The 115,343-nt window shown below is 68.1% G+C and carries 86 protein-coding genes and 1 tRNA gene (2 of these 87 only partly in view); 33 read left to right on the top strand and 54 right to left on the bottom strand.

The annotated features are described in order from the left end of the window. The 3 genes from AC4D14_RS01000 to AC4D14_RS00990 all read left to right on the top strand — a co-directional run. On the top strand, window positions 1-3,032 hold the 3' portion of the coding sequence (locus AC4D14_RS01000) for a hypothetical protein (protein ID WP_490899713.1). The gene continues 232 nt to the left of window position 1, outside the view; 3,032 of the gene's 3,264 nt are visible here — the last part of the coding sequence; its start codon lies off the left edge, out of view; the stop codon is at window positions 3,030-3,032. Between the two features lie 356 nt (window positions 3,033-3,388). Then, window positions 3,389-6,418, top strand: coding sequence for an FG-GAP-like repeat-containing protein (locus AC4D14_RS00995; RefSeq protein ID WP_490899712.1), 3,030 nt, complete (start codon window positions 3,389-3,391; stop codon window positions 6,416-6,418). A gap of 152 nt (window positions 6,419-6,570) precedes the next feature. Next, complete coding sequence (locus AC4D14_RS00990) at window positions 6,571-9,456, top strand: GH25 family lysozyme (RefSeq protein ID WP_490899711.1); 2,886 nt, start codon at window positions 6,571-6,573, stop codon at window positions 9,454-9,456. 74 nt (window positions 9,457-9,530) lie between these two features. On the opposite strand, the gene AC4D14_RS00985 is transcribed toward AC4D14_RS00990, so the two are convergent. From AC4D14_RS00985 to glf, 10 genes are read right to left on the bottom strand one after another with little or no spacing between them, the layout of a single operon-like run. Then, window positions 9,531-10,547 (bottom strand): glycosyltransferase family protein, encoded by a 1,017-nt coding sequence (locus AC4D14_RS00985; protein ID WP_490899710.1) that lies wholly within the window; start codon window positions 10,545-10,547, stop codon window positions 9,531-9,533. Further along, window positions 10,544-11,728, bottom strand: a complete 1,185-nt coding sequence (locus AC4D14_RS00980) for a glycosyltransferase family protein (RefSeq protein WP_490899709.1) — start codon at window positions 11,726-11,728, stop codon at window positions 10,544-10,546. The genes AC4D14_RS00985 and AC4D14_RS00980 overlap by 4 nt, the downstream gene beginning before the upstream one ends. 52 nt (window positions 11,729-11,780) lie before the next feature. Continuing rightward, window positions 11,781-13,577, bottom strand: a complete 1,797-nt coding sequence (locus tag AC4D14_RS00975) for an ABC transporter ATP-binding protein (RefSeq protein WP_490899708.1) — start codon at window positions 13,575-13,577, stop codon at window positions 11,781-11,783. Then, window positions 13,574-13,993: a DUF2304 domain-containing protein gene (locus tag AC4D14_RS00970; RefSeq protein ID WP_490899707.1), complete on the bottom strand. Its 420-nt coding sequence runs from the start codon at window positions 13,991-13,993 to the stop codon at window positions 13,574-13,576. The genes AC4D14_RS00975 and AC4D14_RS00970 overlap by 4 nt, the downstream gene beginning before the upstream one ends. A 5-nt stretch (window positions 13,994-13,998) precedes the next feature. Beyond that, entirely contained in the window at window positions 13,999-14,664 is a 666-nt protein-coding gene (locus tag AC4D14_RS00965; RefSeq protein ID WP_490899705.1) for a glycosyltransferase family 2 protein, read from the bottom strand. A gap of 56 nt (window positions 14,665-14,720) precedes the next feature. After that, window positions 14,721-16,691, bottom strand: a complete 1,971-nt coding sequence (locus AC4D14_RS00960) for a DUF6541 family protein (RefSeq protein ID WP_490899703.1) — start codon at window positions 16,689-16,691, stop codon at window positions 14,721-14,723. Window positions 16,692-16,700: 9 nt separating this feature from the next. Next, window positions 16,701-17,432, bottom strand: coding sequence for an ABC transporter ATP-binding protein (locus AC4D14_RS00955; protein ID WP_490899702.1), 732 nt, complete (start codon window positions 17,430-17,432; stop codon window positions 16,701-16,703). A 3-nt stretch (window positions 17,433-17,435) separates the two neighbouring features. Further along, window positions 17,436-18,356 carry an ABC transporter permease gene (locus AC4D14_RS00950; RefSeq protein ID WP_490899701.1) on the bottom strand — a complete coding sequence of 307 codons (921 nt, stop codon included), beginning with the start codon at window positions 18,354-18,356 and terminating at the stop codon, window positions 17,436-17,438. Continuing rightward, window positions 18,316-20,337: a glycosyltransferase gene (locus tag AC4D14_RS00945; protein WP_490899699.1), complete on the bottom strand. Its 2,022-nt coding sequence runs from the start codon at window positions 20,335-20,337 to the stop codon at window positions 18,316-18,318. The genes AC4D14_RS00950 and AC4D14_RS00945 overlap by 41 nt, the downstream gene beginning before the upstream one ends. Further along, a complete protein-coding gene (glf, locus tag AC4D14_RS00940) occupies window positions 20,334-21,521 on the bottom strand; it encodes a UDP-galactopyranose mutase (protein ID WP_490899698.1) in 1,188 nt (395 codons plus the stop codon). Before glf ends, AC4D14_RS00945 begins: the two co-directional genes overlap by 4 nt. 193 nt (window positions 21,522-21,714) lie before the next feature. Here glf and AC4D14_RS00935 point away from each other — a divergent pair, with 193 nt between their 5' ends. After that, complete coding sequence (locus tag AC4D14_RS00935; protein ID WP_490899697.1) at window positions 21,715-22,881, top strand: glycosyltransferase family protein; 1,167 nt, start codon at window positions 21,715-21,717, stop codon at window positions 22,879-22,881. Between the two features lie 18 nt (window positions 22,882-22,899). After that, on the top strand, window positions 22,900-23,958 hold the full coding sequence (wecB, locus tag AC4D14_RS00930; protein ID WP_490899696.1) for a non-hydrolyzing UDP-N-acetylglucosamine 2-epimerase: 1,059 nt from the start codon (window positions 22,900-22,902) through the stop codon (window positions 23,956-23,958). Here the strand turns inward: wecB and AC4D14_RS00925 are convergent. Genes AC4D14_RS00925 through AC4D14_RS00905 form a run of 5 tightly spaced genes read right to left on the bottom strand, consistent with a single transcriptional unit; the run spans window position 23,933 to window position 29,077 of the window. After that, window positions 23,933-25,078 (bottom strand): glycosyltransferase family 4 protein, encoded by a 1,146-nt coding sequence (locus tag AC4D14_RS00925; RefSeq protein ID WP_490899695.1) that lies wholly within the window; start codon window positions 25,076-25,078, stop codon window positions 23,933-23,935. The genes wecB and AC4D14_RS00925 overlap by 26 nt on opposite strands. Further along, entirely contained in the window at window positions 25,075-26,067 is a 993-nt protein-coding gene (locus AC4D14_RS00920) for a Gfo/Idh/MocA family oxidoreductase (RefSeq protein ID WP_490899693.1), read from the bottom strand. Before AC4D14_RS00920 ends, AC4D14_RS00925 begins: the two co-directional genes overlap by 4 nt. Window positions 26,068-26,070: 3 nt before the next feature. Further along, the gene (locus AC4D14_RS00915) at window positions 26,071-27,162 is read right to left on the bottom strand and encodes a DegT/DnrJ/EryC1/StrS family aminotransferase (RefSeq protein ID WP_490899692.1); all 1,092 of its coding nucleotides are present in this window, start codon (window positions 27,160-27,162) and stop codon (window positions 26,071-26,073) included. After that, window positions 27,159-27,755 (bottom strand): acyltransferase, encoded by a 597-nt coding sequence (locus tag AC4D14_RS00910; RefSeq protein WP_490899691.1) that lies wholly within the window; start codon window positions 27,753-27,755, stop codon window positions 27,159-27,161. Before AC4D14_RS00910 ends, AC4D14_RS00915 begins: the two co-directional genes overlap by 4 nt. Before the next feature lie 32 nt (window positions 27,756-27,787). Continuing rightward, window positions 27,788-29,077, bottom strand: coding sequence for a nucleotide sugar dehydrogenase (locus tag AC4D14_RS00905; RefSeq protein ID WP_490899690.1), 1,290 nt, complete (start codon window positions 29,075-29,077; stop codon window positions 27,788-27,790). Window positions 29,078-29,292: 215 nt separating this feature from the next. On the opposite strand from AC4D14_RS00905, the gene AC4D14_RS00900 reads away from it, so the two are divergent. Then, a complete protein-coding gene (locus tag AC4D14_RS00900) occupies window positions 29,293-33,282 on the top strand; it encodes a type VII secretion EssC family protein (protein WP_490899689.1) in 3,990 nt (1,329 codons plus the stop codon). A gap of 110 nt (window positions 33,283-33,392) precedes the next feature. Here AC4D14_RS00900 and AC4D14_RS00895 read toward each other — a convergent pair whose 3' ends face one another. After that, on the bottom strand, window positions 33,393-33,809 hold the full coding sequence (locus tag AC4D14_RS00895) for a hypothetical protein (protein ID WP_490899688.1): 417 nt from the start codon (window positions 33,807-33,809) through the stop codon (window positions 33,393-33,395). 432 nt (window positions 33,810-34,241) lie between these two features. Here AC4D14_RS00895 and AC4D14_RS00890 point away from each other — a divergent pair, with 432 nt between their 5' ends. Continuing rightward, window positions 34,242-34,490, top strand: coding sequence for a WhiB family transcriptional regulator (locus AC4D14_RS00890; protein WP_459281356.1), 249 nt, complete (start codon window positions 34,242-34,244; stop codon window positions 34,488-34,490). A 149-nt stretch (window positions 34,491-34,639) separates the two neighbouring features. On the opposite strand, the gene AC4D14_RS00885 is transcribed toward AC4D14_RS00890, so the two are convergent. Genes AC4D14_RS00885 through AC4D14_RS00870 form a run of 4 tightly spaced genes read right to left on the bottom strand, consistent with a single transcriptional unit; the run spans window position 34,640 to window position 42,977 of the window. Next, window positions 34,640-36,115, bottom strand: a complete 1,476-nt coding sequence (locus AC4D14_RS00885) for a sensor histidine kinase (RefSeq protein WP_490899687.1) — start codon at window positions 36,113-36,115, stop codon at window positions 34,640-34,642. A gap of 9 nt (window positions 36,116-36,124) precedes the next feature. Continuing rightward, on the bottom strand, window positions 36,125-40,948 hold the full coding sequence (locus AC4D14_RS00880; protein ID WP_490899685.1) for an NAD-glutamate dehydrogenase: 4,824 nt from the start codon (window positions 40,946-40,948) through the stop codon (window positions 36,125-36,127). 47 nt (window positions 40,949-40,995) lie between these two features. After that, complete coding sequence (locus AC4D14_RS00875) at window positions 40,996-42,321, bottom strand: CpaE/TadZ family protein (protein WP_490899684.1); 1,326 nt, start codon at window positions 42,319-42,321, stop codon at window positions 40,996-40,998. Then, window positions 42,318-42,977, bottom strand: a complete 660-nt coding sequence (locus AC4D14_RS00870; RefSeq protein ID WP_490899683.1) for a hypothetical protein — start codon at window positions 42,975-42,977, stop codon at window positions 42,318-42,320. The genes AC4D14_RS00875 and AC4D14_RS00870 overlap by 4 nt, the downstream gene beginning before the upstream one ends. Window positions 42,978-43,201: 224 nt before the next feature. Between AC4D14_RS00870 and AC4D14_RS00865 the strand changes: the two genes are divergently transcribed. Continuing rightward, entirely contained in the window at window positions 43,202-43,429 is a 228-nt protein-coding gene (locus AC4D14_RS00865) for a helix-turn-helix domain-containing protein (RefSeq protein WP_490899682.1), read from the top strand. Between the two features lie 73 nt (window positions 43,430-43,502). Here AC4D14_RS00865 and AC4D14_RS00860 read toward each other — a convergent pair whose 3' ends face one another. Next, the gene (locus AC4D14_RS00860) at window positions 43,503-44,054 is read right to left on the bottom strand and encodes a hypothetical protein (RefSeq protein ID WP_490899680.1); all 552 of its coding nucleotides are present in this window, start codon (window positions 44,052-44,054) and stop codon (window positions 43,503-43,505) included. A 114-nt stretch (window positions 44,055-44,168) separates the two neighbouring features. On the opposite strand from AC4D14_RS00860, the gene AC4D14_RS00855 reads away from it, so the two are divergent. Beyond that, window positions 44,169-44,960: a LysM peptidoglycan-binding domain-containing protein gene (locus tag AC4D14_RS00855; RefSeq protein ID WP_490899679.1), complete on the top strand. Its 792-nt coding sequence runs from the start codon at window positions 44,169-44,171 to the stop codon at window positions 44,958-44,960. A gap of 47 nt (window positions 44,961-45,007) precedes the next feature. Beyond that, window positions 45,008-45,571, top strand: coding sequence for an Rv3235 family protein (locus AC4D14_RS00850; protein WP_490899678.1), 564 nt, complete (start codon window positions 45,008-45,010; stop codon window positions 45,569-45,571). Between the two features lie 2 nt (window positions 45,572-45,573). Here the strand turns inward: AC4D14_RS00850 and secA are convergent, their stop codons facing one another. The 7 genes from secA to mtrA all read right to left on the bottom strand — a co-directional run bounded on the left by secA (window position 45,574) and on the right by mtrA (window position 55,742). Beyond that, entirely contained in the window at window positions 45,574-48,303 is a 2,730-nt protein-coding gene (gene secA / locus AC4D14_RS00845; protein ID WP_490899677.1) for a preprotein translocase subunit SecA, read from the bottom strand. A gap of 89 nt (window positions 48,304-48,392) precedes the next feature. Continuing rightward, window positions 48,393-49,601 (bottom strand): winged helix-turn-helix domain-containing protein, encoded by a 1,209-nt coding sequence (locus tag AC4D14_RS00840; protein WP_490899675.1) that lies wholly within the window; start codon window positions 49,599-49,601, stop codon window positions 48,393-48,395. A 105-nt stretch (window positions 49,602-49,706) separates the two neighbouring features. Further along, a complete protein-coding gene (gene hpf, locus AC4D14_RS00835; protein ID WP_490899674.1) occupies window positions 49,707-50,435 on the bottom strand; it encodes a ribosome hibernation-promoting factor, HPF/YfiA family in 729 nt (242 codons plus the stop codon). 119 nt (window positions 50,436-50,554) lie between these two features. Then, the gene (locus AC4D14_RS00830) at window positions 50,555-51,523 is read right to left on the bottom strand and encodes a ComF family protein (RefSeq protein WP_490899673.1); all 969 of its coding nucleotides are present in this window, start codon (window positions 51,521-51,523) and stop codon (window positions 50,555-50,557) included. 68 nt (window positions 51,524-51,591) lie between these two features. Then, window positions 51,592-53,319, bottom strand: a complete 1,728-nt coding sequence (locus tag AC4D14_RS00825) for an LpqB family beta-propeller domain-containing protein (protein ID WP_490899672.1) — start codon at window positions 53,317-53,319, stop codon at window positions 51,592-51,594. Continuing rightward, window positions 53,306-54,982 carry an MtrAB system histidine kinase MtrB gene (mtrB, locus tag AC4D14_RS00820; RefSeq protein ID WP_490900465.1) on the bottom strand — a complete coding sequence of 559 codons (1,677 nt, stop codon included), beginning with the start codon at window positions 54,980-54,982 and terminating at the stop codon, window positions 53,306-53,308. Before mtrB ends, AC4D14_RS00825 begins: the two co-directional genes overlap by 14 nt. Window positions 54,983-55,064: 82 nt before the next feature. After that, window positions 55,065-55,742 carry an MtrAB system response regulator MtrA gene (gene mtrA, locus AC4D14_RS00815; RefSeq protein WP_490899671.1) on the bottom strand — a complete coding sequence of 226 codons (678 nt, stop codon included), beginning with the start codon at window positions 55,740-55,742 and terminating at the stop codon, window positions 55,065-55,067. A gap of 204 nt (window positions 55,743-55,946) precedes the next feature. On the opposite strand from mtrA, the gene AC4D14_RS00810 reads away from it, so the two are divergent. From AC4D14_RS00810 to AC4D14_RS00785, 6 genes are all read left to right on the top strand, one after another. Beyond that, the gene (locus AC4D14_RS00810; RefSeq protein WP_490899670.1) at window positions 55,947-57,206 is read left to right on the top strand and encodes a DUF7847 domain-containing protein; all 1,260 of its coding nucleotides are present in this window, start codon (window positions 55,947-55,949) and stop codon (window positions 57,204-57,206) included. Window positions 57,207-57,252: 46 nt separating this feature from the next. Further along, window positions 57,253-57,933 (top strand): DUF4129 domain-containing protein, encoded by a 681-nt coding sequence (locus AC4D14_RS00805; RefSeq protein ID WP_490899669.1) that lies wholly within the window; start codon window positions 57,253-57,255, stop codon window positions 57,931-57,933. Next, a complete protein-coding gene (locus AC4D14_RS00800) occupies window positions 57,930-59,192 on the top strand; it encodes a DUF4350 domain-containing protein (protein WP_490899668.1) in 1,263 nt (420 codons plus the stop codon). The genes AC4D14_RS00805 and AC4D14_RS00800 overlap by 4 nt, the downstream gene beginning before the upstream one ends. Then, on the top strand, window positions 59,189-60,250 hold the full coding sequence (locus tag AC4D14_RS00795) for an AAA family ATPase (protein ID WP_490899667.1): 1,062 nt from the start codon (window positions 59,189-59,191) through the stop codon (window positions 60,248-60,250). Before AC4D14_RS00800 ends, AC4D14_RS00795 begins: the two co-directional genes overlap by 4 nt. 48 nt (window positions 60,251-60,298) lie before the next feature. Next, window positions 60,299-61,591, top strand: a complete 1,293-nt coding sequence (locus tag AC4D14_RS00790; protein WP_490899666.1) for a DUF58 domain-containing protein — start codon at window positions 60,299-60,301, stop codon at window positions 61,589-61,591. A 99-nt stretch (window positions 61,592-61,690) separates the two neighbouring features. Beyond that, window positions 61,691-62,359 carry a DUF4166 domain-containing protein gene (locus AC4D14_RS00785; protein WP_490899665.1) on the top strand — a complete coding sequence of 223 codons (669 nt, stop codon included), beginning with the start codon at window positions 61,691-61,693 and terminating at the stop codon, window positions 62,357-62,359. A gap of 10 nt (window positions 62,360-62,369) precedes the next feature. On the opposite strand, the gene AC4D14_RS00780 is transcribed toward AC4D14_RS00785, so the two are convergent. The 4 genes from AC4D14_RS00780 to AC4D14_RS00765 form a co-directional block, all read right to left on the bottom strand. After that, a complete protein-coding gene (locus AC4D14_RS00780; protein ID WP_490899664.1) occupies window positions 62,370-63,401 on the bottom strand; it encodes a uroporphyrinogen decarboxylase/cobalamine-independent methonine synthase family protein in 1,032 nt (343 codons plus the stop codon). Continuing rightward, window positions 63,391-63,783 (bottom strand): chorismate mutase, encoded by a 393-nt coding sequence (locus tag AC4D14_RS00775; protein WP_490899663.1) that lies wholly within the window; start codon window positions 63,781-63,783, stop codon window positions 63,391-63,393. Before AC4D14_RS00775 ends, AC4D14_RS00780 begins: the two co-directional genes overlap by 11 nt. A gap of 75 nt (window positions 63,784-63,858) precedes the next feature. Then, the gene (gene mnmA, locus AC4D14_RS00770) at window positions 63,859-65,001 is read right to left on the bottom strand and encodes a tRNA 2-thiouridine(34) synthase MnmA (protein ID WP_490899662.1); all 1,143 of its coding nucleotides are present in this window, start codon (window positions 64,999-65,001) and stop codon (window positions 63,859-63,861) included. Beyond that, entirely contained in the window at window positions 64,998-66,224 is a 1,227-nt protein-coding gene (locus tag AC4D14_RS00765) for a cysteine desulfurase family protein (protein WP_490899661.1), read from the bottom strand. Before AC4D14_RS00765 ends, mnmA begins: the two co-directional genes overlap by 4 nt. A 154-nt stretch (window positions 66,225-66,378) precedes the next feature. Between AC4D14_RS00765 and folP the strand changes: the two genes are divergently transcribed. From folP to AC4D14_RS00730, 7 genes are all read left to right on the top strand, one after another. After that, window positions 66,379-67,287 (top strand): dihydropteroate synthase, encoded by a 909-nt coding sequence (gene folP / locus AC4D14_RS00760; RefSeq protein WP_490900464.1) that lies wholly within the window; start codon window positions 66,379-66,381, stop codon window positions 67,285-67,287. Beyond that, the gene (locus AC4D14_RS00755; RefSeq protein WP_490899660.1) at window positions 67,287-68,027 is read left to right on the top strand and encodes a pyrimidine reductase family protein; all 741 of its coding nucleotides are present in this window, start codon (window positions 67,287-67,289) and stop codon (window positions 68,025-68,027) included. Before folP ends, AC4D14_RS00755 begins: the two co-directional genes overlap by 1 nt. Before the next feature lie 218 nt (window positions 68,028-68,245). After that, window positions 68,246-69,190 carry a J domain-containing protein gene (locus tag AC4D14_RS00750; protein WP_490899659.1) on the top strand — a complete coding sequence of 315 codons (945 nt, stop codon included), beginning with the start codon at window positions 68,246-68,248 and terminating at the stop codon, window positions 69,188-69,190. Between the two features lie 9 nt (window positions 69,191-69,199). Continuing rightward, entirely contained in the window at window positions 69,200-69,667 is a 468-nt protein-coding gene (locus tag AC4D14_RS00745; protein WP_490899658.1) for a tRNA (cytidine(34)-2'-O)-methyltransferase, read from the top strand. Between the two features lie 19 nt (window positions 69,668-69,686). Beyond that, window positions 69,687-70,493 (top strand): class I SAM-dependent methyltransferase, encoded by an 807-nt coding sequence (locus tag AC4D14_RS00740; RefSeq protein WP_490899657.1) that lies wholly within the window; start codon window positions 69,687-69,689, stop codon window positions 70,491-70,493. Between the two features lie 254 nt (window positions 70,494-70,747). Then, a complete protein-coding gene (gene sigK, locus AC4D14_RS00735) occupies window positions 70,748-71,365 on the top strand; it encodes an ECF RNA polymerase sigma factor SigK (RefSeq protein ID WP_490899656.1) in 618 nt (205 codons plus the stop codon). Between the two features lie 16 nt (window positions 71,366-71,381). Then, window positions 71,382-72,182 carry an anti-sigma factor gene (locus AC4D14_RS00730; protein ID WP_490899655.1) on the top strand — a complete coding sequence of 267 codons (801 nt, stop codon included), beginning with the start codon at window positions 71,382-71,384 and terminating at the stop codon, window positions 72,180-72,182. Between the two features lie 46 nt (window positions 72,183-72,228). On the opposite strand, the gene AC4D14_RS00725 is transcribed toward AC4D14_RS00730, so the two are convergent. The 4 genes from AC4D14_RS00725 to AC4D14_RS00710 all read right to left on the bottom strand — a co-directional run bounded on the left by AC4D14_RS00725 (window position 72,229) and on the right by AC4D14_RS00710 (window position 76,363). Next, window positions 72,229-72,984, bottom strand: a complete 756-nt coding sequence (locus tag AC4D14_RS00725; protein WP_490899654.1) for a PIG-L deacetylase family protein — start codon at window positions 72,982-72,984, stop codon at window positions 72,229-72,231. Between the two features lies 1 nt (window position 72,985). Continuing rightward, window positions 72,986-73,933 (bottom strand): electron transfer flavoprotein subunit alpha/FixB family protein, encoded by a 948-nt coding sequence (locus AC4D14_RS00720; RefSeq protein ID WP_490899653.1) that lies wholly within the window; start codon window positions 73,931-73,933, stop codon window positions 72,986-72,988. A 44-nt stretch (window positions 73,934-73,977) separates the two neighbouring features. Beyond that, entirely contained in the window at window positions 73,978-74,820 is an 843-nt protein-coding gene (locus AC4D14_RS00715) for an electron transfer flavoprotein subunit beta/FixA family protein (protein ID WP_490899652.1), read from the bottom strand. 106 nt (window positions 74,821-74,926) lie between these two features. Then, window positions 74,927-76,363: a S1C family serine protease gene (locus AC4D14_RS00710; RefSeq protein ID WP_490899651.1), complete on the bottom strand. Its 1,437-nt coding sequence runs from the start codon at window positions 76,361-76,363 to the stop codon at window positions 74,927-74,929. Window positions 76,364-76,653: 290 nt separating this feature from the next. Here AC4D14_RS00710 and AC4D14_RS00705 point away from each other — a divergent pair, with 290 nt between their 5' ends. The 3 genes from AC4D14_RS00705 (at window position 76,654) to AC4D14_RS00695 (ending at window position 81,246) form a co-directional block, all read left to right on the top strand. After that, the gene (locus AC4D14_RS00705; protein ID WP_490899650.1) at window positions 76,654-78,747 is read left to right on the top strand and encodes a TPM domain-containing protein; all 2,094 of its coding nucleotides are present in this window, start codon (window positions 76,654-76,656) and stop codon (window positions 78,745-78,747) included. Window positions 78,748-78,818: 71 nt separating this feature from the next. Then, window positions 78,819-79,580 carry a PspA/IM30 family protein gene (locus AC4D14_RS00700; protein WP_490899648.1) on the top strand — a complete coding sequence of 254 codons (762 nt, stop codon included), beginning with the start codon at window positions 78,819-78,821 and terminating at the stop codon, window positions 79,578-79,580. Window positions 79,581-79,854: 274 nt separating this feature from the next. Then, window positions 79,855-81,246, top strand: coding sequence for a cryptochrome/photolyase family protein (locus AC4D14_RS00695; RefSeq protein ID WP_490899647.1), 1,392 nt, complete (start codon window positions 79,855-79,857; stop codon window positions 81,244-81,246). A 54-nt stretch (window positions 81,247-81,300) separates the two neighbouring features. Here the strand turns inward: AC4D14_RS00695 and AC4D14_RS00690 are convergent, their stop codons facing one another. From AC4D14_RS00690 to AC4D14_RS00675, 4 genes are all read right to left on the bottom strand, one after another. After that, window positions 81,301-82,221, bottom strand: a complete 921-nt coding sequence (locus AC4D14_RS00690; protein WP_490899646.1) for an NAD-dependent epimerase/dehydratase family protein — start codon at window positions 82,219-82,221, stop codon at window positions 81,301-81,303. A gap of 218 nt (window positions 82,222-82,439) precedes the next feature. After that, window positions 82,440-82,513 (bottom strand) — tRNA-Met (locus AC4D14_RS00685). A gap of 52 nt (window positions 82,514-82,565) precedes the next feature. After that, window positions 82,566-85,589: a UPF0182 family membrane protein gene (locus tag AC4D14_RS00680; protein ID WP_490899645.1), complete on the bottom strand. Its 3,024-nt coding sequence runs from the start codon at window positions 85,587-85,589 to the stop codon at window positions 82,566-82,568. Window positions 85,590-85,858: 269 nt separating this feature from the next. Next, window positions 85,859-86,956 carry a YlbL family protein gene (locus AC4D14_RS00675; RefSeq protein ID WP_490899644.1) on the bottom strand — a complete coding sequence of 366 codons (1,098 nt, stop codon included), beginning with the start codon at window positions 86,954-86,956 and terminating at the stop codon, window positions 85,859-85,861. Between the two features lie 309 nt (window positions 86,957-87,265). Between AC4D14_RS00675 and AC4D14_RS00670 the strand changes: the two genes are divergently transcribed. After that, entirely contained in the window at window positions 87,266-88,702 is a 1,437-nt protein-coding gene (locus AC4D14_RS00670) for a zinc-dependent metalloprotease (protein ID WP_490900463.1), read from the top strand. A 164-nt stretch (window positions 88,703-88,866) separates the two neighbouring features. Here AC4D14_RS00670 and AC4D14_RS00665 read toward each other — a convergent pair whose 3' ends face one another. The 3 genes from AC4D14_RS00665 to nudC all read right to left on the bottom strand — a co-directional run bounded on the left by AC4D14_RS00665 (window position 88,867) and on the right by nudC (window position 92,538). Beyond that, entirely contained in the window at window positions 88,867-89,382 is a 516-nt protein-coding gene (locus AC4D14_RS00665; protein ID WP_490900462.1) for a M48 metallopeptidase family protein, read from the bottom strand. Between the two features lie 97 nt (window positions 89,383-89,479). Beyond that, window positions 89,480-91,582, bottom strand: coding sequence for an ATP-dependent DNA helicase UvrD2 (locus AC4D14_RS00660; RefSeq protein WP_490899643.1), 2,103 nt, complete (start codon window positions 91,580-91,582; stop codon window positions 89,480-89,482). Continuing rightward, complete coding sequence (gene nudC / locus AC4D14_RS00655) at window positions 91,579-92,538, bottom strand: NAD(+) diphosphatase (RefSeq protein WP_490899642.1); 960 nt, start codon at window positions 92,536-92,538, stop codon at window positions 91,579-91,581. Before nudC ends, AC4D14_RS00660 begins: the two co-directional genes overlap by 4 nt. Window positions 92,539-92,677: 139 nt before the next feature. Between nudC and AC4D14_RS00650 the strand changes: the two genes are divergently transcribed. Next, window positions 92,678-94,108, top strand: a complete 1,431-nt coding sequence (locus AC4D14_RS00650) for a macrolide 2'-phosphotransferase (protein WP_490899641.1) — start codon at window positions 92,678-92,680, stop codon at window positions 94,106-94,108. A 135-nt stretch (window positions 94,109-94,243) separates the two neighbouring features. On the opposite strand, the gene AC4D14_RS00645 is transcribed toward AC4D14_RS00650, so the two are convergent. From AC4D14_RS00645 to AC4D14_RS00635, 3 genes are read right to left on the bottom strand one after another with little or no spacing between them, the layout of a single operon-like run. Continuing rightward, on the bottom strand, window positions 94,244-97,747 hold the full coding sequence (locus tag AC4D14_RS00645) for an ATP-dependent helicase (protein WP_490900461.1): 3,504 nt from the start codon (window positions 97,745-97,747) through the stop codon (window positions 94,244-94,246). Between the two features lie 26 nt (window positions 97,748-97,773). Continuing rightward, a complete protein-coding gene (locus AC4D14_RS00640) occupies window positions 97,774-101,118 on the bottom strand; it encodes an ATP-dependent helicase (protein WP_490899640.1) in 3,345 nt (1,114 codons plus the stop codon). Beyond that, complete coding sequence (locus AC4D14_RS00635) at window positions 101,115-101,642, bottom strand: MGMT family protein (protein ID WP_490899639.1); 528 nt, start codon at window positions 101,640-101,642, stop codon at window positions 101,115-101,117. The genes AC4D14_RS00640 and AC4D14_RS00635 overlap by 4 nt, the downstream gene beginning before the upstream one ends. A gap of 62 nt (window positions 101,643-101,704) precedes the next feature. Between AC4D14_RS00635 and AC4D14_RS00630 the strand changes: the two genes are divergently transcribed. The 4 genes from AC4D14_RS00630 to AC4D14_RS00615 all read left to right on the top strand — a co-directional run bounded on the left by AC4D14_RS00630 (window position 101,705) and on the right by AC4D14_RS00615 (window position 105,433). Next, the gene (locus AC4D14_RS00630; protein WP_490899638.1) at window positions 101,705-102,457 is read left to right on the top strand and encodes a 3'-5' exonuclease; all 753 of its coding nucleotides are present in this window, start codon (window positions 101,705-101,707) and stop codon (window positions 102,455-102,457) included. Window positions 102,458-102,680: 223 nt separating this feature from the next. Beyond that, window positions 102,681-103,700: a methionine ABC transporter ATP-binding protein gene (locus AC4D14_RS00625; RefSeq protein WP_490899637.1), complete on the top strand. Its 1,020-nt coding sequence runs from the start codon at window positions 102,681-102,683 to the stop codon at window positions 103,698-103,700. Next, the gene (locus AC4D14_RS00620; protein ID WP_490899636.1) at window positions 103,697-104,443 is read left to right on the top strand and encodes a methionine ABC transporter permease; all 747 of its coding nucleotides are present in this window, start codon (window positions 103,697-103,699) and stop codon (window positions 104,441-104,443) included. The genes AC4D14_RS00625 and AC4D14_RS00620 overlap by 4 nt, the downstream gene beginning before the upstream one ends. A 147-nt stretch (window positions 104,444-104,590) precedes the next feature. Further along, window positions 104,591-105,433 carry a MetQ/NlpA family ABC transporter substrate-binding protein gene (locus AC4D14_RS00615; RefSeq protein ID WP_490899635.1) on the top strand — a complete coding sequence of 281 codons (843 nt, stop codon included), beginning with the start codon at window positions 104,591-104,593 and terminating at the stop codon, window positions 105,431-105,433. A 78-nt stretch (window positions 105,434-105,511) separates the two neighbouring features. Here AC4D14_RS00615 and hemL read toward each other — a convergent pair whose 3' ends face one another. The 8 genes from hemL to hemE all read right to left on the bottom strand — a co-directional run bounded on the left by hemL (window position 105,512) and on the right by hemE (window position 114,205). Beyond that, the gene (gene hemL, locus AC4D14_RS00610; RefSeq protein WP_490899634.1) at window positions 105,512-106,831 is read right to left on the bottom strand and encodes a glutamate-1-semialdehyde 2,1-aminomutase; all 1,320 of its coding nucleotides are present in this window, start codon (window positions 106,829-106,831) and stop codon (window positions 105,512-105,514) included. A gap of 13 nt (window positions 106,832-106,844) precedes the next feature. Next, on the bottom strand, window positions 106,845-107,831 hold the full coding sequence (hemB, locus tag AC4D14_RS00605) for a porphobilinogen synthase (RefSeq protein ID WP_490899633.1): 987 nt from the start codon (window positions 107,829-107,831) through the stop codon (window positions 106,845-106,847). Then, window positions 107,828-108,703 carry a uroporphyrinogen-III synthase gene (locus tag AC4D14_RS00600; RefSeq protein ID WP_490899632.1) on the bottom strand — a complete coding sequence of 292 codons (876 nt, stop codon included), beginning with the start codon at window positions 108,701-108,703 and terminating at the stop codon, window positions 107,828-107,830. Before AC4D14_RS00600 ends, hemB begins: the two co-directional genes overlap by 4 nt. 5 nt (window positions 108,704-108,708) lie before the next feature. Then, window positions 108,709-109,656, bottom strand: a complete 948-nt coding sequence (gene hemC / locus AC4D14_RS00595) for a hydroxymethylbilane synthase (protein ID WP_490899631.1) — start codon at window positions 109,654-109,656, stop codon at window positions 108,709-108,711. Beyond that, on the bottom strand, window positions 109,656-110,810 hold the full coding sequence (locus tag AC4D14_RS00590; RefSeq protein ID WP_490900460.1) for a ferrochelatase: 1,155 nt from the start codon (window positions 110,808-110,810) through the stop codon (window positions 109,656-109,658). The genes hemC and AC4D14_RS00590 overlap by 1 nt, the downstream gene beginning before the upstream one ends. Before the next feature lie 47 nt (window positions 110,811-110,857). After that, window positions 110,858-111,586 (bottom strand): hydrogen peroxide-dependent heme synthase, encoded by a 729-nt coding sequence (gene hemQ / locus AC4D14_RS00585; protein ID WP_490899630.1) that lies wholly within the window; start codon window positions 111,584-111,586, stop codon window positions 110,858-110,860. Window positions 111,587-111,671: 85 nt separating this feature from the next. Continuing rightward, window positions 111,672-113,141 carry a protoporphyrinogen oxidase gene (hemG, locus tag AC4D14_RS00580; protein ID WP_490899629.1) on the bottom strand — a complete coding sequence of 490 codons (1,470 nt, stop codon included), beginning with the start codon at window positions 113,139-113,141 and terminating at the stop codon, window positions 111,672-111,674. Between the two features lie 2 nt (window positions 113,142-113,143). Beyond that, entirely contained in the window at window positions 113,144-114,205 is a 1,062-nt protein-coding gene (hemE, locus tag AC4D14_RS00575) for a uroporphyrinogen decarboxylase (RefSeq protein ID WP_490899628.1), read from the bottom strand. 182 nt (window positions 114,206-114,387) lie between these two features. On the opposite strand from hemE, the gene AC4D14_RS00570 reads away from it, so the two are divergent. After that, window positions 114,388-115,343, top strand: partial view of a glutamyl-tRNA reductase gene (locus AC4D14_RS00570; protein ID WP_490899627.1) — the 5' portion only. The gene runs 433 nt beyond the window's last position; only the first 956 of its 1,389 coding nucleotides appear in the window; its start codon is at window positions 114,388-114,390; its stop codon lies off the right edge, out of view.

Raw genomic sequence — 115,343 nt, 5'->3', positions numbered from 1 at the left:
CCATCGACGAAGCGATCGCCAACTTCAACGATGCCCGCGATGAACTGGGTTTCGAACCGGTGATGCTCAGCGAGGAGGCCGGTGGTTTCCTCGAAGCGATCCACGCCGACGCCGACGAAGACAAGGCACTTCAGACAACGGCCTTCGAACTTGAGCACAACCTGACGCCGCAGTGGAAAACCCATGCCGAGAGGACCACGGCAGAGCCGGCATCGGAAGTTGAGCTGCTCGAGGCCCACCTCGACTCGCTGCTCGAGCCCCCGGCACCCGATGATCCGTTCTGGGCTGCCGACATGAAGAGCGCCGTCGCCGTTGGTTTCTTCGCCAACACGACCGAGAATGAGGACGGCGACACCCAGGACAGCGGAATCGCCCTCTTCGAGAAGCCAACACCGGCCTTTGACGAACCGCCCGTCGTCAGCGGATCGAGCCAGGTCGGCCAGACCGTGGTCTTCGAGCACACCGGCTATACCAGCGGCGCCGCCCTCTCCCTTCAGTGGTTCCGGAACTCCGACCCCATCGAGGGCGCCACGGAACCGGCCTACACCCTCCGCGCGGAGGACCTCGGCCAGGACATCTCGGTCCACGCAACCCTGTCCCGCGAGGGCTGGGTCAACAGCCTCTCAAACCACAAGCTGCCCGACGTCGTGCAGCCGGGAACCCTGACCGCGCCCTCAGTCACTATCTCCGGTAGCCCCAACCTCGGGATGCCGCTGACCGCCGTCACCGGCGAACCCGGCACGGTTCCCGCAACCCTCAGCTACCAGTGGCAGCAGGAGAGCACGCCGATCGAGGGGGCTGTCACCGCAACCTACATCCCGACGGCGGCCGACGTCGGCCACCAGCTCAGCGTGACCGTCACCGCCTCGGCGCCCGGCTACACACCCGCCTCGCAGACGTCCGAGCCGACGGCGCCCATCACGAGCCTTATCGCTCCGGTGCCGACGATCAGCGGTGCCGTGATGGTGAATTCGAAGCTGACGGTCGCGCCCGGTGAGTGGGGGCCGGCCCCCGTGACACTGACCTATGCGTGGTACGCCGACGGTGTGCGGATCGACGGCGCGTCCTTTGCCTCGTACGTGCCGACGCCGTCAATGCTCGGCAAGCGTCTAACGGTGCGCGTCACGGGTTCAAAGCCCGGCCACACGCCGGTCGGCAGCATGTCGAAGGCCACCGACCCGGTGGCTCAACAGGCCCTCGTCGCGCCGGTACCGAAGATCACGGGCAACGCCGTTCTCGGGTCGAAACTGACGGCGGCCGCCGGAACCTGGGGCCCGGCCCCGGTGAAGCTCACCTATGCCTGGTACGCCGACGGTGCCCGGATCACCGGGGCGTCCCTCTCCTCCTACGTGCCGACGTCCTCGACCGTCGGAAAACGCCTCACCGTCCGGGTGACCGGCTCCAAGACGGGTTATGTTTCCGTCGGCCGGATGTCCGCGGCCACCGACCCGGTGGTCAACCGGACACTCGTTGCGCCGGTGCCCAAGATCGTTGGCCAGCTTGCCGTCGGCACGAAACTGACCGTTTCGGCCGGCGAGTGGGGGCCCGCGCCGGTGTCGCTGAGCTACGCGTGGTACGCCGACGGAGCGCGGATTTCCGGCGCCTCCGCGGCGTCGTACGTCCCGACGTCGGCGGTGCGGGGCAAACGCCTGCAGGTGCGTGTGACCGGTTCGAAATCCGGCTACACAACCACCGGAAGGCTCTCGGCGACCACCGTCCCCGTGGCGCCGCTGGAGGAGGTGCCCCCAACACCGACGCAGGCCGGATCCCGCGCCTGGTGGGACTCGATCGCCAAGGACATGCTGCACCGCATGGAGAGCGACCCCGGCGGACAGCGCGCCTACGACGCATGGACCTACGCCTACCAGGCGCGCCTTTCGGCCGAATACCGGGGCTGGAAGGATCCCGCCACGCAACGCTACCTCGCCCGCACCTACAGCCTCGTCAAGCCGGACGGCGGCTACGGCATGGACCAGTCGTGGGATGCCTTCTCAAACGGCACCGTCAACAGCGCGTCGACCACCTATACGGTGACGACGGCGGACCATGTGGGAGAGGTCCTGCTCGCGGGGTTCCTCGGCGGTGGGGTTCCCAAGGCGAAACTCCTCGCGGCGGTCGATTCGCTGCTCAGCACGCCGATCGACGACACGCCCCATGGGAAGTGCATGGCCTACTCCAAGAGCAGCTATGACCGCCCCTCGTCCTCCGGCTGCGTGGTGAATGTGTCCCTGGGTGCCGCCGCGTTCCTCGACAAGGTGGTCGATTCCGGCGTCCTGAACAACGAGCCGGCCCGCCTGGCACGTGCCAAGGCCGTTGTCTCCCAGCTGAAGTGGCTCGGCATCAACACCTACAACGCGACGGGCGGCGGCTGGGCCTACATGTACCTTCCGTCGGGGCAGCTCCCGATCGGCCGCCCCCTCGTTCAGGACGCGAACCACAATGCCTACACCTTCGAATCGGCCATCCGCCTCTACGGGAAAAACTACGTCAACGAGGGAATGACGAAATGGCTGTCGCGGCCGCCGAGCTTCATCAACTTCTTCGACGTGACCGGCAGGGTCCGGCAGCAGTCGCTGACCCCCGGCGTGTACGCGAACAACGCCCTGAAGGACGCCGCGTACGTCTCCTCCAACGTCACCCTGCGCACCCAGTACGCCCAGCTGGGGCTGTGGGCAATGAGGCTGGCCAAGACCGCCACCCTCCACTCGATGCAGTGGCGGCCCACGGCCTACGTCGAGCCGATCGCTGCGTACAACGCTCGGGGTGCGCGCGTCTGGAGCGCGGTGCCGAAAGGCTCGACCGTGACCCTCCGTTCGGTCGTTTCGTCACCGGCGGGAGTCCGCAACATCAACCAGGCAGTGAAACTTGGCATCGGGGGTGCCTACAGCACCCGGAAGGCAACGGGCCATCAGGGCAACGTCGCCTTCGTGGTGACCGTGACGCGAAGCGGCTGCTACTCAATGGTCGTCGCGAAGGCCTACACCTCAACGAGGGCGGACGTCACGCAGTCAATCTGCTTCCAGGCGGTCTGAAGCGCGGACTGACCACCGCGCGCCCGCCATGCCCCGCCCTGTGGGCGGGGCTGCACGTCTGCCACCGGTACCTCGAAGGCTCAAAGGCCGGAGGCTCAAAGAACACCGGCAATCGCCTCAAGATATCCCTTGACATTTTGCGACACGCCGCCTCGGGGAGGCCGAAACGCCGAGGCTGCGCATAATATTCCGCTTTCACACAAGAATCATTAGTCACATACGTCACTCCCATGTAGTCTTCGATGGATCGCCCGCCCTGGCTCCGGCCTGGACTATGGAGAACCACTTTGACATCGACTTACCCCCGTAGACTCTTGTGCTCCGCAGCCCTTTCCATTGCGCTTTTCGTCAGCGCAGTGCCAGCCGTTGCTGTTGCCCAGGTCCACCCCGCACCCTCGACAGCTCCCACCGCAGGAGAAGCGCCCGCGGTGAACCCTGCACCGGAGCCCACCGGCCCGTCCGTTGCGCCGGCTCCGGCACCCGCACCGGCAGAACCTCCCGCGGCACCATCCGAGGCTCCGGAGCCGGCCACGGCACAACCCGCCGACAACGAGGTGACATCCTTCGTTCCGGACCCCACCTGGAACCCGCTCCTCGAGCCCGGAGCCAACCCCCGGCTCGGAGAGAACCATCCCGAACCGGGCGACCATCTGCACAAGGCGCAGTCCACCGACGGCACCGCCGGTTCGGCCGCCTTCGGGCCCCGCTACGGCGACTTCAAGGTCAAGCTCGTCACGGTGAAACTCGCGGACAAGACAACCGCGGATGTGAACGCCATCGACATGGCCGCCGCCAGGGCCTCGATCACCGCATCAAGCTCCTACTGGAAAAGCGCATCGATCAACCGCCTCTCCATGACCACCGTCTCCGAGGTGCGCGGGTTCGTGTCGAAGGCCAAGCACACCGACTCCTACGACCAGATCATGGCCACGGTGACACGGGAGCTGAACTGGCAGTACAAGCCATATGAGGCCCTCGTCATCTTCGTGCCGCACAAGGACCTGAACTCCTACGGCAACTGGGGAATCCTCGGCGGCGGTTTCACCGACAGCGCGACAAGCGGGCGCGTGATCATGCCCTACCCCTCGGCAACAACGAACAATGTTGTGGCCCACGAATTCGGCCACGTGCTGGGCCTTCACCACTCGAACTCCCTCAACTGCGGCAACGGGCGCCTCGACGTGGCCCGGGTTGCCGGGGGCTGGGGCGACACCAGCTGCAAGACCTGGGAATACGGCGACACCGTGGACATCATGGGGTTCGCCCAGCTCCACACCCCGATGATCAACTCCTTCATGTACGAATACGGCGGCTTCGGCCGGGGCGACGAGATCCGCAACGCGGGCGTCGCGACCGGGACGAAGCGCTACACGCTCACGGCATGGGCCGGAAGCGGCGCGAACCGCGCAGTGAAGTTCACCGACCCGGTCAGCCGCGAGGTCTACTACCTGGAGCTTCGCCTCCCCGTGGGGCGGGATGCGAGCATCGCCACCGGCGGCAACCGCGGGGTGAAGATCATCAAGAAGGACCACCTTGGCTGGAGCGGCAACGCCTCAATCGCACTCACCCCGAACAGCCGGTGGGCCGGCTACTACAACACGAACCACTCATGGCAGGCCGGCTCGACTTTCACCACCCACAAGGGAACCAAGGTGGCGATCAACACGGTGAGCAGCACCAGCGCCACGATCACGATCACCGCTCCGGCGTCGGTGCCTGCTCCCGCTCCCGCTCCGACCCCTGCTCCGACGCCTCCTGCTCCGGCTCCGGTGGTGTTGGATAAGACGCTGGCTGCGGTCAATGCCGGGGATTTCAACCGCAACGGCACCGATGACCTTATCTCCCGGCGCCCCGATGGGACCCTGTGGTTCCATGACGGCACCGGCACCGGATCGTTCAAGGCTCCGGTGAAGATCGGCTCGGGCTGGGGCATCTACAGCCAGCTCATCGGCGGCCAGGACTTCAACGGGGACGGACGCCCCGACCTTGTCGGACGCAAGACCGACGGCACGCTGTGGTTCTACGCCGGCACCGGCGTGGTCACGGCCACCGCCGAGGGCTACAAGGGCGCGGTGAAGAGCGGGCAGGGCTGGAACGCCTTTGACATCATGGTCTCCCCGGGAGACTTCACCGGGGACCGCCGGGCCGACCTGATCGCCCGCAAACCCGACGGAACCCTCTGGCTCTACCGCGGCACCGGCACCAGCCCGGGCATCGTGACCGGCGCGGTGCGCATCGGCACCGGCGGCTGGACCGGGTTCAACATGATCACCGGCGCCGGGGACTACACCGGCGACGGCCGCGCCGACCTGCTCGCCCGCAAACCCGACGGCGCCCTCTGGCTCTACCAGGGCACCGGAAACGTCAGCGCCACCAGCACCGGCTACCTGCCCGGACGGGCCATCGCCACCGGCTGGTCCGGCTACGCCGACGTCGTCGGGGCCAGCGACTTCAACCGCGACGGCAGGACCGACCTCGTGGGCTTCAAGACCGACATGAGCCTGTGGTTCTTCGCCGGCACCGCCATGAAGGACAGCGGCTACAAGCCCGGCACCCGCATCGCGGCCACCGGCTGGCAGGACTACACCGCCCTTGCCTCCCCCGGGGACTTCAACGCCAACGGCACCAAGGACCTCATCGGACGCAAAAAGGACGGAACCCTCTGGCTCCTGAACGGCAACACCGCCGGAGGCTACGACCCCGCCCGCAAGATCGGCACCGGCGGCTGGAACGCCTTCACCCAGATCCTGGCCCCGGGCGACTTCAACGGCGACGCCAAACCCGACCTGCTGGCCCGCCACACCGACGGCAGCCTCTGGCTCTACGCCGGCACCGGAACCGTGAACACCACCAGCGAGGGCTACAAACCCGGACGCCGCCTGGGCACCGGGTGGAACACCTTCACCCAGCTGATCACCCCCGGAGACTACAACGGCGACACCAAAGCCGACCTGCTCGGGCGCAAACCCGACGGAACCCTCTGGCTCTACCCCGGCACCGGCACCGTCTCGGCCACCAACAAGGGCTACACCACGGCCGTGAAAATCGGCACCGGCGGCTGGCAGAACTTCAACCACGTCTTCAGCCCCGGAGACTTCAACGGCGACAAACGCACCGACCTGCTCGCCCGCAAACCCGACGGCAGCCTCTGGTTCTACGCCGGCACCGGCACCGCCTCCGCCACCGCCACCGGCATCAAACCCGGAACCAAACTCGGCACCGGATGGCAGAACTCCACCACCATACTCGGCCCCGGAGACCTCACCGGCGACACCAAAGCCGACCTCCTGGCCACCCGCACCGACGGATCCCTCTGGCGCTACACCGGAACCGGCATGCCCCCCAACCCCGGCTACACCACCGGAGCCCCCGCCGGAAAACTCTAACCAGTCCACAAGAAGTGCCGATGGTGTAAGTGGGGCCCATTAGGGCCCGGCTTACACCACCGGACCAACCTTCACCGGTCCCCCACTTACCCCGGAGGGCTTCCCCAGCGGCTCCCGGAACCGGTGAACCCGCACTATCTGGAGATTCAACCGTGAAAAGCTACAGTCCAGCCTCCGTTCTCGCCGCGGCAATCCTCACCGCGGCGCTCGTAGGCGGAACCACCTCAGCGGCCGCCCTCAACGCACCACCGGAGGCAGAGCCGCCTTTCGCGTCGAGCGAGCCTTCGCCCGCGGAGTCCCCCGGGCTGGCGACACCCGCCCCGCAGCCCTCCGGGAACGCGCAGGAACAGCCTGCCTCCCCGGCCCCCGGCACATCCAGCGAATCCGCCGAGACCGGCGAGCTGTCGACGGCGGACGCCGAGGAACTCTCCCCCGAAGAACTGGCACGGAACGCTGAAGCGCTTGCCGATGTGATCGGGCCGCTCGGGGCAAGCCTGGGCCAGGGCGCCGAGCGGATCGCCGAGACCGGCGATCCGCAGGTCCCCACCCAGGAGGAACTCGCCCAGGTTGCGGCGGAGGAAGCATCATCGGATGCACCGCGCGCGCTCCCGCAGGAATCAGGCAGCACGTCGGAGCAGCCGGAGGCCTCCGAACCCGCGCCGAGCGCGCCCGCGGAGATGTCCCCGATGGCCGAATCCACCTTCCAGACCCTGATCAACTACTGGCAGCCGGCCGGCATCCTCGGAGTGGACGTCAGCAGCCACCAGGGCAACGTCAACTGGGCCGCCGCATGGAGCAGGGGTTCAAGGTTCGCCTACACGAAGGCATCGGAGGGGCACACCTACCTGAACCCCTACTTCTCCGGCCAGTACCTCGGCGCGCAGAACGTGGGCATGGACCGGGGCGCCTACCACTTCGCCCTGCCCAACGTCTCAAGCGGGGCAACCCAGGCCGACTACTTCGTGCGCAACGGCGGCGGCTGGTCGGCGGACGGCAAAACCCTGCCTCCCCTCCTCGACGTCGAGTACAACCCGTACCCTTCCCTGGGCAACACCTGCTACAACATGAGCCCGGCCCAGATGGTGACCTGGATCCGCGACTTCTCGAACACCATGCTGCGCCGCACCGGCCGGCTGCCGATGATCTACTCCACAACCGACTGGTGGAACCGGTGCACGGGCAACAGCACCGCCTTCGCCAACCACCCCCTGCACATCGCCTCCTACAACAACTGCTGCACCGGTGCCCTTCCGGCCGGGTGGAGCACCTACAGCCTGTGGCAGTACACAAGTGAAGGCCCCGTTGTCGGAGACTGGAACCGCTGGAACGGCAGCGCCGCCGGCCTGGACCGCTTCGTGCGCAACACAACCACCTCCACACCTGCTCCTGCTCCGACGCCTCCTGCTCCTGCTCCGGCTCCGGTGGTGTTGGATAAGACGCTGGCTGCGGTCAATGCCGGGGATTTCAACCGCAACGGCACCGATGACCTTATCTCCCGGCGCCCCGATGGGACCCTGTGGTTCCATGACGGCACCGGCACCGGATCGTTCAAGGCTCCGGTGAAGATCGGCTCGGGCTGGGGCATCTACAGCCAGCTCATCGGCGGCCAGGACTTCAACGGGGACGGACGCCCCGACCTTGTCGGACGCAAGACCGACGGCACGCTGTGGTTCTACGCCGGCACCGGCGTGGTCACGGCCACCGCCGAGGGCTACAAGGGCGCGGTGAAGAGCGGGCAGGGCTGGAACGCCTTTGACATCATGGTCTCCCCGGGAGACTTCACCGGGGACCGCCGGGCCGACCTGATCGCCCGCAAACCCGACGGAACCCTCTGGCTCTACCGCGGCACCGGCACCAGCCCGGGCATCGTGACCGGCGCGGTGCGCATCGGCACCGGCGGCTGGACCGGGTTCAACATGATCACCGGCGCCGGGGACTACACCGGCGACGGCCGCGCCGACCTGCTCGCCCGCAAACCCGACGGCGCCCTCTGGCTCTACCAGGGCACCGGAAACGTCAGCGCCACCAGCACCGGCTACCTGCCCGGACGGGCCATCGCCACCGGCTGGTCCGGCTACGCCGACGTCGTCGGGGCCAGCGACTTCAACCGCGACGGCAGGACCGACCTCGTGGGCTTCAAGACCGACATGAGCCTGTGGTTCTTCGCCGGCACCGCCATGAAGGACAGCGGCTACAAGCCCGGCACCCGCATCGCGGCCACCGGCTGGCAGGACTACACCGCCCTTGCCTCCCCCGGGGACTTCAACGCCAACGGCACCAAGGACCTCATCGGACGCAAAAAGGACGGAACCCTCTGGCTCCTGAACGGCAACACCGCCGGAGGCTACGACCCCGCCCGCAAGATCGGCACCGGCGGCTGGAACGCCTTCACCCAGATCCTGGCCCCGGGCGACTTCAACGGCGACGCCAAACCCGACCTGCTGGCCCGCCACACCGACGGCAGCCTCTGGCTCTACGCCGGCACCGGAACCGTGAACACCACCAGCGAGGGCTACAAACCCGGACGCCGCCTGGGCACCGGGTGGAACACCTTCACCCAGCTGATCACCCCCGGAGACTACAACGGCGACACCAAAGCCGACCTGCTCGGGCGCAAACCCGACGGAACCCTCTGGCTCTACCCCGGCACCGGCACCGTCTCGGCCACCAACAAGGGCTACACCACGGCCGTGAAAATCGGCACCGGCGGCTGGCAGAACTTCAACCACGTCTTCAGCCCCGGAGACTTCAACGGCGACAAACGCACCGACCTGCTCGCCCGCAAACCCGACGGCAGCCTCTGGTTCTACGCCGGCACCGGCACCGCCTCCGCCACCGCCACCGGCATCAAACCCGGAACCAAACTCGGCACCGGATGGCAGAACTCCACCACCATCCTCGGCCCCGGAGACCTCACCGGCGACACCAAAGCCGACCTCCTGGCCACCCGCACCGACGGATCCCTCTGGCGCTACACCGGAACCGGCATGCCCCCCAACCCCGGCTACACCACCCGGACCCCCGCCGGAAAACTCTAACTCCAAACGACGACGGCGGGGCCTCCCGAAAGGGGGCCCCGCCGTCGTCGTATATCGAGCTATTGAAGGATCGCTCAGCCGGCAGTGTCAGCGCCGCGGCGTTTCCCGTTGGAGATCAGCGAAGAGTACAACCGGGTCAGGCGTTCAACACCGACTTTGGCGTCGTGCTCCTTTGCGACGAATCCCGGCCCGTCCTGCTGCCGTGAGGCGGCCTGCGGATCCTCGAGGGCGCTGACCACCCCGCCGGCGACCGACTCGACGCTGGTTCCGCCGAGGTGGGTGAGCTGCGGATAGAAGGACCGGTCGGCGGTGCTGACAAGCGGCGCTCCGATCGCCAGCGCTTCGAGCTCGCTCACCGAGAGGATGCTCGTCATCTGGCCGACGACCACCGATGCGGTGGCGAGCCAGGCGTGGAAGTGCTCGGGCGCCATCTTGGGCACCAGCGTGATTCCGGCTTCCGCCGCCTCCGCGGCCCGCTCCCCCCACTCCAGCCCCACGAGCTCGACCTGGGGGTGCGCCTCGCGCACGCGCTTGGCCACCTCGATCTGCTGTGCCGCCCCCTTAACGTCGTCCCACCGGGAGGCGAAGACGACGCGCCCGGGACGCGGCTGCCAGGCAGGCAGGCGGTCGGCCCGGATGGTGACGGGAAAGTACTCTCCCCTGTCGGTGAGGTTCCGGACATGGGGAGCAAGATCGGGGGTCGAGTAGAGGATCGCGTCGGCGTGTTCAACGCCGTACTTCAGCTTGGGAGCCCAGCCGTCGTACTGGCGCGACCTCACGTCGGTGCCATGGAAGTGGAGCACCCACGGTGTCCGCAGCCAGCGGGCGTGCTGGGAAAGCCCGCCCGTGTGGAAGTGGACGACATCGGCCCGCGCGCTCATCAGGGCGAGGGTCCCGTCCCACAGCACGGGCCGGGTACGCAGGGCCGGGTGCTTCAGGATGCCCGTCCAGTCGCGCCGGTAGTACCAGGGGATGCCGGTCATCGACCAGGACTGGCCCATCTCGTTGGCCGTGTCCACGAGGTTGCGGCCCACGTTGGCCGCATCGTGGACGTGGAGGGCGCGTACTCCCGCAGCCTCGCCCGGCATCATGCGGCCCCGATCAGCTTCCGCACTGCGTCTTCCCAGGGGCCAACCACCTCTTCGGCGCTGAGCTCCCGGGCCGACTTGTGTGAGGCCTGCTTCATCGCCGCGACGGCCTCGGGGGTGAGGCTGGTGAGGAGCCGGGCAACGGATTCGGCGTCGAACCCGTCGGACACCACACCCAATTCGTGCTTGCGGACAACGCGTTCCATTTCGGGGGACGGGCCGATCACGACGGCCAGACGGGCCTGCACGAATTCGAAGAGCTTGTTCGGCAGTGCGTGGAGCAGGTTGAAGGTGCTCGGCGGGCAGATGAAGATACCGACGTCGTAGTTCTGCAGCAGCGGAACGATCTGTTCGAACGGCACCGGCGGCACCATCCGCACGGCTCCGTCCGGAACCTCGGCGGCCTGTGCGGTCAGTTCGTCGATGTACTTCTGCTCGCCCGGAACCATCACGAGGTCCATCGTCGCCGTGCCAGGCCGCAGCTCGTTGGCCCGCGCCACCGCCTCGATCATGACCTCGATCTTCCGTCCGCGCCCCGCGGCGCCGGTGTGGATCAGCCGGAGCGGCTCCTGCACTTCCGTGGGGCTGTAGCGGTCGTCGTAGGACGACGCGTTGGGAACGACAAGCGGCTCCGGCATCCGGTAGACGCGGGCATACTCCTCGGCGATGCCCTTTGCGACTGTCGTTGCCGAGTCGACTTTGGTGACGTACTTGCGGGCGGCCCAGTGCATCAGGGGCCCGATGAGGAGCCGCCACTGCAGCCTGTCCTCGCCCTGGCGGGGCGCATACTCGTGGAGGTCGGCGTGGACCCCCCGGGTGGGCCGCAGGGCAAGGGCGAGCGGTGCGGCGATGACGTCATTAGCCACAACTACGTCGACCGACCCGGCAGGGATCGCGCGCCGGACGAACTTGACCCGTTCGGAGTCGAAGTAGAGCTTCTCGTGGTACCGCGCGGCAAGGAGCATCGCGGTGACCTTGAAGCTGCTCCGCCATGCCGCGAGGGCATCGGGGATCTGGACGTGCTCGACGACGCCCGCCGGCGCTTCGCCGTAGCCGCACGAGATGACGTCGGCGAACTCCTTGAGCAGGTTGATCTGCCGCAGGACCCGCGGATCGCGGATGATCGGGGAAAAGGAGAGAACCAATACCCGGGGCCGGCCGGCGCGCATACTTCCGTCGTTCATCGTTTCCACACTTTCACTACGTCGCAATCCCGGCCCGCGGGATCGATGGTTTTCAGGCCAGGCCCGCCAGTGCGGCCTGCTTGGCGAAATCGGGCATCTGGGCAACAACCTCGTCGAAGGTTCCCCGTCCGGCCAGGCGGCCGTCCGCGAAGAAGAAGACGACGTCGCTGTCCTTGATCGTTGAGAGCCGGTGGGCGACCGTGATGGTCGTGACGCTTCCGGCGAGGTTCCGGATGGCATCGGTGACGGCGGCCTCAGTTGAGGTGTCGAGCGCGCTTGTCGCCTCGTCGAGGACGAGGACGGCCGGATCGCGGTACAGCCCGCGCGCGATGCCGAGGCGCTGGCGCTGGCCGCCGGAGAGGGCCATGCCGCGCTCTCCCGCTGCACCGTAGATGCCGTCGGGACGCGATTCGACGGCGTCGAGCATCTGTGCGCGCTTCAGGGCGCGGCGCACCCGGTCGGGGTCGACCTCGTCGGGGTCCCAGGTGAGTGCGACGTTCTGCGCGATCGACGCGTCGAAGAGCGAAACTTCCTGGGGCACGTAGCCGACCCGGGAGCGCCAGGAGTGGAGCACCTCGCGCATGGGGACGCCCCCGATGAGGACGTCTCCCGAGCTGGGAAGGAGCAGCCCGAGCAGCAGGTCGATCAGTGTCGACTTCCCCGCCCCGGAGGCGCCGACAACCGCAACGCGCGAGCCCGCGGGGATCGTCATGTTCACGTCGACGAGCGCCGGAGCATCCGTGTTGGGGTAGCTGAAGCTGACGTTCGTGAGCACAATGTCGGGAACGCCCGGCGGAAGGGCCGTCTGGTCGGGGGACTCCTCATCCTTGGCCCGGGCCTCGGCTTCCTTGATGTCCGCAAGCACCTGCTCTGCGAAGGGGGTGCTCGAGTGGACCGTCGAGAGGATCGACTGGAAGCGGGTCAGCGAGGGAACAATGCGGAAGCCCGCAACTCCGAACAGGGCAATCGCGGCAAGGGTGTTGGTCACAGGGTCGACTCCGGCGGGGCTCGTCAGGTATCCGACGATGCCCACCAGCATGAAGCCGCCGATCAGGGCCGACTCGAGGACGAAGCGCGGCACCTGTCCGAGGAAGAGGGCCATCGAGCGGGCCTTGGCGGACTGGATGCGGTTCGCGTGGACCGCCTTCTCCACGTCCGCCGTCGCGCCCTTGAGGGTCACTTCCTTCAGCGCGCCCATCGCCTCGGTGATCAGGCGCACCGTCCGCAGGGAGAACTGGCGGTTCCGCCGCCCGTTCGCGACGGCGCGCTTGGAGATACCCCGCGAGAGGAACAGGGCAACGAGGCCGAGGTAGATGATCGCCGTGATCGCCGTGATCCAGTTGCTTGCGAGCAGCACCACGACGACGGCGAGGACGGTGACGATCTCGCCGGCGAGGCCCATCGACGGCATCAGGACGCCGGACACGGTGATCGACACACCCGAGTCCACCGACCGCACGAGTTCCGAGGAGTTCCGCTTCAGCCGGTCGACCCATGGTGCCCGCATGTAGGCGCCAAGGAGCCGGTCGCCGATCGACACCTCGTGGGCTGCGAAGCGTGCTGTGGCGATGCGGAGGAGGAGGACGTTCATGGCACTCTTCACGATGACCAGCGTGCAGAAGATCGCAAGGACCACTGCGTAGTCGGAGACCGAGTCGATGACCACGGGCCCGAAACCGACGGGGGTCTCGGAGATAATGCTCGACATTGTCACGGCCAACAGGCCCAGGGCCACGATGTCAATGAGCGCCAGCGATGACGACAGCACGGCATAGCGGATGAGGAACCTGCGGGCGGAATCGGGGAGAACCTCAAGCAGCCGGCGGTTGATCCGGATCAGTGACTTCATTTCTTATCCGCGGCTACCCGCGCACCGTACTTCTCCCCCGGCGTCGTGCTTTCTTCAACCCGTGGGGCCGGGGCCGCCTCCCATGGCTTTTCCGCCTCGTCGAGGGCGATGCGGCGCGAAAGCTTGGTCAGTGTCGCTTCCATCTGCCGGAACCGCTGGTGGGTGGTCGACATGTAAACGAGGAAGGAAACAATGAACGCGTAGAGCATCAGGTCGGTGCCGCGGCCCACGCCGACGATCCTGGCGAGCTGCGTCAGGATCGTCGGGAAGAAGATGGAGAGCACTGCCGCAATGGCGAAGAGCAGCACCATGATCCTGCGGATTGCCATATGTTTTGCATTCGAGCCGCCGCGGATGAGCACGAGCGAAAAGAAAATGACGACAAGCAGGAGGACTATTTGGACGACTATGAGCATGTGGGTTACCTAAAAAGCAGGTCCGCCAGGATATTGACGGAATTGAGGAGGGATTGTCCCTTGGATTTCGAGTATTCGGTATAGACGATCTCTACGGGATGCTCCGTCCAGCGAGGCTTGAGGGTGGAGAGCACATGGATCAGTTCGGAGGCGTGGGCCATCCGGTTCTGGGTGAGGTGGAGGTTGGAGGTGACCTGCCGGTTGAACGCGCGGAGACCGTTGTGCGCATCGGTGAGGTGCATGCCGGTGCTCCACCGGATTTGGACGGCGGCCGTGCGCAGCACAATGCGCTTCAAGGGCCCAAGCTTCGTCCTGCCATCGAGGAACCGGGAACCGAGCACCACGTCGGCTTCACCCGACTGGATGCGCTGAACCATGGCCTCCGCATCGGCGACCCGGTGCTGGCCGTCGGCGTCGAAGGTGACGACGCAGCTCATCTCGGGGTCCTGCAGCACATACTCAAAACCGGTCTGCAGGGCCGCGCCCTGGCCAAGGTTCACGGGGTGCTGCACCACCACGGCGCCCGCAGCCCGCGCCGCTTCGGCCGAGGTGTCGGTGCTTCCATCGTCAACACAGACGATGTTGGGAAACACCGGAAGCAGGTCCTTGATGACGGAGCCGATGATGGGAGCCTCGTTGAACAGGGGGATCACAATCCAGGTACGACTCACTAGGCCAGTATCGCATAGCGCGGTCTCCCTGCCCGATTCCGGTGCCACCCCGGTGCTCACGGTGCCGCTTCCTCAAAGCAGTTGGTCAGCTGGTAAAGCCTTGCTTCGCCGACCTTTTCAACAAGGCTGTAGCGGGAGTCTTCCGCATTATCGAAGGCGGGATAGGCGAAGGCCTCGTCGAAATCGAGAAGATAGTTGTCGCCGAAATCCAGGACAAACTCAATATCCAGCTCACGGGCCGTGCTGCACGTTTCCGAACCGGCATCGGCGCTGTCGGCGCTCTGCGCGACGCTGGCCAACGATTCATCCGGTTTGGTCATGTGGTACTGGCTCACCTCAAGCCCGGTGTAGGAGTAGGCGAGGGCTCCGCCGTTCCAGGGGTTCACTCCGATGACGCTGTCTTCGGGCACAAGGCTTGGCAGCTTGCCGATCAGGGCCCGTTCGTCGAGCGTGAGGATGTCGGCGTACTTGGGGTCGAAGCTGTAGGCCCGGCGGACATCCTTGGCCGAATCGTCCATTGCCTGCGAGAAGGCCCCGGGTATCACGAGCGCCAGCAGCGCGGCGCCGATGACGACGGGGGCGGCCCGCTTGAGTCCGACCGGCAGCCCGGCGCGCGCCTTGACGGCGTCGGTGAGCCGCGCGGCGAGCCAGGCCGCCCCCGCCACGGCGAGAACCACACTGATCATCGGCAGCAGCGCGGCAAGGCGCGGTGCGTCCTGGTACCAGCCGCCGGTCAACGCCATGCGCACCGGCCCCCGGGGAACGGACGCGACAACGATGTAGAGCGTTGCCAGCACGGCGAACCAGCCAAGGATCCACCAGGACTCCCGCTGGCGGAACAGCGTCGCCACACCGATCAGAATCGCCGCCGCAAGGACCCAGGTGGTGTGCGTGCTGCTTGCCGAGCCGGTGAGCGCCTCCCCCAGCGCCGCGCCGCCCGTGGTGAAAGGGTTGCGGCTGTCGTAGCTGAGGAGCAGAACCTTCCAGAGCACGACGAACACGGCGGCAACGCCCACCAGGACCGCGGACTGGATCAGGTGGTACCGCCGGCCGCGGGCCTCCCGGCGGGCTCTGGTCCACCACCGCGCCCAGGCCGCGAGCCCGACCGGAGCGAACAACGCCATGAGCGCCACGAGCCCGTTGGGCTGGGCGGTGCCCAGCGCGGCGCAGCTTGCGGCCAGGGCGGCGATCAGCCCGCCGGTGCTCATGCCCGTTGGCCGGCCGAGGCCGAAGAGAGCTGCAAGGAACCCCGCCGCTACGGGAAGGACCGCGTAGGACAGCGTGTTCGGGAAGAGCGGGCCGAACTCGAAAAGGGCTGTCGGAAAGGCGGGGAACGAGGCGGAGGCGACACCGGTCAGGGCGAGCGGGAACAGCCGCGCACCGAAAAGGATGTAGGAGAGGAAGATGCACGAGAGCGGCCAGACGACCGCCGCCACCGCGATGTTCACCACGTTGCTTGCCACGGGTATGGCCAGCCCGGTTCCGTCGACCACCAGGGCCGTGATCGAATGCCAGGCGGACGGGTAGATGGCCAGTGCCTTGCTCGGCGAGATCATCCTGCCGAGGGTGAGCATAGAGGCGTTGTCGGTCTCGAGGATATAGCGCACCGCATTGAGGTGGAAGACGTTGTCGTACCGCTGGGAGAAGTGGTCCGGGCGGTCGATTCCGAACTTCAGCTGCTGCCCGATGACAACGGCGGCGAATGCGGCGCCCGCAGCCATGCCGAGCAGCCCCCGCCACTGCCAGGCGCCCGGCTGCCGTGGGGGTCGGGAGCCGATGAAGCGCGCGAAGAGCCACGCGCCCGCCGCAATCGCCACGGTCCCTGCAGCCAGCAGCGGAATGCTCCAAGGGACACCGAGGACGCCGCCGGCGATTCCGGAGGCCCCAATTGCGCCCACGCCCAGGGCCGGGGCGGCCGCAATGAGCGGCACCCCCCGCGCACCGAGCGCCAGGGCGATCAGCCCCCCGGGCAGGAAGAGCACGGAGAAGACGAGGGCAAAGGCCGGTAGGGTATCGGACCAGGACATGGGGAGTGCCTAGCCTTCGCCGCGCAGGCGGGCGACCGCTTCATGCACGGGGGCATCGAGGATGATCCGCCCGTGTTCGAGCAGCACCCCGCGCCGGCAGATCGACGCGACGAGGTCGAGGTCGTGGCTGACGACCACAAGGGTCTTTCCGGCCTCCGCCAGTTCCTTGATCTTCGCGATGCATTTGCGCTGGAACGGTTCGTCGCCAACGGCAAGGATCTCGTCGACGAGGAACACCTCGGGGTTGGTGTGGACAGCGACCGAGAACGCAAGCCGCAGGTACATGCCCGAGGAGTAGAACTTCACCTCGGTGTCGATGAACTCGCCGATCTCCGAAAATTCGAGGATCTCGTCGAAGCGCTCCTCGATCTGCTGCTCCGACATGCCGAGGATGGCGCCGTTGAGGTACACGTTGTCCCGCCCGCTGAGATCGGGGTGGAATCCGGCGCCCACCTCGATGAGTCCGGCAACCCTTCCCCGCGTCCGTACGGTCCCGGTGTCGGGGAGCATGACCCCGGAGATGTGCTTCAGGAGGGTCGACTTCCCGGAGCCGTTGAGCCCCAGCAGAGCGACCGATTCCCCCTGCGCAACGTCGAGGGTTACGTCGTGCAGTGCGTGGAACTTCTTCGACAGGTCGCCTTTGCGCCCCTTCATGATCCACACGAACGCCTCTTTGATGGAGCGGGTGTGGCGCAGGACGAACTGCTTGGAAATGCTGCGGACTTCGATAGCTGTTGCCACTGGTTAGAGCTCCTGCGCGAAGCGGCCTTCAAGCCGCCTGAAGGTGAATTGGCCAGCTACGATCACGACGATCGCGGTGAGCAGGGCAATGGGAGTCCACATGAAGATCAGGTCGGGCGGAACCACGCTGGCCGGATCGGTCGCGGAGGAGGTGGTGGGCGCCCAAAATGCGTAGTGGAACAGTTCGACGGCGATCGTGAGCGGATTGGACAGGTAGATCGTCAGGAGCACCTCGCCGGCGGCGGGGCCGAAGGCATCGCGCAGCCCGTCGCGCACCATCGTCCACGGGTACAGGACGGGAGATGCCCAGGTGGCGATCATCAGCAGCATGTCGACGAAGTTCTCGGAATCGCGGAAGTAGACGTTGACCGACCCGAAGAACAGGCCGAGCCCGATGGCGAGCATCGCCACGATCGCGAAGGCGACCACTCCCGCAATGAGCTCGGGGATTCCCGGGCGCCACCCGGTGAAGAGGCAGGCTGCGAGCAGCACAAGCAGCTGCGGGAAGAAGTGGACAGCCGATACCCACACCGACGCGACGGGGAAGAGCTCGCGGGGCAGGTAGATCTTCTTGATCAGCCCGCCGTTGATGACGATTGAGCGCGATGCGTTGCTCAGTGCCTCACTGAAGAAGTTCACAAGCACGATGCCGGCGAACAGGTAGATCGGGTAGTTCTCGGTGTTCTTGTTCAGCCCCAGGAAGATGCCCAGCGCGAACCAGAAAACAAAGAACTGCACTCCCGGCTTCACGTACGACCAGAGCAGCCCCAGGACCGATCCGCGGTAGCGGACCTTGAGTTCTTTCGATACAAGGAGCTTCAGCAGGTAACGCGATCGGACGACGTCTCGGAGACCACCGCCCAGGCCGGGAGTGGTCAGCGCTTCAGAGGTCAAACCGCTTGCCTTCACCCGAAGAGTGCGCATCGAACGTCCGCTTCCATGATTCAAACGAGGTGATGTCCGCCGCGGCCGCCCGGTACTGGTTCTTGAGCTGCGGCCACTTCCTGAGGATTTCCGCGTTGAGCTTGCCGGCCTCGGCCAGCAGGCTCCGCAGTTCGCGCGGATTCCGCTGGTACCAGGACGCCCCTGTGCCCTCGGCGTTCGAGACGACGGCGCTGTCGTACTGCGACATGCGCCACCACTTGTTGTCCTGGTGGGGAATGAACGCCTGCGGCCGCTGTGTGCTCAGCGGTGCGACGGGCTTGCTGAGCTGCCGCGCGATGGTCTTCAGCGCCCACGGCACGAGGGTCGTGTAGGAGGGCGCCTTGAAGCCGCGGCCGTGCCGCGGGGGCTTGTCCATCTTGGGGGCCGGGAAGGCGTCCGGATCCTCCTTGAACTGCGCGTCGGAGTGCTCCGCCGCCATGGCGCGGATCTCCGGCAGCTTCGTCGCGAGGATCGAATGAAGCTGGTCAGGGCCCTTGAGGACGTCGCGCATTGCCATGACCCGGCCGCGCGCGGTGTAGTACTGCATCGACACCAGGTGCTTGATGTCCGAGTAACCTGACTCCTTGACCACCCTGCCGCCGTGCTCGTAGGGGCTGTGGAGGAGCGCGGCGATCATGCGGTTGCGGGTGTGGAAGTAGGCCTGCCAGCCCACCATGTCATCCTTGTCCACCCATGAGACATGCCAGACGGCCGCTCCCGGCATTGAAACGGTCGGGTAGCCTGCGGTTTTGGCCCGCAGTCCGTATTCGGCGTCGTCCCACTTGATGAAGATCGGCAGGGAAAGCCCGATCTCCCGGATGATCTTCGTGGGGATGAGGCACATCCACCAGCCGTTGTAGTCGACATCGATCCGGCGGTGCAGCCACGGCGTGTGGCGGAGGTTCGACCGTACGAAGTCGTGGCCCAGTACCTGCTCGGCGACCGGCTGGTCCGGCTGGAACCGGTAGGGGTTCACGATCTCGCCGAAGGTGTGGAGAACGGTGCGGTTGTACAGGTCGAACATGTGCCCGCCGACAATGGTCGGCGTCTTGCAGTGGTCCGCGAAGCCCAGGAGCCGGGAGATGCTTTCGGGCTCCATGACGACGTCGTCGTCAAGCAGCAGCGCGTAGTCGCTGCCGTTCTCGACGGCCTCGTACATCCCGCGGGCGAACCCGCCGGAGCCGCCAAGGTTCGCCTGGTCGATGATGCGCAGCTTCCCGCCGATCCGGGCGGCGACCTCGGCGAAGCCGGGCTCGTTGGCGACCTTCTTGGTGCCCTGGTCCACAATGAGGACCTCGCGGATGTTCGTCAGGGCCTCGGGGTGGTCGGCGAGGATTGAGAGGTTGTTCAGGCAGAAATCAGGCTTGTTGAGGGTTGTGATTTCGAGGGTGATCGACCCGGCCGTCGGCGCCTCGCCGGGGGCCTGCCATTCGGCTTCTTCGAGCACCAGGGCATCGGAGCCGGCGACGAGGTCGAACCAGTACCAGCCGCCGTCCCCGAAGGGGTTGAGGGACAGGGTGAAGGTGCTTGTTGCGTCCCCTTCGACCTGCTGGGTCTCGACGTGCTGCAGCGACCCGCGGGCGTTCGACTTGTAGACACTGACCGCGCCCCCGCCACTGGTGCGCACGCTGAGGCTCACCTCGCGCAGGTTGGTCCAGCGCCGCCAGTAGCTGGCGGGGAAGGCGTTGAAATAGGTCCCGAAGGAGATGCGCTCTCCTGCACGGACCAGGGTCGACCGGCGGGAGAGGAAGTCCTCGACGTGGACTTCGCGCGTGCCGCCCTGCGCCTTGGCCCCGGTGGCGGACTGGGCGCTGCCGCCCATCGTGTTGAGCTGCATGCCGAGGGCACTGCCGCGGTCGATGTAGAGCGCCGCGGTGTCCAGCTGGCTCTGGGCCGGCAGGATCACCCGCTGGATGGTGTGCCACGCCGAGGCCTCGGCGTCCTGGTTTACCGGCATTTCGGTTGCCGCGGTTGCACTCATGCGTCCACTCCTCCGCTTTCAAGCTTCTCCCCGCCACTGAAGTGGGGCTTGATCTTGTTGTCGAACATGGTCAGGGCCGAACCGATGGCCATGTGCATGTCGAGGTACTTGTACGTTCCGAGGCGCCCGCCGAACAGCACAGAGTCCTCGGCCTTGGCCAGGTCCCTGTAGGCGAGCATCTTCAGCCGGTCATCCGCCGTGTTGACGGGGTAGTACGGCTCGTCGCCCGATTCCGCGAACCGCGAGAATTCGCGCATGATCAGCGTCTTCTCCGTCTGGTAATCGCGTTCGGGGTGGAAGTGGCGCGGTTCGATGATCCGCGTGTACGGGGTGTCGGCGTCGTTGTAGTTGACCACCGAGGTGCCCTGGAAGTCTCCGGTGTCGAGGACCTCCTGCTCGAAGTCGATGGTGCGCCAGGAAAGCTCGCCCTCGGTGTAGTCGAAGTACCGGTCGACGGGCCCGGTGTAGATCACGGGGACGGTTCCGACGATCGCCTTCTTGTTGAGCGGCTGGGATTCGTCGAAGAAGTCGGTGTTGAGCTGCACCGTGATGTTCGGGTGGTCGGCCATGCGCTCGATCCAGGCGGTGTAGCCGTCGGTGGGAAGGCCCTCGTACTTGTCGTTGAAGTACCGGTTGTCGTAGTTGTAGCGCACGGGGAGCCGCGAAATGATGCCTGCGGGAAGGTCCTTCGGATCCGTCTGCCACTGCTTGCCGGTGTAGTGCTTGATGAACGCCTCGTACAGCGGACGGCCGATGAGCTGGATCCCCTTGTCGTTGAGGTTCTGGGGGTCGGACCCGGCCAGCTCTCCCGCCTGCTCCTGGATCAGGGCCCGGGCCTCATCGGGCGTGAAGTTTGCCCGGAAGAACTGGTTGATCGTCGCAAGGTTGATCGGGAGGGAGAACACCTCGCCGTTGTGGACTCCGTAGACCTTGTGCACGTAGTTGGTGAAGGTGGTGAACCGGTTGACGTACTCCCAGACGCGCTCGTTCGAGGTGTGGAAGAGGTGCGCTCCGTACTTGTGGACCTCGATGCCGGTTTCGGCGTCGCGCTCACTGTAGGCGTTACCGCCGATGTGGCTGCGGCGGTCGATGACCAGTACCTTGAGGCCCAGTTCCGTGGCGGCCCGCTCCGCAATTGTCAGGCCAAAAAAGCCTGATCCTACGACGACGAGGTCAGCGTTCACAAAGTCTCCTGGATTGAGGTGGCGCGGCAGGGAGAGCCCATGCCCGCGGCTCAAGAATACCCGACCATTGAACGGGATCACTCACGCGCCGCCCCCGCGCCCCGCCCCGTTCAGCCCGCCGGTGCCGTGTTTCCGCGCCGCGCACAGGCCAAACCGTGACGGGGGCAGGCACGAATCGCCCTAGAGTTGGAACATGCGCCCAAGAATCCTCTGCATCTCCTTCTCCGACATTCAGGCGGACGCACGCGTGCTGCGCCAGCTCGATATCCTCGCCGAGTTCGGGGAGGTGACGACGCTCGGTTATGGAGCGAAACCTGCCGCAGCGGCAGAGCACCTTGAGCTGGACGCGGCGCTGCCGTCCCTGCCCCAGACGCCCTCCGGCGTCGCCCTCCTCGCCCTGCGTGCCTACGGGCGGGTCGAGCTTGCGGCCCCTGCGGTGAAGGAAGCGTTGAGACTTGCGGCCGGGCGCTCCTTCGACCTCGTCGTCGCGAACGAGGCACGCGCACTTCCGCTGGCGCACGCCATCGCGGACGGCGCGCCCGTGTGGGGCGACATGCACGAGTGGGCTCCGGAGGAACGGGTCCATGTCCTTTCGTGGAGGCTGCTCATCAAGCCCTTCATGACCGCCGTCTGCGCCAAGTACCTGCCGCACACGCACGCGGTCACTGTGGTCAACGACTCGATTGCCCGCCTCTATGAGGAGCAGTTCGGCAGCGCGACGGTGACGGTGCGCAACGCCCGGCCCTTTGTTGACCTTCAGCCCAGCGAAGAGGTGCCGGATGTCATCCGGCTGGTGCACAGCGGCGCGGCGGTGCCCGGGCGCAACCTTGAGGGAATGATCGAGGCGGTTGGGCTCCTCGGTCTGGGCTACAGCCTCGACCTCTACCTCGTGCCCGCCCGCGACGGCGGCAAGTACCTGCGGATCCTTGAATCGCTCGCCTCGGGGCCGAACAAGGTCACGGTGCACCCTCCCGTCGCCCCCGAGGAGCTGCCGCGGGTCCTCAACCACTACGACGTGGGGATCTTCAGCCTCCCGCCGCAGACCCGCAACCACGCCCTGATGCTGCCGAACAAGTTCTTCGACTTCGTCCAGGCGCGCCTGGCGATCGTGTTCAGCCCCTCCCCCGAGACGTCGCGGCTGATCGAAGAGCACGACCTCGGCGCCATTACGAAGGACTTCTCAGCCGAGGCGCTGGCCGAAGCTTTGCGGGGCATGAGCAGGGAAGATGTTTCCCGTTATAAGGCACACACCCACGCGGCGGCCCGTGCGCTGAGTTCCGACGTTGATGAAGAAGCACAGCGCGGAGTGCTTCGGCGGCTGCTGCGGCAGGAGTCCCCCGAATCAACGGTCGGCCACTGAGACGGTAAAGTCGGATCAATGCGTACTTTGAGCGTTGTAGGCGCCCGCCCCCAGTTCGTGAAACTCGCACCGATCGCAGATGCGATGAGGGGCAGGGCCGATCACCTGATCGTGCACACCGGCCAGCACTATGACGAGCTGATGTCCGATGTGTTCTTCAAGGACCTCGGCATCCCCGCCCCCGACTTCAACCTCGGAGTCGGTTCCGGCAAGCACGGCAAGCAGACCGGTGCAATGCTCGCCGGTCTTGAGGAGATCTTCGAGGAAGTGCGCCCCGACTGGGTGCTCGTTTACGGAGACACCAACTCGACGCTCGCCGCCGCCGTGGCCGCCGTCAAACTGCATATCCCGCTCGCACATCTCGAAGCCGGCCTGCGGTCGTTCAACCGGCGTATGCCGGAGGAACACAACCGCGTGCTCACCGACCACGCCTCCGACCTTTTGCTCGCGCCGACCGAGGTTGCGATGCGGCATCTGGCAAACGAGGGGCTTGCCGAGCGGAGCGTCCTCGTCGGTGATGTGATGACCGACGTCCTGTTCGGCACACGATCGCTGCTTGAATCCCGGAGCGAGGCGCTTCCGCTGGGCCTCGAGGCCGGCGGCTACTACGTCAGCACCATCCACCGCCCCGACAACACCGACGACCCGGACCGGCTGAAGCAGATCGTCGCATCCCTGGCTTCGCTCGACAAGCCGGTTGTGCTGCTGACCCACCCGCGCCTTGTCGACCTTGCCGCCCGGCACGGGCTCGACCTCGAGTCAGGCGCGATCCGGGTTGCCTCACCGCTTGCCTACCCGCAGCTGATCAACGCAGTGATGAACAGTGCCGGCGTCGTCACCGATTCGGGAGGGCTCCAAAAGGAGGCGTTCCTCCTGCGCGTTCCCTGCACCACCATCCGGCCCGAGACTGAATGGGTGGAGACGGTGGAACTTGGCTGGAACGTGCTCGTCTCCGACGACCTCGGCTCGCTCGCCTCGGTGGTCCAGCGTCCAATGCCCGGCGCCACCTCCGCGGCGCCTTACGGTACCGGGGAGGCGGCCAAGGCCGTGGTCAGCGCACTTCTCGGGCAGCGCTGACCACTTCGGCTGCGGCACGCCGGCCGGCGAGCCGCAGCGACGCATTGGCCTCGACCCAGGCCGACCGCTCCGCCCGCTTCGTGTCCGGCTCCTCGAGGAACCGAAGCATCGCCTTGGCGACGTCGGCGGCGGAGTAGGCGCTAGCGGCGCCGAGATCGTTGTCGTCGACCATGCGGGCACCGTCACCGACCCCTGCATAAACCACCGGGGTTCCGCAGGCTGCCGCGGCGTAGATCTTCGTCGGCTTGGCGAAGTCGTAGCCCTGGCCGGGCACGATGCTTACCAGCGAGGCTGCAGCACCGCGGATCCAGCGGGCGGCCTCCTCCGGCGGCACGACTCCGCTGAAGACAATGCGGTCCGGAGCCGTTTCCCGGGCCTTGGCCTGCAGTGCGGCCTCCGCCGAGCCCTGTCCGAAGAAGTGGAGCCGGGTGTCCGGGAAGCGCTGCAGCACCTCCGCCATCGCGTCGATGAAGACGTCGGCGCCCTGCCACTCCGACATCGTTCCGGTGTAGACGAAGTACCGGTATCCCGGGTCCGCCGTCGGCCCCTGGGCCGAGAATACGTCGGTGTTAACGCCGTTGCCGACGACGACGACGCTGCCGGGGTCGACGCCGAACTGGCGGGTCTGCTCCGCCACCCCGTCGGAAATGGCGATCACCTTGCGCGCCCGGCGCAGGGCGAGCCCTTCGATGAGCCCCATCAGCTTCACCACCGGCGCGGGCGCGCTCGTTGCGGCAAGCGCGTCGGTCCAGATGTCGGCAGCGTAGTAGACGTAGCCGCGGCGGCGCAGCAGCGAGGACGCGGCAACCATCATGCCCGTCGTCGGGGGCGGCTCGGAGACCACGATGTCGGCGCGGGTGGCAAGGAGCCGGAAGAACAGCGGCAGGTCGAAGCTGAGGTACTGGATGTACCCGCGGACGTTGCCGCTGGCGTCGCGCAGGACCGGCCAGCGCTTCACGCCGTCAGCCGCCGGGCCTCCGGGCCCGGGCGGCCGCGTGGTGAGCACCGACACCTCGGCCCCGGTCTCCTTCAGGCCCCGCGACAGGGCCTCGAGGCGGAAGGCCGCGGCGCCCACCTCGGGCGGATACAGCCGTGTTGCAATGACAGCCTTCAAGCTCACGCAGGCAGGCCGATCGTCGTATTCGTGTTGGCTGCCTCGATCATCGCCTCGGCCACGCGGAGGGTGTTGAGCCCCTCGCGCATCGTCACAGTGTTGTTCGAGAGCCCCAGCACGGCGTCGCGGAATGCCTCGTGTTCAACACGCAGCGGCTCGCGCTTCGTCAGCGCGAGGCGGGTGATGTTGCCTTCGGAGACCCCGCGGAAGTTCGAGACGGCTTCCCATTCCGTGGTGAAGGTTCCGTTCTCGTAGAACGTGAGGTCAGCGGTGAGGGTGTCGGCGACGAATGCACCCTTTTCGCCGGTGACGACGGTGAGCCGTTCCTTCATCGGGGAGAGCCAGTTCACGAGGTGGCTGGTGATTACGCCGTTGGCCAGCTGGCCCGAGGCGGTGACCATGTCCTCGTGGGGCCTGCCGGAGCGGGTGCTGGTGCGGGCGGAGACGGAGGTGAAGGGCGACTGCGCAAGCCACGACGTGAGGTCGATGTCGTGGGTTCCCAGGTCCTTCACGACGCCGACGTCGGCGATGCGCGCCGGGAAGGGGCCCTGACGGCGGGTGGCGATCTGGTAGACCTCCCCCAGGTCGCCCTCAGCGATGCGGGCACGGAGCGACTGAAGCGCGGGGTTGAACCGTTCGATGTGTCCGACGGCCCCGATCAGTCCGGCCGCTTCGAACGCGTCGACGAGGCGCTGGCCGGCTTGGACTGTGTCGGCGATCGGCTTTTCGACGAGGGTGTGGACGCCGGCGGCGGCAAGGGCGAGGCCGACCTTCTCGTGGAGCCCGGTCGGTACCGCGCACACCGCCATGTCGATACCCTGAGCGATGAGTTCATCGACGGAGGCGCAGAGCGGAAGATCCCCTGCGACACCGTGCGGATCGCCGTAGGCGTCGGCGACGGCGACGAGTTCGAGGCCCTCCACTTCGCGGATGACACGGGCGTGGTGCCGCCCCATCATGCCTAGGCCGATGAGTCCGACCTTCAGATCGGCCATCGGTCAGGCACCTGCCTTGGCAAGGGCGTTGACCGCGGTGACGATGCGGTCGAGGTCCTCGGCGTCGAGCGAAGGGTGGACCGGAAGCGAAAGCACCTCGCGGGAGGCGATCTCGGTGTTGGGCAGGTCCTCCGTGCGCTTGAACGAGGGCAGGCGGTGGTTCGGGATCGGGTAGTAGACGCCCGAGCCGATGTTGTATTCGTCCTTCAGGGCCGCGGCAAAGCCGTCCCTGTCCCCTTCGACCCGCACGGTGTACTGGTGGTAGACGTGGACAGCGCCGTCGGCGACCGCGGGGGTTCCCACGCCGTTGATGTTTTCGGTGAGGAACGCGGCGTTGGACTGGCGCTGGGCCGTCCACCCGCCGACCTTCGTGAGCTGGACCCGGCCGATGGCGGCGTGCAGGTTAGTCATGCGCGCGTTGAAGCCGACCAGTTCGTTCTCGTACTGGCGCTCCATGCCCTGATTGCGCAGGAGGCGGAGCCGGCGTTCGATTTCCGCGTTGCCCGTTGAGACCATGCCGCCCTCGCCCGAGGTCATGTTCTTGGTCGGGTAGAGCGAGAACATGGCGAAGTCGCCGAACGTGCCGACCTGGCGTCCGCCAAGCGAGGCTCCGTGGGCCTGGGCTGCGTCCTCGAAGAGGGCGATCCCGTGCTTGTCGGCAAGCGTGCGGTACTCCGCGATGTCGGCGGGGTGCCCGTACAGGTGCACGGGCATGATCCCCTTGGTCTTCTCGGTGATGAGCGATTCCACGTGGCGGATGTCCAGGCAGTAGTGCTCGAGTTCGATGTCGGCGAACACCGGCGTGGCGCCGGTGAGGGCAACCGAGTTCGCGGTCGCGGCGAAGGTGAAGGAAGGCACGATCACTTCGTCGCCGGGACCGATTCCGGCGGCAAGGAGCCCGAGGTGGAGCCCGGCGGTGCCGGAGTTCACCGCAACGGCGGCGCGCCCGTCGAGCAGAACGTCCGAGAACTCCTTCTCGAACGCCGCAACTTCGGCACCCTGGGCAAGCATGCCCGACAGGAGCACCGCGTCAACGGCCTTCCGCTCTTCGTCTCCGACGATCGGTTTCGCTGCTGGAATGAATCCCTTGCTCATGCTTCTACCTCTACTGGTTTAAGTGTTTCGTTCGATTCCACATACCGGTCTCCGGTCTGGGGGCAGACCCACACGCCGTCCTCGGCGCGCAGCGGGTGGCCGGCCGGGCCTACCCAGCCAAGCCGCTTGGCGGGTACGCCGGCGACCAGGGCGTAGGGCGGCACGTCCTTCGTGACAACCGCCCCCGCGGCGACCGTGGCCCAGGCCCCGATTGTCACCGGGGCGACGCAGACGGCGCGTGCGCCGATCGATGCGCCTTTTTCGATGGTGACGCCGACCGGCACCCAGTCGCTTGCGCTCTTCAGGCTCCCGTCCGGGGAGATCGAGCGCGGGTAGGTGTCGTTGGTGAGCACGACCGCGGGACCGATGAACACTCCCTCACCCAGCTCAGCCGGCTCGTAGACCAGGGCGTAGTTCTGGATCTTGGAGTTCGCACCCACGTTGACCCCGGTTCCCACGTAGGCTCCGCGGCCGACGATGCAGTTCTCCCCCAGCCGGGCCTTTTCGCGCACCTGCGCCAAATGCCAGACCTTGGAGCCCTCACCAATGACGGCTTCGGATGAAACGTCCGCGCTTTCCGCGATATAGCTCACGACACACCTTTCTTCCTCAAGAGGACCCCGGCCTAGGCCTTGCCGATGACCCGGTAGACAACGCCGTCCCACTGACCGGCGCTGCTCACGCGGCGGCCGTCGATGAAGGCCTTGATGCCCGGCAGGTCCGCCGGTGACAGCGACGCGTATTCGGCGTGGTTCGCCTGCACGACTGCCGCGTCGACCTGCTCGCCCAGGTGGTACACGTCGAAGCCAAGCTTGTTCAGTTCCTCGTCCGTGTACATCGGATCGTGGACCAGGGCGCTTGCTCCGCGGGCCTTCAGCGCGTCGACGGCGGCGAAGACGCCCGAGAAGGCGGTCTCCTTCACGCCGCCGCGGTAGGCGGCACCGAGGACGACGACCTTCGCTCCATCGAGCGAGCCGTAGGCACCCTCAAGCAGCCCGATGGTGTAGTCGGGCATTCCGGCGTTCGCTTCACGCGCTGCCCGGACGACTGTGGCCGCGGGGTCGTTCCACAGGTAGAGCCTCGGGTAGACCGGGATGCAGTGACCACCGACGGCGATACCGGGCTGGTGGATGTGGCTGTAGGGCTGGGAGTTCGACGCTTCGATGACCTGGTAAATGTCGATGCCCACGGTCGAGGCGTAACGGGCGAACTGGTTGGCGAGGCCGATGTTGACGTCGCGGTACGTGGTCTCGGCAAGCTTCGCCAGTTCGGAGGCTTCGGCGGAGCCGAGGTCCCAGACGCCGTTGCCCCGCTCGAGGTCGGGGCGGTCATCGAAGTCGAGGACGGCTTCGTAGAATTCGACGGCACGCTTGGCGCCTTCGGCCGAAAGCCCGCCGACGAGCTTGGGGTACTTGCGCAGGTCCTCGAAGACGCGGCCCGTCAGTACACGCTCGGGAGAGAACACGAGGTGGAAGTCCTGGCCTTCGACGAGCCCCGAGCCTTCCTCGAGGGCCGGCTTCCACCGGCTGCGGGTGGTGCCCACGGGCAGGGTCGTCTCGTAGGAGACAAGCGTGCCGGGAGTGAGATGCTTGGCCAGCTCGGCGGTTGCTCCGTCCATCCACCCGAAGTCGGGCTTCGCCTCGGCATCGACGAACAGGGGAACAACGAGGACGACGGCGTCCGCACCGGGCACCGCGTCGGCGTAGTCGGTGGTTGCCCGAAGCCGGCCGGCGGGGACGAGCTCCGAAAGCTTTTCCTGCAGGTGTGCTTCTCCCGGGAAGGGCTCTTCGCCCTTGTTGATCAGATCGACCACGGTGGCGTTGACGTCAACGCCGACCACGTCGTGGCCTTTTGATGCGAACTGGACCGCCAGAGGCAGACCGATCTTTCCCAGTGCGATAACAGCAATCTTCACAGCAGAGTGACCTTTTTCTCGATTTTTGAGGGCTACGCCTTCGATGGCATCGGAAGCAAGCCTATAGGCAGGGCCTTAGAATTGCCGCTTTCACGCCGGCCCGCGTGTGGAAAGGCACTCCCGGGTTGTCCACAACCCCGGTCCGACGAGCCGCCTCGAGCTGTGATCCTGCCTAACCTTCCACTCACATCCGTACCGAGCCTGAAGGAGGCGTCGTGGCCCTGCACGTCACGCTGGTTTCCGGCCCTGACGCACCCTCCGGCGTTGCCGCCATGCTCCCACGGGAGGTGGTGGTCGACCTGCGGGCGGCGGGTACGGGGACGGACCTCGCGGAGCACCTCCACTCAACCTTCGGCGGTGCGTTCTTCACGGTGTCGGGGATTCCTCTCGAACACCTCAGCCCGGGCATTCCCCCGCTGGGCAACGGCGCCGTGCTCGTGGCCGGCGGTGCACTGCACCGCGGCCCGGGAAGGTGGTCGCGTACCCTCCGTGGCGGGCCCGGCCTCGTCTTCGTCGTCGGCACCGGCCCGGACGCGGGGCAGCTCACCGCGCTGCGCCGCGGGCGCTACTCGATCGGCCGGGACGGGTGCGACATCGTCATCCGCGACCCGGAGCTTTCGCGTTGGCACGCCACGCTGCACCTTGGAGGGAATGCCGTCCGTCTCCGGGATGCCGGATCGGCGAACGGTACCTGGGTCGACGGGCGCAGGATCACCGAAGCGGTGATCACCACAGCATCGTCGCTGCGGATCGGCGGCTCGACCTGTTCGATTGCCGTGTTCCGGAAGCCGTCGACGCCGCCGGGCCCGCCGGAGCCGATAGACCTTCCGTTGGAGGTGACCGCTCCCCCCGATCCGGACCGCGGACGCCAGGTGCTCGCCGCGGCACTGTTGTCACTGCTGCTTGGGGCAGGCATCGCGGCGGTTACCCAAATGGGCCTCTTTCTCGCCTTCAGTGCGTTGTCGACGCTCACGGCCGTGGTGTCACTGCTTGTGGGACGACGGCGAGCGCGGCGCTTCGCGGCCGATGTAAAGGATGCCGCCCGCCGGGACGAGGAGCGGCGGCATGCGACGCCGGATGTGGGAGGTGTCGCCCTTGCTGCGGCAGCGGCGTCCTTCATCCAGCCGGCCACTGCCGGTTCAGGGGTGGCTCGTTCAAGGGTGGCGGGTCAAGGGTTAGCAGCTTCGGGGGTGCGGGCCGAGCACGTGCGGCTGCGGGCGGGCACCGCCGACCAACCGGCGCGGATCCAGGTCAGCCCGCCGATCCTGGGCTGGAAACCTTCTGTGCTCAGGTCGGTTCCGGTGCTCGTCGACCTTCCCCTGCGCCCGGCCCATCCCGCGGTTCCGGCCGAGGTGGTTTTCCGGGGATCCCACAGCGACCTCCTCGGCCTCGCGCGGTGCATCCTGCTCCAGTGGGCCGCTGCACAGGGGCGTTTGCCGGGGGTTGTGTGTTGGGGCGAGCCTTGGCAGCTGCCCCTCAGCGCACAGTTCCTCCCCGGGGTGCACCTTGCCTCAACTCCGGAAAGCCTCGAGGACCTCATGACGCATGGTGGCTGTACCGGCGTCCTGCAGTTCGGCCCGCTGCCTGCACTTCCGGAGGAGGCAGCCGCGGTCGTCCGCTTCATCAGCGCCGCGCCGAGGGAGGATCCGGGCAAGCGGGCGGGACCGGCGGTCATGGAGATGGAGACGGAGGGGCGGGTACTGCCGTTCGCGCCGGATCTTGTCGGCGCCCTTACGTTCGAGCGGACCGCCCGCGCACTGGGCTCGGGCACTCTGCCGGCGACAGGGGGAACTAGAGCTTCCCTGCCGCGCAGCTGCTCCTTTTGGGACTGCATCGGCTCATCGAGCAGCCCGGCAGCGGGCGCGGTGACCAGCCGCTGGGATTCCACAAGGAGCGTCACTGGGGTGCACGTCCCGATCGGCTGCACCGAGCGCGGCTTCCTGGTCCTTGACCTCGTTGCGCAGGGCCCGCACCTGCTCGTTACCGGAAGCACCGGGTCGGGGAAATCCGAGTTCCTCAAGGTCCTCGTGCTGGCCACCGCGGCCGCCTATCCTCCCGAAGCCGTCAACTTCCTCCTGATCGACTTCAAGGGCGGTTCGGGCCTTGGGGCGCTCGCGGACCTCCCCCACTGTGTCGGGCTGCTCACCGACCTGACCCTCGAGTCGACGGCTCGGGCGCTGACTTCCCTGATTGCCGAGCTGCGCCGGAGGGAACAGCTCTTCGCCGAATGGGGAGCACCGGACCTTGAGCAGTACCCTCGGACAGCATCGGCGCCGCCGGTCGCCCGCCTCGTGGTGGTGATCGATGAGTTCCGCATGCTCACCGACGCCGTGCCGGGAGCGGCCGCCGACCTCATGAAGCTCGCCTCCCTGGGCCGTTCGCTCGGAATCCACCTGGTGATGGCAACCCAGCGCCCCCAGGGCGCAGTCGGCGCCGATATCCGCGCCAACGTCACGACGACGATCGCGTTCCGCATGCAGGCGGCACAGGACTCCCGGGATGTCCTCGGGTCGGACGAGGCATCGGTGATCCCGGTGGGCTGCCCCGGGCGGGCGTTGCTCAAAGTTGGACCGGCCGCCGCGGTGGGATTCCAGTCGGCGGACATCGCGCGCCCGCGGTCGCTGCGTGATCCTGTTGCCGACCTCGCTGAGTACCTCCGCCCGCGTGCCGGCTCCGCAGTCCCCCGCCCACACGCAGAGGAGGATCGGGCGGCCGGACTCCGCTGCCTCGTTGCGGCGCTGGCCGGAGCGTGGCGCGAGTCCGGTGCAGCGCCGCTGCGGCGGCCGGTCCTCCCCCAGCTCCCACCTGTCCTGCCGCCCACGCGGGTGCCGCAGGGCGGCGGCGGGAGGGCGGTTCTGGGCGTCATCGACCGACCCGACCGCCAGGAACAGCAGTGCCTCGGGTGGGCGCCGCGGGAACATTCGCACGTGGCCTTCATCGGACCTGCGGGGTCCGGGTCCGTCCAGGCTCTCCAGGTCCTGGCCCGCGAAACTCTGTCGGCGGATCCCGACATCCATGCGTATGTCCTCGACGGCGACGGATCTCTCCGCTTCGCGGCTGGCGCGGCCCAGACCGGTGCGTATGTCGCCGGGCATGAGGTCAAACGGGCAGCCCGGGTCGTTCACCGGTTGGCTCACCTTGTCGGCGGCCGGCTCGCAGGTACCGAGAGCCCTCCTGAACAGCTGGTCTGCGCATTCATTTCGGGGTGGGGCAGGTGGAGTGGCCTCTTCCGGGATGGCAGGTATGCGGCCGCCGAGGAAGCACTGCTCGCCGTGATGAGGGACGGAGGCGACGTTGGGGTCGTCGTCGCGACGACGGGCATGCGAGAACTGATCACGGGACGCCCCTTCGCCGCCATTCCCAACAGGGCATATTTTCCCACCGGGGCACACGAGGACACCCTCATGACCTGGCCGCCGCTGCCCGCAATGGACAGGGTTCCAGGGCGGGGCTTCGTTCTCGGAAGGATGGCGGGGCCAGCTCCGGGCGTAGCGCAGTTCATTGATGCCGGCGGTACCCCCGCGCTGCCTGCGTTCCTGCCGCCGCCCCGGCGCCGGCCGTTCAGGGTGGAGCCGCTGCCTGCCGTCGTGGCGGCCTCGGCGCTCGCGGCGGCACCGGCTCCTCCCGTTGCTGCCGCGGCTGGATTTGGGTGTGCCGTTCCCATCGGGGTGGCGGGGGACGAGCTTGAGACGGTCCACCTCAGTCTGCCCGTGGGTTTGCCCGTCCTGGCGCTCGGAGTCCCGGGCTCCGGGCGCAGCAACCTGCTCGACCATATTGCGCTGTGTCTCCCGCCAGGGATGCTATGCCTCCGGCCGGCTCGCGGCAGCGGCAAAGCCGAGTACTGGGGGCTGTCCGCTGAGAGTGCCTCGGCAATTCCGCCCGAGGAGTGCGTCCTACTGCTTGACGACGCCGACCGGCTGGCCCCGGAAGTCCATCACGCCGCGTCCTCACTTCTTGCCCGGGGTGCGCGGGCGGTGCTGGCTGCGGCGCCGGGCCCCCTCCTGGCGACGCGCGTTCCGTTGGCGTTGCAGGCGCGGGCGTCCGGGTCCGGGCTGGTCCTCGCGCCCCGCGCGGCAGCCGATGGAGATTTCTTCGGAGTGCGGCTTGATGTGTACGGGCCTTTACTGCCCGGCCGGGGCTTCCTCATAGACGGCGGGACCGCGACCGAGCTGCAGATGGCGCGGTGCAGCGGTGTTCGTTCCTGAGGCCGCTTCTCCCGGTGGGCTGTAACGACTTGGAGGGGTGCTTCACTCCCTATCCGCAGGTGGCCGCACTGCGCTGGAGAGTGCGGGGAGTGCGCGGTTGAAGTGCATCCTTACAGGGCCCTGCCGGAATCCACCGTCCGCACCGTGTAGGCGAGCACCCGGGGCGTGAAGAGCAGCAGCAGCACAATGGCGCCGGGGATCACCATCACCAGGCCGCCGAGGACGGCGCCCGTGGAGAACAGCGACATCGAAAGAATCACGAGGAACAACTGGAACACCAAGGCTGCAGTGCGCGGCCAACGGAATCCGCGCAGCAGCGCCCTGGCCACTGCCGCCAGCCAGCCCGCGAGAAGCAGCAGGAACACCACGATAAAGACCGCGCCGCCCACCGAGAGGGGGGTCGAAGTCAAAAGCCCGTTGATATACCACACGGCGATTGCCAGCAGCCCGAGGGATTCAAAAGCGAGCAGCCCCGCGATGATGACGACACCGGGCGGGCGCACAGCCGACGGTGTTTTCGCCTCCACCGGCTCGGCCGCTTGCGGTGCATTGCGTGCCGGTTGGGTTTCCGAGCCCTTCGGACCGGATTTCGCTCGGGATTTGCGACCGGGTTGGGGACTCGGTGGTTCCGATCGGGGGGATTTCGTCACACCGGAACCCTATCGGATGGACGGCACCGCCGCGAAGGGACGGGGCGGTTGAGGCGGCTGATTGCATATCCCACGGCCTGCCCAGCGTTCCCGACTGCGTAGGCCGCACCAAGGGACAAAACGCAAATATGCCGGTTCTGTGATGTAACGCTCACTCCTACCAGGCAACTCACGGCCCCGTACCCCTTGTTTACCAGTCGGTAACGTGACAGCCTTGATAAAGGAAAACGCGGGGGCCGGATAGGGCCCCTTTACTATGAGGCCCTTCGTGAATCTTTTCACAAGGAGCTAAAGGAGAATGTGATCAACATGGATTGGCGTAGCCGCGCTGCGTGTCTGGATAAAGACCCGGAGTTGTTCTTCCCGGTCGGAAACACCGGACCGGCGCTTCTTCAGATCGAAGAGGCTAAAAGCGTCTGCCGCCGCTGCCCGGTGATCGACACCTGCCTTCAGTGGGCCATAGAATCCGGCCAGGACGCCGGCGTTTGGGGTGGCCTCAGCGAAGATGAACGGCGGGCACTCAAGCGCCGTGCAGCCCGCGCCCGCCGGGCCTCCTAACCGGGTGGAGCAGCAGATCTGAGACTTTCTCAGCCATACTAAAAGGAAGGGCCGCCCCAAGGGGCGGCCCTTCCTTTTTCTGCCTGCGTTCCTGCGAGCGCTTTCCTGCGTGGGCATTTCTGCGGGTGGCCGCACCGCAGCGGGGAACGTTAGGCGCTTTCCCCGCTCAGGCCGACCTCGATCGTCACCGAGGTTCCCCCGCCTTCGCGGGCGCTCCACTCGATGGTCCCGCCGAGTTCGCTTGTCACAAGGGTGCGGACGATCTGGAGGCCGAGCCCCTCGGCGTGGCCGCCGGGCGGCAGTCCTATGCCGTCGTCGGCGATCGTCACGTCGAGGACTTCCTCTCCACTGCGGTCCGTGCGCCGGTTCGCCAGCAGCCATACGGTGCCTCCGCGCTCGGCGAGGCCGTGCTCGACGGCGTTGGTGACGAGTTCGTTGATCACGAGGGCAAGCGGGGTGGCGAAGTCGCTGGGCAGTTCCCCGAAATCTCCGCTGCGTTCCGTGCGTACGGTCTGCGCCGGTGATGCGACTTCGGCGGAGAGCCTGAACTGCCGCGCAATCAACTCGTCGAAGTCGACGCTCTGCGACAGGCCCTGGGAGAGCGTCTCATGGACGAGGGCGATCGTGCCGACCCTGCGCATCGCCTGCTCCAGGCCCTGTCTTCCCTCCTCGCTGACCATGCGGCGCGACTGCATGCGAAGCAACGCTGCGACGGTCTGCAGGTTGTTCTTCACGCGGTGGTGGATTTCCCGGATTGTCGCGTCCTTTGAGACAAGCTCCATTTCGCGCCGCCGCAGTTCGGAGACGTCGCGCACGAGCACGAGGGCACCGAAGCGTTCCTTCTCGTCCCGGAGCGGAATGGCCCGAAGGGAAAGACTGACTCCCCGCGAGGCTATTTCCGTTCGCCACGGCATGCGGCCGGTGACAACGAGCGGAAGGGTCTCGTCAACCATCCGCCGGTCCTTCAGCAGCGGCGTTGTGATTTCGGCCAGCGGCCTTCCCTCGAGGGTCTCGACGTCGCCGAGCCGCCGGAAGGCGGAGACGCCGTTGGGGCTCGCATACTGCACGACCCCTTCAACGTCGAGGCGGATCAGTCCGTCGCCCACGCGGGGGGCGCCGCGGCGGGAACCGGTGGGCGTCGCGAAGTCCGGCCAGAGCCCAAGCGTGCCCATCCGCAGCAGGTCGTGGGCACACTGGCGGTAGGTCAGCTCCAGCCGGGAGGGCATGCGCGAACTCGAGAGGTCCATGTGCGTGGTCACGACCGCAAGGGTCCGCCCGTTGCGCACCATGGGGACCGCCTCGACGCGCATGGCCATATCGGTGGTCCAGCTCGTCTCGGGCGTGCGCTCGATCCGCTGGCTTTCCCAGGCGCGGTCCACCAGCGGGAGCAGATCCGCCCGGATCCGCTCCCCCACGAAGTCGCTGTGGAAGACGGTCTGCGAGGTCGATGGGCGCGCGTGGGCGAGCGCCACGTAGCCGCCCTCCTCGAGCGGGAACCACAGTGCGAGGTCAGCAAAGGCAAGGTCGGCGACCATCTGCCAGTCGCCCACGAGCAGGTGAAGCCATTCGGCGTCGCCCGGGGCAAACCCCTTGTAGTCCCGGATCGGGTCGGTGAAGATCGCCATTGGCCCGGATCAGCGGACGATGGAACGCAGGAGGCGGAGCGCCACCGAGAGCGATGAGATGTCGTCCCGCTCCAGCCTGTTGACCTCGGCGAACATGCTGCGGGCCCGTTCCAGCTGGTCGGCGTTCGAAGCCTCCCATTGACCGAGCCGTTCCAACGCGTCGGCGCCCCGCTGCGACGATTTCAGCACCGCTACGGTGATGTCGGCAACCGTTGAGTAGAGATCGTCGCGCAGTGCCGCGCGGGCGAGCGCCTGCCACCGGTCGGTCCGCGGGAGCAGCGTGATGCGCTCAAGCAGGTTGTCGACCTGGAACCGGTCATAGACCGCGTAGTAGACCCGGGCGATGTCCTCAACGGGTTCGTCGACCCGGCGGGTGCTGTACGCGATGTCGAGCAGTGCGAAGGATTCGAACTGCTCGGCCCACGTGGAGCGGATGGACTCGGGGAGGCCCCGCTCCTCTGCGGCTGCCCGCCACTTCTCGACGCGCTCAAGGTCGCATCCGCGGACAAAGGAGGCGAGCCGGGACCGCAGCGGATCGATGAGCGGCTTGAACGCCGCAATGTCCTCTTCGACTGTGGTTCCGGCTTCGACGTGGTTCACGAACCAGCGGACGGCACGGTCGAGCAGACGGCGCAGGTCGAGGTGGACCTCGCACCAGTGCTCGGTAGAGAAGTCGGCGGGCAGGTCCTCAAGCGCGCTGACGATCGAGTCAAGCTCGTAGATCTCGCGCAGCGCGACGAAGGCCCGGGCTACGACGGCTTCGGGAACGGAGGTCTCCTCCATCACCCTGAAGGCGAAGGTGATGCCGCCCATGTTCACCATGTCGTTAGCGATCGTGGTCGCGATGATTTCCCGGCGGAGCGGGTGCGTATCGAGCATGTCCCCAAAGCGCTCAACGAGCTGGTACGGGAAGTACTGGCGCAGGGTTCCCGAGAACCACGGGTCGTCGGGCAGGTTGCTCGCGGTGAGTGCCTTGGCCAGTTCGATCTTCGCGTAGGCGGCGAGGACCGACAGTTCGGGCGAGGTGAGGCCCTTGCCTGTCTCGAGCCGCGCGCGGAGCTCCTTGGTCGTCGGCAGGGATTCGAGGCCGCGGTCGAGGTCCGCCTTCACCTCGAGCCAGTCCATCAGCCGCTCAAAGCTGGGGCTCCACTCGATGATGCGCTGGCGGTCGTTCAGCAGCAGCACGTTCTGGTCGATGTTGTCGCGCAGGACGAGCTCGCTGACCTGATCCGTCATTGAGTGAAGGAACGCCGGACGTTCCTCCTCCGTCATCCGGCCGAGCCTCACCATGCGGTCGACGAAGATCTTGATGTTGACCTCGTGATCGGAGCAGTCGACCCCGGCCGAGTTGTCGATCGCGTCGGTGTTGAGGACCACCCCGTTGAGCGCGGCCTCGATCCGGCCCCGCTGGGTCATGCCCAGGTTGCCGCCCTCTCCGACGACCTTGACCCGCAGGTCACTCCCGTTGATCCGGATTGCGTCATTGGCGCGGTCGCCGACTTCTGCGTTGGTCTCCGCGGAGGACTTCACGTAAGTGCCGATGCCGCCGTTGTAGAGCAGGTCGGCCGGCGCGCTGAGGATGGCCCGCAGCAGCTCCGGCGGGCTGAGGGTGCTGACCGAGTCGTCAAGGCCCAGCACCTCCCGGACCTGCTGCGACACGGGAATGGTCTTCGCCTGGCGGGGGTAGATGCCGCCGCCCTCGCTGAGCAGTGAGGCGTCGTAGTCCTCCCAGCTTGAGCGCGGCAGCTCGAACAGCCGCCGCCGTTCGGCGTAGGAGGCCGCGGTGTCGGGATTCGGGTCGAGGAAGATGTGCCGGTGATCGAAGGCCGCAACGAGCTTGATGTGCTCCGACAGGAGCATTCCGTTGCCGAACACGTCGCCGCTCATGTCGCCGACGCCAACGACGGTGAAGTCCTGAGTCTGGGTATCGATGTCGAACTCGCTGAAGTGGCGCTTGACCGATTCCCAGGCGCCGCGGGCCGTGATGCCCATCGCCTTGTGGTCGTAGCCCACCGAGCCGCCCGAGGCGAATGCGTCGCCAAGCCAGAAGCCGTACTCCTCCGACAGGCTGTTGGCGATGTCGGAGAAGGACGCAGTGCCCTTGTCAGCAGCAACGACGAGGTAGGAGTCGTCGCCGTCATGGCGGACCACGCGGTCGGGAACGACGACGGACTCCTTTCCGTCAGTCGTCACGAGGTTGTCGGTGATGTCGAGCAGGCCCCGGATGAAGGTGCGGTAGCTGGCCTGTCCTTCAGCCATCCAGGCGGCGCGGTCGGCGCTCGGATCGGGCAGCTGCTTCGGGAAGAACCCGCCCTTGGCGCCGGTGGGAACGATGACGGCGTTCTTGACGGTCTGCGCCTTGACCAGGCCGAGGACCTCGGTGCGGAAATCCTCGCGGCGGTCGGACCACCGCAGGCCTCCCCGGGCGATTTCGCCGAAGCGGAGGTGCACTCCTTCGACCTGCGGCGAGTAGACCCAGATTTCGTACTTGGGACGTGGGAACGGCGCGCCGTCGATGATCGGGGTGTTCAGTTTGAAGCTGACATGGCGCTTGTCCTGGAAGAAGTTCGTGCGCAGAGTCGCTTCGATCAGGTTGACGAAGGTGCGCAGGACCCGGTCGGCGTCGAGAGTGAGGACCTGCTCGAGCCCTTCGGTAAGCTCCCGCCGCACCGCATCGGCGGCCTGCGTGCGGTCGCCCGCCAGCTCGGGATCGAACCGCGCCTCGAAGAGCGCCACGAGCGCCCGTCCAACCACGGGGTTGCGCAGCAGGGTGTCGGCGACGAACCCGTAGGAGTTGGTGTTGCCGATCTGGCGCATGTACTTGGCGTAGCCGCGCAGGATCAGCACCTGGCGCCACTTGAGGTTCTCGCGCAGGACGAGGCGGTCGAAGGTATCGGATTCGCTGTCGCCCACAACGGCCGCCGCGAAGGCCTCCTTGAACAGGTCGGCGGTGGTGAGGGGATCGATTCCGGCAGGGTACTTCAGGCCGAGGTCGTAGAGGAAGAACTGCTCGCCGTCGGCCCGGGAAATCTCGAACGGACGCTCGTCGAGGACTTCGAGCCCCAGGTTGTGCAGGAAAGGGAGGATCTGCGTGAGGCTGCGCGGTTCCCGGAGGTACAGCTTGAGCCGGGCGTCTTCCTCGACGGTGTCTCCGGCGCCCTCCGGCACGTAGACGTGCATGCCGGGCGCGCCTGTCCGCGAGGCGCCGAGCGACTCGAAGCGGACGACGTCCTCGAGTGCTTCCTCCACCTCGTAGTCAACGCGGTATCCGGCCGGGAATGCCTCATCCCAGAGGGAGGCGAGGTGTTTGGCGGTCTCGGCGTCGAAGCGCGTCTTGGCCACCTCGTCGATGCCTTCGGACCAGGACCGGGCCGCCCGGACCAGGCGCCCCTCCAGCTCTGCCGTGTCGACCGCCGGCACCTCCTCGCCCCGGGGCAGCCGGATGCGGAAGAACAGCCGGGCGAGCGCCGACTCGCTGACGCGTGCCTCGAAGTCGATTGAGTCGGCGTCGAAGGTGCGCTTGAGCTCATCTTCGATGCGCAGCCGCACGCTCGTCGTGTAGCGGTCGCGGGGAAGGAAAACGAGGGCGGACATGAAGCGTCCGTACACGTCGGGGCGCAGGAACAGCCTGGTGCGGCGCCGTTCCTGGAGGCGCAGGATGCCCATGGCGGTGTTGATGAGGTCCTGGACCTCGATCTGGAAAAGCTCGTCGCGCGGATAGGTTTCCGCGATCGACAGGAGGTCCTTGCCGGAATGGGAGTTCGAGGGGAACCCGCAGCGGCTGAGCATTTCGGCGACCTTGTCGCGGACGATCGGCACGTTGCGCACGGAGCCGGTGTAGGCGCTGGTTGCGAAGAGGCCGATGAACCGCCGCTCCCCGTTGACGTTGCCCTGGGCGTCGAAGCTCTTGATGCCGATGTAATCGAGGTAGGCCGCACGGTGGACCGTGGAACGTGAGTTGGCCTTGGTGATGAGCAGGGCCCGCTTCTCGCGCGCCTTCGCCCTGCCGGCCGTCGTCAGGTGCTGGATGCGCCGGGTGTCCCCGCCGTGGCGCAGCAGGCCAAGCCCGCTGCCCGGCCTCACCCGAAGCGCGTCGATACCGGAATCTTCGACCAGGTCGTATTCCTTGTAGCCGAGGAAGGTGAAGTTGCCGTCGTCGAGCCAACGAAGCAGCTCATGTGCCTGCCGCAGGTCCGGGATGTCTCCGGCGCCTTCGACCGACCCCAGGGAATCGGCGATGCTCTGCGCCTTGCTGCGCATTTCCTGCCAATCCTCGACGGCGAGTCGGACATCGCCAAGGACTTTCCGGAGCCCGTCGATGATTGCCTGACGGCCGGCTTCGTCCCGCACCCGGTTGATCTCGATGGAGATCCAGGACTCGATCGAGGTGATGCGCTCGTCGTGGGGGTCGGAGATGCGGGGAAGGGCGGCGGTGTCGCCGCTTGAGGCTCCTGCCGTTGAGGGAACCCGCCGGAGGTTGGTCAGGGAGGAGGAGCTTCGGTCGCGCTCCACCATGAACGTCGGGTGGATCACGAGGCGGATTGCCGCGTTCTGGCGCACGAGCTCGGCGGTGACCGAGTCGACGAGGAACGGCATGTCGTCGGTCGCTATCATCACGACACTTGAGTCGCCGACATCGATGACGTCGACGACGGGCTGTCCTACCGGACGGGACGCTGCGAGCGTCCTGTGTGCGAGGGCCCGGCTGCGGAGCCCTTCACCGCTGATGGTCTCTGCGTCCTCCCCGGCGAGGTGTTCATAGTAGTGCTCAATGAAATCCTCAAGCGAAGTGTCTGAACTGAACTGATCCGTGACGCTGGATCCAGACGACATGAAAAACGCCTCCATAACGAGATTAAAGGCCGCCCCGTTGCAGCCCCTTACCTTGGAAGCCTAACGGGCATCCTCGAAAACTTCACTTCGTTGGAGCCCCATCCAAACCGGCGGCGCTGCCGTTGTTCAACCGTCACATCGGCAAGGGCAGCGATGGCCGTCCGGAGGGCCGAAGCGGGCGAGGTTTCAAGGAGAACCGAGCCGGTCAGGAGCGCCGCATCGGCGGCCTCGGAGTCGTCCGGAAGGAACGCCGCTATCCCGGCGGGCGGCCCAAACCTCTCCCACGCCTCGCGCAGCTGCAGTTCGGGGGCACGGCCCGCCGCAGCCGACCTGACCCGGTTGAGGACAACCCGCGGGACCGCCGGGGGAACGGCCTCCTGCAACTGCGCCAGCGCGCGGACGAGCCGGGGCACCCCGACGGTGTCGGCTGCGCCAACGGCCACGACGGCGTCGGCGAGCTCCAGACAGCGCAGCGTGGCGCCGTTGCGCCGCGGTGCGACAGTGTCGAAGCTCAGCTCCTCGTCCGTCTCGAGGCAGAAACCAACGTCGATGATTGTGACGGCGGCCGCGGCGCGTGCAACAGTGATGACCCGGGCCAGGGCGGCGGGCCGCAGCTCGGGCCACCGGTCGGGGCGGGTCAGCCCCGTGAGCACCTGCATCCTCCCGCCGCGCACAGCAACGGTTGCCGAAACCCGGTCCAGGGCGGCGGCGTCGAAAACCCCCTGGTCCGCCAGCCGGCACGCCTTGGCCAGTCCCGCCGATTCATCGAGCAGGCCCAGGAACGCACCGACGCTCGCGCCGTAGGTGTCGGCGTCGATCAGCAGCACCGGTGATCCGGAGGCAGCGAGTTCGGCTGCCATGTTCACCGCCACAGTGGTCCGGCCCGGGGCTCCGGTGGGTCCCCAGACCGCGGTGACCTTCCCCTTCCCCTCCTCGCCGTCGTTGCGGTTTCCGCCCTCGATGGGCCGCAGGGCGGCAGCGGGGTCGGCGTAGGCGGTGCCCGGGTGGCCCGCCGGACCGGAGGGTTCAAGGGTTGCCACCGCGGAGGAGACCAGATCGGCGAGCGCTTCGGCCGCTATTGATGTCGGCGCTGAGGCGACGCCCAGCGCCTGCGTCTGCGCAGCGGACGCGGCGCTGTCGGTGAGCGCCACGACCGCTACCCCGACGGTGCGCAGGCGCTCGAGCAGTGACGCTGTCAGCTCCCCCGCATCGGGCGAGACGATGGCGGCGCGGGCGAGGCCCGTCTGACCCGCGGCGAGCATTTCGGTGAAGTCGGCGCACCGGCGCACGACGGTCACCGGTCCCCGCAGTTTCTCAAGGCCCGTCACCTGCTCGCCTGCCGCCCTTCCGACGGTGACGACCGGAATGCTCACGGCCCGCCGCCGGGATTGAGGACGACCGCTATTCTCGCTTCGTTCGACAGGGCGTTGAGCAGGGCGGGCATCGTGGCGTCTTCGACAAGCACGTGCACCAGGGTTGCCGGGTTTGCGCCGAGGGCCGATTCGTTGACAGTCAGCTCCGCGATTTCTGCCGCCTCAAGCAGCAGCTGCGGCTCCTTGTACCTTCCGCTCTGCCCCTCCAGCGGGAGCGCGACCCATACGTCCACACGCGCTCCGGCCACCGTGCCGGTGGGCAGTGGATCGGAGACGGTCAGGCCGACCGGCTTGCGGTCGAGTTCATCGGGGGTGCCCACCGCTTCCGCGGGCACCAGTTCCCCCGCCCGCACCAGCCGGGTGGCAACCGCGCCCTCGGGCACGCCCACCGCCGCGGGGAGGTAGGCGTTCTCAAGGCTGCCCAGGCGCACAGCCACGGTCGAGAAGTCATCCGGCCCGAGCGGCGCCCCCACCGGGATCTCCCCTTTTGCCGCGAGGACGTCGGTGGTCTTGTCGAGGCTCCCGACCAGGGCGACGACTCCGGCGGTGGAGGCGAGGACGAGGAGCAGGCCAATGAGCAGACGGGGGTCCCTCCACGACGGCTTCCGCAACCGTGGCGCCGGCACCGCGGTCGAGGTTCGGCTTTCGACGCTCATTCGACTCCCCCTGCGGGTCCGCCCTGGCTGGGGAATGTTCGAACGGCGGGGCCCGACTCCCTGCCATTGTTATGCAGCGGTGCGGCAAAATAAACCTCGCCCAGCCAAATGAGCCCATTCTGTGGACAACTTGATTCTTCGGGGCCCATCGATGTCATCATGATGCTGATCGGTGACATCATTAGGGGAAGACAGGGCATCCGGCGGAAGGAAGGGCAATTGTTGTGGCTGAAAAGCGGTTCCTGACTCTTGCGGATGTTGGTGAGGTCCTTAACATCAGTTCCTCCCAGACATACGCCCTGGTGCGCTCGGGCGAGCTGCCCGCGATCCAGGTGGGCGGACGCGGACAGTGGCGGGTCGAGGCGAAGGTCCTCGAGGACTACATCGCGAAGGCCTACGAGAAGTCGGCTTCCGCTCTCCGCGACAACCCGCGCGCCGTCAACAACGCCTAGGGCTGTTCCGACTCTCCTCCGCCGTCCCATCCCCTGCTTGACCGGTCGTCGGCCCAGGGCCGGCCGGCAGGGGTCAGTTCGCGGAAAGAACCGCTGAGACTGCTCCGAACGGCAGCGCGAGGACCGAGACCACGTTTCCCGCGCGGCGCTGCTCGCCCGCCGGAACGACGGCGAGTTCAAGGAAATCCCTGCCGACGCGGTCGATGGTCCCTGTGTATCCCCAGCCCTGGTGCCCTGCGTGGAGCGTCACCAGGGCGCGGTCACGGGCGAGTGCGCGGAATACCGAGCCGAGGCCGAGCCGGGCCTGCACCCGTGGCAGCGCGGGCCCGGGGTGGCGCCCCAGCCCCTCGATCGTCTGCACCGAGGCATACGGAATCAGGACCGACTGCCCGCCCGCTTCGAGAACGAGCCATTCGGAGCCGACGTGGGAGAGCTGGCCTGCGAAGTCCTGCCCGAAAGTGGTCCGCACATTGAGGATGTTCGACGGCTGGCCCGCGAGCCTTTCGGCGAGACTGACCTGGGACTGCTCCGCCCGGTGAAGCTCACCGACCAGGGCCTCTCCTTCGGCGGCGCGCGCCGCAGCGAACTGGTCCTCAAGGTCATCGAATAACGCGTTCCACCGCATTTTCTGACCCTAGGTTTCCGGAAAGCCCCCGTCAACTGCCGTCATCAAAAACAAGTGTAGACAAACTGCATCAAACGGCATCAAATTGAGTCAACCGTTTCGATGGGAGGCACCGTGAGTATTGCTTCAAGAGATGCCGTAGCGGCCGCGGCACTTGCCCTCCTGGGCCTGCTGCTGTGGGGCGCGGGGCGTGCCATTCTCCGCAACGGCCCCGCCGGAACGCGCTTTCAACTAGAGGACGGGCTGGGGCTTGCTGTCACGGTCGCTGGACTTGCGGTCCTCGCCTGCTGGTCTGCGGCACTGCTCTTCGCCATAGCGGCGGAAGCCCTCACCCGTCTCGGGCATCCGCGCTCCGCCGCGCAGGCGCGGCGCCTGTCCCCCGCGTTCATGCGCCGCCTCGCCGCAGCCGTGCTCGGCGCCCACCTCGTTGCCGTACCGATCACCGCCGTCGCCGCGCCGGCAGGGGAGTCCAAACCGGCCGGCGGCACCACCACCGCGCTCTCCCCTGCACGGGATGCGTCGATGCTGGATGCGGCGGTGCTGGATGCGGCGGTGCTGGCGCGTTCCGATCCGCCCGCGCGTTCCGATCCGCCCGCCGAGGAGCAGAGGGTCACACCGCGGTGGAAGCCGCTGCCCTCCTTCTGCCCGCCTGGCCTGCTTGGCCGTCAGCCGGCGCCCCGGCCCTCGACGGCGCATGCCGAGCCCACGGTTGTAGTCGAGGAGGGGGACACGCTCTGGGCGATCACCGCCGAGCACCTCGGCCCCTTTGCCACCGATGCGGAGATAGCCCTCGAATGGCCGCGCTGGTACTCCGCGAACGCGCCGGTGATCGGGCCTGACCCGTCACTTCTGATCCCCGGCCAGATCCTCAAACCACCCGGCGACCGGCGACCCTTCGACCTGTAGCCCTCAGCCCTCCCCGGGCTCGCCGCCTCACATGAAAGGCCAAGACCATGCCGGACCCCGCTCCCCTCACTGTCGATTCACTGACCGCTTCCCGCAGCCATTCCCCGGGCGCGGGTTCCGGCGCACGGACGGCTCCGCCGCCCCCGAATGAACGCAGGGAAGGCTCCGCATGGTCCCCCGGAGTCCCGGCTGGAGCCAAGGCCGGGCAGAGCGGGCCCGGCGCTGACGGGAGCCGGACCGGCGGGGTGGAGGCCCGGGTGGGCGCCATTGCCTGCGCTGTCGCCCAAGGCGCCGTGGAGGTGCTCGGAGGTACCCGCCCGGCCCACCAGATGTCGCGCTGGCTGGACCAGGACAGCTACGACCGGCTTGAGGTGAGGGCTTCGCTCATGCGTTCCGCAGCAGCGGTTCCGAAGGGACACCGGCTTGCCCCGCCCGCAGCGCAGCGGCGCAACCGGGGTGCGACGGTGCGGGCAGCGAGGCTGTGCCGGGTGTCCGACACCGCCTTCGAGGCCGCCCTCGTGGTGCACGACTGCACGAGGGCCCGGGCCGTTGCGCTCCGGGTGGAGGAGCGCCGCGGATCCTGGCGCATCACCGCCCTGGAGATCGGCTGAAGCTACTTCTTCGGGCGCTTGCCGTTCGAGCGCCCTGCCGCGCGTGCCTTCGTTTCGGCTACGGCCGTCTTGAGGCGCTCGACGTGGGTTTCGGCCTCGCCCTGGGCATTCGGTGCCGAGAAGTTCAGCGTCGCGGGCTGCCGCGGGGCTTCGAGGCCCGCCGCACGGACGGTGGGTCCCTGCACAAGCCCGCGGGCGTCCTGAACGCCGGGCAGTCCCGTCGACGCCGGCGCCGCGACCTCGACCTCGAGGTTGAACAGGTAACCGATTGTCTCCTCGCGGATGGCCTCCATCATGGCCTGGAAGAGGACGAATCCTTCGCGCTGGTACTCCACGAGGGGATCCCTCTGGGCCATGGCGCGCAGGCCGATGCCCTCCTTGAGGTAATCCATCTCGTAGAGGTGTTCCTGCCACTTCCGTCCGATGACCGAGAGGACGACGCGCCGCTCAAGCTCGCGCATCGTCTGCTCGCCGAGGGCATCCTCGCGCGCCTGGTAGGCGAGCTTGGCGTCGGAGAGGATTTCGGCGTGGAGGAAGTCGCTGGTGATCTTGGACTTGCCTCCGGCCTCCTCGATCACTTCGTCGATGGTCAGGGTGATCGGATAGAGGGTCTTCAGGTTGGTCCACAGCAGTTCGTAGTCCCAGTCATCGCCGTGGCCCTGCGACGTCGCTTCGTCAACCATTGCCGTCACGACGTCCTCAAGGAAGTAACCGACCTTCTCCTTGAGGTCTCCGCCCTCAAGGATGCGCCGGCGGTCGCCGTAGATGGCTTCGCGCTGGCGGTTCAGGACGTCGTCGTACTTCAGGACGTTCTTGCGCTGCTCGGCGTTGCGGCCTTCGACCTGGCCCTGGGCGTTCTCAATAGCCTTTGAGACAAGCCGCGACTCAAGCGCGATGTCATCGGGCATCGTCGAACTGTTCATGATCCGCTCCGCGCCGCCGGAGTTGAAAAGGCGCATCAGGTCGTCGGTGAGCGAGAGGTAGAAGCGCGACCGCCCGGGGTCCCCCTGGCGGCCGGAGCGTCCGCGGAGCTGGTTGTCGATGCGGCGTGATTCGTGGCGTTCGGTGCCCAGCACGTACAGCCCGCCGAGTTCGCGCACCTCTTCCTGCTCCGCCTCAACGGCCTTCTTTGCCGCCTCGAGGACTGCAGGCCACTGTGCCTCGTACTCTTCGGGGTTATCCGCCGGATCGAGCCCGCGTTTCTCCATTTCGGCGACGGCGTTGAATTCGGCGTTTCCGCCGAGCATGATGTCGGTGCCGCGGCCCGCCATGTTCGTTGCAACGGTGACGGCGCCCTTGCGGCCGGCCTGGGCGACGATCGCGGCTTCGCGCGCATGGTTTTTGGCGTTGAGGACCTCATGGCGGACTCCGGCCTTGGCCAGCTGCTTGGAGAGGTACTCGCTCTTCTCGACGCTCGTGGTTCCGACGAGGACGGGCTGGCCCTCCTCGTGGCGCTCGACGATGTCCTTGACGACGGCGTCGAACTTCGCCACCTCGTTCTTGTAGATCAGGTCCGAAAGGTCCTTGCGGGCCATCTCCTTGTTGGTGGGGATGGGCACCACGCCGAGCTTGTAGGTGGACATGAACTCGGCGGCCTCGGTCTCGGCCGTACCGGTCATGCCGGAGAGCTTGTCGTAGAGCCTGAAGTAGTTCTGAAGGGTCACCGTGGCCAGGGTCTGGTTCTCGGCCTTGATCTCGACGCCTTCCTTGGCCTCGATCGCCTGGTGCATGCCCTCGTTGTAGCGGCGGCCGGCAAGGATGCGGCCGGTGTGCTCGTCGACGATCATGACTTCGCCGTTGAGGACCACGTAGTCCTTGTCGCGCTTGAACAGTTCCTTGGCCTTGATGGCGTTGTTGAGGAAACCGATCAGCGGGGTGTTCGCCGACTCGTACAGGTTGGAGATGCCGAGGTAGTCCTCGACCTTCTCGATGCCTGCCTCGAGCACGCCGACGGTGCGCTTCTTCTCATCGACCTCGTAGTCGGTGTCGACGTGGAGCTTCTTGACGACCTTCGCGAACTCGTTGTACCAGCGGTTCACGTCGCCTGAGGCCTGGCCGGAGATGATCAGCGGCGTACGGGCCTCGTCAATGAGAATGGAGTCGACCTCATCGACGATGGCGAAGTTGTGCCCGCGCTGGACGAGCTCCGCGGCGCTCCAGGCCATGTTGTCGCGAAGGTAGTCGAAGCCGAATTCGTTGTTGGTGCCGTAGGTGATGTCCGCCGCGTACTGCTCGCGGCGGGCCGCGGGATCCTGCTTGGAGAGGATGCAGCCGCTCGTCATTCCGAGGAAGCGGAAGACCCTGCCCATAAGGTCGGACTGGTACTCGGCGAGGTAGTCGTTGACCGTGACGATGTGGACGCCCTTGCCGGTCAGCGCGTTAAGGTAGGCGGGGGCTGTGGCGACGAGGGTCTTGCCCTCGCCGGTCTTCATCTCGGCGATGTTGCCGAGGTGGAGCGCTGCGCCGCCCATGAGCTGGACGTCGAAATGGCGCAGGCCGAGCGTGCGGCTCGAGGCTTCGCGTACCGCGGCGAACGCCTCGGGCAGGAGCGCGTCGAGGGATTCGCCGTCGGCGTGGCGCTTCTTCAGCCGGTCGGTCTCACCGCGCAGTTCGGCGTCGGACATCCCACGGAATTCGTCCTCGAGGACGTTGATCGCGTCTGCGTAGTTCCGGAGTTTCTTCAGTGTCTTCTTATCGCCGGTGCGGAGAACTCGTTCAAGAAGTGATGGCACTGGTATTCGCTCCCAATCTAAGGCTGCCCAAACGTGGCGTGTTCAGTCTACGGGAGAGACGCTCGGTCTCTCGATTTAGTTCCCTGCGGTCAGCTCCAGCGCACTGCCGCAGCCAGCGGTTCGGCAAGGTCGCCGACCGGTTCAACGACGACTTCCTGCAGCCCGAGCCATCCTGCCATGCTCACCAGCTCCTGCGCGAGCTCCGCTGCCGTTGTCGACGGCGCGTCCGGTTCGGCGTGGCTTCCACGCACCAGGAGCCGCCCGGTAAGGCGGTCCGCTTTGAGGTCGACCCGGGCGGCCATCGTCTCTCCCACGAGGAAGGGCAGGACGTAGTATCCGTACCGCCGCGCCGCGGGAGGGGTGTAGATCTCAATCCGGTAGTGGAAGTGGAAGAGGGCTTCGAGGCGGCCCCTTTCGAAAACCATTGAATCGAACGGGCTCAGCAGTGCCCGCCCGAGGGCCCGGCGGGGAAGGACCGCCGCCTCATGCAGGTATGCCTGCCGCTTCCAGCCCCGCACCTCGGCGGGCTTGAGCACGCCGCGCGAGACGAGGATGTCGACGGCCGCCGCGGTGTCGCGGACGGGTGTGCGGAAGTAATCGGCGATATCCCGGACCGACCCCACGCCGAGCGCGGCTGCGGCCCGCTCCGCAAGGATCAGCAGCGCCTCACGCGCATCGACGTCGACGGCGGTGAGCCCGTCCGACGGCATGACCTTGGAGGTGAGGGCGTACCTGCGCTCGAACTGGGCCGTCCTGCCTGCCGAGCTGATCTCGCCCCTGGCGAAAAGATCCTCGAGCACCCGCTTCACCGCACTCCAGCGCCATCCCCAGCCATCGGTGTTCCGAAGCTCCTCGTGGCCGAGCCGCTCCTGGAGCTGCGCCGAGGTCAGCGGCCGGCTCCTGCCGAGCACTTCGAGGACCCTCTGCTCAAGGGAGGCACGCAGCTCGGGGTCCATGCCGGCGGCGCTGACCCAGCTTCGGCGCTGCCAGGGGCGCAGGTAGGGGAAAAGGGCCGGGTCGATGAAACTGGCTTCGTGGGCCCAGTACTCGGTGAGGCGCCGCGGGTGGGTTCCGGAGAACCGGTCGAGCACCCCTGTGTCGTACGGGCCGAGCCGGGAAAAGATCGGAAGGTAGTGCGACCGTGAGAGGACGTTGACCGAGTCGATCTGCAGCAGTTGCACCTGGCCGAGGACCCGGGCCAGGGCGCGCGACGACGGCGTCCCCGTGGGGCGTGGCCGTGCAAGTCCCTGCGCTGCGAGTGCGATCCGGCGTGCCTGCGAGAGGGAAAGGGTCGTCATGGGCGGGCGCCGCGCTGCACGACCCGCGCGTGCGGCGTGCACCGGGCACGATTTGATGAAGCGCCGGCCGCGGCGGCGGAACTCCGCCGCCGCGCCGGCACCGTACTATGCGGTTGCAGCTGTGGCTTCCTTCGCTCGGTAGGCGAGCAGTTCTTCCTGCGGCTCCTGCGTTCCTTCAGCGCACTTGGCATCGAGGGTGATGACGCCATAGGTCCATCCCTGCCGACGGTACACAACGGACGGCGCGCCGGTCGCCGAATCGACGAAGAGGTAGAAGTCGTGGCCGACCAGTTCCATGTTGTCGACAGCGTCGTCGAGGCTCATTGGAGTTCCGGAGAATACCTTGCGCCGGATGAGGACCGGCGAGTCGCCGGCGGGAATGTCATCGGGAGATTCGTATCCATCGGCCGAAGACGCTTCGGTGACCGGGGCGGAGTCGGCCGGCTGCTCGGCGTAAATCGGCTGGGAGGTGCTCACGGGTTCAAGTCCTGCAGTGGCGATGCCGACGGCAACCGGGGTGTGCCGGCCGTGGTGGACCTTCTTGCGGTCGCGGGCCCTGCGCAGGCGCTCGAGGAGTTTGTTGTACGCGAGATCGAACGCCGCGAACTTGTCGGCAGCACTGGCCTCGGCCCGCACCACCGGCCCCTTGCACAGCACTGTGAGTTCGACGGTCAGTGAGGTCTCAGCCATGCGGGCGCTTGATTCTTTGGTGATCTTGGCGTCCACCCGTTGGACCTTATCGCCGAGCTGCTCGATCTTGTCGATCTTCTCTGCGGCGTACTCGCGGAAACGGTCGGATACTGCAAGATTCCGGCCATTGATCACAAATTCCATGGTGCCCTCCAAATCGCTAAGGTGACACAACAGCGGCCCAATACGGCCCCCAGACCGCTGCCGACGGGTTCCGGTCTTTCTCTTGGTTCCCGTACTTCACGGTAGATCACCGAGGCCCTTTATTCATCCCTCCCCACACCGATTTCTTCGAAATTCGCTTTCAGCCGATCCGTTGCCCCAGGCGGCGGTGTTGCTGCCACAATGACCCCTCCTGCCACACGGGCACCGTTCGAACGGAGCACCCTCACCACTTCGGCGATCGTGGAACCGGTCGTCAGGACGTCGTCGACGACGATGCAGGGAGCACCGGCAAGGCTGCGCGCGCGCCGCCGGGAAACCGCCATCGTTCCGGCGGTGCTGGTACGCCGCGCACGCCGGCCGAGGCCTTTCTGCCCGCCGGACCGCCCCCTTCCCAGGACGCCGGCCAACGCGGCCCGGTCCGGGACCGTCCCGCGGCGGAAAACCACGGCCCTTAGCACGATCGCGCCGGCGGGCAGCTCACCGCGCCGGGAAAGCCCGGCGACGAGCATGCCAAGCGGATCGTAGCCTCGCCGCCGGCGCGAGGACGCCCGGGCGGGCACGGGGACCAAAAAGAACGGGGAACCATCGGGGAGGCCGAGTGCGGAACGCGCGTGATGGAGCGCACCGCCGAGGGCTGCGGCGAGCGGCCGGTGGACATCGGTGTGATTGTGGTTCTTGTAGGCGAGGACGGTCCGGGCCACGACGCCCGCATAGCTTCCCGCGGCGATCACCGGCAGCGGGATGAAGTCGGCCCCCTCGCCGGGCCCTCCGTCCGGCCGGGCGAACGGTGCGGATCGGGCCGGGCCCGCGGGAAGGGCGGGGGCTCCGGGAAGATCAAGGTGTTCCGGAAGGGCCAGGGCGTTCGCCTCGGCGAAGAACGGGCGGACGGTGGCGCGGCGGAAAGCCTCGGCACACACGGCGCACATCGAAGCATCGGCCCGGCCACAGCCCACGCAGGACGTCGGAAGCACCAGGGACCAGAAAGCGGCCAGCGCTGCTCCGAGCTCCCTGATGCAGGGGACCGCCCGCAGGCGGTCTGCCGCCCCGGCCACCGTTTCCCATGCCATGCTCCGAGGGTGGGCCGTGGCGGCGGCGCGCAGACCGGGAATCCGCGGTATGTGGAGAACTGCCCGGTTCAGCCGGGGAACGCCGGGTCCCGCACGCCCTCGACGCTGCGGATCCAGCTCCGGCCCACGCGGTTGAAAAGCGCCTCGTCGGTCTGGACGTAGAAATCCTCAGCCGGGTCGCTGCCCGCACTGATGTTAACGATGCCCTTGAGTCCCTTCATCTCTTCAAGCTCGCCGCTGAGCTGGAGGATGACCGGGCGCACCTCCGCCGTCGACGAAACCGGTGATGCGACGATAGTGCTTTCGCCTGCCCATTTCGCCGTTCCGATGTTGTCACCGGCGTTCAGCATGAGCGGCTCACCGAAGCTTTGCGGAATGCCCTGCGCACTGCGGGTGATGCCCGCCAACAGCACCTGCGACACCCCTCCCTGTTCGACGACGAACAAGGCTCGTGCGCCGTCGCGTGAGATCCGCAGGTCCTTCACCGTCCGGTCGGCGAGCCATGAGGCCGAAACGACAACGGCGTTGGCTGCAACCCCGCCCGGGGGCACGGCGATGACCTCGGACCCACGGCCCGTCGGCCCGCCGTCCACGGCCCGCGCGGTCCACACCCAGTTCTCCGGGTCGAAGCTGGGGGCGGTGAGGCCCGAACCTTCAATGACAGTGCGCACCTCGCTGCCCGGCGCTGTCGCGAGCAGGGACGTGGCACGCCCGTTGAGGAAGGCGAAGTTGCTTCCCTCGACGGATCGAGCCGGGTCCCGGGGCCTGTAGGAGGCAACCGAGGGAAGGCCGTCGATGGGGGCCACACTGAGGTCCCGGTAGGCCTTGATCTCATTCTGGGCGATGACCACCTGCTCGTTGCCCACCGGCGGGCTTAAGTCCGGGATGACCAGCGCGGGGTCGGGTGCGCCAAGATCGATCGGCTGGCCGGCCGTCATCTCGACGGAGGTGACATCGTTGAGGGTCGTCAGGTTCGCCCTCAGCTGCTGCTCCATCTGCTGCAGCCGAAGGTCCGTCGCATCCTGGAGCACTGACGCCGAAAGCTCAACGGACGCGACGCCGGATCGGATCGGCACCGATTCCTGGGCCAGCGTCACACCTTCCGGGAAAGCGCTTGTCACGGCGCCCTGGAGATACGGCGCCGGGCCGGCGAGCATCGTCTGCACGATGCGCGCCGCAATCCCCGGACGGCGGACGAACCACCGCACATCGGGCACCCAAAACCGGTAGCTGCTGCTGTAGAAGTAGAGGTTGTGCGCGGTGGCCAGCAGCGAGGCGTTGCTTTCGGTGACCATGATGCCGTTGGGAATTTCGCTGATCCGCCACTGCCCGTTGAGTTTCACCATCTCGGCACGGATGCTCTCCGTCGTCGGGTTTGGCGGATCGGTGCGCACGCCCTGGGAATCGATGATCCCGGTGATCTCGAGTTGGATCTGCAGGGACCCCTCGGCTTCACGCTCGACGATCCGCGGATCAGCCTCGAAGATCACGATGCGCTCCTCCGGCTGCCAGGTCCGTGCAAGCGCCGGGGTAAGGAACTCGCGGGCCACCTTGTAGCCGTCGGCGGCTCCCGTTCCTGCGGTGATGAATTCCTGGAGGAGGGCTTCGGGCGGGGCGTTCTGGCGCGGCCCCTCGGGGGAAAAGACCTGCGAGGTCGAGTCCTGCTCCTCATCCGCGGCGGGGAGGGTCTGCACCGGGCCGCCCGTGGGAATCGATGAACAGCCAGCAATGGCGAAGAGCACAACGAGAAGTGCGGCAACTGTCCGTGCGGCCCAGAACGGCCTACTGAATCTCACTTTTTTCCTTTTCCGGTTCCTGCTGCTGCCCGTCCGGCACCGTCCCGGCATCCGTGGTCGGGCCGTCCCCGGGCTCCGGTGCAGGGGCGGATGACGCCGGCAGTTCTGCCACTGCACGCGGCGGCAGCGGCAGCGGTGAGACCTTGAGTTCGCTGTCGCGGTGTTTGGGGAGGGTCAGCCGGAAGCACGAGCCTTCACCGGGCGAGCCCCAGGCCTGGAGCCACGCGGAGTGGAGGCGCGCGTCCTCGGTTGCGATCGACAGGCCAAGCCCGCTGCCGCCGGTGGTGCGGGCACGGGCGGGATCCGCCCGCCAGAAGCGGTCGAAGACGCGGGAGGCCTGAAGGGGCGTCATGCCGATCCCGTAGTCCCGCACTGCCACCGCCACGGCGTCGGGGCTCGACCCAATGAAAATATCCACCGCCTTGCCCCTGCCGTGTTCAAGGGCATTGACCACCAGGTTGCGGAGGATGCGGCCGATCCTGCGCGGGTCGGCGTCGACGACGCAGGTTGTCTCGTCGGAGATGATCTTCAGTTCCGATCCGAAACTGTCGGCGAGGGGCTGGGCACCCTCGATCACGTGCCTGACCACCTGGAAGATGTCAGTGGGCTCGGGCTCGAGCACCGCGGCGCCGGCGTCGAACCGGGAAATTTCGAGAAGGTCCGCGAGGAGCGCCTGGAAGCGCTCCACCTGGTCGTAGAGGATCTCCGCCGACCGCTTGTTGACGGGGTCGAACTCCGCTCGCGCGTCGTGGAGCACCTCGGCCGCCATGCGTACCGTCGTCAAAGGGGTCCTCAGTTCGTGGGACACGTCGGAGACGAAGCGCTGCTGCATCTGGGACAGCTGCGCGAGCTGGGTGATCTGGTCCTGGAGGCTGTTGGCCATGTGATTGAACGAGGCGCCAAGCCGCGCCACCTCGTCCTCTCCCTTGACCTCCATGCGCTCGTGGAGTTCACCGGCCGCGAGCTTCTCGGAGACCATGGCGGCGTGGCCCACTGGGCGCACAACGCTGCGGGTCACGAACCAGGCGATGGCCCCGACACTGGCCAGCAGCGCGAATCCGGCGATCCACAGCACGATGTGGATGTAGCTCAACGTCTTCTGCATGGAGGAGAGGTCGTAGATGATGTACAGCGCGTAGGCGGTGCGGTCCGGCGGCAGCGTGACCTTCGTTCCGAAAGCCACTCCCGGGACGTTCCGGTCCCCCGTGGTTGCCGAAACCGGAATCTGAATCGGCGTCCAGTACTGCTCCTCGCCGTTCGTTATGGCGTTCTTCAGGTCCGGGGGGATCAGCGCCGACTCGGTCATGTTGTCGTGGCTGGCCCGCGGGGGAACGAAGTAGCCCTGCTGCCCGGGGAGCGGTGTCAGCAGCCACTGCCGGGGGGCGTCGGCGCCGCGTCCCTGGAGCCTCAGGAGCGTGTCCTTGGCCAGGCGGTCGGTCGAGTCGCGGTCGGTGGTCGTTGTGTCGCGGAAGACATCCTTGATGTCCGAAAGGCCCCGGCTCGCTTCGCTCTGGAACTGCCCAAAACGCTCCTTGTACAGTGCGTTCGCGATCTGGTTGGACAGGAAGCCGCCGACGACGATGAACGCGAGCGCGGTCAGCAGCACCGTCGATACGACGGTGCGGAACTGCAGGGAACGGCGCCAGTGCGCCGCGACGTCCATCGCGATACGGCGGGACCGCCTGAGCAGTTCCTTCGCCGTCTGCGCCGAACGCCGTGCGGCGCGCTCTGCGGCGGTCTTCAACTCAGCCTTGGCCTGCCTTGTACCCGACGCCACGGACGGTCAGGACAATTTCGGGTGCTTCGGGATCGCGTTCGATCTTCGAACGCAGGCGCTGCACATGGACGTTCACGAGCCGGGTGTCCGCCGCGTGGCGGTATCCCCATACCTGCTCAAGGAGCAGCTCGCGGGTGAAGACCTGCCAGGGCTTCCGTGCGAGCGCAACAAGCAGGTCGAATTCGAGCGGGGTCAACGAGACGCGGTCGCTGCCGCGGGTCACGGAGTGGCCGGCGACGTCGATGCTCACGTCGCCGATGCGCAGGGTCTCCGGCGCCTTCGTGTCTCCGGGGCGCAGCCGCGCCCGCACCCGGGCCACCAGCTCGGCTGGTTTGAACGGTTTGGGCACGTAGTCGTCGGCACCGGATTCGAGGCCGCGCACCACGTCGGAGGTGTCGGACTTGGCGGTCAGCATGACGATCGGAAGGTCGGATTCCGCGCGGATCTGGCGGCAGACTTCGATGCCGTCGAGCCCGGGCAGCATGAGGTCGAGGAGGACGAGGTCGGGCTGCGTCGATTTGAATACCGCGAGTGCCGCCGCGCCGTCGGCGCAGAACACCGGGTCGAAACCGTCATTGCGCAGCACGATGCCGATCATTTCGGACAGTGCCTCGTCGTCATCGATTACCAGAATGCGTGCCTTCATAGGTCCATAGTGTCCCATTGAGCCTCCAATGTCCCACTGGCGGCGTTTCCGCGCGCCGCGGAAGCGCTGCGGGGCTGCTGCCCTGCAGAAGGAGGAAAACCGCTTCGGACCGATTCGGCCTGCCGCGGCGCTGCACGTTCGACGTGCTGGTAATTATAGTTCAAGATGACAACCCATGGCCGCGCTTGTTTCCCGAAGGACAGCATGAGCAACGATCCGCAGGACAGGCGTCCGGACAACACTTCCTGGCACCCTCCCGGAGGCCAGCCGCCGGCCGCACCGGGGCCCGCCGCGGGGTGGCCGGCGCCGGGCGTTCCGGCCGGGCCCGGCCCCCGGCCGGCCGGCACCCCCTGGGGCGAGTCCTGGGGCAGCGGGGCAAGCCGGTGGGGCGGGCTGCAGCCGGGCCCGCCGCAGCAGTCGGGGTATGTGGCTCCGCCGAAGCCGGGCGTTATTCCACTGCGGCCCCTCGGCCTCGGTGAGATCCTCGACGGCGCCTTCCAGGCGTGCCGCCGGAATCCCCTTTCCACCTTTGGAACGGCGATCCTTTTCCAGTCGTTCGTAGCCGTGGTCACGGTGCTGATGTCGACTGGCCTGATCACCAGCCTTGACCAGATCAACCCTGAGACGGCTTCGCCGGAGCAGCTCGGCGGCCTCCTTGCCTCACTCGCCTCCTTCACCACGGTCATCTCGGTTGTGTCGGGAGGGGCCCTGCTCGTCCTGCAGGGCGTGCTTGTCATTCCGGTGGCCCGCGCCGTGCTCAACCAGCGGACCGGGTTCGGCCAGCTGTGGCGGCTTTCGGCACGGCGGCTGCTGCCGCTGCTGCTGCTCGGAGTGATCGGCACCATCGCCTCGGCCCTTGTTGTCGGCGTGGTCGTCCTCATCGCCGTCGCCGCCGCCGCGGCAATGGAACTCTATTCGCTCTACATCATCATTCCGCTGGCCCTTGCTCTCGCCGCAGGTGCCGTCTGGGTCAGCATCAAGCTCGTGGTCGCACCCGCCGCACTCATGCTCGAAGGGACCGGCCCGATTCACTCGTTCCGGCGCTCGTGGAGCCTGACCCGCGGCAACTGGTGGCGGACATTCGGCATCCTGATCCTCACCAGCATCATGGTGTCGATCATCTCCACCGTGATTGCCACCCCCGTGTCCTTCCTCGTCACGGCGCTCTTCAGCTTTTCCGACGCCCCGGCGGCCTCCACGATGGATGCCCTCGACTCCCTTCCGGTGCTGCTGATCACCCAGGGCATCACCTCGTTCTTTGCCGCGATCGGCTACGCCTTCCAGGCGGGTGTGACGGCGCTGCTGTACATTGACTTGCGCATTCGCAGGGAAGGCTTCGACGTCGTGCTTATGAAGGAACACGAGCGTTCGGTGGACGGGGTGCCCGGCTTCCCCGCCGGCGGCACCGGGCAGTTCGGCGCGGCCGCGCCGGAGGGCCGGCGCGGCTGGGGCAACCCCGCATGAACCTTCCTGAAAACGGATCCCGCTGTCCGCGCGGCGGTGCGGCCCAATGATCCCTGCGCCGATCCATGCGCCGCACGCGGTCACGATGTCCACTGCCGGACCGGGCAGGGACGAGGCACGGCGGCTGCTGGAGGGCGAGTTGGCGAAGCCCGCCTATCGGGAGGCGCAGCCCTCGCTTCTGGATCAGGCCTTCCAGTCGGTCATTGACTGGTTCCTCGGGACGCTCTCCGAGGTGCGCTCCCTCGACGCCGGGCTCGGCACCGTCCTGCTGGCGGGCGGGATTTTCCTCGCTGTCGCAATCACCGCCGTACTCGTTGGGCGGCGCATCTCGCCGTCCGCCCGAGCCACCCGGCAGGTCTTCACGGGGTCGGACATCTCGACGGCGGCGGATCACCGCCGTCGTGCGGCGGAGGCCGCTGCGGCCCAGAACTGGAATGAGGCCCTCACCGAGCGGCTGCGGGCCGTGATCCGCGAAGCCGAGGAGCGGGTCATCCTCGACCGCCAGCCGGGACGGACGGCAACCGAGGCCTCCGACCAGCTCAGCGCCGTGTTCCCAGGCGCCGCCGCCGACATTGCCTGGCTCACCGAGCGGTTCAACGAGGTGGTTTACGGCGGCGCACGCGCCGGCCATGCCGACTGCACGCGGGCGGCTGCCCTTGATGCTTCCCTCCTTTCCAGTTCTCCTGCGCGTAGCTCGGCCACCGCCGGATTGGCGGCCCCGCGGTGACCCCGCGGCACGCGGCACGCGAGGATCCGACGGCCAGCGCTGCACCGGCCGGGCTCGCGCCTGCGGAAAACCCGGACCCCGCGCCGCCCGGGCCTGGACCGCAAGCCGGCGCCCTGGACGGCACCTCGAGGGCCGTACGGCGGCGGCTGCGGGGGGCGCGCACGGTCATCCTCCTTGGGTTGCTGATGGTAGGTGTGGTGGTCCTGGGCCTGCTCACGCGCGCCGACGCGCCCGCACCGCTCTCCCCCGCCAACGCCGCTCCCACCGGAGCGCGGGCGCTGGCACAGGTGCTGCAGGACCGTGGCGTCCGCGTGGTTGCTCCCGGCTCCCTTGCCGAAGCCGAGGAGGCCCTTCGAGCGGGCCCCGCGACCCTGTTCCTCCACGACCCGAACGGCTGGCTCAATGAGGATCAGCTCGGGCTCCTGAGCGCAGCTGCCCAGCGGAGGGTGCTTGCCGCGCCCTCGGAGGTTCAGCTGCGCTCCTTCGCGCCGGAAGTGGAACCGGCCGGCGCGGTCGATGACGGTGCGGCGCCGGCACCCGCGGACTGCCCGGTAGAGGAAGCCGCCACGGCGGGCACGATCAGTGCCGGCGGCCTGGCGTACACCGGCGGCACCGGATGTTTCACTGCGCCCACCCTGTCGGAAGAAACCGGTGCCTCCTACGTTGCATCGAAGGACGGGCGGACGGCGGTCCTTGGCTACCCCGAGATCCTCTCGAATGGCCGCATCACAGAGGAGGGCAACGCGGCGCTTGCGCTCGGCGCCCTCGGGCGCGACGCAACGCTGGTGTGGTACCAGCCGACCACCGCGGACCTCGCGGTGACAGGAACGCCCAGCGACCCGTTGAACCTGCTTCCGGGCTGGACGAACACCGTGATGCTGTGGCTGCTCGGATGCGCGTTCCTGGCGATGGTGTGGCGCGGCCGGCGGATGGGGCCGCTCGCCGCAGAGCCGCTTCCCGTGCTTGTCCGCTCCGCGGAGACCGCCGAGGGCCGTGCGCGCCTCTACCAGGACTCGCGGGCGGTGGCGCATGCCGCGGCAACCCTGCGGGCGGCCTCCCTGAGCCGGATTGCCGTCCGCCTGAGGCTGCCGCACACCGCCGCGCCCGCCGAGGTCATCGGCGCCGCCTCACGTGCCACGGGCCGCCCGCACGGGGACCTCGAACGCATGCTTGTAAGCTACGCCCCTCCCAATAACCGGGAACTGGTGCAGTTATCGCAGGAACTTCTCGAGCTGGAAAAGGAGATCATTTCCCAATGAATCAACAGTATGAGTGGGGGCGCAGTCCGGGCGCGCACGCCGCGGTCAGCACCGACGGTCCCGGAGCCAACGGCACCGGCGCCGGAGCCGCCGCACAAGGCCAGGGAGCGGATCCGGCACGCCGGGCGCTCCTGGCCGTGCGCTCCGAGGTGGGGAAAGCGATCGTGGGCCAGGACGCCGCGGTGACGGGCCTGCTGATCGCCCTGCTCTCCAACGGGCACGTGCTCCTCGAAGGCGTCCCGGGAGTGGCGAAGACCCTGCTGATCCGCACCCTTTCGGCGGCGCTGAGCCTTGACACCAAACGCGTGCAGTTCACGCCTGACCTCATGCCCGGAGATGTCACCGGGTCGCTGATCTACGAGGCGCGTACCTCCGAGTTCACCTTCCGGGAAGGGCCCGTCTTCACCAACATCCTGCTCGCCGACGAGATCAACCGGACCCCGCCCAAAACCCAGGCGTCGCTGCTCGAGGCGATGGAGGAGCGCCAGGTGTCGGTCGACGGCGTCTCCCGGGCCCTTCCCGATCCCTTCATCGTCGCCGCGACGCAGAACCCGGTGGAGTACGAGGGAACCTACCCCCTGCCCGAGGCCCAGCTTGACCGCTTCCTCCTGAAGCTGACCCTGCCGCTTCCCGGCCGCGACGACGAGATCGAAGTGATCCGGCGGCACAGCGAAGGATTCGATCCGCGGAACCTCGCCGGTGCCGGCGTCCGCGCGGTCGCCGGCCCCGCGGACCTTGAGCGGGCGCGCGCGGCGGTGCGCCGAGTGTCGATCGCGCCGGAGGTCCTCGCGTACATCGTGGACCTGGTCCGGGCAACGCGGGAGGCCCCTTCCTTCCAGCTCGGCGTCTCGCCGCGCGGGGCGACGGCGCTGCTCGCCACGTCACGGTCCTGGGCCTGGCTGTCGGGACGGGCGTTCGTCACTCCGGACGATGTCAAGGCGCTGACCCTTCCCGCCCTGCGCCACCGGGTCGCCCTGCGCCCCGAGGCGCAGATGGACGGGGTGAGCGCGGACGAGGTGCTCGCCGGGATCCTCGCCACCGTTCCGGTGCCGCGGTGAGAATTACCTCCGCCGGCTCGCCGTGTCCACCACGGGGCGGGTTGGCACATGGCTCTTAGCGGGCGCCTGCTGCTGTTGGCGCTCCTTGGGGTCCTTCCGATCGTGCTGTTTCCCGGCATCACGCCGCTGCTGGTCTGGTCCGGGTTGCTGGCCGCCGGGGTCGGGGTTGACCTGATGCTTGCGGCTTCGCCCCGGCGGGTGGGAGTTTCGCGCAGGATTCCCGAGAGCGTTCGCCTCGGTGAGCCCTGCACGAGCTCCCTGACCGTCGCGAACCACAATCGGCGGCGGCTGCGGGCGACAATCAGGGAGGCCTGGCAGCCCTCCGCGGGAGCGGTCAATCCCGAGCAGCGGCTCGCCGTGCCGGCCGGGGAGGCCCGGCTCCTCGAGGTCGCCCTGCGTCCGGAACGCCGCGGGCTGCTGGCGGTGACGGGCGTGACAATCCGCAGTGCCGGGCCGCTCGGGCTTGCGGCGCGGCAGGCTTCACTTCCGGCTCCCGGCAGCCTGCGGGTGCTCCCGCCCTTCCACTCCCAGCGGCACCTCGGGTCGAAGCTGCGCCGGCTGCGGGAACTCGACGGCCGCGCCGCCGTGCAGATCCGTGGAGCCGGCACGGAGTTCGACTCGCTGCGCGACTACGTGCGCGGCGACGACGTGCGCTCCATCGACTGGCGCGCCAGCGCCCGGCGCCGTGACACCGTGGTGCGCACCTGGCGCCCTGAACGGGACCGGCGAGTCGTCATCGTCCTTGACACCTCCCGGACCTCCGCCGCCCGCATCGCTGACGAGCCGCGCCTTGACACCGGAATCGAGGCGGCGCTGCTTCTCGGAGTGCTCGCCCAGCGCGGCGGTGACAAGGTCGATTTCCTTGCCTTCGACCGTCGGGTCCGGGCAAGGGTGAGCTCGGCGGCCAAGGACAACCTCCTCAACTCCCTGGTCCGGGCCATGGCCCCGTTGGAACCCGAACTGATCGAAGCCGACTGGTCCCGCCTTCCTGCCCAGATCCGCGCCGTCTCCCCCCACCGCGCCCTCGTCGTGCTGCTCACCTCCCTGGATTCCGGCGCCGCGGAGGAAGGCCTGCTCCCGGTGCTTCCCGGCCTCACGGCCCAGCACGCCGTGGTTGTTGCCTCGGTTCGGGACCCCCAGCTGAACGAGATGCGCGCGCAGCGCTCAACGGCCTCGGAAACGTACCGGGCCGCCGCCGCGGAACGGGCGCTGCTCGACCGCGAAGCCATGACGGCTGCCCTGACGGCCCTCGGCGCCGACGTGGTCGATGAGGATCCGCTTGACCTGCCGCCGCGCCTGGCGGACACCTACATCAGGCTCAAGGCGACCGGGCGGCTCTAAGGCGCGGCGGGCCGGCCCGTGGTTGACTTGAACGAGTGACTTGGCCGGACGACATGTGGGGCCCAGCGCGACAAGGGAGGCCCAATGGAAGCCGGTGCGATGAAATCTGTGTACCAGGAAGTGCTCGGCTCGGATTTCGGGCGGCTTCAGCCGGAACTGAGGGAGTATTTCGGGCTCCACACGGGAAGCGGCACCTACGGTGTGGGAACCGGGGAGTTCGACGTCGCGGGATCCCCGGCGTGGTTCACAAGGCCTGCGTTCCGGCTGACCGCCCTCGACAACGCGTTCTTTCCGGAATACGAAGGCCAGGTTCCGTTCACCATCGCCAACTACGCCCACACCGATCCGTTCGGCCGGCCCGCCCTGACGGCCCGCCGGGAGCTGCGCTTCCGAAAGGCGCTGCGGGTCTTCGAAGATACGACGGCGCTCCAAGACGGCCGGCTGACCGACTACGTGGGGTCCCGCCGCCGCATGGCGACAGCGCTTGAGTGCTCGGTGACCCCGGACGGGCGCATGCGCATGGTGTCCTCGCGGACCCGGGTGTTCGCCGGGATCCGGCTTCCCGTTCCCGACGCCGTCGGCGCCAAGGCATACATGGAGCAGTACTGGGACGAAGCCACGGGCCGCTTCCGCATTTCGACGCGCGTTGTGCACCGGCAGCTGGGCACCCTGCTCGTTTATGCCGGCAGCTTCGATTACGCCCTTGCCCCGTTTGACGGCGTCCTGCCCCCCGAGGTACGCCCGCTGCGGTGGGAGGGCCGCGTCTAGTCCCGTCGGCTTAGTTCTCGCTGAGCACCTGGGTGAGTGCGTCGGCAGTCTGGACCAGCCGCCCAAGGACCTTCCGCGCCTCACCGGGGGCCAGCGCGGCAAGACCTTCAACCGGAGCCACACTGACGCCAGCGAGCGCAGCCACCGAGAGCCCGACCCGCTGCCAGGGGTCAAGGACCCTCCGGACCAGGGCACTGACCTGGGGAAGGCCCGACCCCGGCTCGAGGATGCCCGCGCGGAGCGCCCTGCCCGACTCCACGGCCGCCGCGAGCACCTCCCACTGCCGATCCGACACCGCGGTGAAGGGCAGCCCCAGCACCTGGGCCGGGCTGGCGATCGCCGCTTCGAGCACGTCGTCACCCCCCGGCAGGGACAGGCTGAGGCGTGACGCCCCGGCCGCCGCCACGGCGTCGGCGACGAGGGTCCACGCGTCGGTCGCTTCCTGGCGGGGAAGGGCGCGGAGCGTGCGGTAGCCGCTGGCTGTGGGGATCCGTCCGGCCAGCACTTCCCGGGCTTCGGGCTCGTCAAGCTGGACCTCGAGTGCCGCACCGCGGGAGACGGCCGCCGCGCGCGCTGTCAGCGCTGCCGCTCCTGCCGCAAGCGAGGCATAGATCTCGCGCCGCGCCCCGGCGTCGAGGAGCGCCCGCTCCCCATTGTGAAGATGGACATTCGCCGCGACCGACAGCGGGCCGCGGAGGTGGAGCTTCAACCGGCGGGCGGGAAACTCCTCGGCGCCGGCGATATCGCCAAGGGCGTTCAGGTCCGAGGACAGCGCGGACTCGGCCCTTCGCTGATCCTTCCCCGGGCGGCCCGTCAACCGCCACCCATGCGGCTGAAGGTCGAAGGGAAGCTCGACCAGGACCCCGAGCGTGCGCCCGACAGGGTCGCTTCCCGGGCCGCGGTGGGGCAGCGAGGCAAGGAACGGCAGGTGCGGGTCGCCCAGTTCGCCGCGCACACTGCGGTGTGCCTCAAGCGGGTTGGTGCCCGGCCACTCGCCCAGCGCCGTCGCCGTGACCTGCGCCGCGCCGGCGTCAAGCGCCACTTGGACCGCCCTCGCTGCGCGTGCCGGGCTGGGCGTTGCGGGTATCGGAGATGGCCTGGTGGTGCCGGATGACCTCCGAGATGATGAAGTTGAGGAACTTCTCGGCGAAGGCCGGATCGAGGTTCGCTTCGGCTGCGAGCGCGCGAAGCCGGGCGATCTGAGCCGCCTCCCGGTCCGGATCCCCCGCGGGAAGCCGATGCTCGGCCTTGAGGTGCCCCACCCGTTGGGTGGCCTTGAAGCGCTCGGCAAGAAGATAGACAAGCGCGGCATCGATGTTGTCGATGCTGCTGCGCACGGCGAGCAGTTCGGTCATCACATGCGGCTCGATCTCGCCCGCCAGCGAGCTTGCCTCGGGATTGAAGGCGCGGGGCTGTTTGGTCATAACCTCAGTCAAGCAGATGGATTTCCCAGCGAAGAACCGTGTCGGCGCCGGGCTGCGGGCCCGGCAGCCTCCACGTCAGCTTCCCGCTGCTGCCAGTTCCGGCCGCAGGGCCGACCGCGCCGAGTCGATCGTCGCCTGGCCCAGCACGCGGATTCCCTGGTAGAGGACAACCGTCTGGCCGGGCGCCACGCCGCGCATCGGCTCGATCAGCCGCACGACAAGCTCCTGCCGGCCGTCCTGGCCGGATTCGACCCAGGCCCGGGCCGCGACGGGGTCGCCGTGTGCACGGACCTGCGCCATGCACTCGAATGCCTCGCCGGCTTCGACCTCGCCGATCGGCAGGCCCGCCCACGAGACCTTGATGCCGCGCATCTCGTCGATCGCGAGCATCTGCTCGGGTCCGACGACGACGGTGTTGTCCTTGGGCCGGATCTCGAGGACGAAGCGCGGCTTGCCGTCGGCGGCCGGCCGGCCCAGCTTCAGGCCCTTGCGCTGACCCACGGTGAAGGCGTTCGCCCCGGGGTGGCTGCCGATCTTGGTGCCGTCGACGTCGAGGATGTCGCCCTCGCTGAGGTCGATGCGCTCCTCAAGCCAGCCGCGTGTGTCGCCGTCGGGGATGAAGCAGATGTCGTGGCTGTCGGGCTTGTTGGCAACGGACAGCCCGCGCCGCTCGGCTTCGGCGCGCACCTCGGCCTTTGACGGAGTCTCCGCCAGCGGGAACATCGAATGCTTAAGCTGCTCGTGGGTGAGCACGCCGAGCACGTAGGACTGGTCCTTCGCCCAGTCAGCGGCACGGTGAAGCTCCGGGTTGCCGTCGGCGTCCTCGATGACCTTGGCGTAGTGGCCGGTGCACACGGCGTCGAAGCCGAGCGCTATCGCCTTCTCAAGCAGGGCGGCGAACTTGATCCGCTCGTTGCACCGCATGCAGGGGTTCGGCGTGCGCCCCGCTGCGTACTCGGCGATGAAGTCGTCGACGACGTCTTCCTTGAAGCGCTCCGAGAAGTCCCACACATAGTAGGGAATCCCGAGGATGTCGCAGGCCCGCCAGGCATCCCGGGAGTCCTCGATGGTGCAGCAGCCGCGGCTGCCGGTGCGGAGGGTGCCCGGCATGCGCGAAAGTGCGAGGTGGACGCCGACGACGTCGTGGCCGGCGTCGACCGCACGGGCCGCGGCAACGGCCGAGTCAACGCCGCCGCTCATTGCTGCAAGTACCTTCATGATGAAAAACCTGTTCCTGCTGTCTGGATGGATGATGCATGGCCCGCCATTCCTGCCTTGCGGGCGCGTTCGTAAGCTTCGGGAAGGGCGGCCAGGAGCGCCTGGACGTCCTCGCGCGTTGATGTGTGCCCCAGGGTGAAGCGTTGGGCGCCCCGGGCTTCGTCTTCGGTCAGGCCCATGGCCAGGAGCACGTGGGAGGGCCGAGGCACACCTGCTGTGCAGGCCGAGCCCGTCGAGGACTCAACGCCCGCGAGGTCCAGCAGGAACAGCAGGGAATCGCCCTCGCACCCGGGAAAGGTGAAGTGGGCGTTGCCGGGGAGCCGAAGCCCCTCCCCCGCGTCCGGGGGGACCCCGCGCAGCACGGCGCCGGGAACGGCCGTGCGGACGCCGTCAATGAGGAGGTCGCGCAGTGCGCCGATGCGCTCGGCTTCCTCGGGCAGGTGCCGCACCGCGTCCTCGGCGGCGGCGGCAAATGCAGCGGCTCCCGGGGCGTCGAGGGTTCCGGAGCGGATGTCGCGCTCCTGCCCGCCGCCGTGCTGAATCGGCGTGAGTTTCACCGCGCGGCCAACGAACAGCGCGCCTATGCCCACCGGCCCGCCGATCTTGTGGCCGCTCACCGCCATCGTGGCCAGCCCCGACTCGGCGAAGGAGATGGGAAGCGACCCGAAGGCCTGGACGGCGTCGGAATGGACCGGCACCTGGAAGTCGGCCGCGGCCCCGGTGATTTCCGCGATTCTCTGGACCGTACCCACCTCGTTGTTGGCCCACATGACCGTCACAAGCGCCACCGAACCGGGGTCCGCGGCCAGTTCCGCGCGCAGCGCGTGGACTGAGACGACGCCCTGGGCGTCGACGGGCAGCCAGGTGACGCGGGCCCCTTCGTGGCGCTCGAGCCATTCGACGGCGTCGAGCACCGCGTGGTGTTCGACCGGCGAAGCGAGAATGCGCACCCGCCGGGCGTCCTCGCTCCGGCGCGCCCAGTACAGGCCCTTGACCGCGAGGTTGTCCGCTTCGGTGCCTCCAGAGGTGAAAATCACCTCGGAGGGGTGGGCGCCGGCCGCCCGGGCAAGTGTTTCGCGCGAGTCTTCGACGCTGCGCCGGGCACGCCGGCCGGAGCCGTGCAGCGAGGAGGGATTTCCGCTGCGGCTGAGTTCGGAGGTGAGTGCGGCGAGCGCTGGCGCCGAAATTGGCGTGGTCGCCGCGTGGTCCAAATACACGGGCATCCCTCGATTCTACCGGCGCGCCGCCGATGCGCCGATTCGCGGGCCGTCCGTCCTTCCCGTCCGGCACCGCAGGGCGTTTTCCAACCCCGCACCGGGCCGGCTCTGGTAGAAATAGCGGGTGGACAGTCAAGCCGTGGCTCCTCCCCCGCCCGCGATGTTCCTGCCGCGCTTTCGACACCCCGTGCACGTGTTCGGGTCGAAGGCGTTCGACTTCAGCCGGCGGGTCGCGCTCATGGCGATCATCAACCGCACCCCCGACTCGTTCTACGACGGGGGTGAGACCTTCGGGCTTTCCGCGGCGGTCAGGGCCTCCCTCAGGGCCGTCGAGGACGGAGCGGACTGGATCGACATCGGGGGCGTTCCGTTCGCCCCCGGCACTCCCGTTCCGGCCGCCGAGGAGGCCGCGCGCATCGTTCCGGTGATCGCGGCGGTCAGGGCCGTGTCGGACGTGGTCATCTCCGCCGACACGTTCCACCCGTCTGTCGCAGCCGCGGCCCTCGAAGCGGGGGCGAACGTGGTCAACGACACAACCGGGCTGCGAAATCCCGACCTCGCCGCGGTGGTGGCCGAACACGGGGCGCATCTGGTCATCACCCACAGCCTCGCCCAGCCGCGCACGGTGTATCCGCGGCCGCATTATGAGGACGTCATCGCCGACGTCGTCGACTTCCTGCTGCGGAAGGTGGACCAGGCGGTAACGCTCGGGGTTGCCGAGGACCGCATCCTGATCGACCCGGGCCACGACCTCAACAAGAACACCCTCCATTCCCTGGAGATCACCCGCCGCTTTTCCGAGATCGCAGGGCTCGGCTATCCCACGCTTGCCGCCGTATCCAACAAGGACTTCATCGGGGAGACCCTCGACCTTCCAAAGCAATCACGGGTTGAGGGCTCCCTTGCCGCGGCGGTCATCTGCATCCTCGGCGGCGCACGGGTGATCCGCATGCACAACGTTGCTGCAGCACGCTCGGCCATCCAGCTCACCGAGGCCGTCCTCGGCTGGAGGCAGCCGGCGTACCTCCGCCACAACATGGGCGAACACAACGGGCCGGCGGCGCACTGATGGAGGCCTTCGTTCCGCACAGTCCCGGACCCCTCACCGAGGCGGACCTCCAGCGGCTTTACGCCTACCCCGACGCGCCCGGGCCCGTGATCCGGTTCAACTTCATCGCCGCCGCCGATGGTGCCGCAACCGCCGGCGGGCTTACCGCGGGCCTGGGGAATGCCGGTGACCGCCGCATCTTCGCGCTCCTGCGCGAACTCGCCGACGTCATCCTGGTCGGAGCGGGAACCGTGAGGTCCGAGGGGTACGCGGGGAACCTCGTCGGCGACGACGCCCGCGCCCGCCGCGGGCATCGAGGCCTCGCCCCGCACCCCTCGGTCGCCGTGATCTCCGGCTCCCTCGACCTTGACCCCGCGGGAAGGTTCTTTGCGGCACCGCCCGTCCGACCGCTGATCCTGACCTGCGAGGCGGCCGACCCGCTGAGGCGGCGGGCCCTGGAGGCCGTGGCGGAGGTGGTGGACTGCGGCACCGAGACGCTCGAGGTTGCACGGCTCGTCAGCGCCCTGGGCGAGCGCGGCCTCACGCGGGTTCTGTGCGAGGGGGGCCCGTCGGTCCTTGGCTCCTTCACGGCCGCGCAGGCGGTGGACGAGCTCTGCCTTTCGATCAGCCCGCTGCTGGTCGGCGGTGAGGGCCCGCGGATCTCCATGGGCGGAAGGACGGGACCAGCCCAGGCCCTTACCCTCGCGTCGCTGCTGCACGAGGACTCGGCCCTTTATGCGCGGTATGTGCGGGCGGGGTGAGGACGCCGCACATTCGGGCTCCGGGGGGCCGCTCGGGTGTTTGGCGCAGCGCCCTTCGGCGGCTTAAGGTCAGGCAGGAGCACCTCGGCCGGAATGAACCGCCGGGTGAACCGTTAAGTGAGACAGCAGAGACAACCCGTTCATTGAGCCAGCCCGCGGAGCGCCCGTTCCCCGCAGGCGAGCCCCGGCGCAGGAACCAGCACAAAGGAAGGCGTGAGATGCCTGAACCGTCGGAGCGGTCCTACTACGACATTTTGGGCCTTGCCCCCGGAGCCACCGCCAAACAGGTGAAGGACGCCTACCGCCGTGCGGCGCGCAGGGCCCATCCCGACCTCGGCGGAAACGCCGAACTGTTCCACTCGGTCGCCGTCGCCTACGAGACGCTCAATGACCCGGTCAGGCGCCAACGCTACGACAAGGGAACCGGCCAGGAGACCCCGAGGCGGTTCGGCGCCGACGGCGGCGCACCCGGTGCGGGAAGCCCGGCAGGGCCCGCCCCGGCGGTAAACAACGACGCCTACCAGCGCCCGCCCGAATACGTCCCGCCCTTTTCACCGGGTCGACCGCCCGTGGTTCCGCTGCTCCTGGCCGGCCGGCAGTCCCACGGATCGCCGCGCCAGCCCGGACTGTTCGCGAGGCTTGGAGCCGGCACCCGCTCCCGGCTCGACGGTGAAGCGCGGACTGCCGGGCTGATCGAGACCGCCCTCCTCCCCTCGTTCCCTGCGGCACGGCTGGTGAACGGCCTTGAATTCGGCAAGAGCTCCGCCGCCGCCGGGCACGCCCTGCTCGCCGGGTACCGGATGGCCGTGATCGACTCGTTCACCGCCTCCCCCGGCAACTTCAATTGGGATGGCCGCACCCTTCGCCACCAAGGCCGCCAGGTGCCCGGACTGCGGATCCAGGGGATGGTCGGCGCGGTGCAGGAACTGTTCCCTGAATGCAATGTCAGCGGCTGGATCGTGATCCACGGAGCACCGGACAATCCCTTCGACCCGGTGATCGACGTTCCGCCCGGGTTCGACCGCACTGCGACCTCCATGGTGCAGGTGGTCAACGCCGGAACAGCGGTCCGCTCGCTCAGGGCGTTCCTCGCCTCCGGGCCACAGCCCTACGTGGTGCAGCTTCCCGTCCTGGGACGGCTGATCGGCGCGGCCGCGGGCTAGGATGGACCGGTGTTCCGTATCCTCTTCCATTCCCCCGAAATTCCGGGCAATACCGGCAACGCAATCCGCCTTGCCGCCGTCGCCGGTGCGGAGCTGCACCTCGTAGAGCCACTTGGCTTCAGCCTCGAAGATTCGAAACTGCGCCGGGCGGGCCTGGACTACCACGACCTCACCGTGCTCCACGTGCACCGCGACCTGGAGAGCGCGTGGGCCGCGCTGCAGCCGGAGCGGGTTTTCGCCTTCACCTCCCAGGGCGAGGTCTCCTACACCGACATCCAGTACCGGGCCTCCGATGTGCTCCTGTTCGGCCCGGAGTCGGTGGGCCTGGCCGAAGAGGTCAAGCACGACCCCCACGTCACCGCGAGGGTGCGCGTGCCGATGCTCGCCTCGCGGCGTTCGCTCAACCTGGCCAACACCGCATCAATCGCCCTCTATGAGGCCTGGCGCCAGCACGACTTCGCCGGCGCCGTCCGCTGACCGATCTAGGAGCCAGAAAATGACCCCCCGCCATGCATCGGCCGCACCCGACCAGGGCGCAGAGGATTTCGAGCAGCTCGCCCCCGCCCTGTGGAATCCCATCGGCAACGCCGTTGTGGCGGCGGCCGACGTGCTGCTCGGCGAGCGGATTCTTGACGCCTGGGCAGGGACCGGCGCGGGCACCATCCCCGCGTCGCAGCTTGCGGGGCCGGACGGGTTCGTCGACGCCGTCGACCCGTCATCGGCGATGCTTGAACTCGCGCGGGGGAAGGCCGAGGCAATGAACCTTCACAACGTTCGTTTCACTGTCGCCGACCCCTCCGACTGGCGCACCGACGCCCCCTACGATGCCGTCCTGTGCTGCTACGGGCTCTTCCTCGTTGCCGACATGGCAGCGACGACGTCGCGCATCGCGTCGCTGCTTCGCCCGGGGGGCCGGTTCGCCATGAGCACCTGGGACGAGGGAACCGTCAGCGAGTTCGAGGACCATCTCCTTGAGGCATGTGCGGCCGAGCAGGAGGACCCGTCCCGCCCTGAACTCCCGGCGTTCGCGGCGAACTGGCAGCGGCTGGCATCCGAGGAAAAGCTTGGCGCATGGCTCACCGGGCACGGCTTCAGCGAAACGATGGTGCAGCGGGTCCCGCTGTCCGTCCCGCTTGAGCCGGCCATGGCGTGGTCCCTTGCCCTGGGCAGCGGCTACCGCACTGTGCTTCCCCAGGAACCGCAGGCTCTGGAGCGGGTGCGCACCCGTCTTCTGGAGAGCCTCGGGGAGAACTTCGTGCTCCAGGCCGATTCCCTCGTGGCCGTCGCCCGCACCGCGGAGTAAGGATCGGCAGGGGCCGGCCCCATCCGCCGCCCCCGGCACTCCGAATACCTTATGTCAGCAACGCCCGCTGCAATTCGGCGGGGAAGCGATCCCACCGCAGAAGCGCGGCCGGCGTATCTGAATCGGAATTCCGGAGCACTTTGAGCAGGGTGGGTGATGGAGTGAGTCAACTAGTGCATCGTGTGCGCAGTGCGCCATGCGCATACAGCCGTTTTGTACCGGCTCCCGGCAATCGCGCTTTATGCTTGGACTCTATGGACACGCCACGAGTAAGCCGGACCGGCCCCGGGGGGCGCGCAGCGAGGGGACTCGACGAGGCGTCCACCGCCGAGCCCACCCTGACGGAACTCCTCCAACGCATCGCGCAGCAGGACACCGGCGCGTTCGCTGCCTTCTACGAGCAGACCTCCCGGCGGGTCTATGGCCTGGCTCGGCGCGTGCTCATCGACCCCGACCTCAGCGAAGACGCTACCCAGGAGGTCTACCTTCAGGTGTGGAACAGCGCCGGCCGGTTCGATCCCGCCGTCGGCAGCCCCATGGCATGGCTCATGACCCTCGCCCACCGCCGTGCCGTGGACAAGGTCCGCTCCGAGCAGAGCTCCACGGACCGCGAGGCCCGGTACGGCGCGGCAATGCAGACCCCCGACCACGATGACGTGGTCGACACAGTGACCCAGCGGCTCGAAGCCGAGACCGTGGTCAGGTGTCTTGAATCCCTCACCGACACCCAGCGGGAATCGGTGAAGCTCGCCTATTACGGCGGGCTCACATACCGGGAAGTCGCAGAGAAGCTCGGCGTTGCCGTGCCCACCATCAAGTCGAGGATCCGCGACGGATTACTCCGGCTCAAGGCATGCCTGGGAGTGAGCTAAGGTGCAGGACAAGGATATGAACAAACAATTCGCCGATGATCTCCATCAGGATCTTGAGCGGGGCAACGTCCTCGAGTGGGCGGAACTGTACGCCCTCGACGCCGTCACCGATGAGGAACGCCGTTCGATCGAAGCGTTCCTCGCGGATTCCGATCCCGCGCTCCGCCGTTCGTTCGACGAGCGCGTGCGGTCCGGCCGCGAGGCGATCACCCAGGCCTATGCGCTCCAGGAGGAAGAGCCCCCTGCGGGCCTGCTCGACCGGATCCTCGACCAGCTTCCCGGCCCCCAGGGCACAGGCCAGGAGCCCCCTGCCGGAACCGGAGCCACACCGGCGCCGCCCATCGACGAACTCGCCCAGCGGCGACGCCGCCGACTGCCCGGAGCCCGCTGGCTCCTCGCGGCCGCCGCGGCCGCCGTCGTGGCCGTTGGCGGCGTGACTGTGGCCCAGAACCTTGACCAGCCCTCCGTGCAGGACGAGGTGCTTTCAGCCTCCGATGTGCGCCAGGATGAGTTCACCATCCCCGCAGGCGGCACTGCCGGGCTGGCGGTGTCGCGGGAGGAGAACGCGGCAGTCGTGACGCTGAAGGGAGTACCGGCGCCCCCCGAGGGATCGGTCTACCAGATGTGGCGCCTGCCCGCCGACGGTTCCGCGCCCGTCTCGGTTGGAACGATGACCGCCGAGGATGTCTCGGGAACGAAGATCACCGAGGTCGAGGGAATTGTCACCGACCGCGCCCTGGCGATTACGGTTGAGCCGGCCGGCGGCTCCGCTGCGCCGACCCTGCCCGCCGTCGCGGAGATCCCCTTCCAGACGTGAGCGGCCCGGGAGGGCCCGGCGGATCCGGAACGGCTCAACCCGGTGGCTAGAACCCGGCGATCGTCTGCTCGGTATTGACTGCCACTGCGTGGAACACCTCTGCGCTGCGTCCGGCGGGCAGCCCGCCCCGTGCCCCGTAGCTTTGGAGGATCTGGCGCACGGCTGCGTCCATCCGCTCCGGGTCCGGGTGCTGGCTGGCATGGACCCGGATTGCCGCAAGCTTCTGCTCAACATGGTCGGTGATGTCGACGAAGGTGTTCTCCAAGGCGTCCGGGCCGCCATAGAACCAAAGCCACGGCACCCGGAATGCCTGCAGGCCCGCCGCCGCGAGGTCGGGGAACGCAAAAGGGTTCTCCGCAGCCGGATACACGGCCCGGGTTACGGCCTCGCCGCACGCGAGGTGGTCGGGGTGGCTTTTCTGGATCCGGTCCCAGTTCCGCTCCGGGTGCATTGACAGGACGACGTCCGGCCGGACTTCGCGGATGAGGGCGACGATCGCCCTCACCACGGGCTCGCTGGGCTGCAGATACCCGTCCCGCTCCCCCAGGAATGTCACCGAGGTGACGCCGACCAGGCCTGCGGCAGCACGCTGCTCGGCGCGCCGTGTCTCAAGGATCTCGGGGCGGTCCTTTTCGGCGAACCCGCCGGCGTCGCCGTCGGTGAGGATGCAGTAGCGCACGTCCACCCCAGCCGCGGTCCAGGCGGCGATGGTTCCCGCGGCGCCGAAGTCGAGATCGTCCGGGTGGGCACCAAAGCACAGGACCCGCCGGACAGAGCCGGAGACCGGGTTGTACACGGCCACGTCAGCCCTTCCGTTTCCGGATTTCCTCGGTGGCCTGGGGCAGGACCGTGAACAGGTCTCCAACGATCCCGAAGTCGGCGATCTCGAAGACCGGTGAATCGGCGTCCTTGTTGACGGCCACGATAACCTTCGCGGTCTGCATTCCCGCCTTCTGCTGAACGGCGCCGGAAATGCCGGCGGAGATGTAAAGCTGGGGTGAAACCGTCTTGCCGGTCTGCCCGATCTGCGCTGAATGTTCGATCCATCCGGCGTCGGTCGCGGCCCGCGACGCCCCAACCGCTCCGCCGAGGACGTCGGCGAGTTCCTCAAGGGGCCCGAAGTCGCCGTTCACGCCACGGCCGCCCGCAATCACGACCCTGGCTTCGGCGAGGTCGGGGCGTCCGGTGGCGGGCTTCTCAACGCGCCCGGTGATGCGTGCGGCGGCCGCCGGCGGCTGCACCGCGACGGAGACCAGCTTCGGGGACGAGGGCAGTCCGGCTTCGACCGCCTCAAAGGTGTTGGGTTTCACCGTCAGGATGGGAACCCCGGAGGTGACCTTCGCCTGCACCGTGTAGGACCCGGCAAACACCGACTTCGTCGCTGTGAGATCCGGGGCGACGTTGACGACATCGGTGATGACCCCGGAATTGAGCCGGATACCCACCCGTGCCGCAATCTCCTTTGCCTCATAGGAGTTGCCGAGCAAAATCGCGCCCGCGCCCGACTGCCGCGCTGCCTCGGCCAGGAACGCGGCCTTGCCCGCCACGAGGGTGTCCGCGAGCGCAGGGTCCTCGGGCACGTAGGCGAGGGCGACGCCGTAGGAACCGACGCCGTCAAGGTAGGGCTGGTCCGCCGTGGTGGGCATCGCCACCGCGGGCTCCCCGAGGGAGGCTGCGAGCGAAAGCAGTTCACGCTCGCTCTTGGAGAGCACCGCCCCGCGGTCGTCGAGGAATACAAGTACCGTAGCCATCGTGCGGCCTCCTGAAGGAAATGTTGGGGTCGGCTGCAGCCGGCCTAGAGAAGCTTCTGCCCGGCGAGGAAGTCAACGAGCCGCAGGCCCGCGTCGCCCTCGTCCGTTATCACAATGCCCTGCGTGCGCGGTGGCCGCGGGCTGGCGGACTGGACGGCGGTCCACGAACCGGCGAGGCCTACATCGTCCGGCGTCAGCCCCACGTCGGCGAGGGCCAGGGTGCGGATCGGCTTTTTCTTCGCCGCCATGATGCCCTTGAAGTTCGGGTAGCGGGGCTCATTGATCTGATCGGTCACCGAAACGAGTGCAGGAAGGGACGTTTCCAGGGTCTCCGAGTAGGAATCGCCGTCCCGGCGGGCGGTGAGCCTCCAGCCGGAGTCGTCCCGGGCTACCTCGAGGGTTGAGGCGAAGGTGACCTGCGGAAGCTCAAGGCGCTCGGCAAGCTGCGCCGGGACCAGGGACGTCTCGCCGTCGGTGGAAGCCATCCCGGTGATCACCAAGTCGAACCCGCCGAGGTGGCGCAGCAGGGCGGCAAGGGCCAGTGACGTCGCCGCCGCGTCGGAGCCTGCGAGGGCGTCGTCCGCGAGGTGCACGCCCTCGTGGGCGCCGATCTGCAGGGCTTTCTTGACAGCGGACACCGCCGCTGCCGGGCCCATTGTGACGGCGGTGATCCGGTGGTCGCCGGCTCCGCCCTGATCCTTCTCAGCGAGCTGCAGCGCAGCCTCGAGTGCATACTCGTCGAGTTCCGAGAGGATGCTTTCGGAGCGCTGGGTGGTGTTGTGCTCGCCGCCGATGTGCCGGTCGAACTGTGCGTCGGGCACATGTTTGACCAGGACGGCGATGTTCAGTCCCGCAGCGTCAACTCCAGCGGCCTGGGCCTCGTCCATGGGTCCCTTTCTGATCGGATGCGGCAATTCAACCCGCAACATAGCTAACCATACTGGCGCCCGGGCAGGCCGGTGCGCCGGCGGTCCCGGCCGCCGGCCGCGGTGCTCAGGCTGCGGGCGCTTCGGCGAGGGTGACCGGGATGGTGAGGGTCTCGCCGTCGCGCTGCACCTCGACCGGCACGCTCTTGCCGACCTCCTGCATCCGCACGGCCGCCGTCAGCGCCTGCGGATCGCCGATGGGGAATTCGCCCACCTTCGTGATGACGTCGCCCTCCTGGATTTTCGCCGCGGCTGCCGGCGAATCCGGCTCGATCGTAGCCACCTTCGCGCCGACGGTGAAGGTCGAGGACGTGCCGGCGGCGGCTCCCTGGACGCTTACGCCGAGGAAGCCGTGGCTTGCCTTGCCGTCCGCGATGAGTTCCTCGGCCACGCGGTGCGCATAGTTGATCGGAATCGAGAAGCCGACGCCGATGTTGCCCGCGCTCTCACCGGATCCGCTTGAGGCGATGGCCACGTTCACGCCGATGATGCGGCCCTGCGAATCGACGAGGGCACCCCCGGAGTTGCCCTGGTTGATCGCGGCGTCGGTCTGGATCACGTTGAGGTAGATCGAGCCCTGCGACTTCGGCTGCTGGTTCCGCGAGCCGTCGGGCGGCAGGAAGTTGAACCCGTCGCCCGGATCCCCTTCGGGTGTGTCGGACTGGCCTTCGGGCACCGCCGATGACGCAACGCTGATCGTGCGGTTGAGCGTTGAGATGATTCCGTCGGTCACGGTCCCGCTCAGGCCGAGCGGGGCGCCGATGGCGATCGCCGTGTCGCCCACGTTCAGTTCGTCCGAGTTGGCCAGGGTCGCCGGCGTCAGGTCGGGCGCATTGATCTTGATGACGGCCAGGTCCGAGAGCGGGTCGGTTCCTACGACCTCTGCCTTGAACACCCGACCGTCATTGGTTTTCACCTCCACCTCGGGATCGGAAACCTGGCCACCGAGAGTCACGACGTGCGTGTTGGTCAGGATGTGGCCCTCTTGGTCGATGATGATGCCCGAGCCCGATCCGCCGGATCCGTTTCCGCTCACGGCGATCGTCACCACGCTGGGGGAAGCCTTTACTGCTGCGCCGGTGATTTCGGTGACGCTGTCGGCGTTGTTAACGACCACCGATCCGCCGCGTTCTCCCGTGACGCCGGCCGCCGGATTTCCGCCGTCGAAGACTCCATCGGCGGCTGCCGCGACTCCGCCGCCGATCAGGCCGGCCGCGAGCACGCCCGCCACGAAGGTCGGAACTCCGATGCGCTTCCGGTCCTTCTTCCGAGGCGTTGCGTAGGGCGCCGGCTGAGGGCCGAAGGTACCGTGGTGACCCCCGGCGGCGCCGGGGAACTGCTGGGTGGCGGTTGGTGAAGGGTAACCGGCGGTGGGCTGGTCCTCCGGCCGCGGTCCGCCAACGGCGGGAAAGGGCGCGGTGTCGGCCTCCCGTGCAGGCGGCACGCTCGGCCTCGGCGGAATCGGGCGCTCGGAACCGAAGGGTCCGCCAAACTGGTCAGCCATCTACTTTTCCTTTCATCTCGGTGCCTCAACTATCGTCCCTGAGGCTGGAGCTTCCTCGAACGTTTGCTGGACGTGTGCTGGAAGTCTCCGGGGCACCGGTGGACTATCCATTATTCCCCTTTGGCGGCCGCCTCGCCTGCCCTGCCGGGAACGGCTGTTTCGCTTGTGGCATAGACCCTGCGGTGGACGGCCCCAACCACCGGCCATAGAATCAAAAATCAGAGAGCCCCGGCGTCGATCGCCTTTCTTCCCGACGGGCGTGACCGGGGGAACATGCTGAAGGGTATTGAATGCAACCGATGACCAGGCGGATGGGCGCCGCCACGGCGCTCAGCGCCCTGATTGCGCTGCCATTGTGGACTGCCGGTGCAGCATTTGCCGCTGATCCGATCGATTTCCCTGACGGCGAGACTGTCGTCGATGAGGCGGGGGTGCTCACCCCGGCGGACGTCAGCGATGTCGAGGCCGCGATCAGCGACCTCGAGGGCCAGTACGGATACACCGTCCAGGTCGTCTACGTTGACACCTTCGCCAACCCCTCGGACCCGCTGGCCTGGGCTCAGCAGACAGCCGAGGCGAGCAACCTGGGCCCGGACGACGCACTGCTGGCGGTGGCGGTCGATTCCGGGCAGGCCCGGTTCGTCGCGGGCAACGGCACCGAGGTCGCGGGGAATACGAACGACATCTTCGCCCGGCAGATCGACCCGCAGCTCGATGGCCAGAACTACGCCGAGGCAGGCATTGCGGCAGTCGAGGGAACAGAGGCGGTCCTTGCCGGCGCCGACACACCCGGCGGGGCGGCCGGTGACGCCGGCGGACTGGGCGGTCTCGGGTTCGTTGTCGGGCTCGTAGCCCTCGCAGGCGCAGGCGGTTACTTCTTTCTGCGCTCCCGCAGGCCCAAGACGGCTGAGAACAAGGCCATCACCTACGGCCCGGGGCAGGCTGCCGACGGAGCGGTCGTCGACCCGCTCGCCTCGCTCAGCGTTGAGGACCTGCGCAAGCGCGCCGGAAGCCTGCTGGTTGCGGCGGACGACGCCATCAAGTCCAGCGAACAGGAGCTTGGCTTCGCCCAGGCCTCGTACGGCGACGCCGCCGTGAAGCCGTTCGCAGCCGACATCGCCGCGGCCAAGGTGCACATGAGCGAATCGTTCAAGCTGCAGCAGCAGCTCGACGACCACATCCCCGATACCGAGGAGCAGCAGCGGTCCTGGCTCGGTGACATCATCCGACGCTGCGAGGCGGTCAATGAGTCCCTCCAGGCACACAAGGCCGACTTTGACTCCCTGCGCGAGCTCGAGCGGAATGCACCCAAGGCACTTGAGGCCGCCCGGAGTGCGGCCAACGCGGCAGGCACCCGGTTCGTCGCCGCCGAACAGCGCCTTGACGCCCTGCGCCGGCGGTACGCGGACTCCGCGACCTCGCAGGTCCAGGACAACGTCGACCAGGCGCGGGAACGGCTGGCCTTCGTCGAAAGTGCCGCCGCCGAGGCCCGGACCAGGATGGACGCCGGTGAAACCGGCCCGGCCGTTGTCGCCGTCCGCGCCGCCGAGGAGGCAGTCAGCCAGGCGAACCTGCTGCTCGATGCGATCGACAAGCGTGCCACCGAACTCGAGGCAGCGCAGGCGGAACTTGAGCGGGCCGTCATAGACACCACCCAGGACCTCGCGCAGGCCACTGCCATGGTCCGCACCGGACGCCACGACGACCTTGTCGGCCCCGTGGCTGCGGCGGAGTCCGCGCTCCAGACGGTGCGCTCGCAGCGGCAGGCAGGGCCGTTCGATCCGATCGCGCTGCTCGAACGCGTCGAAGGCGCCCACCGGCAGCTGGACGGCGCCATCGGAGGCGTGCGTGACCAGAACGACCAGGCACGGCGGGCCCGCGAATCCCTTCAGCACACCCTCGTCGCCGCCCAGTCGCGGATTTCAGGGACCGAGGACTACATCCGTGCCCGGCGCGGAGGGGTCGGCAGTGAGGCCCGGACGCGCCTCGCCGAAGCCGGACGAAACCTCGACTATGCGCTGGGTATTCAGGATTCCGATCCGGTCACTGCCCTCTCCCACGCCCAGCAGGCTGTGATGCTTGCCGACCAGGCGGCCCAGCTCGCCGAGCAGGATGTCTCGGGCTTCGGAGGACGCGCGATGGGCGGCTACGGCGGCTACGGGGGCGGCTACGGCGGCCGGTACGGCGGACGCGGCGACGGCGTGGGCGGGGCGCTGCTCGGCGGCATCCTGCTCGGCGGCCTCCTCAACAGCGGTGGCGGCGGATTCTTCGGCGGCGGAGGCGACGGCGGTGGCGGCGACGTATTCGGCGGCGGCGGATTCGGCGGCTTCGAGGGAGGCGGCGGCGGATTCGGCGGCTTCGACGGGGGTGGAGGCGACTTCTAGCACCGAGGAGCGGCAGCAGGACCGCCGCATCAGAACGAACGGAAAACATTCACAGATCGAGAGGAAACCTCATGGTAAAGCAGTCAATTTTTGGTCGGATCGCCCAGCTCGCCAAGGCGAACATCAACTCCGTGCTCGACCAGGCCGAGGATCCGCAGAAGATGCTGGACCAGATGGTCCGCGACTACACCAACAGCATCGCCGAGGCGGAGAGCGCTGTAGCGCAGACCATCGGGAACCTCCGGATGATCCAGGACGACTACAACGAAGACGTGGAGAACGCCCGCAGCTGGGGCAACAAGGCCCTCGCCGCTTCGAAGAAGGCGGACGAGTACCGGGCCGCCGGCGATGCAGTGGATGCCGAGAAGTTCGACAACCTGGCGAAGGTGGCGCTCCAGCGGCAGATTGCCGCGGAGAACGAGGCGAAAGGCGCCGAACCCACCATCGACTCCCAGACCGAGATCGTTGAGAAGCTGAAGACCGGCCTCAACCAGATGAAGGGCAAGCTGGGCGAGCTCACCAGCAAGCGGGACCAGCTCATTGCCCGCGCGCGGACGGCCCAAGCGCAGCAGCAGGTCCACGACGCAGTCAAGAGCATCGACTTCCTCGATCCCACAAGCGAGGTGGGACGTTTCGAGGAGAAGATCCGCAGGGAGGAAGCCAAGGTCCGCGGACAGCAGGAACTTGCGAGCTCGAGCCTTGACGCGCAGTTCGAGAGCCTCGAGGATCTCGGCGAGCAGACGGAGATCGAAGCCCGGCTTGCCGCACTGAAGTCCGGTGGATCGCCGGCTCCGTCGGCAATCGGTCAGGGCACGGAAACCACAACTTCCTGAGCCCGCCGCCCGGGCCCCGGGTCCGGTTCCGGTTCCGGCTGGAATTCCAGCTGGCCGGTGGACAAGCCATGAGTAGTGCCGCAGCGGATCCGCTGCGGCACTGCTGTTTTAACCGCGCTGCGGCACTGCTGCTTTAGCCGCGCTGCGTCAGGCGCGGCCTAGCGCGTGCGCTGCCGCCCGCCGGTCATCCCGCGCCTCACCGGCACTCCCTTCCAGATACGTCAAACCGAATCTGGAAAAGGTGGCACCCCTGCCGCCCCGGTAGATTGGGCGAATGGGCGTAACTCTGGTGTGGCTCCGTGACGATCTTCGGCTTCAAGACAATCCCGCGCTTGCCGCTGCGGCGTCGAGCGGCGACGACGTCGTCGTCTGTTACATCCTTGACGAAGAGAGCGACGGAATTCGCCCCCTGGGAGGCGCCTCACGCTGGTGGCTCCACCATTCCCTCGCCGCCCTGTCGGCGTCGATCGCGGACCGAGGCGGGTCGCTGGTGCTGCGCCGCGGGGCCGCCGGGGAGGTGCTGCCGCAACTCATCGAGGATGTCGGTGCCACCGGTGTGGTCTGGAACCGCCGGTACGGCCTTGCCGAACGGGAGGTCGACGCCGCACTGAAGGCGTGGTGCACCGAACGCGGGATTGCGGCGGTCAGCCACAAGGCGAACCTGCTGTTCGAGCCATGGGAGGTGCGCAACGGGTCCGGCGAACCCTACAAGGTGTTCACCTCTTTCTGGCGTGCCTGCCTCAAGGAGCCGGCCCCGCGCGCCCCGCTTGCCGCTCCCCGGTCACTCGCCGGCCCGGCTGCGTCCTCGGACGATCTCGACTACTGGGGCCTGCTTCCCACCAAGCCGGACTGGGCGCAGGGGCTCCGTGACACCTGGGTGCCCGGAGAGGAAGCGGCGCTGGATCGGCTCGACTCCTTCATGGAATCCCGGGCGGAAGGCTATGCGGCCAACCGGGACCTCCCCGGCGCTGAGGGAACCAGCCGGCTCTCGCCCCACCTGCGCTACGGCGAGATCAGCCCCTACCAGGTGTGGAAGGCACTTCAGGAGCGGACGGAGCCGCAGGTTGCCGATGACCTCCGGGTCTTCGGATCGGAGCTCGGCTGGCGGGAGTTCTGCTGGCAGCTCCTCTACTTCAACCCCGCGCTTGCGACGACGAACTACCGCAAGGAGTTCGACGCCTTCGCCTGGGAGAGCGAAACCCGCGACGAGCTCGCCGCCTGGGAGCGTGGCCGCACCGGCTACCCCATGATCGACGCCGGAATGCGTCAAATGCGCCAGACCGGCTGGATGCACAACCGCGCGCGCATGGCGACGGCGTCCTTCCTGATCAAGAACCTCATGATCGACTGGCGGATCGGCGAGCGCTGGTTCTGGGACAACCTCGTTGATGCCGATGCTGGGAGCAACGCTGCGAACTGGCAGTGGGTCGCCGGTTCGGGGGCCGACGCGAGCCCCTACTTCCGCATCTTCAACCCGGTGACGCAGAGCAGGAAGTTCGATCCCGAGGGCGCCTACCTGCTGCGGTATGTCCCCGAACTCGCCGATGCCGAAAACCTCCACGAGCCGTGGAAGGGCTCCGCACCGGGGTATCCGCCGCCGATCGTCGACCTTGCCGAGACACGCGCCCGGGCGCTGGCAGCCTACAAGGCCATCTCGGGGACCTGATCCGCCACCGGACTCCGGCTGTCCGGCCTGTGCGGGAACCCGCGTGGCAGTGGGCTAATCCTTCCCGCCGAGCCACTCCAGCCGGCGGGGGCTGAAGCCGAATTCCTCGCGCGCACGGCGATTGCTCGCGCCCCTCATCGCTGTCGCGTAGAAGACGCCATCCTTGTCCGTCTCCTCCGTGATCGGGTACACGGCGGGCCGCTCAGCACCCACAAACGCGGCGAAGGCGGGGATCACCTCCCGCATGGGGAGCGGGTCGCTGTCCGTGACGTTCACCAGGCCTGTTGCATCCGAGTTGACGGCGGCATGCGCTGTGAAGTCCGCTGCGTCCTGAAGATGGACGAATGACCATACGCCATCCCCGGAGCCGAGCACCCCCAGCTGACCCGCACGCGCCTGCTCGCCCATGTCGCCATCTTGCGAGTACCAGGTTCCCGGGCCGTAGAAGAACCCGTACCGAAGCACCAGGCCCGTGGTTCCCCCCCGAAGCCCGAGGATCCGCTCCTCGACCTGCTTGAATGCGGAAACGTTCCCGGCGACCAGTGAAGGCCCCTCCGAGACGAAGGGCTCCGATTCTTCGGCCAGCCCCTCGCCCGGCTCGTAGAAGTAACAGCCGGACTGGCCCACGAAGCGTTTCGCTCCGGCCCTCAGGGCGGCCTGCTGCACGTTCCCTCCCCCGATCACGCGCACGTCATTGGTGTGGGCCAGGGAGTCGCGCATAGCCTGCGGCGTATAGCGCTGGGGCAGGGCCGTGAGCTGGTCGACCACCACTTCGGGCCGGGCTCCCGCAACCGCCTGCTCGACATGGTCGATGTCCAGCACGTCGGCGATGACGGGGGTGCCCCCGTCCTCCCGAACGCGCGCAGCCCCGGCATCCCCCCTCACGAGCCCGGACACCTCATGGCCCCAGGACACAAGACGGCGGACGATAGGGCGTCCGATCGCACCACCGGCACCGGCAACAAGGACACGCATTGTTCCTCCTAGGGCATCCGCGGCACTCGACCCGGGCACGAGCGCTCCTGATTCGAGTGTGGAAGTTCCGGTGGAGGGCAGTCAAGGGAGTTGGGCGATGTTGCCGCTTTCATTACCTCCCGCGGGAGGCGGGCGGCCCTTGCACGGCGAGATCGGCGTGCGGCTGCCGGTTAATGCAGAAGTCCCGGCCTCTTTCGAGGCCGGGACTTCTGTTTCTGTTGCGGGGACAGGATTTGAACCTGTGACCTCTGGGTTATGAGCCCAGCGAGCTACCGAACTGCTCCACCCCGCGGCGTGGTATTTACATTACCGGCCGCGGGGCACTGAAGCAAATTGGAGAGGGCCTATCCGCCCGACTCCGGCGCCTGGGAAGGAGCTGCTTCGGCCGGGGCTTCGCCCTCGGCTCCGGCCGGCGGAACCTCGGCTCCCTCAAGGCCGCCCTCGGCGTCGATCGCCCGCTGCAGCGCTGCGTTCAACCGGTCCTGTGCCGCGCCGTAGGCCGCGAAGTCACCTTCCGCCAGGGCTGCCTGCCCTTCCTGAAGCGCATCGCGTGCGTCGGCGAGGGCGTCCCGGAGGGCCTGCTGGGCCGAGGGATCCTCGGCCGGGACCTCCGGGTCGGTCGGTGTCTCACCGGCGTTTTCGGAATCTCCGGCATCTGCCCCCGAGTCGCCGCCGAACACCTGGTCAAGCGCCTCATCGAGGGTGGGCGCGAACCCGACCCGCTCGCCGAAGCTGGCCAGGACCCGCTGCAGGGTCGGGTACGACGACGCTCCCGAGGACTGGACGTACACCGGCTGCACGTACAGCATGCCGCCGCCGACGGGCAGGCTCAGCAGGTTTCCGTTCCTCACTTCCGAGGCGCCCTGGCGCAGCAGGTTCAGCGCATTGGAGACGGTCGGATCGGAGTTGAAGCGGTTCTGCGCCTGGCCCGGGCCCGGCACCGACGTCGAGCGCGGCAGTTCGAGCAGCCTCAGCTTTCCGTAGTCCTCGGACTTCACGCCGGCCTCCGTTCCCGCGTCCGCTTCGGCGGAGAGGAAACCGTAGAGCACGTTGCGTGCTTCCCCACCGGGTTCGACGAACGGGATGAACGGCGTCGTCAGGGAGAACGCCGCTTCCTCCTGGCCGGGCACCTTGAGGGAGAGGTAGAACGGCGGCTGCTTGACGTCGGTGTCGCCTCCGGTCGGATCGTCCGGGACGCTCCAGGCATCGCTGTTGGCGAAGAACACGTCAACGTTCGTCACGTGGTAGCGGGCCAGCAACTCGCGCTGCACCTTGAACTGGTCCTCGGGGTAGCGCACGTGCGCCATCAGGTCGGCCGACATCTCGGAGTACGGCTGGATCGTTGTGGGGAACACCTTCTGCCAGGCCTTCAGGACTGGGTCTTGGTCGTCCCACGCATACAGTTCGACGGAGCCGTCGTACGCGTCGACCGTCGCCTTGACAGCGTTGCGGATGTAGTTGACCTGATCCGCAGGAAGCGGCGTTGAAAGGTTTTCCGCGGTCTGCGAATCGATCGTCGCCGACTCCAGCTCCTGCTGGGTGGAGTACGGGAAGAACTTGTTGGTGGTGTAGCCGTCAACGATCCACTTGACCCGTCCGTCAACGATAGCCGGGTAGGTGTTCCCGTCGATGGTCAGGTACGGAGCGAGCTTCTCGACGCGTTCACGCGGGGTGCGGTCGTAGAGGATCTGCGATTCGCCGTTGACAGCATCCGAAAGCATCAGGTCTGTTGACTGGAACTTGATCGCGTAAACGAGCTTGTTGAAGAGGTTTCCGACACTCGGGCCGCCCTCACCCACGAAGGTGTTCTTTGATTCCTCGTCGGAATCGTCGCTCTGCGGCCGGTCGATCTCGCGGGGCTCGGATCCTTCGGGTGCGCCCACGATCGAGTACTCGGGTGATGCTTCGCCGAAGTAGATCCGGGGCTCATACGTCTCGTCGGTGCCCAACGGGCCGGCGGACGGGATGCCCGAGAGGGTGAAGGATGGCTTTCCGTCGGCCTCCACGACCGAACCGCGGGCGGCGACGACGCCGTAGCCGTGCGTGTAGAGCACGTGCTCGTTGACCCATCCCGCCGGGACGCCTTCGGGCTTGAGTTCCCGGGCGGCGATCACGGTGTCCTGGACCTCGCCGTCGACCGTGTACCGGTCGACGTTGAGGGTGCGCGGGAACTGGTAGTACTGCCGGAACTGCTGGAGTTGGCTGAAGGCGTCGGAAACGAGGTTCGGGTCGAGCAGCCGGATGTTCGCCGTCGTCTCGGCGTCCTCCCGCAGGGCCCCGGACTCGGGATCGGTGACGGCGTTATAGGGAACCGCTTCGACCTTGTCGAGCCCGTAGGCCACCCTGGTCAGGTCGATGTTGCGCTGGATGTATTCGCGTTCGAGGGTGAGTTCGGAGGGGGTGACCTGGAAGCGCTGGACCACCCACGGGTACACGCCTCCGGCGAGGATCGCGGTGATGATCAGCATCGCGGTGCCGATGATGGGAAGCCTCCAGCGGCCGATGACCGCCGACAGGATGAACAGGACCGCCACGATCAGCGCCGCGACGGCGAGGATTGCCTTAGTCGGGATGACGGCGTTGATATCGGTGTAGAGCGCGCCGGTCCAGCGGCCGCCCGAACCCTGCAGGGTGCCGTAGCGGTCAAGCCAGTAGTTGATGCCCTGCAGGATGAGGAAAAGCGCGGCGAGGACAGCGATCTGGACGCGCGCCGCCTTCGTGGTGAAGAGCCCCTTTTCCTCAAGCCGGATTCCGCCGTAGAGGTAATGGGTGAGCACCGCGGCGATTGCGGCGATGACCACAACGCTGGTCAGGAACCCCGTGAGGAAACCGAAGAAGGGCAGGGTGAACATGTAGAAGCTGAAGTCGAGGTTGAACTCGGGGTCCGCCTGCCCGAAGGGCTCCTGGTTGATGAACAGCAGGATCTGCTGCCACTGCGAGGCGGCGGCGGTTCCGGCGAAGGCGCCGAGGACCACGGGGATGCCGATCATCAGCAGTTTGCGGATCGGCTCAAGCTGCGCCTGATAGCGGTTGAGGTTGTCCTGCATGACGCTGTCCGGCGCGTAGATGGGCCGGCTGCGGTAGGCGATCTGGAGGCTGGCGTACACGGCACCGGCCATCACCACGAAGGCGATGACGAACAGGGCAATCCGTGAGAGGTTCTCGGTGAGGAACACCTCGAGGAATCCCAACTGGTTGTACCAGAGGATGTCCGCGTAGACCTGCGAGAAGTAGACGAAGGCGATGACAAGCAGCGCGACCACGATGATCGTCGGAATCAAGGGGCTGCGTCGTCGTGGGGCGTTGGCGGCGGTGGAACTTGAGGGGCTCGGCCTGCTGCCGAAGGGCCGGTCTGGTCCGGATGTCACATTTACCTCATCGTTGGCTGCATCGGGTCACGACGACGCTGACTGAACAGTCTGTCGCCGACCCGGGGGGCGGAAACGGCGTGCAGCCTCTGTCTTCGTTGTTCCATTCTGCCCTGTCCACGATCGGGCGGCGCAATTCAGTTCCTGATTTACGCCCCGGGAGGCCGGATCGTTTCCCAACCGTGTCCTAGCTGCGCTAAAGCGCCGGGATCGGGACCGCAGACGCGCTGCTCGGGCGGCTCCGCGGCCAACCAAGGAGCCGCCCGCGGTCAGCTGCAGGTCGGAAGGGAGGAGCCGTCGGCCCCGGATCCGAGCAGTTCGACAGCGTCGACGGCGTCGTCGAGCGTCTCCACCGCGACCACCTGCAGTCCGTCGGGCACGTGGCCGATGACCTCGTCGCAGTTCTCGGCCGGTGCGAGGAAGAATTCGGCCCCGTCCGCCTGCGCCCCAACCAGCTTCTGCTGGATGCCGCCGATCCTTCCGACGTTTCCGGCCGAGTCGATGGTTCCGGTGCCGGCGAAATGGCGTCCTCCGGTGAGGTCGCCCTCGGTCAGCTTGTCGATGATGCCCAGCGCGAACATGCTTCCCGCCGAGGGGCCGCCGACGTTGTCGAGGGCGATCGTCACGTCGAAGGGGAAGTCGAACTCCGAGGTGAGCAGCACGCCCAGCTGGTAGTCGCCTTCGGCCGACCGCCGGGGCGTCACCGAGACCTCGGTCTCCGCGCCCTCGCGCAGGACACCGAGCGTGACGCCGTCGCCGGCGGCTTTCGCGACGGCCGAGCGGAGCGTGTCGATGTTGGTGATGGGCTTCCCGGCCACCGACTGGAGGACGTCGCCCGGTTCGAGGATGCCCTCGGACGCCGAGTCCTCGGCGAGGTCCATCACCGAGAGGCTCTCGCTGAAGGGGATGTCGAGGTGCTCAAGCGCGGCGGCAATCGCCGCTTCCTGCGAGGAAACCATAGCGACGGCGTTCTGTTCCCGAACGTCGGATTCGGTCGTCCCCGGCGCGTACACCAGCTCTTCCGGGGCGACGTTCTGGCTGGGGTCGATCCAGGCGTAGAGCGCGTCGAAGATGCTGACGCTTCCGTTCGGGCCGCCGCTCACATACACGGTCGTCAGGTCAAGCTCGCCCTCCGGGGTGAAGGTTTCCCGCCCGGTGATCTCGATGAGGGGCTTTGAATCCATCTCGCCGATGGTGTTGAACGTCGGCCCGGGAGCCTCGAGGACGTAAGGCGCCGGAAGCACAAGCGCCGCTCCGCCGAGCAGGAGCGCCAGCGCACCTGAAACAACCATTGCCCCAAACCGGGGATCCTTGGGGCGTCGGGGCCCCACCGGGTCCAGCGTTGCGGGCTGGGCTGACTTCGACACGGTTGAACATCCTTTTCGATGGCATGGGCCTCGTGGCCGGGCCAGCCACAACATATCCGGGGTCTAAGCCTAAACGCTCCGGAACGGCGGCTTGCTCCCGCCCCTGCTTTGCCCTCAGCGAACGCCCAGCGCCGTTCTAGGCCACGGGCTGGCCTGCCGGTAACGTTGGCCCCACAGCTGCTCGGACCGGTGCAATCGCATGCCGGGACGGGCAGGACTTTCAAGCGACTCCCAGGACCGGTGGTATCAGTGACCAACCCATCCAACCCCTTCGGCGACGATGATTCGCCGAAAGACCCGCTGTCGGAGATGATCGCCCGCATGCTTGGCGGGGACGCCCAGGGGTTCGATCCCCAGGAAATCGCCAAGGCCGCCGGCCTTCCCTCCGACCCCCAGGCCATGGCGATGATGATGCAGCAGGTTCAGGCGATGTTTTCCGGCACGAGCGAAGGCCCGGTCAACTGGAAGCTGGCCCACGACCACGCCCGCCGGGTCGCCGCCTCCGACAACGACCCGTCGGTAACGCCGCTGCAGCGGCGTTCCGTCGATGAAGCCCTCCGCCTTGCCGAACTGTGGATCGATCCGGTCACGGCCTTCCCAAGCACCGGCCAGCTGGGCCGTGCATGGTCGCGCGCCGAGTGGGTCGAAGCGACAATGGACACCTGGCGCCAGCTGACCGAGCCCGTTGCGACGAGCATCGCGAAGGCGCTCTCCGACACCATCTCGGGACAGCTGCCCGAGGAAATGAAGTCGATGATGGGCATGCTCGGCGGCCCGTCCTCGATGCTCCAGAACATCGGCGGGGCAATGTTCGGCATGCAGCTCGGGCAGGCCGTGGGCGCCCTGTCCAAGGATGTCGTCGGCTCCACCGACATCGGCATACCGCTGGCTGACGGGCGCATGGCACTGCTCCCGGCGAACGTGTCAGCCTTCGGCGAGGGCCTCGACGTACCCGAGCAGGAAGTGATGCTCTTCCTCGCCGCCCGTGAAGCCGCGCACGTGCGCCTGTTCACGCACGTGCCCTGGCTTGCCGGCCACCTGATGGGCACTATCGAAGGTTATGCGCGGGGCATCCACATCGACATGACGAAGATCGAGGAGGCCGCGCGCGACATCGACCCCACCAACCCTGAGTCGATGCAGGCCGCCCTTTCCCAGGGTGTGTTCATGCCCGAGCGCACCCGCGAGCAGGAGACGGCGCTGGCCCGGCTTGAGACAACCCTGGCCCTCGTCGAGGGCTGGGTCGACGAAGTCACCGCCGCCGCGGCCGAGAACCTGCCCTCGGCGCCGGCGCTGCGCGAAATGGTGAGACGGCGCCGTGCGACAGGCGGCCCTGCCGAGCATGCCTTCGCCTCACTGGTCGGGCTTGAGCTCAGGCCCCGGCGCCTCCGCGATGCGGCGGTGCTCTGGTCCCACCTTGCCGACGAGCGCGGCATCGAAGGACGCGACGCGATCTGGCAGCACCCCGACCTCCTGCCGAGCGCCGAAGACCTCGATGACCCGAAGGGCTTCACCGAGAGGCGCAAGCTGCTCGAGTCCTCGGGCGCCGACGTCGACGCCGCCCTCGAACGGCTGCTGGACGGCGGATTCGACGACCCTGCCTCCCCCGATGATGCTCCCGGCGGATCCGCTGCCGGTACCGATCCGGACGTCGGCAGCACGGACGGCGACGCCGGTGACGGTGCCGGAAGCGGCGCGGGCGACGTCGACGGCGGCGACAGCCCGAAGGGCCCGTCGGCCGCCTAGGCTTCTCCGCCCGGGCCGTGACCCGAAGTCATGGCCCGGGGTCGCAGGTCCGGGTCTGCGGGCGGGGTCATCCGCGCTCAGATGATCGGCTGTTGAGGCAGTCGGCTGAGGTGACCGGCCGGGCTCGCCGCCCTGGTCCGTCACGCGGGAGTGGAGCCTTGGGCCTACCGCCCGGACAGGCCCCGGTCCGCTGCGAACGCGGCGCCGGCGAGGAAGGCCTTGGCTTTCTCGGTGTCGGCGTACCCCTCGAGCAGTGCCCAGAAGACCCGGTTGTGCGAGGGTTCTATGAGGTGGGCCATCTCGTGGAGGAGCACGTAGTCGACAACCCAGTCAGGCATTCCCTGGAGTTTGTGCGAGAGGCGGATCGACCGGCTCGAGGGTGTGGCCGATGCCCAGCGGGTGTTTTGTTTGGTGACCCACCCGATGCTGGCAGGGATGCCCTTGCCGCCGAGGTACCGGTTAGCGAGGTCGGCGGCCCGCTGCAGGAGCTCCCCGCCGGCACCAGGGGCGGCTGAGGCTGCGGCGTACTTCCCGCTGATCTTGCGCAGCATCCGGGCAACCCACTCCTCCTCCTGGGCCTTCGAGAAGTGGCCGGGGATTGAGACAATGACCGTCCCGTCGCGGACATCGGCGCTTACCGTGCGCCGGCGCCGCGCCGAGCGCCGCACCTCAACGGGCATCGGGACCGCGGCGTGGCGTCCCCCTGGCCCCGCCTCGGCCCGGGATCCTTCCCGAGCCGGTCCTCCGGCCGCCGATGCCGCGGGCACCGCTTCCGCCTCAGCTGTTGTCGCCGATGATTTCAAGGACCGCCTCCCCGTACCTTTCAAGCTTGGCCGAGCCCACTCCGGCCAGTTCCCCGAGCTCATCGAGCGTCTGCGGCCTTGCCTCAGCAATGGCAATCAGGGTGGCATCGGTGAAGACAACGAAGGCCGGGACGTCCTTCTCGCGCGCCTGTTCAAGACGCCAGCTGCGAAGGGCATCGAAGGTCTCCTCCGAGTAGCTGACCGGACAGTCGCCGCACCGGCCGATCTTCCGCTCCGAGCCGGTGCCCAGGGCGCGTCCGCAGACCCGGCACACCGCGGGGGCCGACGTTTTCCTGCTCCGCTTGGCCACGGGCTGCCGGAAGACCCGCCCTCCGGATCCGGCAGGACGCAGCGCATCGAGGAACCGCGAGGGCTTCCGGGACGCCCTGCCGCCCGGCGAGCGCGAGGTGGACCAGGACAGGGAAAGATGGGCGCGCGCCCGGGTGATGCCGACGTAGAGGAGCCTGCGCTCCTCGTCGACGGCTTCCTGGGTGTCCGCAAAGGAAATCGGCATGAGGCCTTCGCTGAGTCCGACGAGGAACACCGCATCCCACTCCAGGCCCTTGGCCGAGTGGAGCGAGGCGAGCGTGACACCCTGCACTGTGGGCGCGTGCTGGGCCGCGGCGCGCTCTTCGAGTTCCGCTACGAACTCCCGAAGGGTGATGCCCCCGCGGGCCTCGTTCATTTCATCGGCGAGGCCCACCAATGCGGCAAGGGATTCCCACTTCTCACGGACGGCCCCCGAGTTCGCCGGAGCCGTCGAGGTGTAGCCGAGCGAGGCGAGCACATCCCGTACCTGCTGCGGGACGTCGTCGTTGCCTTCCGTTCGTGCCGCCGCCCGAAGCTGAAGCAGTGCGTCGCGCACCTCGCGCCGGGCGAAGAAACGCTCGCCGCCCCGCAGCTGGTAGCCGATACCGGCGCTGGCCAGCGCCTGTTCGTACGCCTCCGACTGCCCGTTCGTGCGGAAAAGGATCGCGATCTCGCTTGCGGCGACGCCGGACTCGAGCAGCTGGGTGATCTTGCGGGCGACGTCGGCCGCCTCGGCTTCGTCGTCGCTGCATTCGGTGAAGACCGGTTCGGGGCCCGAAGGGCGCTGCGCGATGAGTTCGAGCGGTGCCGACCAGGATGTGGCCCCGGACCTTGTGTCCTTCTCGCCGTCGCGGGCCGCGAGGAGGGTGTTGGCCAGCCGCACCACCTCGGGCGTCGACCGGTAGTCGCGGACAAGCTTCACAACCTGGGCGCCCTCATACCTCCGGGTGAAGTCGAGCAGATGCCGTGAGGTGGCCCCGGTGAACGAGTAGATGGTCTGGCTGGCGTCACCGACAACGCACAGCTCCCGCCGTTCGCCGAGCCACAGGTCGAGGAGGCGCTGCTGGAGCGGCGAGACGTCCTGGTATTCGTCGACGACGAAATGCCGGTACTGGCTCCGCACCGCGGCGGCGACCTTGTCGTCCTCCTCGAGGATCCCCACCGTGGTCAGCAGCACATCCTCGAAATCGATCAGGTTGCGGTCGATCTTGAGGTCCTCGTAGGTGGAGAAGATCCTCGCCACGGTGGTGGCGTCCATGCCGGCGGGCTGGGATCGTCCGGCCGCCGCTGCGACATAGCTGTCGGGCATCAGCATCGACACCTTCGCCCACTCGATCTCCGCCGCAACGTCGCGGATGGCCGCGCGGTCGGTGGCGAGCCTCAGCCTGCGGGCCGATTCCGCGATGAGCTGCGCCTTGTGGTCCACCAGCGCCGGGAGCGGGCCGCCGACGGCCTGCGGCCAGAAGTACTGCAGCTGCCGCAGGGCCGCCGCGTGGAAGGTCCGGGCCTGCACCCCGCCTGCCCCGAGATCGCGCAGGCGGGTCCGCATCTCGGCGGCCGCCCGGGCCGTGAAGGTGACGGCAAGGACCTGCTGCGGCTTGTAGACGCCGGTGTGGACCCCGTACGCGATGCGGTGGGTGATGGCACGGGTCTTGCCTGTACCTGCTCCGGCCAGCACGCACAGGGGGCCTGCAAGCGTGCTCGCAACGGCGCGCTGTTCCTCGTCGAGACCCTCGAGGATCCGTTCTTCCACGGTCAGGTCGGTCACTGTCCGGAAACCTCGCCGGGCGTCTGGTCGAGGGGGCCGCCGTACCAGCGTTCGATCATGGCGCGCGCAATCGAAATCTCTCCGGCCACCGTGATGTGTCCGGCCCGGACCTCCTCGTGGATCTCGGCGCGGGTGAACCACCGCAGGTCGCGGATTTCGACGCCGTCGGGCACCGGCTCGGTGCCGGAGGCGACAGCGGTGAACCCGAGCATCAGGGACGCGGGAAAAGGCCACGGCTGCGAGCCCAGGTACTCCGCTGAGTGAATCTCGACCCCCGCCTCCTCACCGACCTCGCGGGCGATGGCAGCTTCGAGGGACTCGCCGGGCTCAACGAACCCGGCAAGGGTGGAGAACCTTCCAACGGCCCAGGAAACCGCCGAACCAAGGAGGATGCGGTCGTTGGAGTCGATCACCGAGACGATGATGGCCGGGTCGGTCCGGGGATAGTGGAGCGACTCGTCCGCGGGGCAGCGGCGCACCCATCCGCCGTCGATCGGGAGGGTGGCCGTTCCACACAGCGGGCAATGCTTGTGGGTGGCATGCCAGTTCGCGATCGCCGCGGCCTGGACGAAGAACCCGGCGTCGCGGGCGCTCAGCGAAGCCGCGACGTCGCGCAGGCCCTGCCAGGAATCCGCCGGGGCAAGTGCGGGGTCGGGCTCCTCGAGCGTCACCAGCACCACATGGCGGCCCGCATCGGGGGCGCCGTCGAGCACCTGCCCAAGGTAGATCGGGTTCTCGGGCCGTTCAACCTCAGCGGCACCGTACAGCCGCAGCGCGCCGTCGGCGAGCGGGGAGCGGCCCTCCGCCAGCAGCATGACCCGTGTCTCAGGTGAATCCCACAGCGTATCGAACAGGCCGGGCATCATGCGGAAATCCCCGCCGCGATCGGCGTCGGACCGTGCCAGGGGTAGCGAACCAAGCGGCGGGAGGACAGCGGTGCGCAGCGGTTCACTCATCCTTCTACGGTACTTTCTTGCTCCCTCAAAAGACATTTGGCTGCTCCCCGGTGGAGGAGGAGTTGAAGAATTACAGCCATCTGACGACTCGCCGCAGGGGAACGGGACGCTGCCCGTTGATGCACCTACCGTTGACAGTGTGAAACGGACACCCATGGAACTTGCTGCAATTGCCAGCGCCGCTGTGCCTGGGCTAGCCCCCACCGGCGTCACCGGCGCACCCGACGACGCCGCCGACTTCGACTCGGCGCTGCTGGTCGACGCTGCCGGAAAACAGTGGCGGGTCCGCTCCCCCCGGCACCCCGAGGCGAGCATGCGGCTGGAAACCGAACTGCAGGCACTCCGGGCATTCACACCCGCGGTCAAGGCGGAACTGCCGTTCCTCATCCCGCACATTGCCGGCAGCGTCCGTCAGGGCAACCTCAGCACCTTCGTCTATTCACACCTCGAAGGAAGCACGCGCGACCTTGGGTCGCTTGCCGCCGCCGGGCGCCCCATGGCCGCCGAACTGGGGCGGGTGCTCGCCGCAATCCACGACCTGCCGCAGGACCTCGTCCAGCAGGCGAACCTTCCAAGCTATGAGGCGAACGAGTTCCGGCAGCGCAAGCTCAACGAGCTTGACCAGGCCGCAACGACAGGGCGCATCCCCCCGATCCTGCTGCGGCGCTGGGAGCACGCGCTCGAAGACGTGACCCTGTGGCGCTTCAGCGCCACTGTCGTCCACGGAGACCTCCATGAAGACCACCTGCTGATCGCGCGGGGGAAGGTCTCGGCGGTGACGGGGTGGACCGACCTGCGCATCGGCGATCCGGCCGATGACTTTGCGTGGCTTGCCGCGGTGGAGGACAGCGGGTTCGTCGAGGCCGTCTACGCCGCCTATGCGCAAGCCCGCACCACCTCGGTCGATCCGCATATCGCCCGGCGCGCCGCCCTTGCCGCGGAATTCGCCCTCGCGCAGTGGCTGGTGCGCGGCCTGGCGATGGAGGACCGCCAGATGATCGCCGAAGCCCAGGAGATGATGTCGATCCTCGAGGCCGACGTTCGGGAGATTGAACTGGCGCAGCACGAGGCACCGCCCGCCGCGGCACCTGCGGCGTCGGGCCCCACGGGAGGCGCCCGCACCGAGGGTGAAAAGAACGTCCCGCACGCCGGCCTTCGCTCCGGTGCCACGCTCCTCCCGCCGACCGGGGAAGCACCCGCACCATCAAAAGACGCTTCCTCCGGCGCGGGCCGTCCCGATGCCGGATCATCGCCGGCCGATCCGGCCGCCCCTTCGGCTGCCGCTGCCTCGCCGGGAATCGCCGGAAGCGCGGGAGGCACCGGAGCCGCGGGCCCGGAGGACGACGGACTGCCCGCTCCGGCCGAACCTTCTCCCCGGGTCACCGTGGTCGGCGCCGTGCACGATGACAACCCGCTCGACGACGCAGCCTTCGGCGGCGGAGCCTACTCCCCCAGCGTTTCCGGACGCGCCGGTGGCTCTTCGGCCGTGACCGTCCTCCGCCCCGGCACTGCCGGTGCGGCGAACGACACCGAAACGACGGCACTGCCGATCGTTTCCTCCCGGAGCTAGCCGCGCCTTTCCACCCTGCCGCGTCCCACCCTTGGCGTACGGCCCCGTCATCCCGCCCCATCGCGGGCCGCACCGCGGCGCACGCAGCCACGCTCCATCGCGTGCCTCACGATGTGGCCGGGCGCGGCCTGCGCTTCACCGGGGTGAGTCGCCCTGCTGCTGTCCTGCGTCGACGGCCCGCACAATGATGCGTTCGAGTTCGGCCTCCCCCGCGAGGTCGTGCGGGCGGACCAGCAGGTTGTCCGCCACATAGAAGAATGCTGCGCGCACCTCGTCGAGCGGGACGCCCTTGAGCCGGGACCAGGCCAGCCGGTAGAGGGCCAGCTGGACAGATTTCGCCGCGCGCTCCGCCGCGCTTGGCGGCCTGCCGGTCTTCCAGTCGATGAGGTCCCAGGCGCCGTCGGGATCCCGGAAGACGGCATCGATCCGGCCGCGGACGACGACGCCGCCGACGTTCGTCTCAATTGGCACTTCGATGCCGTCGGGCATCCTTGCCGCCCATTCCGAGCTCCGGAAAATGTCGGCCATGTCCGCCAGCCCGAGCGCCGAATCGACATGGGCATCCGCGGCCCCGGGGTACTCCCCGAGGTCGAGCATCCCGCTGGTCCCATAGAACTCCTCGATCCACGCGTGGAATGCGGTCCCCTTGCGCGCTGCAGACCCCGGCTGGCGCGGCACCGGCCGGCGCAGCTGCTGGATGACCGCGGCCGGATCCTCCCCCAGCTCCACGAGGGTCGATGCCGAGATGTGGGGCGGGAGCCGCACGGGAAGCACCTCTTCGTCGCTCGCCTGCCGGGCCAGCGCCAACTCAACCTCGTCCGTCCAGCGCCCGTTGCGTGGAAGCAGCAGCTGCATCCGTGCGTCGTCCGCCTCGGCGAAGGCCGCGGTTGCCGCGGCAACCGCCGCGGCCGCGTCCTCGACGGCGGGGCGGCGGAGTCCGAGGGGATCGATTGGCCACACCGCCCGAAGCGGAACAGCATTGGCCGGATTCTCGCTCCCCTCCTCATCCTGTCCCACCCACGACGAGACAGTGAAGCCCGGTTCGCCCTGCTCGGCCAGCCCGTGAAGGTCAAGGAGGTACCCGGAGGGAGGCGTCGGCTTGCTCCGTCCGCTGCCCCAGACGGACGAGGTGCACACGAGCACATGCTTGGCCCGGGTGAAGGCGACATAGGCGAGCCGTCGCTCTTCCCGTTCGGCATGGGCACCGGCCTCGTCGGCGAACCGCTTCTCGCTGTCGAGCCATTCCTTCTGGTCGGGCTGCTCCCAGTCCCACTGTGGCAGTTCGGGGGCGTCTCCGCGGAGGTTCCAGGGAATCGCCGAATCGCCGCTGCTCCACCGCGAGTTACCTCCGCTGGGGAAGCTTCCTTCGTTGAGCCCGGGCACAAGCACGACATCCCATTCCAGGCCTTTGGACGCATGGACCGTCAGAAGCTGAACTGCCTCGCGGCTTGCCTCAAGCTGGGCCACGGGGAGACCGTCCTCCTCCGCGTCGGCCGCCTCAAGCCAGGCGAGGAAGGCGGGGAGGTCGACCCGTTCGGCGCTTGAGCTGAAGCCTGCCACCGCTTCGGAGAAGGCGTCGAGGTTCCGGCGCGCCTCATGGATGCCGACGCCGGGCTTCGCCGCGACCTCGATGTCGAGCAGGATCGAACGCTCGACCTCTCCGATGATCGTGCCGAGGTCGTCCCCCACGTGGTCCCGAAGCCGGCGCAGCTCTCCGCGGAGCCGCTCAAGCCGGTGCCGTCCCGGCACGCTGAGGGAGCGTCCGGCGGATGAAACCCAACCCGCAGGAGGAAGCTGGTCCACCGCTTCGACGAGGCTCCCGCTCTCCGCTGCATCGTGCTCGACGACACCCTCGACGGCGCCGCCGTCCTCCGGCGCAAAGCCGTCCATCATGCCGCCGACAGCGGGTGCGGGCCGCACGGTGCCCGGCGCGGGAGCCGCGCCGGCCGTTCCCGCGGGACCGCCTCGGGGATCGCGTCGTGCCGCCGCTTCCCGCGTGCGCGCCAGTTGCCGCGACCAGTCGCCGAGAGCCATGAGGTCCGCCGGCCCGATCCGCCAGCGGGCTCCGGCAAGCAGCCGCAGCATCGAGTCGGACCGGTCGGGGTCTCCGAGGACCCGCAGTACCGCGAGCAGTTCGACAATCTCGGGGGTGCGGAGCAGCCCGCCGAGTCCGACAATCTGCACCGGGATGCCGTGTTTTTCGAGTTCGCGCCGGATCGGCTCGAACTGCTTCCGTCCCCGGCACAGCACGGCGATGCTGGGGCGCACCCGGGCTCCGTCCTCGTCCCGCTCGAACGTCCTGCGTGAGTGGTGGATCACCTGCTGGGCCAGCGCTTCAGCCTCGCTGACAGGACCGGGCGCATGGCGCTCCCCGTCCGCGGTTCCGGGCAGCGTGTCCCCGGCGGGCCGGGCATCGAGGAGGTAGCGTCCGAGAAACACCTCCCCCCGGGGCGCGCCCGGTTTGGGCAGCAGCTCCGGCACCTCAAGGGACGGGGCGAACCGCAGCCACGGCGCGGGAACGCCCAGCGGACCCGAGACGGTGTTGGCGGCGGCGAGGATCGACGTTGAGTTGCGCCAGGCCACCGACAGGTTGGCCACCGGCGACGGTGTCCGCCTGCCCCCTTCCGCCGGCGCGGGGAACGCGGTGCGGAACGTGCCCAGCTGGCCCGCGGAGGCTCCGCGGAAACCGTAGATCGACTGATGGGGATCACCCACGGCCGTAACGGCGCGGCCGTCGGCGAAAAGGCGGGAGAAGAGAACCATCTGCGCGTGCGAGGTGTCCTGGAACTCGTCGAGGAGCACCACCTGGTACTTCCTGCGCTCCATGGCGGCTGCCTCGGGAATCTCCTGGGCGATCCGCGCCGCCAGGGCGACGAGGTCGCCGAAGTCGAGCTGGCGGCGGGCCAGTTTCGCCTCGGCGTACTCCTCGACAAGTTCGGTGACGCTCACCCGCGTCCGCAGGCGGTCGAGGAGGCCGCCCACGGCCTGGGCGGGGCGGCGGGAGGCCGTGGAGGAATAGGGCAGCGCCTCCACCGCATCGATGTGCGCGCGGAGGACAGCACGCACCTCCGCCGGGGAGGTGAGGTGTTCGGCGCACTCGCCCGCCATCGCGAGCACCGCCTTGACGAGGGTTGACTTCGCAGCGGTGAAATGGCTCCATTCGCCGCGGTACGCCTCGACGACGGAACTGGCCAGCTGCCAGGCCTGGGCCGTTCCCAGCATCACCGAATCGCGTTCGACGCCGATCCTCAGCCCATAGTCCTGAACGATCCCGTTGGCGAAGGAGTGGTAGGTCGACACCGCGGGGTCGAGGCGGTCCTCCCCGGCTTCGAGGCCGTCGCCGTCGATGATTCGGTACAGGGAGGCGAGGCGCTGCCGGATCCGCGTGCCGAGCTCTCCGGCCGCCTTACGGGTGAAGGTCACGCCAAGGATTTGTTCGGGTCGCACCAGCCGGTTCGCGACAAGCCAGACAACACGGTCCGCCATCGTCTTCGTCTTGCCCGAACCCGCTCCAGCAATCACCAACAGCGGTTCGAGGGGTGCTTCGATGACGCGGGCCTGGTCGGCCGTCGGATACAGCACCGGCGACCCGGGATCGGTGTGGAGAAGCTCGGCCAGTTCACGTGCGGAAAACCGCATGCCGGCGGTCTCGGGCTCCGGGCGGTTCACTCGGTTACCTGCTTTCCTTCGGCGCACAGCGGACAGATTTCCGGCAGGCGGCACCCGGTGCCGCCATACCCCGACCGTGCCGGGTCGTGCACCGTTTCGAAGTCCGCTGCGGCCATCCGTCGCGCGGCCTCGGCGATCATGGAGTGCGCCCACTGCTCACCGTGTTCGAGCGGCTGCTGTTCCTGGGTTGAGACTTCCTTGTTCTTCGTTCCGAGGTGCACCAGCGCCGCGCCTCCGGGAACCTGGCTGCCTGCGGCGTCGTTGAGTCCGCCCTCGGCCACTGCGGCCTGGTAGGCGGCAAGCTGGGGGTGGGCTGCGATCTCCGCCTTGGCGGGGGCCGACTTTCCGGTTTTCAGGTCCACCACCACGAGGCGCCCGTCCGCGTCGATTTCGAGCCGGTCGATCTGCCCTTTCAGGCGGGCGACCCGCTCGTCGTCGTTCACCGTCACTGGAATATCGACAGAGAAATCGACCTCCGTCGCCACGAGCTTCCGGCCCGTCGACCGGGCCGTAATGACGTACGCGGCAAGCTTCCGCACCATTGACTCGGCACGCCGGAAATCGACCTTGCCTTCCCAGTTGTCCTTCATGCCCAGCGAAGGCCAGCGGCGGACCAGTTCCTCCACGTACTCCCCGCCGCTCGCCTCCGGGAGGTCCTGGGCGATCTGGTGGACCAGGGTGCCCAGCGAGCGTGCGAAGTCTGTGGCAGGTTCACCGCCGGCTGCCGAAACGAACCAGTTGAGCGGTGAGCGGAGGACCGACTCGACCTTCGACGGCGACACGGGGATCGGAGCCTCGGGCGGCACCACAGGCTCGGTGGAGCTCAACGGCAGCAGCCCCCACCACTGGGCGGGGTGGGCGCCGGGAACCGGCAGGGCCGAAGCCGCCATCCTGCCCAGGTGGGAGACCGCTTCGGCGGCCAGCACGGGATGGCGGGCGGTGTCCTGGGCGGACTTGCGCAGCTCGGCGACCAGCGCCCGAAGGGTCAGGGGCCGCTGCACTTCGGTCATCGCCCGCTCGCTCACGCCGGCCGGAAGCGGATCGACGAGATCGAGGAACTGCGACGGCTGGTCGTCCTCGGATGACACGGCGCAGCAGATAAGCTCCTCGGTCGCCCGGGAAACGGCTGTGGAGAACGTCCTCAGCTCGTCGAAACGGATCTCCCGGAGCAGGCTGAGCGGGTCGCGGTAGTCCCGGAACGACGCACCGTAGTCGAGAAGCGCCCGGAGCTCGCCGGAGCCAAGCAGCTCGCCGCGAAGGCGCAGGTTCGGCCACGTGCCTTCCTGCAGGCCGGCCACGATGACCACCGGCCAGTGCCGGCCCGCGGCGCTGGCCGGGGTCAGCACGGACACCGAGGCCCGCCGGTGCGCCCGGGCGGCGAGGGTGTCCATCGGGATCTCCTGGCTGAGGAGGTACTCAAGGAAGAGTTCGGCCGGCGCGCCGGGCATCTGGTCAACAAACCGCTCGGCCGCCTGGAAAAGGGCGAGCATCGCATCGAGGTCGCGGTCGGCCCGGACCGCCCCCGGCCCTTCGGCGAGCGCGGCAGCCGACCACCGCGGGGAGAGCCCCGAGGCGGACCACAGCGCCCAGAGGACCGATTCGGGGTCGTTGGCCGCCGACTCAACGGCGGCCCGTCCCGCCTCGATCATGCGTGCAATCCGCAGGGCGGGCCGGGCCTCCCGCGGCAAACCCGCGCCGTAGGAGGGGTGCGAGAGGAGTTCAACGAGCAGTTCGTCGCTGCTGCGCCCGCCGCCGTCACCGAGCTCACGCCGGCGCAGCACCTGCCGCAGACGGCGTAGCTCAAGGCTGCTTGCCCCGCCGATGCGCGAGGTCAGCAGGGCAACGCACAGCTCGGGGGTGAGATCGGTCTTCCCGACGACGACCGAAAAAATCTCGAGCAGCGGGCGCACGGCGGGCTCGTCACGGATGGCCGTCTCGGCGGCGGGAACGTTGACGGCAATTCCCTGCTCCGAAAGGAAGCGCTGAATGGAACGAACCTGGCCGCCCGTGCGGACGATCACGGCGATGTCCTCGAAGCTCCTTCCACCGAACAGGTGCGCCTCGAGGATCCTCTGGGCGATGTACCGCTGCTCGTGGAAGACGGAGTTCACGAGGTGGGCTCCGACACGGCCACCGGTACCGCGGGCGCCAGGAGCCGGTGGTGCATTCTCCGGCGCTGCGCTCTCCGGTGCTGTGTTCTCCGGTGCTGTGTTCTCCGATGCTGCGTTCTCACACCCAGTGTCCTCCGGCCCGACGGAACGGGGCCAGTCCGCCCGCGGTGCGGCATGGCGGTAGGCGCTGCTTCCGCCCGCCGTGGCGATGCGGGAGGCCACCGTCCGCCAGGACTCAAGCAGCGGTGCCGGAAGGGTGAAGGAGGCGGGCAGCACGACGGTGCGGAACCCGCGGCCGGCGTCGAGCTGATCCGCGAGCAGGTGCGTCAGCTCCGGGCGGGCGCCGCGGAAGCCCTGGACGGCGGTGTCCGGGCACGACGTGACAACGACGTCCTTGTCCCTGGCGAGCAGCCCCAGCAGGGCGTGGACGGCGGGATTCGCCTCCTGGTAGTCGTCGACAAGGATCAGCTCAAGGCGCCGCCGCTCGTCTTCGAGGAACTCCGGGTCCTGTTCCAAGAGCTCCCGGGCGGCGGTCAGGATGCCGGCGGGGTCGAAAGCTTCGGGCATCCTGAGGTCAAGCACGTCGCGGTATTCGCGGTAGAGGTGGGCGGCGGCCACCCAGTCGGGGCGGTCGAAACGGACACCCCAGTCCCGGAGCTCGCCCGCCGAGGCCCCGTACTCGCTCACCCGGTCGAACAGCTCGCGGATTTCCTGGCGGAACCCCCGGGTCCCGAGGGCCAGGGCAAGACTCTGCGGCCAGGCGATGGCCGGTGCGCCCTCCCTGCCGTGGCCTGCGAGCAGCTCCTTGATGATCAGGTCCTGTTCGGCGCCCGAAAGCAGCCGCGGCGGGCGAAGCACGTGGGGCATGCGGCCCTCGGCCCGTGCCCTGCGGATCAGGTCGAAGGCGTACGACCCCCAGGTCCGGGCCGGTGCGCCGCTGAGGCTTCGGTCGAGGCGCTGCGTGAGGTCGTCGCGCAGGCGTGCCGCCGCGGCCCGGGAAGGGGCAAGGAGCAGCAGGGCCGACGGATCGAGCAGACCCGAGTTGATGCGGTGGAGCGCCGTATCGACAAGCAGCGTTGACTTCCCCGTGCCCGGTCCGCCCAGAACCAAAACCGGGCCCGACCCCGGGGCACTCGTCATGACCGAGGCGGCCTCCGCGGAGGAGGCTTCGCCGGGCGCAGCCGCTGGCCCTGACGGCTGGACGGCAGGCTGGTGGACGGTTGTGGTCATGCTTCCACTTCATCATCCGGCGCCGACAGTCTGAGCGACGCGCGCCGGTGGGAGCCCGACATTCCGTCCCGCTGCTGCCGGCGCGCCCGGGCAATCATCGAGAGTTCCTCCTCCGACGGGCTCCACCGGGCGCGGCGGAGATCGACCGCGTAGTCGGCGTCGCCCGCGCGCGCCCGTTTCCGTGTCTTGAGCGGGGTGTCTTCGGCCTGGTAGTGGGCCAGGGCGTCGCGGGCGAGCCCCCGGGGCGGATAGCCGCCGGAACGGATGACCCGCCACCACGGAACGGCTCCTCCCGCCCGGCTCATTGCCGCACCAACCTGCCGTGGGCCGCCGGCTTCAAGCAGTTCGGCAATGTCGCCATAGGTCAGCACACGGGCCGGTGGGATCAGCGCCACAACATCGAACACCGACTCTGCGTAATCCAGCAGCAGCGGCGGCACTGAGCGGTCCTCCCCGGTCGGCCCGGAGTCGGAGTGCGCGGCTCCAGCGCCGGTTCTGCGGCGGTCGGGCGGATCCTGGCACATGCCCTCAACCCTAGCCGGAGCGGCTCCCGGGAAATGTCGTCGGGCCCGGTTAGCGTTGCCCCATGAGCAGTTGGCACAGTCTTCCCCGCGCGGCGTTCGATCTCGAAACCACCGGACGTGATCCTCGGGAGGCACGCATTGTGACTGCGTCGATTCTTGTGGTGGACGGCGCGGGAAGCGTTCTTGAACACCATGAGTGGCTCGCCGACCCGGGAGTCGTTATCCCCGACGAAGCGGCCGCGATCCACGGGGTCGACACCGAGCACGCCCGGGCCCACGGACTTCCACCGGCCGTTGCCGTCGAACAGATCAGCAGCGTGCTCCACCGGCTGTTCGATGCGGACATGCCGGTTCTTGCCTTCAACGCGCGCTACGACTTCACCGTCCTGGCCCGGGAAGGTATCCGGCACGGGGTACCGACCCCGCACCCGAGGCTCGTGCTTGATCCCTATGTGATGGACAAGCACGCCGACCGGTACCGGCCCGGCAAACGCACCCTGACCGCAATGTGCGACCACTACGGGATTGGGTTCGAGAATGCGCACACCTCCGCGGCCGACGTCGCCGCCACGTTGCGGGTGGCCGACGCGCTCGCTTCACGCTTTCCCACGCTGTGCCGCCCGGCAACCGAACTGCATGAGTCGCAGGTGACGTGGGCGGCCCGGCAGGCCCAAAGCCTCGAGGAGTACCTGCGGCGCTCGGATCCCGCGGCAGTTGTCGAGGGTGAATGGCCCGTCCTCGAGGCCGCCGACGCGGCCGAAACGGGTGCGGGCGCCGGCCACGGGGGCACGGAAGCGGCCCTGGTCGGGGTGTAGCCGGCGGCGGACCGCCGCCGCTTCGCAAGCAGCGGAATTGGGGCGTTGCCGCTGCCGTCGAGGCGATACAGCGGCGGAATCATTACCTTTCTTTACGCCTTTCGTGCGTTCTACGGGTGACGCAACGCACACAATTTCAGGCCGTTTCGCCATGCGTGCAACGATGAGGCCGTGCTTTTCCGCACCTCCCCGCACCTTCCCGCAGACCCAATACTGAGGACCTATGATCACCGTCACCGATCTGCGCAAGACATACCGTCAGGGTGACCGCACCATCGCTGCCCTCGATGGCGTCAGCCTCGAGGTCCCCCGCGGTTCGATCCACGGCATCATCGGCCACTCTGGTGCGGGAAAGTCGACGCTGGTGCGCTGCCTGACCCTCCTTGACCGCCCGACGTCGGGGTCGGTGTCAATCAACGGCCGGGACCTCACGCGGGTCGGCAACTCCGAAATCCGCAGCGCCCGGCGCCAGATCGGCATGGTCTTCCAGCACGCAAACCTCCTTGACTCACGCACCGCCGCCGGGAACGTCGCGCACCCGCTTGAACTCATCCGGACCCCGAAGACCGAGATCGAGGCGAAGGTCTCGCGCCTGCTCGGCCTTGTCGGGCTCGAGGGTTTCGCCGGCGCCTACCCCTCGCAGCTCTCGGGCGGGCAGAAGCAGCGGGTGGGGATCGCGCGGGCGCTTGCCGCCGATCCCGAGGTGCTGCTGTGCGATGAACCGACCTCCGCCCTCGACCCGGCCACCACCGAGGGCATCCTCGAACTCATCCGCGACCTTTCGGACACGCTCGGACTGACCGTGTTGATCATCACCCATGAGATGAACGTCGTGAAAAAGGTGTGCGATTCGGTCTCACTGCTCGAGAACGGGCGCATCGCCGAACACGGCCAGCTCCGCGACCTCGCCGGATCCCTCAATGGAAAGCTCATGCAGGCGCTGCTCCCCCTTCCCGCCCGCGACGCCGTCACCGGCTGGCCGGAGCTTGAGCTGCTCACCTCGGGCGAGGGCGGTTCCGACCCGGTCCTCTCCGACCTGGCGCGGCGGTTCTCGCTCGACATCACGCTTCTTGCCGGAAGCGTGGAAAAACTGGCCGGCGAGCGGTTCGGCCGGCTGCGCGTTGAACTGAAACCTGCCGGATCGGCCACGGGCAGCGCGCCGGGTGAGCCGCACCGGCTGCCGGTGGACGACGTCGTCGCACACCTGCGCGCACGCGGCGTCGCTGTGGAGGTTGCGGCATGAACTTCCTCGAAGAGCTCGCAAACAATCCAGGCATCACCCGGGCCCTGCCCGAAGAGTTCATGGCGACAATCCAGATGGTGTCCATCGGAGGGTTCTTCACCGTACTGATCGGGCTGCCCCTTGGCGTGTTCCTTCACACGAGCGCTCCCGAAGGCCTCCGCCCGCTTCCGGTCGTCCACCGCCTGATGTCGGACGTCATCGTCAACATCACCCGGTCCGTCCCGTTCGCGATCCTCATGGTGTCCCTCATCCCGCTCGCGCGGCTGCTCACCGGAACGTCGATCGGCCCCGTCGCAGCCTCGGTGTCGCTGAGCATCGGCACCATCCCGTTCTTCGCCCGCCTCGTTGAGACGAGCCTGCGGGAGGTCGGCGCAGGCAAGGTCGACGCCGCGCTGGTCATGGGTTCGACGCGCATGCAGGTCGTCACCAAGGTCCTGCTCCGGGAAGCCCTCCCCGGCCTCATCGCCGCCTGCACCACAACGCTCGTCACCCTTGTCGGGTACTCGGCAATGGCCGGAATCATCGGCGGCGGAGGGCTCGGGCGCCTCGCCTACAACTACGGCCTTCAGCGTTTCGACACAACCGTCATGGTGGTCATCATCGTCATCATCGTGCTGATTGTTCAGCTCATCCAGCGGGTGGGCGACAGCGCGGCGGCCCGGTTCGACCACCGCACCGCCGCGACCGCCGGGTCCGGGCGCCAGCGCCGGGCGGGGCTCCGCCAGCCGGACACCGCGCTCTGACCCGGACGGCGCCGCCGGCCCGCGCCACCTAAGAATTCCCGCCTGCCCGGGTGCTTTTTCCGGGAGGGCGCGGACGGCAGCCAGTAGCCGCTAGCTGCCCCACTTCCGGCCCTTCGGGCGCCGGGCACCTGAAAGGACACGTTCTTCGTGCGCAAACTACTCTCAATCGCCACGGCCGGCATCGCCGCGTCCCTCGCCCTTTCCTCCTGCGGCGGCGCCACGGCCGAAGCCGAAGTCACCGAGTCGCTCGACCCCGCCAAGCCTGCCACCGTCACCGTCGGCGCCAGCCCCCAGCCGCATGCACGCATCCTTGAATTCGTTGACGAGAACCTCGCGGAGGGCAGCGGCATCGACCTCGACATCGTCGAATTCGATGACTACACGACGCCGAACATCGCCCTCCGCGACGGCGACCTTGACACCAACTACTTCCAGCACCTCCCCTACTTCGAGCAGCAGGTCGAGGGCCAGGGCTACGAGTTCTCCCATGGAGAAGGCGTGCACATCGAACCGTACGCGGCGTTCTCCGAGAAGCATAAGAACGTCGCGGCGCTTCCCGACGGCGCCCGCATCGCGATCACCAACGACCCCTCGAACCAGGCCCGTGCGCTTACCCTGCTCGCGGAGGAGGGCCTGCTTGAAGGCATCGCCGAGGACGCCTCGGTGCTCAACCTGACCGAGGAACAGAATCCCCGCAAGTTCGAGTTCATCGAGAACCAGCCGGAGCTTCTCCTCAACGACGTCAAGGATCCGAGCGTCGACCTGGCGATCATCAACGGCAACTACATCCTCGATGCCGGGCTGAGCACCGAGGACGCGCTCATCGTCGAATCAACCGAGGGCAACCCGTACGCCAACTTCCTCGCCTGGAACACGGCGTCGGAGGGTGACGCCCGGATCGAAAAGCTCGAAGAGCTGCTCCACTCCCCCGAGGTGCGCACCTTCATCGAGGAGCAGTGGCCAAGCGGAGACGTAACCGCCGCGTTCTAGCCTCCAAGACAATCCACTGCGCAGTAATGACAGGAAAAACCCTCCTGGGGCCGTCATTACTGCGCAGTGGATCTGTTCTTAATGCTGGGCGGCTGCTGCTGCCTTGGCGGCGGCCGGAAGCGCCGCAAAGACCCTGTCCATCGCGGCGTCGTCGTGGGCCGCGGAGAGGAACCACGCCTCGAAGACCGACGGCGGGAGGTAGACCCCCGAGTCGAGCATCGAATGGAAGAACGGGCCGTAGCGGAACGCCTCCTGGGCCTGGGCATCGGCGTAGTTGCTGACGCCCCGCTCGGAGGTGCCGAAGGCAACGCTGAACAGGTTTCCCGCCCGCTGGATCGAGTGGTCGACCCCGGCCCGGCCGAGCTCCTCGGACAGGGCGGTCGAGAGTTCGAGGGACCGGGCGTCGACGTGGCGGTACACGTCGTCGGTCGCGGCCGTCAGCGTGGCGACCCCGGCGGCCATCGCGAGCGGGTTGCCCGAGAGCGTACCGGCCTGGTAGACCGGCCCGAGGGGTGCGAGGTGGTTCATGACGTCCGCGCGGCCGCCAAGGGCGGCAGCGGGAATGCCGCCACCGATCACCTTGCCGAAGGTCAGCAGGTCCGGCGTCCACGGGTCCGCGGCGTCGGGGGCCCCGCCCGTCAGCCGCCAGTACCCGCCGCGGTGGGTGCGGAAGCCCGTCATGACCTCGTCAACGATGAACAGCGCGCCGTGTTCGGTGGTGATCCGTGACAGGAACGCGTTGAACCCGTCCTGCGGAGTCACGACACCCATGTTGGCGGGCGCGGCCTCCGTGATGACGGCGGCGATGTTCTCGCCGTGCTCCCGGAAAGCTTCCTCGACGGCGGCGACGTCGTTGTAGGGAAGCACGAGGGTCTCGGCGGTCGTCGCCTCGGTCACGCCTGCCGATCCGGGCAGGGCGAGGGTCGCGACGCCAGATCCGGCGGCGGCAAGGAGGCTGTCCACATGGCCGTGGTAACAGCCGGCGAACTTGATGATCAGGTTGCGGCCGGTAAAGCCGCGGGCGAGGCGGACGGCGGTCATTGTTGCTTCGGTACCCGTCGAGACCATCCGGAGCAGCTCGACAGCCGGCACGCGTTCCTTCACGAGCTGGGCGAGGTCCGCCTCGGCCGGCGTTGAGGCGCCGAAGGTCAGCCCGTGGTCGACCGCGCGGTGGACCGCCTCAATCACGGCGGGGTGGGAATGCCCAAGGAGGGCGGGACCCCATGAGCAAACGAGGTCGACGTAGTCCTTCCCGTCCGCGTCGGTCACGTGGGCGCCGTGTGCGTCGACGAGGAACCGCGGAGTGCCGCCAACCGATCCGAAGGCGCGCACCGGGGAGTTGACGCCGCCGGGCATCAGGCCGCGGGCACGCTCATAGAGTTCTTCGGAAGTGCTCATTGTCGGTTTTCCTTCAGCTCGGGGTTTCATTGAGCCAGAGCGCAAGCTCCGAGGCCCAGTAGGTGAGGATGATGTTGGCCCCGGCCCGCTTGATGCCAAGGACCGATTCCTCGATGGCACGCCGGCGGTCGATCCAGCCATTGGCCGCCGCAGCCTCGATCATCGCGTACTCGCCGGAGACCTGGTAGGCGGCTACCGGGACCGGGGACATCGCCGCCACGTCGGCGAGGATGTCAAGGTAGCTCATTGCGGGTTTGACCATGACCATGTCCGCTCCTTCCTCGAGGTCGAGTTCCACCTCGAGGAGGGCCTCGCGCCGGTTCGCGGCATCCATCTGGTACGTGCGACGGTCGCCCTTGAGCTGGGAGTCCACGGCTTCGCGGAAGGGGCCGTAAAAGGCGCTCGCGTACTTGGCGGCGTAGGCAAGCACCCCCGTGGTCGTGTGGCCGGCCTCGTCGAGGGCCTGGCGGATGACGGCGACCTGCCCGTCCATCATGCCGGAGGGACCAAGGACGTGCGCTCCGGCGTCGGCCTGCGCCACGGCCATCTGCGCGTAGACGGCCAGGGTCGCATCGTTATCGACGGTTCCGTCGTCGGCGAGCACTCCGCAGTGGCCGTGGTCGGTGAACTCGTCGAGGCAGACGTCGCTCATGACAACGAGGTCGTCGCCCACCTCGGAGCGGACGTCGGCGATGGCGCGGTTGAGCACACCGTTCGGGTCGAGGCCCGCGCTTCCGGTCGCGTCGCGGTGCGCGGGGATACCGAAGAGCATGATCCCACCGACGCCGCGTTCCACGGCCTCGGCGGCGGCCCGCCGCAGCGAATCGGTGGTGTGCTGGAGCACTCCGGGCATTGAGGTGATCGGCGAGGGCTCCGAGAGGCCCTCGCGGATGAAGGCGGGAAGGATCAGGTCCGAGGCGCTGACACGGTTCTCCGCCGCAAGCCGGCGCAGCGCGGGGGTGGCCCGCAGGCGGCGCGGCCGGTGCTGGGGAAAGCTCATTGTGGAACTCCATTCGGTGAGGGTGGACGTGTGGTCTCGGCCGCGGCGCGCACGGCGTCGGCGACTCCGCGCGGGGTCGGGGCGGCCGCCGTGGCGCCGACGACCAGGCCCATGCCGGCGGCTTCGGCTGCGGTGCGTGAACCAATGGCGACGACGTGGAACCCTGCGCCGGCAGCTTCGGAGAGCACCGCGCAGAACCGGCGGACGGTGCTCGGGGAGGTCAGCACGACAGCGTCGACGCTGCCCTGCGCGGCAAGGTCGCGGAACCGTGCGGTGTCGATCAGGCGTAGACCGGCCGGCGCGGGTCGGGAGGGCAGGCGCCGGGACGGGTCCGCCGGGTAATCGACGGTCCGGTAGGCATCGACGCGGCTCACCTGCAGCCCCTTGGCGGCGAGGCCGTCGGCAAGGACATCGTCGGCGATCGCGGCCTGGGGCAGCAGCACCGCTCCGGGGCCCGCGGGCATGGCGCTGATCAACCCGAGGGAGGATTCCTCACCCGGCGGAACCAGGGCCACCGGGATGCCTTCCCCGGCCAGGGCCCGCCGCGTTGCGTCGCCGACTGCCGCGACGGAGACTCCCGCTCCCACAGCGGCGGACAGCGGATGCCCGCGGCGGGACGCGGCAAGCTTCAGCGAGGCCACGGTCGTGGCACTTGTGACGATCAGCCAGGCATACTCCCCTGCGGAGAGCGCCCCGAGCGCCGCCTCGAGCGGAACCGGGTCCTCGGGCTCCTCGAAGTCGATCAGCTGAAGCACCAGGGGTGCCGCGCCCCGCCGCTCGAGCTCGGCGGCCATTCCCGCGCACCGCTCCGGGGCACGCAGGAGGACCACCTGCATGCCGTCCAGGTCGCCGCTGTCCGGGTGTTGAGGCACGACGGTCAGCTGCTCAGGGGAGCAATCCGCGCAGCTCCCGCCTCAAGGAGCTCTTCGGCCAGGAGGACGCCGAGCCGTGCCGCGCCCTCGGGGCCCGTGTCGGGTGTGGAGCCGGCACGCCGCAGGATCGTCCGCCCGTCCGGGCTGCACACAACGGCTTCGAGGCGCAGCACTCCCCCGCGCACTTCCGCAAGAGCGCCGATCGGTGCGGCGCATCCGGCCTCGAGCTGCAGCAGCACCGCCCGTTCCGCCGTGACTGCCGCCCGGGTCTCCGCGTGGTCGTAGGCGGCAAGCGCCGCGTCGAGGGTCCCGTCGGGTTCGCCGAGCCGGCGCTCGACCGCGAGCGCTCCCTGGCCGGGGGCCGGGAGCATCACGGCAGGATCGATGAGTTCAGTGATCGCCGCCTGCCGCCCGAGGCGGTGCAGGCCTGCCGAGGCCAGGACGACGGCATCAAGGTCGCCGGGGGCGCCGTCGACGAGGCCCGCCACGCGTCCCAGACGCGTGTCGACGTTGCCGCGGATGTCGACGATTTCAAGTCCCGGCCGCGCGGCCTTGAGCTGAGCTGCGCGGCGCGGCGAGCCGGTGCCGACCTTCGCGCCGTCGGGCAGGGTGGCGAGGGTCAGGCCGTCGCGGGCGCACAGCGCGTCGCGGAAGTCGGCACGCTCGGGGACGGCGGCCACCGTCAGCCCGGGAGCGGGTGTGGTGGGGAGGTCCTTGAGTGAGTGGACGGCGAGGTCGCAGCGCCCGTCGAGGAGCGCCTCGCGCAGGGCGACGACGAAGACACCCGTGCCGCCAATCTGGGACAGGGGGCCCTTCAGGACGTCGCCGTCGGTGCGGACGCGCACAAGCTCGTACTGCTCACCGGCCAGTTCGGAGATCCGTTCCGCCACGGTGGTGGTCTGGGTCAGCGCCAGGGCGCTGCCGCGGGTTCCGACGCGGATTGAGGCGTTCATCAGGCTCCGGGGTTGGGCAGCGCGGTTCCCACGGTGGAGTCCACTGCCGCGATTGTTGGTTTTTCGCCCCGCCGGTTCGCGCAGCAGTTGGGCCGGCACACGTCGAACCAGGGGCCCAGCGCGGTGGCGGCGGGCCGGTCAGTGATGTTGTTGCTCACCGTGCGCTCTGAGACGAGGTCGATCAGGCCCGCGACGAACTTCTCGTGCGTGCCCGGGGTCGGCACCCGGTCGGCGACAAGCCCGAGCTCGGCGCAGGTTTCAAGGGCCTCGGTGTCGAGGTCCCAGGCGACCTCCATGTGGTCGCTGACGAAGCCGAGGGGAACGATGACGACACCCTTCACTCCGGTTTCGGCGCGGTCACGGAGGGCGTCGTTGATGTCTGGTTCGAGCCAGGGGATGTGCGGGGCGCCGGAACGGGACTGGTAGACAAGCGACCATTCGACGCCGGCGGCTTCGGGGACGCGGTCGAGAACTGCCTGCGCGGTCGCAAGGTGCTGTGCCACATAGGCGCCGTCCTCGTACGCCGGGCCGCCCTCGGCGTTGCGCGGGCCCGACGCGTCGGCGTCGCCCGTCGGAATGGAGTGGGTGGCGAACATGATGTGCACCGGGGCATCGCCCTCGTTGCGTGCGGCGAGGCCGGCGCGCACAGCCGCGAGCCCGTCCGTGACGCCCTCGACGAAGGGCTCGACGAACCCGGGGTGGTCGAAGTACTGCCTGACCTTGTCCACCTCGAGGCGGCCTTCCAGCCCGGCCTCGATCAGGGCCATCCCGAGGTCTTCGCGGTACTGCCTGCAGCTCGAGTAGGAGGAGTAGGCGCTGGTGGTGACGGCGAGGACGCGGCGGTGGCCGGCGTCGTATGCCTCCTGGAGGGTGTCGGCGATGAACGGGGCCCAGTTGCGGTTTCCCCAGTACACGGGCAGGTCGATGCCGCGCCGGCGCAGTTCGGCCTCCAATGCCGCGCGCAGCGCCCGGTTCTGGCTGTTGATCGGGCTGACGCCGCCGAAGGTGCGGTAGTGGTGGGAGACCTCTTCGAGCCGTTCGTCGGGGATGCCGCGCCCGCGCGTCACGTTGCGGAGGAAGGGGATGACGTCGTCCTGGCCCTCGGGCCCGCCGAAGGAGGCGAGGACGATCGCGTCGTAGTCCTTCGGTGCCATGCGGCCGGATTCGTCGACGCCGTCGAGCGGGTTGAACGCCTGGGCTGTCACTGGAGCACCTCTGCGATTTCGTTGGGGCTGATGCGGCGTCCCGTGTAGAACGGGATCTCCTCGCGCACGTGGCGGCGGGCCTCGGTTTCGCGCAGGTGGCGCATGAGGTCCACAAGGTCGACGAGGTCGGGCGCTTCGAGCGCGAGGATCCATTCCCAGTCGCCCAGCGCGAAGGAGGAAACGGTGTTGGAGATGACCTGCGGGTACTGGCGGCCCTTCATGCCGTGGTCGTAGAGCATCTCGCGGCGTTCCTCGGTGGGCAGGATGTACCAGTCGTAGGAGCGCACGAACGGGTAGACGCAGACCCATTCCGCTGGGGCGACGCCGCGGGCATAGGCGGGCACATGGCTCCGGGAAAATTCGGCGTCGCGGTGGACGCCCATGGCGGACCAGGCGATCTCGGTCTCGGCGAAGACCTCGGAGCGGCGGATGTGGCGGACCGCTGCCTGCAGGTCCTCGGCACGGGGGCCGTGCAGCCATACCATGACGTCGGCGTCACCGCGCATGCCCGAGACGTCGTAGAAGCCGCGGAGGGTCACCCCCGACTCCTCGAAGGAGCCGAGAACGTCCTCAAGGGAATGGGCGGAGGCACCGGGGGCCGCGGCGGCCCGCTTGAAGACCGTCCACAGAGTGAAGAACAGCTCCTCGGGCGCTTCGGCTTCACCGGTTTCCCGGGAGTCCTGGGCGGGGGCTGTGGATAGGGTGTCGCCGGTTAGCTCGGTCATGCTACTAGTCTGCCTCCTGCGCCGATTCAATCCGAAATTCCCTACTTCTACGCACTGTAGAAGTAGGTGGTCTCACCTTATCGCATCAGGGGGCGGCGCGCTCAGGCAGCGGCGGCAGTCCGAGGCGGTCCGCGAGCGCCTCGGCGCGCACTGTGGCGTCGTCGATCACTGCCACGAGGCCCGTTCCCGAAAGCCAGGCGCCGGTGAGTTCGAGCATGCCCGCCTCCGCCGCAGCAGCCCGGATGCGCGCCACCTTTTCACGGTGGCCCACAGCCGCATGCGGAAGGGCTCCGGCCCAGCGCACGACGTCCCAGTCGACGACGTCGGAACGGCCGATGGGGACGCCGAGCAGTGTCGACGCGTCGGCGAGCGCGAGTTGGAAAAGCGCCTCGTCGCCGGTTTCCGGACCTGCCTCACCCGGGCTCCCGCCGGCCCTGCCGAAGGAAAGCCGCAGCACGTGCGAGCCGGGTCCGGCCTGGTCGCGCAGCCACTTCCACTTTGCCGTCGCATGGGTCAACGCCTTCGCGCTCACACCGTTGATGCCCCGCGCGACGAGGACACCGGTGCCGCGCGGGGAGGCGTCCAGTTCGGGCACGTCGACCACCAGCGTCACCAGGGCGACTCCCGGAACCGAGGCGGGTCGTTCTGCGGCGAGCCGTGGAAGTTCGCCGGCGAGGAGGTCAACGGCAGCCGGCCCCTCCGTGGCGAGGACCACCGCCGCGGCGGTGATGCTCCGCTGCAGGGTCGAGTGCTCGGTCGACACCGCCCAGCCGCCGGAGGGTGAGCGCCGAAGGCCGCCGACTGTCTCACCGGTGCGCAGGTCAGCCCCCGCATCAGTGAGCGCCTGGACCAGGGCGTCGCGCAGCACCAACATGCCACCGCGGATGCCGGCCACCGCCGAACCTGCCGGTGCGGCCTGCCGCAGCGCGCCGGCCGCAGCACCCAGCGACCCCAGGCGGGCCATTGCGGCGCGCAGCCCCGGCGCAACGGAGTCGACGTCGAGGGTGTCGGGGTCGGCCGAGAACACCCCGCCGGCCACGGGCGCCACCAAGCGGTTGAGCACCTCGTCGCCCATCCGGGTGCGGACCAGCTCTCCGAGGCTCACAGCGGGGCGGGTGGCAAGCGACCCCAGCGGCAGGACCCGGTCAAGGGAGGCGCGCAGCGCTCCGGCACGGCCGATTGCCGCAACCGTCTGGGCGTCGGCGGGATCGGCCGGGATGCCGAGGATCCCCGAGCTCGGCAGCGGCTGGGCGCTTCGCTGCAGATCCTTGCCCTGCAGCTGCACCCAGGCCCCCGGGCCCTCAGGGGAGACAATCCGGTCAGCCAGTCCGAGGGCGGCGGCGACGTCGGGCACAGTGCTCGACCTCGTGGAGAACGACTCGGCCCCGCTGTCGAGGCGGAACCCGCCGAGCTCGTGCGCACCAACGCAGCCGCCGAACTCCCCCGCCTTCTCAAGGACCGTCACCGACGCGCCCCGCAGCAGGAGGATGCGTGCGGCAACAAGCCCTGCGATTCCGCCTCCGACGACAACGACGTCGGGACCGCCCTGCGGCACGGTTACGGCTCCACCGAGTGGATGAGCTGAACGACCCGGGTGAGGACATCCGGGTCCGTTTCCGGCGGAACGCCGTGTCCGAGGTTCACCACGTGCCCGGGTGCGACGCTTCCGGCCTCGAGCACCGCACGCACATGCCGCTCGAGCACCGGCCAGGGGGCGCTCAGCAGCGCGGGATCGATGTTGCCCTGCAGCGGCACGGTGCCGCCCAGGCGCTTGTTGGCCTCATCGAGCGGGAGCCTGTAGTCGACCCCGATCACGTCCACCCCGACGTCGCGCATCGCCACGAGCAGGTCGGAGGTCCCGGTCCCGAAGTGGATCAGCGGTGCGCCAAGGCCCCGGACGTGGTCGAGCGCGCGCGTTGACGCCGGCGCCGCATGCCGCTCGTAGTCCTTGAGGCCCAGTGAACCGGCCCAAGAATCGAAGAGCTGGGCGGCACTGGCTCCCGCCTCAAGCTGCGCCCGCAGGAACTTCCCGGATGCATCGGCAGCCCAGTCGGCGAGCGCGTGCCAGGTGCCGGGGTCGGCGTGCATCATCGTGCGCGGCCCGAGGTGGTCCCGTGAGGGTTTGCCCTCGACCATGTAGGCGGCGAGGGTGAAGGGGGCCCCGGCAAAGCCGATCAGCGGCGTCGAGCCGAGCTCAGCGACGGTAAGCGCGACCGCCTGGCGGATCGGTTCAAGGGATTCCTCGGTGAGCACCGGGAGGGCCGCCACATCGGCCGCGGTGCGCACCGGGGAGCCGAGCACCGGGCCGACGCCCGGAACGATGTCAACGTCGACGCCTGCAAGCTTGAGCGGAATGACGATGTCGGAGAAGAAGATTGCGGCGTCGACGTCGTGGCGCCGGACGGGCTGAAGCGTGATCTCCGAGGCCATCGCCGGATCGAGGCATGCGTCAAGCATCGCCGTGCCGGTGCGCAGCTCCCGATACTCGGGAAGCGACCGCCCGGCCTGGCGCATGAACCAGACGGGCCGGCGGTGGGGTTTCCTGCCGCGGTAGGCCGCCACGAGGGCGGAATTCGAGGTTCGGCCGTCCACCAGCGGGTGGGTTGCTCCAAGGGTCATACCTTGATTCTGCCGAAGATCGCCGCCGATCGTTAACCCGCAGGGGCGGGCACCGGGGCGGGTAACCAAAATCACGCCCGGGCAGAAGCCGAGTTCTCCCGCGGAATCAAGCGGATTCCCGTTTTTGGGTAAGGTGCACCTATTACCTCCAGCGGGCACGACCTCGGTATGCTGAACACGCCGTGGTTTTATTATCTCTTGTTGCGACACACTCGAATGTGGATCTGGAAACTGTTGCCCGCCTCAGCGTCGGAGCACCCCAGGTCCCCTCAGCCGTGCTCGCCGAAGGAACCGCCGTCTCCGGAGCGGTTGTCCTCGCCACCTGCAACCGGTTCGAAATCTACTGCGAAGCTCCGTCCGAGGAAGACGTCGAGGCGGCCCGTTCATCGGTGATCTCCGCGATCAGCAGCTACGCCGGGATTCCCGAATCCTCGGTTTCCTCATCCTTTGTTACAAAGACCGGCGAATCCGTCGCCAAACACCTCTTCGCCGTGGGCGCCGGACTCGACTCGGCGGTGGTCGGCGAGCGCGAGATCGCCGGCCAGGTGCGCCGGGCCCTGATCGAAGCGCAGGCCTCGGGTGCCGCCAGCGGCGGCCTGGTCCGCCTGTTCCAGGCGGCGTCGCGGACCGCCAAGGACGTCGGCGCCCAGACAATCCTCGGCAGCCACGGCCGCTCCATCGTGTCGGTGGCCCTTGAGCTTGCCGGAGACATCTCCGGAAGCACCGACTGGTCGGACCGCAAGGTTGTGCTGTTCGGAACCGGCGCCTACGCCGGCGCGACCATGGCGTTGCTCAACGAGAAGCACTGCACCGACATATCGGTCTTCTCCTCCTCCGGCCGTGCCGAGGCCTTCGTTTCCTCCCGCGGCGGAAAGGCACTGAGCGCCGCGGAACTGCCCGAAGCCATGCGCGGGGCGGACGTGATCATCGGCTGCAGTGGTTCCGACGCCCGCATCGAAGCCTCGGAGCTCGAGACCATCCGCAGCGGCTCCGACAAGCCCCTGGTCGTCGTGGACCTGGCCCTGAGCCACGACTTCGATCCGGCCGTGGCCACCCTCCCGAACGTCGAACTGATCACCCTCGAATCGGTGCGGCTCGCAGCCCCCGCAGAGCAGGCCGACACGCTGCGCCAGGCGAG

The sequence above is a fragment of the Arthrobacter sp. TJ-254 genome, assembly GCF_058269175.1.
The sequence above is the reverse complement of the archived record's forward strand: the minus strand, read 5'-3'. Positions and strand labels throughout refer to the sequence as shown.

Excerpts from the sequence above, each read along its gene's own strand:
- AC4D14_RS00985 (WP_490899710.1), bottom strand. The coding sequence starts at position 10,547 with ATGATGCCGGGCGAGGCTGCGGGAGTACGCGCCCTCCACGTCCACGAT.
- AC4D14_RS00980 (WP_490899709.1), bottom strand. The coding sequence starts at position 11,728 with ATGAACGACGGAAGTATGCGCGCCGGCCGGCCCCGGGTATTGGTTCTC.
- AC4D14_RS00975 (WP_490899708.1), bottom strand. The coding sequence starts at position 13,577 with ATGAAGTCACTGATCCGGATCAACCGCCGGCTGCTTGAGGTTCTCCCC.
- AC4D14_RS00970 (WP_490899707.1), bottom strand. The coding sequence starts at position 13,993 with ATGCTCATAGTCGTCCAAATAGTCCTCCTGCTTGTCGTCATTTTCTTT.
- AC4D14_RS00960 (WP_490899703.1), bottom strand. The coding sequence starts at position 16,691 with ATGTCCTGGTCCGATACCCTACCGGCCTTTGCCCTCGTCTTCTCCGTG.
- AC4D14_RS00950 (WP_490899701.1), bottom strand. The coding sequence starts at position 18,356 with ATGCGCACTCTTCGGGTGAAGGCAAGCGGTTTGACCTCTGAAGCGCTG.
- AC4D14_RS00945 (WP_490899699.1), bottom strand. The coding sequence starts at position 20,337 with ATGAGTGCAACCGCGGCAACCGAAATGCCGGTAAACCAGGACGCCGAG.
- AC4D14_RS00935 (WP_490899697.1), top strand. The coding sequence starts at position 21,715 with ATGCGCCCAAGAATCCTCTGCATCTCCTTCTCCGACATTCAGGCGGAC.
- wecB (WP_490899696.1), top strand. The coding sequence starts at position 22,900 with ATGCGTACTTTGAGCGTTGTAGGCGCCCGCCCCCAGTTCGTGAAACTC.
- AC4D14_RS00920 (WP_490899693.1), bottom strand. The coding sequence starts at position 26,067 with ATGGCCGATCTGAAGGTCGGACTCATCGGCCTAGGCATGATGGGGCGG.
- AC4D14_RS00915 (WP_490899692.1), bottom strand. The coding sequence starts at position 27,162 with ATGAGCAAGGGATTCATTCCAGCAGCGAAACCGATCGTCGGAGACGAA.
- AC4D14_RS00890 (WP_459281356.1), top strand. The coding sequence starts at position 34,242 with ATGGATTGGCGTAGCCGCGCTGCGTGTCTGGATAAAGACCCGGAGTTG.
- AC4D14_RS00885 (WP_490899687.1), bottom strand. The coding sequence starts at position 36,115 with ATGGCGATCTTCACCGACCCGATCCGGGACTACAAGGGGTTTGCCCCG.
- AC4D14_RS00880 (WP_490899685.1), bottom strand. The coding sequence starts at position 40,948 with ATGTCGTCTGGATCCAGCGTCACGGATCAGTTCAGTTCAGACACTTCG.
- AC4D14_RS00870 (WP_490899683.1), bottom strand. The coding sequence starts at position 42,977 with ATGAGCGTCGAAAGCCGAACCTCGACCGCGGTGCCGGCGCCACGGTTG.
- AC4D14_RS00860 (WP_490899680.1), bottom strand. The coding sequence starts at position 44,054 with ATGCGGTGGAACGCGTTATTCGATGACCTTGAGGACCAGTTCGCTGCG.
- AC4D14_RS00850 (WP_490899678.1), top strand. The coding sequence starts at position 45,008 with ATGCCGGACCCCGCTCCCCTCACTGTCGATTCACTGACCGCTTCCCGC.
- AC4D14_RS00840 (WP_490899675.1), bottom strand. The coding sequence starts at position 49,601 with ATGACGACCCTTTCCCTCTCGCAGGCACGCCGGATCGCACTCGCAGCG.
- hpf (WP_490899674.1), bottom strand. The coding sequence starts at position 50,435 with ATGGAATTTGTGATCAATGGCCGGAATCTTGCAGTATCCGACCGTTTC.
- AC4D14_RS00830 (WP_490899673.1), bottom strand. The coding sequence starts at position 51,523 with ATGGCATGGGAAACGGTGGCCGGGGCGGCAGACCGCCTGCGGGCGGTC.
- mtrB (WP_490900465.1), bottom strand. The coding sequence starts at position 54,982 with ATGGACGTCGCGGCGCACTGGCGCCGTTCCCTGCAGTTCCGCACCGTC.
- mtrA (WP_490899671.1), bottom strand. The coding sequence starts at position 55,742 with ATGAAGGCACGCATTCTGGTAATCGATGACGACGAGGCACTGTCCGAA.
- AC4D14_RS00810 (WP_490899670.1), top strand. The coding sequence starts at position 55,947 with ATGAGCAACGATCCGCAGGACAGGCGTCCGGACAACACTTCCTGGCAC.
- AC4D14_RS00805 (WP_490899669.1), top strand. The coding sequence starts at position 57,253 with ATGATCCCTGCGCCGATCCATGCGCCGCACGCGGTCACGATGTCCACT.
- AC4D14_RS00795 (WP_490899667.1), top strand. The coding sequence starts at position 59,189 with ATGAATCAACAGTATGAGTGGGGGCGCAGTCCGGGCGCGCACGCCGCG.
- AC4D14_RS00790 (WP_490899666.1), top strand. The coding sequence starts at position 60,299 with ATGGCTCTTAGCGGGCGCCTGCTGCTGTTGGCGCTCCTTGGGGTCCTT.
- AC4D14_RS00785 (WP_490899665.1), top strand. The coding sequence starts at position 61,691 with ATGAAATCTGTGTACCAGGAAGTGCTCGGCTCGGATTTCGGGCGGCTT.
- AC4D14_RS00775 (WP_490899663.1), bottom strand. The coding sequence starts at position 63,783 with ATGACCAAACAGCCCCGCGCCTTCAATCCCGAGGCAAGCTCGCTGGCG.
- mnmA (WP_490899662.1), bottom strand. The coding sequence starts at position 65,001 with ATGAAGGTACTTGCAGCAATGAGCGGCGGCGTTGACTCGGCCGTTGCC.
- AC4D14_RS00765 (WP_490899661.1), bottom strand. The coding sequence starts at position 66,224 with ATGCCCGTGTATTTGGACCACGCGGCGACCACGCCAATTTCGGCGCCA.
- folP (WP_490900464.1), top strand. The coding sequence starts at position 66,379 with ATGTTCCTGCCGCGCTTTCGACACCCCGTGCACGTGTTCGGGTCGAAG.
- AC4D14_RS00755 (WP_490899660.1), top strand. The coding sequence starts at position 67,287 with ATGGAGGCCTTCGTTCCGCACAGTCCCGGACCCCTCACCGAGGCGGAC.
- AC4D14_RS00750 (WP_490899659.1), top strand. The coding sequence starts at position 68,246 with ATGCCTGAACCGTCGGAGCGGTCCTACTACGACATTTTGGGCCTTGCC.
- AC4D14_RS00740 (WP_490899657.1), top strand. The coding sequence starts at position 69,687 with ATGACCCCCCGCCATGCATCGGCCGCACCCGACCAGGGCGCAGAGGAT.
- sigK (WP_490899656.1), top strand. The coding sequence starts at position 70,748 with ATGGACACGCCACGAGTAAGCCGGACCGGCCCCGGGGGGCGCGCAGCG.
- AC4D14_RS00730 (WP_490899655.1), top strand. The coding sequence starts at position 71,382 with ATGAACAAACAATTCGCCGATGATCTCCATCAGGATCTTGAGCGGGGC.
- AC4D14_RS00720 (WP_490899653.1), bottom strand. The coding sequence starts at position 73,933 with ATGGCTACGGTACTTGTATTCCTCGACGACCGCGGGGCGGTGCTCTCC.
- AC4D14_RS00715 (WP_490899652.1), bottom strand. The coding sequence starts at position 74,820 with ATGGACGAGGCCCAGGCCGCTGGAGTTGACGCTGCGGGACTGAACATC.
- AC4D14_RS00710 (WP_490899651.1), bottom strand. The coding sequence starts at position 76,363 with ATGGCTGACCAGTTTGGCGGACCCTTCGGTTCCGAGCGCCCGATTCCG.
- AC4D14_RS00705 (WP_490899650.1), top strand. The coding sequence starts at position 76,654 with ATGCAACCGATGACCAGGCGGATGGGCGCCGCCACGGCGCTCAGCGCC.
- AC4D14_RS00700 (WP_490899648.1), top strand. The coding sequence starts at position 78,819 with ATGGTAAAGCAGTCAATTTTTGGTCGGATCGCCCAGCTCGCCAAGGCG.
- AC4D14_RS00695 (WP_490899647.1), top strand. The coding sequence starts at position 79,855 with ATGGGCGTAACTCTGGTGTGGCTCCGTGACGATCTTCGGCTTCAAGAC.
- AC4D14_RS00690 (WP_490899646.1), bottom strand. The coding sequence starts at position 82,221 with ATGCGTGTCCTTGTTGCCGGTGCCGGTGGTGCGATCGGACGCCCTATC.
- AC4D14_RS00670 (WP_490900463.1), top strand. The coding sequence starts at position 87,266 with ATGATCGCCCGCATGCTTGGCGGGGACGCCCAGGGGTTCGATCCCCAG.
- AC4D14_RS00665 (WP_490900462.1), bottom strand. The coding sequence starts at position 89,382 with ATGCCCGTTGAGGTGCGGCGCTCGGCGCGGCGCCGGCGCACGGTAAGC.
- nudC (WP_490899642.1), bottom strand. The coding sequence starts at position 92,538 with ATGAGTGAACCGCTGCGCACCGCTGTCCTCCCGCCGCTTGGTTCGCTA.
- AC4D14_RS00645 (WP_490900461.1), bottom strand. The coding sequence starts at position 97,747 with ATGCGGTTTTCCGCACGTGAACTGGCCGAGCTTCTCCACACCGATCCC.
- AC4D14_RS00640 (WP_490899640.1), bottom strand. The coding sequence starts at position 101,118 with ATGACCACAACCGTCCACCAGCCTGCCGTCCAGCCGTCAGGGCCAGCG.
- AC4D14_RS00635 (WP_490899639.1), bottom strand. The coding sequence starts at position 101,642 with ATGTGCCAGGATCCGCCCGACCGCCGCAGAACCGGCGCTGGAGCCGCG.
- AC4D14_RS00630 (WP_490899638.1), top strand. The coding sequence starts at position 101,705 with ATGAGCAGTTGGCACAGTCTTCCCCGCGCGGCGTTCGATCTCGAAACC.
- AC4D14_RS00625 (WP_490899637.1), top strand. The coding sequence starts at position 102,681 with ATGATCACCGTCACCGATCTGCGCAAGACATACCGTCAGGGTGACCGC.
- AC4D14_RS00620 (WP_490899636.1), top strand. The coding sequence starts at position 103,697 with ATGAACTTCCTCGAAGAGCTCGCAAACAATCCAGGCATCACCCGGGCC.
- hemL (WP_490899634.1), bottom strand. The coding sequence starts at position 106,831 with ATGAGCACTTCCGAAGAACTCTATGAGCGTGCCCGCGGCCTGATGCCC.
- hemB (WP_490899633.1), bottom strand. The coding sequence starts at position 107,831 with ATGAGCTTTCCCCAGCACCGGCCGCGCCGCCTGCGGGCCACCCCCGCG.
- hemC (WP_490899631.1), bottom strand. The coding sequence starts at position 109,656 with ATGAACGCCTCAATCCGCGTCGGAACCCGCGGCAGCGCCCTGGCGCTG.
- AC4D14_RS00590 (WP_490900460.1), bottom strand. The coding sequence starts at position 110,810 with ATGGCACCGAAGGACTACGACGCGATCGTCCTCGCCTCCTTCGGCGGG.
- hemQ (WP_490899630.1), bottom strand. The coding sequence starts at position 111,586 with ATGACCGAGCTAACCGGCGACACCCTATCCACAGCCCCCGCCCAGGAC.
- hemE (WP_490899628.1), bottom strand. The coding sequence starts at position 114,205 with ATGACCCTTGGAGCAACCCACCCGCTGGTGGACGGCCGAACCTCGAAT.